General features: G+C 68.4%; 117 protein-coding genes, 1 tRNA gene and 1 pseudogene (2 of these 119 running past the window's edge). 43 read left to right on the plus strand and 76 right to left on the minus strand.

The annotated features are described in order from the left end of the window. On the plus strand, positions 1 to 973 hold the 3' portion of the coding sequence (locus tag JM664_RS06190; RefSeq protein WP_227419052.1) for a DEAD/DEAH box helicase. The gene continues 470 nt to the left of window position 1, outside the view; 973 of the gene's 1,443 nt are visible here — the last part of the coding sequence; its start codon lies beyond the left edge, outside the window; its stop codon occupies positions 971 to 973. A gap of 3 nt (positions 974 to 976) precedes the next feature. Here JM664_RS06190 and JM664_RS06195 read toward each other — a convergent pair whose 3' ends face one another. The 26 genes from JM664_RS06195 to JM664_RS06320 form a co-directional block, all read right to left on the minus strand. Then, a complete protein-coding gene (locus JM664_RS06195; protein ID WP_227419053.1) occupies positions 977 to 2,644 on the minus strand; it encodes a ribonuclease J in 1,668 nt (555 codons plus the stop codon). After that, positions 2,641 to 3,414, minus strand: a complete 774-nt coding sequence (locus tag JM664_RS06200) for a type III pantothenate kinase (protein WP_227419054.1) — start codon at positions 3,412 to 3,414, stop codon at positions 2,641 to 2,643. The genes JM664_RS06195 and JM664_RS06200 overlap by 4 nt, the downstream gene beginning before the upstream one ends. Before the next feature lie 8 nt (positions 3,415 to 3,422). Next, positions 3,423 to 4,151: a biotin--[acetyl-CoA-carboxylase] ligase gene (locus JM664_RS06205; protein WP_227419055.1), complete on the minus strand. Its 729-nt coding sequence runs from the start codon at positions 4,149 to 4,151 to the stop codon at positions 3,423 to 3,425. Further along, positions 4,141 to 5,577: an NADH-quinone oxidoreductase subunit NuoN gene (gene nuoN / locus JM664_RS06210; protein ID WP_227419056.1), complete on the minus strand. Its 1,437-nt coding sequence runs from the start codon at positions 5,575 to 5,577 to the stop codon at positions 4,141 to 4,143. The genes JM664_RS06205 and nuoN overlap by 11 nt, the downstream gene beginning before the upstream one ends. Further along, positions 5,574 to 7,124 (minus strand): NADH-quinone oxidoreductase subunit M, encoded by a 1,551-nt coding sequence (locus JM664_RS06215; RefSeq protein WP_227419057.1) that lies wholly within the window; start codon positions 7,122 to 7,124, stop codon positions 5,574 to 5,576. The genes nuoN and JM664_RS06215 overlap by 4 nt, the downstream gene beginning before the upstream one ends. Continuing rightward, positions 7,124 to 9,259, minus strand: coding sequence for an NADH-quinone oxidoreductase subunit L (gene nuoL / locus JM664_RS06220; protein WP_227419058.1), 2,136 nt, complete (start codon positions 9,257 to 9,259; stop codon positions 7,124 to 7,126). The genes JM664_RS06215 and nuoL overlap by 1 nt, the downstream gene beginning before the upstream one ends. 4 nt (positions 9,260 to 9,263) lie before the next feature. Then, entirely contained in the window at positions 9,264 to 9,575 is a 312-nt protein-coding gene (nuoK, locus tag JM664_RS06225) for an NADH-quinone oxidoreductase subunit NuoK (protein ID WP_227419059.1), read from the minus strand. Between the two features lie 118 nt (positions 9,576 to 9,693). Next, on the minus strand, positions 9,694 to 10,308 hold the full coding sequence (locus tag JM664_RS06230; protein WP_227419060.1) for an NADH-quinone oxidoreductase subunit J: 615 nt from the start codon (positions 10,306 to 10,308) through the stop codon (positions 9,694 to 9,696). 31 nt (positions 10,309 to 10,339) lie between these two features. After that, on the minus strand, positions 10,340 to 10,834 hold the full coding sequence (gene nuoI, locus JM664_RS06235) for an NADH-quinone oxidoreductase subunit NuoI (protein ID WP_227419061.1): 495 nt from the start codon (positions 10,832 to 10,834) through the stop codon (positions 10,340 to 10,342). A 3-nt stretch (positions 10,835 to 10,837) separates the two neighbouring features. Next, the gene (gene nuoH / locus JM664_RS06240; protein WP_227419062.1) at positions 10,838 to 11,875 is read right to left on the minus strand and encodes an NADH-quinone oxidoreductase subunit NuoH; all 1,038 of its coding nucleotides are present in this window, start codon (positions 11,873 to 11,875) and stop codon (positions 10,838 to 10,840) included. Between the two features lie 110 nt (positions 11,876 to 11,985). After that, positions 11,986 to 14,007: an NADH-quinone oxidoreductase subunit NuoG gene (gene nuoG, locus JM664_RS06245; RefSeq protein ID WP_227419063.1), complete on the minus strand. Its 2,022-nt coding sequence runs from the start codon at positions 14,005 to 14,007 to the stop codon at positions 11,986 to 11,988. 106 nt (positions 14,008 to 14,113) lie between these two features. After that, positions 14,114 to 14,431 (minus strand): hypothetical protein, encoded by a 318-nt coding sequence (locus tag JM664_RS06250; RefSeq protein WP_227419064.1) that lies wholly within the window; start codon positions 14,429 to 14,431, stop codon positions 14,114 to 14,116. Positions 14,432 to 14,434: 3 nt separating this feature from the next. Beyond that, on the minus strand, positions 14,435 to 14,896 hold the full coding sequence (locus tag JM664_RS06255; RefSeq protein WP_227419065.1) for a DUF3291 domain-containing protein: 462 nt from the start codon (positions 14,894 to 14,896) through the stop codon (positions 14,435 to 14,437). Next, entirely contained in the window at positions 14,893 to 16,176 is a 1,284-nt protein-coding gene (gene nuoF / locus JM664_RS06260) for an NADH-quinone oxidoreductase subunit NuoF (RefSeq protein ID WP_227419066.1), read from the minus strand. Before nuoF ends, JM664_RS06255 begins: the two co-directional genes overlap by 4 nt. Next, positions 16,176 to 16,442 carry a DUF5337 domain-containing protein gene (locus JM664_RS06265; RefSeq protein ID WP_227419067.1) on the minus strand — a complete coding sequence of 89 codons (267 nt, stop codon included), beginning with the start codon at positions 16,440 to 16,442 and terminating at the stop codon, positions 16,176 to 16,178. The genes nuoF and JM664_RS06265 overlap by 1 nt, the downstream gene beginning before the upstream one ends. A gap of 15 nt (positions 16,443 to 16,457) precedes the next feature. Next, positions 16,458 to 17,489 carry a hypothetical protein gene (locus JM664_RS06270; RefSeq protein WP_227419068.1) on the minus strand — a complete coding sequence of 344 codons (1,032 nt, stop codon included), beginning with the start codon at positions 17,487 to 17,489 and terminating at the stop codon, positions 16,458 to 16,460. 31 nt (positions 17,490 to 17,520) lie between these two features. After that, a complete protein-coding gene (gene nuoE / locus JM664_RS06275) occupies positions 17,521 to 18,741 on the minus strand; it encodes an NADH-quinone oxidoreductase subunit NuoE (protein WP_227419069.1) in 1,221 nt (406 codons plus the stop codon). Positions 18,742 to 18,756: 15 nt separating this feature from the next. Continuing rightward, entirely contained in the window at positions 18,757 to 18,963 is a 207-nt protein-coding gene (locus tag JM664_RS06280) for a hypothetical protein (RefSeq protein ID WP_227419070.1), read from the minus strand. After that, positions 18,960 to 20,171 (minus strand): NADH-quinone oxidoreductase subunit D, encoded by a 1,212-nt coding sequence (locus tag JM664_RS06285; protein ID WP_227419071.1) that lies wholly within the window; start codon positions 20,169 to 20,171, stop codon positions 18,960 to 18,962. The genes JM664_RS06280 and JM664_RS06285 overlap by 4 nt, the downstream gene beginning before the upstream one ends. Next, positions 20,168 to 20,374 carry a hypothetical protein gene (locus tag JM664_RS06290; RefSeq protein ID WP_227419072.1) on the minus strand — a complete coding sequence of 69 codons (207 nt, stop codon included), beginning with the start codon at positions 20,372 to 20,374 and terminating at the stop codon, positions 20,168 to 20,170. Before JM664_RS06290 ends, JM664_RS06285 begins: the two co-directional genes overlap by 4 nt. Then, positions 20,371 to 20,985 (minus strand): NADH-quinone oxidoreductase subunit C, encoded by a 615-nt coding sequence (locus JM664_RS06295; RefSeq protein ID WP_227419073.1) that lies wholly within the window; start codon positions 20,983 to 20,985, stop codon positions 20,371 to 20,373. The genes JM664_RS06290 and JM664_RS06295 overlap by 4 nt, the downstream gene beginning before the upstream one ends. After that, positions 20,982 to 21,515, minus strand: coding sequence for a NuoB/complex I 20 kDa subunit family protein (locus tag JM664_RS06300; RefSeq protein ID WP_227419074.1), 534 nt, complete (start codon positions 21,513 to 21,515; stop codon positions 20,982 to 20,984). Before JM664_RS06300 ends, JM664_RS06295 begins: the two co-directional genes overlap by 4 nt. Next, the gene (locus JM664_RS06305) at positions 21,506 to 21,871 is read right to left on the minus strand and encodes an NADH-quinone oxidoreductase subunit A (protein WP_227419075.1); all 366 of its coding nucleotides are present in this window, start codon (positions 21,869 to 21,871) and stop codon (positions 21,506 to 21,508) included. Before JM664_RS06305 ends, JM664_RS06300 begins: the two co-directional genes overlap by 10 nt. 146 nt (positions 21,872 to 22,017) lie before the next feature. Next, entirely contained in the window at positions 22,018 to 22,821 is an 804-nt protein-coding gene (locus JM664_RS06310; RefSeq protein ID WP_227419076.1) for a crotonase/enoyl-CoA hydratase family protein, read from the minus strand. Continuing rightward, positions 22,818 to 23,678 (minus strand): hydroxymethylglutaryl-CoA lyase, encoded by an 861-nt coding sequence (locus tag JM664_RS06315; RefSeq protein WP_227419077.1) that lies wholly within the window; start codon positions 23,676 to 23,678, stop codon positions 22,818 to 22,820. The genes JM664_RS06310 and JM664_RS06315 overlap by 4 nt, the downstream gene beginning before the upstream one ends. Before the next feature lies 1 nt (position 23,679). Beyond that, entirely contained in the window at positions 23,680 to 24,345 is a 666-nt protein-coding gene (locus JM664_RS06320; RefSeq protein ID WP_227419078.1) for a glutathione S-transferase family protein, read from the minus strand. Positions 24,346 to 24,520: 175 nt separating this feature from the next. Here JM664_RS06320 and JM664_RS06325 point away from each other — a divergent pair, with 175 nt between their 5' ends. Then, positions 24,521 to 25,567 carry a trypsin-like serine peptidase gene (locus tag JM664_RS06325; protein WP_264465549.1) on the plus strand — a complete coding sequence of 349 codons (1,047 nt, stop codon included), beginning with the start codon at positions 24,521 to 24,523 and terminating at the stop codon, positions 25,565 to 25,567. On the opposite strand, the gene JM664_RS06330 is transcribed toward JM664_RS06325, so the two are convergent. Beyond that, on the minus strand, positions 25,564 to 27,507 hold the full coding sequence (locus tag JM664_RS06330) for an ATP-binding protein (RefSeq protein ID WP_227419079.1): 1,944 nt from the start codon (positions 27,505 to 27,507) through the stop codon (positions 25,564 to 25,566). The genes JM664_RS06325 and JM664_RS06330 overlap by 4 nt on opposite strands. A gap of 150 nt (positions 27,508 to 27,657) precedes the next feature. On the opposite strand from JM664_RS06330, the gene JM664_RS06335 reads away from it, so the two are divergent. Then, the gene (locus JM664_RS06335) at positions 27,658 to 28,461 is read left to right on the plus strand and encodes a glutathione S-transferase family protein (protein ID WP_227419080.1); all 804 of its coding nucleotides are present in this window, start codon (positions 27,658 to 27,660) and stop codon (positions 28,459 to 28,461) included. Between the two features lie 69 nt (positions 28,462 to 28,530). On the opposite strand, the gene JM664_RS06340 is transcribed toward JM664_RS06335, so the two are convergent. The 6 genes from JM664_RS06340 to JM664_RS06365 form a co-directional block, all read right to left on the minus strand. Continuing rightward, positions 28,531 to 29,007: an O-acetyl-ADP-ribose deacetylase gene (locus JM664_RS06340; protein WP_319637519.1), complete on the minus strand. Its 477-nt coding sequence runs from the start codon at positions 29,005 to 29,007 to the stop codon at positions 28,531 to 28,533. Between the two features lie 91 nt (positions 29,008 to 29,098). Further along, positions 29,099 to 30,700: a carboxyl transferase domain-containing protein gene (locus JM664_RS06345; RefSeq protein ID WP_227419082.1), complete on the minus strand. Its 1,602-nt coding sequence runs from the start codon at positions 30,698 to 30,700 to the stop codon at positions 29,099 to 29,101. Then, on the minus strand, positions 30,700 to 31,203 hold the full coding sequence (locus JM664_RS06350) for a lysozyme inhibitor LprI family protein (protein WP_227419083.1): 504 nt from the start codon (positions 31,201 to 31,203) through the stop codon (positions 30,700 to 30,702). Before JM664_RS06350 ends, JM664_RS06345 begins: the two co-directional genes overlap by 1 nt. Next, positions 31,203 to 31,640 (minus strand): DUF1622 domain-containing protein, encoded by a 438-nt coding sequence (locus tag JM664_RS06355; protein WP_227419084.1) that lies wholly within the window; start codon positions 31,638 to 31,640, stop codon positions 31,203 to 31,205. Before JM664_RS06355 ends, JM664_RS06350 begins: the two co-directional genes overlap by 1 nt. A 6-nt stretch (positions 31,641 to 31,646) precedes the next feature. After that, the gene (locus JM664_RS06360; RefSeq protein WP_227419085.1) at positions 31,647 to 32,810 is read right to left on the minus strand and encodes an isovaleryl-CoA dehydrogenase; all 1,164 of its coding nucleotides are present in this window, start codon (positions 32,808 to 32,810) and stop codon (positions 31,647 to 31,649) included. 67 nt (positions 32,811 to 32,877) lie between these two features. Further along, a complete protein-coding gene (locus JM664_RS06365; protein ID WP_227419163.1) occupies positions 32,878 to 34,083 on the minus strand; it encodes a DegT/DnrJ/EryC1/StrS family aminotransferase in 1,206 nt (401 codons plus the stop codon). A gap of 116 nt (positions 34,084 to 34,199) precedes the next feature. Between JM664_RS06365 and JM664_RS06370 the strand changes: the two genes are divergently transcribed. From JM664_RS06370 to tpiA, 3 genes are all read left to right on the plus strand, one after another. After that, entirely contained in the window at positions 34,200 to 35,804 is a 1,605-nt protein-coding gene (locus tag JM664_RS06370) for a mechanosensitive ion channel family protein (protein WP_227419086.1), read from the plus strand. 74 nt (positions 35,805 to 35,878) lie between these two features. After that, positions 35,879 to 36,259, plus strand: coding sequence for a HesB/IscA family protein (locus JM664_RS06375; RefSeq protein WP_227419087.1), 381 nt, complete (start codon positions 35,879 to 35,881; stop codon positions 36,257 to 36,259). A gap of 78 nt (positions 36,260 to 36,337) precedes the next feature. After that, on the plus strand, positions 36,338 to 37,087 hold the full coding sequence (gene tpiA, locus JM664_RS06380) for a triose-phosphate isomerase (protein ID WP_227419088.1): 750 nt from the start codon (positions 36,338 to 36,340) through the stop codon (positions 37,085 to 37,087). A 7-nt stretch (positions 37,088 to 37,094) separates the two neighbouring features. Here tpiA and JM664_RS06385 read toward each other — a convergent pair whose 3' ends face one another. Both JM664_RS06385 and dksA read right to left on the minus strand, forming a co-directional pair. Then, positions 37,095 to 38,252 (minus strand): FAD-dependent oxidoreductase, encoded by a 1,158-nt coding sequence (locus JM664_RS06385; protein WP_227419089.1) that lies wholly within the window; start codon positions 38,250 to 38,252, stop codon positions 37,095 to 37,097. 57 nt (positions 38,253 to 38,309) lie between these two features. Next, positions 38,310 to 38,732, minus strand: coding sequence for an RNA polymerase-binding protein DksA (gene dksA / locus JM664_RS06390; protein WP_227419090.1), 423 nt, complete (start codon positions 38,730 to 38,732; stop codon positions 38,310 to 38,312). Positions 38,733 to 38,907: 175 nt separating this feature from the next. On the opposite strand from dksA, the gene JM664_RS06395 reads away from it, so the two are divergent. The 5 genes from JM664_RS06395 (at position 38,908) to JM664_RS06415 (ending at position 43,006) form a co-directional block, all read left to right on the plus strand. Further along, positions 38,908 to 39,747 (plus strand): AAA family ATPase, encoded by an 840-nt coding sequence (locus JM664_RS06395; protein WP_227419091.1) that lies wholly within the window; start codon positions 38,908 to 38,910, stop codon positions 39,745 to 39,747. An 88-nt stretch (positions 39,748 to 39,835) separates the two neighbouring features. After that, positions 39,836 to 40,291 carry a GNAT family N-acetyltransferase gene (locus JM664_RS06400; RefSeq protein WP_227419092.1) on the plus strand — a complete coding sequence of 152 codons (456 nt, stop codon included), beginning with the start codon at positions 39,836 to 39,838 and terminating at the stop codon, positions 40,289 to 40,291. 2 nt (positions 40,292 to 40,293) lie between these two features. Continuing rightward, positions 40,294 to 41,658 (plus strand): DUF2927 domain-containing protein, encoded by a 1,365-nt coding sequence (locus JM664_RS06405; RefSeq protein WP_406675774.1) that lies wholly within the window; start codon positions 40,294 to 40,296, stop codon positions 41,656 to 41,658. Next, on the plus strand, positions 41,658 to 41,819 hold the full coding sequence (locus tag JM664_RS06410) for a hypothetical protein (protein WP_227419094.1): 162 nt from the start codon (positions 41,658 to 41,660) through the stop codon (positions 41,817 to 41,819). The genes JM664_RS06405 and JM664_RS06410 overlap by 1 nt, the downstream gene beginning before the upstream one ends. Continuing rightward, the gene (locus tag JM664_RS06415; RefSeq protein WP_227419095.1) at positions 41,819 to 43,006 is read left to right on the plus strand and encodes a vWA domain-containing protein; all 1,188 of its coding nucleotides are present in this window, start codon (positions 41,819 to 41,821) and stop codon (positions 43,004 to 43,006) included. Before JM664_RS06410 ends, JM664_RS06415 begins: the two co-directional genes overlap by 1 nt. Here the strand turns inward: JM664_RS06415 and JM664_RS06420 are convergent. Next, entirely contained in the window at positions 43,003 to 43,581 is a 579-nt protein-coding gene (locus JM664_RS06420; RefSeq protein WP_227419096.1) for a TetR/AcrR family transcriptional regulator, read from the minus strand. The two genes, JM664_RS06415 and JM664_RS06420, sit on opposite strands and share 4 nt — an antisense overlap. A gap of 124 nt (positions 43,582 to 43,705) precedes the next feature. Between JM664_RS06420 and JM664_RS06425 the strand changes: the two genes are divergently transcribed. Further along, on the plus strand, positions 43,706 to 44,395 hold the full coding sequence (locus JM664_RS06425) for a M48 family metallopeptidase (RefSeq protein WP_227419097.1): 690 nt from the start codon (positions 43,706 to 43,708) through the stop codon (positions 44,393 to 44,395). Here JM664_RS06425 and JM664_RS06430 read toward each other — a convergent pair. Genes JM664_RS06430 through JM664_RS06440 form a run of 3 tightly spaced genes read right to left on the minus strand, consistent with a single transcriptional unit; the run spans position 44,392 to position 46,309 of the window. Next, the gene (locus tag JM664_RS06430; protein WP_227419098.1) at positions 44,392 to 44,937 is read right to left on the minus strand and encodes an RSP_2648 family PIN domain-containing protein; all 546 of its coding nucleotides are present in this window, start codon (positions 44,935 to 44,937) and stop codon (positions 44,392 to 44,394) included. The genes JM664_RS06425 and JM664_RS06430 overlap by 4 nt on opposite strands. Beyond that, on the minus strand, positions 44,934 to 46,127 hold the full coding sequence (locus tag JM664_RS06435; RefSeq protein ID WP_227419099.1) for an RSP_2647 family RNA methyltransferase: 1,194 nt from the start codon (positions 46,125 to 46,127) through the stop codon (positions 44,934 to 44,936). The genes JM664_RS06430 and JM664_RS06435 overlap by 4 nt, the downstream gene beginning before the upstream one ends. 41 nt (positions 46,128 to 46,168) lie before the next feature. Then, complete coding sequence (locus JM664_RS06440) at positions 46,169 to 46,309, minus strand: RSP_7527 family protein (protein WP_227419100.1); 141 nt, start codon at positions 46,307 to 46,309, stop codon at positions 46,169 to 46,171. A gap of 187 nt (positions 46,310 to 46,496) precedes the next feature. Here JM664_RS06440 and edd point away from each other — a divergent pair, with 187 nt between their 5' ends. Beyond that, positions 46,497 to 48,299 (plus strand): phosphogluconate dehydratase, encoded by a 1,803-nt coding sequence (gene edd / locus JM664_RS06445; RefSeq protein WP_227419101.1) that lies wholly within the window; start codon positions 46,497 to 46,499, stop codon positions 48,297 to 48,299. Then, the gene (eda, locus tag JM664_RS06450) at positions 48,299 to 48,946 is read left to right on the plus strand and encodes a bifunctional 4-hydroxy-2-oxoglutarate aldolase/2-dehydro-3-deoxy-phosphogluconate aldolase (RefSeq protein ID WP_227419102.1); all 648 of its coding nucleotides are present in this window, start codon (positions 48,299 to 48,301) and stop codon (positions 48,944 to 48,946) included. The genes edd and eda overlap by 1 nt, the downstream gene beginning before the upstream one ends. 4 nt (positions 48,947 to 48,950) lie before the next feature. Here the strand turns inward: eda and JM664_RS06455 are convergent, their stop codons facing one another. Together JM664_RS06455 and JM664_RS06460 are read right to left on the minus strand one after the other, a co-directional pair. Then, positions 48,951 to 49,208: a hypothetical protein gene (locus JM664_RS06455; RefSeq protein WP_227419103.1), complete on the minus strand. Its 258-nt coding sequence runs from the start codon at positions 49,206 to 49,208 to the stop codon at positions 48,951 to 48,953. Further along, on the minus strand, positions 49,201 to 51,960 hold the full coding sequence (locus tag JM664_RS06460; protein ID WP_227419104.1) for a [protein-PII] uridylyltransferase family protein: 2,760 nt from the start codon (positions 51,958 to 51,960) through the stop codon (positions 49,201 to 49,203). The genes JM664_RS06455 and JM664_RS06460 overlap by 8 nt, the downstream gene beginning before the upstream one ends. 140 nt (positions 51,961 to 52,100) lie before the next feature. On the opposite strand from JM664_RS06460, the gene JM664_RS06465 reads away from it, so the two are divergent. From JM664_RS06465 to JM664_RS06475, 3 genes are all read left to right on the plus strand, one after another. Then, positions 52,101 to 52,493, plus strand: a complete 393-nt coding sequence (locus tag JM664_RS06465) for a DUF2852 domain-containing protein (RefSeq protein ID WP_227419164.1) — start codon at positions 52,101 to 52,103, stop codon at positions 52,491 to 52,493. A gap of 66 nt (positions 52,494 to 52,559) precedes the next feature. Further along, positions 52,560 to 53,018 (plus strand): RDD family protein, encoded by a 459-nt coding sequence (locus tag JM664_RS06470; RefSeq protein WP_227419105.1) that lies wholly within the window; start codon positions 52,560 to 52,562, stop codon positions 53,016 to 53,018. A gap of 71 nt (positions 53,019 to 53,089) precedes the next feature. Then, positions 53,090 to 53,917: an arginyltransferase gene (locus JM664_RS06475; protein WP_227419106.1), complete on the plus strand. Its 828-nt coding sequence runs from the start codon at positions 53,090 to 53,092 to the stop codon at positions 53,915 to 53,917. Between the two features lie 6 nt (positions 53,918 to 53,923). On the opposite strand, the gene JM664_RS06480 is transcribed toward JM664_RS06475, so the two are convergent. The 3 genes from JM664_RS06480 to JM664_RS06490 are packed head-to-tail and all read right to left on the minus strand — an operon-like array spanning position 53,924 to position 58,327. Further along, on the minus strand, positions 53,924 to 56,278 hold the full coding sequence (locus JM664_RS06480) for a TRAP transporter large permease (RefSeq protein WP_227419107.1): 2,355 nt from the start codon (positions 56,276 to 56,278) through the stop codon (positions 53,924 to 53,926). 12 nt (positions 56,279 to 56,290) lie between these two features. Then, positions 56,291 to 57,190 carry a TRAP transporter small permease subunit gene (locus JM664_RS06485; RefSeq protein WP_227419108.1) on the minus strand — a complete coding sequence of 300 codons (900 nt, stop codon included), beginning with the start codon at positions 57,188 to 57,190 and terminating at the stop codon, positions 56,291 to 56,293. Between the two features lie 51 nt (positions 57,191 to 57,241). Next, a complete protein-coding gene (locus JM664_RS06490; protein WP_227419109.1) occupies positions 57,242 to 58,327 on the minus strand; it encodes a TRAP transporter substrate-binding protein in 1,086 nt (361 codons plus the stop codon). Between the two features lie 506 nt (positions 58,328 to 58,833). Between JM664_RS06490 and JM664_RS06495 the strand changes: the two genes are divergently transcribed. Together JM664_RS06495 and ilvN are read left to right on the plus strand one after the other, a co-directional pair. Further along, positions 58,834 to 60,576 (plus strand): acetolactate synthase 3 large subunit, encoded by a 1,743-nt coding sequence (locus tag JM664_RS06495; RefSeq protein ID WP_406675775.1) that lies wholly within the window; start codon positions 58,834 to 58,836, stop codon positions 60,574 to 60,576. A gap of 68 nt (positions 60,577 to 60,644) precedes the next feature. Next, positions 60,645 to 61,208: an acetolactate synthase small subunit gene (gene ilvN / locus JM664_RS06500; RefSeq protein WP_227419111.1), complete on the plus strand. Its 564-nt coding sequence runs from the start codon at positions 60,645 to 60,647 to the stop codon at positions 61,206 to 61,208. An 82-nt stretch (positions 61,209 to 61,290) separates the two neighbouring features. Here ilvN and scpA read toward each other — a convergent pair whose 3' ends face one another. Further along, entirely contained in the window at positions 61,291 to 63,420 is a 2,130-nt protein-coding gene (gene scpA / locus JM664_RS06505) for a methylmalonyl-CoA mutase (protein WP_227419112.1), read from the minus strand. Positions 63,421 to 63,505: 85 nt separating this feature from the next. Between scpA and JM664_RS06510 the strand changes: the two genes are divergently transcribed. Further along, entirely contained in the window at positions 63,506 to 63,991 is a 486-nt protein-coding gene (locus JM664_RS06510) for a DUF4174 domain-containing protein (protein WP_227419113.1), read from the plus strand. Positions 63,992 to 63,993: 2 nt separating this feature from the next. On the opposite strand, the gene JM664_RS06515 is transcribed toward JM664_RS06510, so the two are convergent. The 5 genes from JM664_RS06515 to JM664_RS06535 form a co-directional block, all read right to left on the minus strand. Beyond that, positions 63,994 to 65,994: an acetyl-CoA carboxylase biotin carboxylase subunit gene (locus JM664_RS06515; protein WP_227419114.1), complete on the minus strand. Its 2,001-nt coding sequence runs from the start codon at positions 65,992 to 65,994 to the stop codon at positions 63,994 to 63,996. A gap of 60 nt (positions 65,995 to 66,054) precedes the next feature. Next, on the minus strand, positions 66,055 to 66,285 hold the full coding sequence (locus JM664_RS06520) for a hypothetical protein (protein ID WP_227419115.1): 231 nt from the start codon (positions 66,283 to 66,285) through the stop codon (positions 66,055 to 66,057). A 255-nt stretch (positions 66,286 to 66,540) separates the two neighbouring features. After that, the gene (locus JM664_RS06525; RefSeq protein WP_227419116.1) at positions 66,541 to 66,885 is read right to left on the minus strand and encodes a hypothetical protein; all 345 of its coding nucleotides are present in this window, start codon (positions 66,883 to 66,885) and stop codon (positions 66,541 to 66,543) included. 57 nt (positions 66,886 to 66,942) lie between these two features. Next, on the minus strand, positions 66,943 to 67,080 hold the full coding sequence (locus JM664_RS06530) for a hypothetical protein (RefSeq protein WP_227419117.1): 138 nt from the start codon (positions 67,078 to 67,080) through the stop codon (positions 66,943 to 66,945). A 169-nt stretch (positions 67,081 to 67,249) separates the two neighbouring features. Further along, positions 67,250 to 68,782: an acyl-CoA carboxylase subunit beta gene (locus JM664_RS06535; RefSeq protein WP_227419118.1), complete on the minus strand. Its 1,533-nt coding sequence runs from the start codon at positions 68,780 to 68,782 to the stop codon at positions 67,250 to 67,252. A gap of 167 nt (positions 68,783 to 68,949) precedes the next feature. Between JM664_RS06535 and JM664_RS06540 the strand changes: the two genes are divergently transcribed. Further along, on the plus strand, positions 68,950 to 70,167 hold the full coding sequence (locus JM664_RS06540) for a multidrug effflux MFS transporter (RefSeq protein ID WP_227419165.1): 1,218 nt from the start codon (positions 68,950 to 68,952) through the stop codon (positions 70,165 to 70,167). A 3-nt stretch (positions 70,168 to 70,170) separates the two neighbouring features. Here JM664_RS06540 and JM664_RS06545 read toward each other — a convergent pair whose 3' ends face one another. Then, on the minus strand, positions 70,171 to 71,748 hold the full coding sequence (locus JM664_RS06545) for a choline dehydrogenase (protein ID WP_227419166.1): 1,578 nt from the start codon (positions 71,746 to 71,748) through the stop codon (positions 70,171 to 70,173). 110 nt (positions 71,749 to 71,858) lie between these two features. Here JM664_RS06545 and choX point away from each other — a divergent pair, with 110 nt between their 5' ends. Beyond that, on the plus strand, positions 71,859 to 72,779 hold the full coding sequence (gene choX / locus JM664_RS06550) for a choline ABC transporter substrate-binding protein (protein WP_227419119.1): 921 nt from the start codon (positions 71,859 to 71,861) through the stop codon (positions 72,777 to 72,779). A gap of 104 nt (positions 72,780 to 72,883) precedes the next feature. Here the strand turns inward: choX and JM664_RS06555 are convergent, their stop codons facing one another. Beyond that, positions 72,884 to 73,513: a glutathione S-transferase family protein gene (locus JM664_RS06555; protein ID WP_227419120.1), complete on the minus strand. Its 630-nt coding sequence runs from the start codon at positions 73,511 to 73,513 to the stop codon at positions 72,884 to 72,886. Positions 73,514 to 73,581: 68 nt separating this feature from the next. Between JM664_RS06555 and choW the strand changes: the two genes are divergently transcribed. Together choW and choV are read left to right on the plus strand one after the other, a co-directional pair. Then, entirely contained in the window at positions 73,582 to 74,415 is an 834-nt protein-coding gene (gene choW / locus JM664_RS06560) for a choline ABC transporter permease subunit (RefSeq protein ID WP_227419167.1), read from the plus strand. After that, on the plus strand, positions 74,412 to 75,431 hold the full coding sequence (choV, locus tag JM664_RS06565) for a choline ABC transporter ATP-binding protein (RefSeq protein ID WP_227419121.1): 1,020 nt from the start codon (positions 74,412 to 74,414) through the stop codon (positions 75,429 to 75,431). The genes choW and choV overlap by 4 nt, the downstream gene beginning before the upstream one ends. Here the strand turns inward: choV and JM664_RS06570 are convergent. Continuing rightward, the gene (locus tag JM664_RS06570; RefSeq protein ID WP_227419122.1) at positions 75,385 to 76,314 is read right to left on the minus strand and encodes a DMT family transporter; all 930 of its coding nucleotides are present in this window, start codon (positions 76,312 to 76,314) and stop codon (positions 75,385 to 75,387) included. The two genes, choV and JM664_RS06570, sit on opposite strands and share 47 nt — an antisense overlap. Positions 76,315 to 76,585: 271 nt before the next feature. Here JM664_RS06570 and JM664_RS06575 point away from each other — a divergent pair, with 271 nt between their 5' ends. Further along, on the plus strand, positions 76,586 to 77,659 hold the full coding sequence (locus JM664_RS06575; RefSeq protein WP_227419123.1) for a DUF475 domain-containing protein: 1,074 nt from the start codon (positions 76,586 to 76,588) through the stop codon (positions 77,657 to 77,659). 19 nt (positions 77,660 to 77,678) lie between these two features. On the opposite strand, the gene trhA is transcribed toward JM664_RS06575, so the two are convergent. The 6 genes and pseudogenes from trhA to JM664_RS06605 all read right to left on the minus strand — a co-directional run bounded on the left by trhA (position 77,679) and on the right by JM664_RS06605 (position 82,630). Continuing rightward, a complete protein-coding gene (trhA, locus tag JM664_RS06580; RefSeq protein WP_406675773.1) occupies positions 77,679 to 78,335 on the minus strand; it encodes a PAQR family membrane homeostasis protein TrhA in 657 nt (218 codons plus the stop codon). 478 nt (positions 78,336 to 78,813) lie between these two features. After that, positions 78,814 to 79,668: pseudogene (locus JM664_RS06585) on the minus strand (D-alanyl-D-alanine carboxypeptidase family protein); the annotation flags it as partial. A 116-nt stretch (positions 79,669 to 79,784) separates the two neighbouring features. Next, positions 79,785 to 80,561, minus strand: a complete 777-nt coding sequence (locus tag JM664_RS06590) for an exodeoxyribonuclease III (protein WP_227419125.1) — start codon at positions 80,559 to 80,561, stop codon at positions 79,785 to 79,787. 1 nt (position 80,562) lies between these two features. Next, positions 80,563 to 81,192 carry an alpha/beta hydrolase family protein gene (locus tag JM664_RS06595; RefSeq protein ID WP_227419126.1) on the minus strand — a complete coding sequence of 210 codons (630 nt, stop codon included), beginning with the start codon at positions 81,190 to 81,192 and terminating at the stop codon, positions 80,563 to 80,565. Positions 81,193 to 81,226: 34 nt separating this feature from the next. Next, on the minus strand, positions 81,227 to 82,084 hold the full coding sequence (locus tag JM664_RS06600) for a DUF305 domain-containing protein (RefSeq protein ID WP_227419127.1): 858 nt from the start codon (positions 82,082 to 82,084) through the stop codon (positions 81,227 to 81,229). A gap of 15 nt (positions 82,085 to 82,099) precedes the next feature. After that, complete coding sequence (locus JM664_RS06605) at positions 82,100 to 82,630, minus strand: c-type cytochrome (RefSeq protein ID WP_227419128.1); 531 nt, start codon at positions 82,628 to 82,630, stop codon at positions 82,100 to 82,102. Positions 82,631 to 82,809: 179 nt separating this feature from the next. Here JM664_RS06605 and JM664_RS06610 point away from each other — a divergent pair, with 179 nt between their 5' ends. Beyond that, positions 82,810 to 83,667 (plus strand): SDR family oxidoreductase, encoded by an 858-nt coding sequence (locus tag JM664_RS06610; RefSeq protein WP_227419129.1) that lies wholly within the window; start codon positions 82,810 to 82,812, stop codon positions 83,665 to 83,667. 311 nt (positions 83,668 to 83,978) lie between these two features. On the opposite strand, the gene JM664_RS06615 is transcribed toward JM664_RS06610, so the two are convergent. Then, positions 83,979 to 84,929, minus strand: a complete 951-nt coding sequence (locus tag JM664_RS06615) for a dihydrodipicolinate synthase family protein (RefSeq protein WP_227419130.1) — start codon at positions 84,927 to 84,929, stop codon at positions 83,979 to 83,981. Between the two features lie 302 nt (positions 84,930 to 85,231). Between JM664_RS06615 and JM664_RS06620 the strand changes: the two genes are divergently transcribed. Both JM664_RS06620 and JM664_RS06625 read left to right on the plus strand, forming a co-directional pair. After that, positions 85,232 to 85,708: a hypothetical protein gene (locus tag JM664_RS06620; RefSeq protein WP_227419131.1), complete on the plus strand. Its 477-nt coding sequence runs from the start codon at positions 85,232 to 85,234 to the stop codon at positions 85,706 to 85,708. Positions 85,709 to 85,799: 91 nt separating this feature from the next. Further along, complete coding sequence (locus JM664_RS06625) at positions 85,800 to 86,090, plus strand: ferritin-like domain-containing protein (RefSeq protein WP_406675776.1); 291 nt, start codon at positions 85,800 to 85,802, stop codon at positions 86,088 to 86,090. 63 nt (positions 86,091 to 86,153) lie between these two features. On the opposite strand, the gene JM664_RS06630 is transcribed toward JM664_RS06625, so the two are convergent. Genes JM664_RS06630 through cobA form a run of 5 tightly spaced genes read right to left on the minus strand, consistent with a single transcriptional unit; the run spans position 86,154 to position 90,102 of the window. Beyond that, a complete protein-coding gene (locus JM664_RS06630) occupies positions 86,154 to 86,579 on the minus strand; it encodes a DUF934 domain-containing protein (RefSeq protein ID WP_227419133.1) in 426 nt (141 codons plus the stop codon). Continuing rightward, positions 86,576 to 87,313 carry a phosphoadenylyl-sulfate reductase gene (locus JM664_RS06635; RefSeq protein WP_227419134.1) on the minus strand — a complete coding sequence of 246 codons (738 nt, stop codon included), beginning with the start codon at positions 87,311 to 87,313 and terminating at the stop codon, positions 86,576 to 86,578. The genes JM664_RS06630 and JM664_RS06635 overlap by 4 nt, the downstream gene beginning before the upstream one ends. Then, positions 87,303 to 88,952 (minus strand): nitrite/sulfite reductase, encoded by a 1,650-nt coding sequence (locus JM664_RS06640; RefSeq protein WP_227419135.1) that lies wholly within the window; start codon positions 88,950 to 88,952, stop codon positions 87,303 to 87,305. Before JM664_RS06640 ends, JM664_RS06635 begins: the two co-directional genes overlap by 11 nt. A 2-nt stretch (positions 88,953 to 88,954) precedes the next feature. Continuing rightward, positions 88,955 to 89,254, minus strand: coding sequence for a DUF2849 domain-containing protein (locus JM664_RS06645; RefSeq protein WP_227419136.1), 300 nt, complete (start codon positions 89,252 to 89,254; stop codon positions 88,955 to 88,957). Continuing rightward, positions 89,254 to 90,102 (minus strand): uroporphyrinogen-III C-methyltransferase, encoded by an 849-nt coding sequence (cobA, locus tag JM664_RS06650; RefSeq protein WP_227419137.1) that lies wholly within the window; start codon positions 90,100 to 90,102, stop codon positions 89,254 to 89,256. Before cobA ends, JM664_RS06645 begins: the two co-directional genes overlap by 1 nt. A gap of 134 nt (positions 90,103 to 90,236) precedes the next feature. Between cobA and JM664_RS06655 the strand changes: the two genes are divergently transcribed. Further along, complete coding sequence (locus JM664_RS06655) at positions 90,237 to 90,704, plus strand: Lrp/AsnC family transcriptional regulator (RefSeq protein WP_227419138.1); 468 nt, start codon at positions 90,237 to 90,239, stop codon at positions 90,702 to 90,704. A 21-nt stretch (positions 90,705 to 90,725) separates the two neighbouring features. Here JM664_RS06655 and JM664_RS06660 read toward each other — a convergent pair whose 3' ends face one another. The 6 genes from JM664_RS06660 to JM664_RS06685 all read right to left on the minus strand — a co-directional run bounded on the left by JM664_RS06660 (position 90,726) and on the right by JM664_RS06685 (position 95,093). Next, positions 90,726 to 92,372, minus strand: a complete 1,647-nt coding sequence (locus JM664_RS06660) for an amidase (RefSeq protein WP_227419139.1) — start codon at positions 92,370 to 92,372, stop codon at positions 90,726 to 90,728. A gap of 96 nt (positions 92,373 to 92,468) precedes the next feature. Then, a complete protein-coding gene (locus tag JM664_RS06665; RefSeq protein ID WP_227419140.1) occupies positions 92,469 to 93,026 on the minus strand; it encodes a F0F1 ATP synthase subunit B in 558 nt (185 codons plus the stop codon). Further along, positions 93,023 to 93,658 (minus strand): F0F1 ATP synthase subunit B', encoded by a 636-nt coding sequence (locus JM664_RS06670; RefSeq protein ID WP_227419141.1) that lies wholly within the window; start codon positions 93,656 to 93,658, stop codon positions 93,023 to 93,025. The genes JM664_RS06665 and JM664_RS06670 overlap by 4 nt, the downstream gene beginning before the upstream one ends. A gap of 67 nt (positions 93,659 to 93,725) precedes the next feature. Beyond that, positions 93,726 to 93,962, minus strand: coding sequence for a F0F1 ATP synthase subunit C (locus tag JM664_RS06675; RefSeq protein ID WP_099827047.1), 237 nt, complete (start codon positions 93,960 to 93,962; stop codon positions 93,726 to 93,728). A gap of 50 nt (positions 93,963 to 94,012) precedes the next feature. Beyond that, positions 94,013 to 94,786 (minus strand): F0F1 ATP synthase subunit A, encoded by a 774-nt coding sequence (locus JM664_RS06680; RefSeq protein WP_227419142.1) that lies wholly within the window; start codon positions 94,784 to 94,786, stop codon positions 94,013 to 94,015. Further along, on the minus strand, positions 94,776 to 95,093 hold the full coding sequence (locus JM664_RS06685) for an AtpZ/AtpI family protein (protein WP_227419143.1): 318 nt from the start codon (positions 95,091 to 95,093) through the stop codon (positions 94,776 to 94,778). The genes JM664_RS06680 and JM664_RS06685 overlap by 11 nt, the downstream gene beginning before the upstream one ends. A gap of 191 nt (positions 95,094 to 95,284) precedes the next feature. On the opposite strand from JM664_RS06685, the gene JM664_RS06690 reads away from it, so the two are divergent. Continuing rightward, positions 95,285 to 95,728: an ArsR/SmtB family transcription factor gene (locus JM664_RS06690; protein ID WP_227419144.1), complete on the plus strand. Its 444-nt coding sequence runs from the start codon at positions 95,285 to 95,287 to the stop codon at positions 95,726 to 95,728. Between the two features lie 136 nt (positions 95,729 to 95,864). Here JM664_RS06690 and JM664_RS06695 read toward each other — a convergent pair whose 3' ends face one another. Further along, positions 95,865 to 96,737: a LysR family transcriptional regulator gene (locus JM664_RS06695; protein WP_227419168.1), complete on the minus strand. Its 873-nt coding sequence runs from the start codon at positions 96,735 to 96,737 to the stop codon at positions 95,865 to 95,867. A gap of 151 nt (positions 96,738 to 96,888) precedes the next feature. Here JM664_RS06695 and JM664_RS06700 point away from each other — a divergent pair, with 151 nt between their 5' ends. The 11 genes from JM664_RS06700 to JM664_RS06750 all read left to right on the plus strand — a co-directional run bounded on the left by JM664_RS06700 (position 96,889) and on the right by JM664_RS06750 (position 103,440). Further along, positions 96,889 to 97,374 carry a hypothetical protein gene (locus JM664_RS06700; RefSeq protein ID WP_227419145.1) on the plus strand — a complete coding sequence of 162 codons (486 nt, stop codon included), beginning with the start codon at positions 96,889 to 96,891 and terminating at the stop codon, positions 97,372 to 97,374. 179 nt (positions 97,375 to 97,553) lie between these two features. Continuing rightward, a complete protein-coding gene (gene ffh / locus JM664_RS06705; RefSeq protein ID WP_227419146.1) occupies positions 97,554 to 99,011 on the plus strand; it encodes a signal recognition particle protein in 1,458 nt (485 codons plus the stop codon). Continuing rightward, positions 99,008 to 99,556, plus strand: a complete 549-nt coding sequence (locus JM664_RS06710) for a GNAT family N-acetyltransferase (protein WP_227419147.1) — start codon at positions 99,008 to 99,010, stop codon at positions 99,554 to 99,556. The genes ffh and JM664_RS06710 overlap by 4 nt, the downstream gene beginning before the upstream one ends. Positions 99,557 to 99,611: 55 nt before the next feature. Then, a complete protein-coding gene (locus JM664_RS06715; RefSeq protein WP_227419148.1) occupies positions 99,612 to 99,902 on the plus strand; it encodes a chorismate mutase in 291 nt (96 codons plus the stop codon). A gap of 12 nt (positions 99,903 to 99,914) precedes the next feature. Continuing rightward, positions 99,915 to 100,283: a 30S ribosomal protein S16 gene (gene rpsP, locus JM664_RS06720; RefSeq protein WP_227419149.1), complete on the plus strand. Its 369-nt coding sequence runs from the start codon at positions 99,915 to 99,917 to the stop codon at positions 100,281 to 100,283. A gap of 34 nt (positions 100,284 to 100,317) precedes the next feature. Beyond that, positions 100,318 to 100,821, plus strand: coding sequence for a ribosome maturation factor RimM (rimM, locus tag JM664_RS06725; RefSeq protein ID WP_227419150.1), 504 nt, complete (start codon positions 100,318 to 100,320; stop codon positions 100,819 to 100,821). A 59-nt stretch (positions 100,822 to 100,880) separates the two neighbouring features. Next, positions 100,881 to 101,042, plus strand: a complete 162-nt coding sequence (locus JM664_RS06730) for a DUF1328 family protein (RefSeq protein WP_227419151.1) — start codon at positions 100,881 to 100,883, stop codon at positions 101,040 to 101,042. Further along, a complete protein-coding gene (gene trmD, locus JM664_RS06735) occupies positions 101,039 to 101,860 on the plus strand; it encodes a tRNA (guanosine(37)-N1)-methyltransferase TrmD (protein ID WP_227419169.1) in 822 nt (273 codons plus the stop codon). The genes JM664_RS06730 and trmD overlap by 4 nt, the downstream gene beginning before the upstream one ends. A gap of 50 nt (positions 101,861 to 101,910) precedes the next feature. Beyond that, positions 101,911 to 102,291: a 50S ribosomal protein L19 gene (gene rplS / locus JM664_RS06740; protein WP_227419152.1), complete on the plus strand. Its 381-nt coding sequence runs from the start codon at positions 101,911 to 101,913 to the stop codon at positions 102,289 to 102,291. Positions 102,292 to 102,300: 9 nt separating this feature from the next. After that, entirely contained in the window at positions 102,301 to 102,522 is a 222-nt protein-coding gene (gene rpmE / locus JM664_RS06745) for a 50S ribosomal protein L31 (protein ID WP_227419153.1), read from the plus strand. Between the two features lie 135 nt (positions 102,523 to 102,657). Next, positions 102,658 to 103,440, plus strand: a complete 783-nt coding sequence (locus JM664_RS06750; RefSeq protein ID WP_227419154.1) for a division plane positioning ATPase MipZ — start codon at positions 102,658 to 102,660, stop codon at positions 103,438 to 103,440. A 1-nt stretch (position 103,441) separates the two neighbouring features. Here the strand turns inward: JM664_RS06750 and glpD are convergent, their stop codons facing one another. Beyond that, a complete protein-coding gene (gene glpD, locus JM664_RS06755) occupies positions 103,442 to 105,040 on the minus strand; it encodes a glycerol-3-phosphate dehydrogenase (RefSeq protein WP_227419155.1) in 1,599 nt (532 codons plus the stop codon). Between the two features lie 187 nt (positions 105,041 to 105,227). Between glpD and JM664_RS06760 the strand changes: the two genes are divergently transcribed. Both JM664_RS06760 and JM664_RS06765 read left to right on the plus strand, forming a co-directional pair. Continuing rightward, entirely contained in the window at positions 105,228 to 106,292 is a 1,065-nt protein-coding gene (locus JM664_RS06760; protein ID WP_227419156.1) for an HlyD family efflux transporter periplasmic adaptor subunit, read from the plus strand. A 231-nt stretch (positions 106,293 to 106,523) separates the two neighbouring features. After that, positions 106,524 to 107,459, plus strand: coding sequence for an alpha/beta hydrolase (locus JM664_RS06765; protein WP_227419157.1), 936 nt, complete (start codon positions 106,524 to 106,526; stop codon positions 107,457 to 107,459). Positions 107,460 to 107,982: 523 nt separating this feature from the next. Here the strand turns inward: JM664_RS06765 and JM664_RS06770 are convergent. From JM664_RS06770 to JM664_RS06780, 3 genes are all read right to left on the minus strand, one after another. Then, positions 107,983 to 108,058, minus strand: a tRNA-Ala gene (locus JM664_RS06770). Positions 108,059 to 108,121: 63 nt separating this feature from the next. Beyond that, positions 108,122 to 108,679: an RNA 2',3'-cyclic phosphodiesterase gene (gene thpR / locus JM664_RS06775; protein WP_227419158.1), complete on the minus strand. Its 558-nt coding sequence runs from the start codon at positions 108,677 to 108,679 to the stop codon at positions 108,122 to 108,124. Further along, a protein-coding gene (locus JM664_RS06780; RefSeq protein ID WP_227419159.1) for an acetoin utilization protein AcuC crosses the window boundary here: on the minus strand, positions 108,676 to 109,448 show its 3' portion. Its footprint extends 415 nt past the window's final position; the window shows 773 of its 1,188 coding nt (coding positions 416-1,188); its start codon lies off the right edge, out of view; the stop codon is at positions 108,676 to 108,678. The genes thpR and JM664_RS06780 overlap by 4 nt, the downstream gene beginning before the upstream one ends.

Consider the following 109,448-nt stretch of genomic DNA (forward strand, 5'->3'; position numbering starts at 1 on the left):
CCGGATGCTCGACATGGGTTTCATCCCGGATATCGAGCGGATCTTCTCGCTGACGCCGTTCACGCGGCAGACGATGTTCTACTCGGCGACGATGGCGCCCGAGATCGAGCGCATCACCTCGACCTTCCTGTCGAACCCCGCCCGGATTGAGGTCGCGCGCCAGGCGACGGCGTCGGAGACGATCGAGCAGAGCGTGGTCATGTTCCGCGCCAGCCGCAAGGACCGCCAGCCGACAGAAAAGCGCAAGGTTCTCCGCCGCCTGATCGACGATGAGGGCGACGCGCTGACGAACGCGATCATCTTCTGCAATCGCAAGTCCGAGGTCGATATCCTCGCCAAGTCGCTGAAGAAGTACGGCTACGACGCGGCGCCGATCCATGGCGATCTCGACCAGTCGCAGCGGACCCGCACGCTCGACGGCTTTCGCGCCGGCACTCTGCGCTTTCTCATCGCCTCGGACGTGGCGGCCCGTGGGCTCGACATTCCGGCCGTCAGCCACGTCTTCAATTACGACGTGCCGAGTCACGCGGAGGACTACGTGCACCGGATCGGCCGGACCGGGCGCGCGGGTCGCGCCGGCAAGGCAATCATGATCTGCACCCCCTCCGACGAGAGGAACCTCGAGGACATCGAGAAGCTGGTCGACAAGGAGATCCCGCGCATCTTCGGCATCGCACCGGAGCCGCAGCCGGCCCCCGCCGTCCCCGCAGCGGAGGAAAGCGCCGAGCCGCCGCGTCGTCGACGCCGGGGCAAGCGCGCTGCCGAGGAGACTCCGGAACCGGAGACGGTTGCGCCCGTCGAGACTCCGCCGGCACCCGCCGCGCCGGAGGAAGAGGCGTTGAGGCCCGAGCCGCGGGAGCGCCGCAAGGGCGGACGCGGCCGGCGGGGCGAGCGCGACGAGCCGGTCGTCGGCATGGGCGATCACCTGCCGAGCTTCATCGCCCAGAGCTTCGACGAGCGCCGCACAGGCTGAGCCTCAGCTCAGCCTGCTGATCACCACCGTCACCTCAGGCTTCTTGCCGATCTCGTCCATGGCGCTCTGCCGCACCCTGCGGCGCAGCGCCTCCTCGAGCGCATCGTCGTCGCGAATGGTCTTCGCGTCAGCGCGCCCGACGAGCTGGGCCAGGTCTGCCTCCAGCACGTCGACGAGCGGCGCGTTCGACCGCCCCGTCTCCGCCAGACCCGAACTTTCGCACCATGGCTCGCCCAGCGGCTCGTCATCCTCGTCGATGATCATCGTCACCAGGACGTGCCCGTTCATCGCCAGCCGCAGCCGATCGCGCACGATGCCGTCCAGCGCGCCGAACTTCACCGTTCCGTCGAGATAGATCCGGCCCGCGTCGACATAACCGGCCACCTTCGGCTCATCGCCAGTCAGGTCGAGCATGGTGCCGTTCGGCGCTATGGCCGCGGCAATGCCACGTTCCCGCGCCAGCTTGGCGTGCTCACGCAGGTGCCGGTGCTCGCCATGCATCGGAACCAGGATCTTCGGCGCGACGAGCTCGTGCATCGTCGCAAGGTCCGGGCGGTTGGCGTGGCCCGAGACGTGGTAGCGGTCCGAGCTGTCGTCGATCACGTCGACGCCCATCTCGGAGAAGGCGTTGACGATCCGGCCAACCTCGCGCTCATTGCCCGGAATGGTCTTGGACGAGAAGAGGAACGTGTCGCCCTCCACCATCTGCAGCCCCAGGTGCTTGCCGCGCGACAGCTGAGCCGAGGCCGCACGCCGCTCGCCCTGGCTGCCGGTCGCCAGCAGCATCAGACTTGCTCGCGGTATCTCCCGCGCCTCCTCCGGGCTTACGGTCGACGGGAAATCGGTCAGGACGCCCGTCTGCACCGCCGCCTCGACCATCCGCCGCATTGCCCGGCCGACCAGGCAGACCGAACGGCCCGAGGCGCGCCCGGCCTCGGCCAGCGTCTTCAGCCGCGCCACGTTCGACGCGAATGTCGTCGCCACCACCATGCCCGTCGCCTCGGCGACCAGCAGTTCGATCTCCGGCCCCACCACGCTCTCCGACCGTCCCGGGTGCGGCACGAAGACGTTTGTCGAGTCGCAGATCATCGCCCGCACGCCCACGCTCGCCACCTCCTCCCAGAGGGAGCGCTGGAACGGCTCGCCCACCACCGGACGGGTGTCGAGCTTGAAGTCCCCGGTGTGGATCAGCCGCCCCGCCGGCGTGTCGATCACCAGCGCCGAGCTCTCCGGGATCGAGTGCGAGATCGGCAGGAACCCTACACGGAACGGTCCTACCTCGATCTGCTCGGGCCAGGGCAAAACCTCGAGAACGTTGCCGCCGTCCTGCCCCTGCTCCTCCATCTTGCGCGCGGCGATGTTTGCGGTGAAGCGGCGCGCGTGAACCGGTGCGCGGAGGCGGCCCCACAGGTGCCCCAGCGCGCCGACATGATCCTCGTGCGCGTGGGTCAGGAAGATTGCCTCGATCCGGTCCGCCCGCTCGGCCAGCCACTCGATGTCCGGCATGATGAGGTCCACCCCGGGCGACGTGGCCATGTCGGGAAAGGTGACGCCGAGGTCCACCACGATCAGCCGCTCCGCGTCCGCGGGACCCCAGCCGTAGACGTAGCAGTTCATTCCGATCTCGGCGGCGCCGCCGAGCGGGAGATAGATCAGCCGTTCGTGCTTCATGCCTGCCCCTCGTTATGCCGGTGTATAACCCTCAGGCCATGGATCGTCAGGTCGTCCTCGATGAGGTCGAACAGTCCGTCGCCTTGCGCGAAAAGCGGCGCCAGACCGCCCGTGCCTACCACCCGCATCGGTCCGCCCCACTCGTCTCGCACCCGGTCCACAATGCCGCGCACGAGGCCGACATAGCCCCAGAACACGCCGGACTGCATGCAGGCAACCGTATTCGTGCCGATCACGCGCGCCGGCATCGTCACGTCGACATGCGGCAGGGCCGCAGCCGCCTGATGCAGCGCCTCAAGGCTGAGGTTGACGCCGGGTGCGATCACGCCGCCGACGTAGGCGCCATCCTCAGCCACTACGTCGAAGGTGGTCGCCGTGCCGAAATCGACCACGATGAGATTCCCGCCGTGCCGGTCGAACGCGCCTGCCGTGTTCACCAGCCGGTCGGGCCCGACCTGCGTCCCTGGATCGACCCGCGGCTCGACGGGCAGCCGGCATTCCGGCTTGCCCACGACCAGCGGGCGGCAGTTGAAATAGCGGTTGCAGAGGACGCGCAGGTTGAACACCACGCGAGGCACCGTCGACGACACGATGACTTGGTCGATCGTCACGTCGATCTCGTGCAGCGACATCAGCGTCCGCAGCCAGACGTAATACTGGTCCGCCGTCCGCTGATGCTCCGTCGAGGCACGCCACGTCGCGAGGAAGCGCTGGCCGTCCCAGATCGCGAACACGCTGTTGGTGTTGCCGACGTCGATGCAGAGGAGCATTGGCGGCCTCAGAAGTGAATGTCGGCAGCGGATATCGCGCTGCGTCCCGAAGCCGTCGCGAGCACGAGGGCGCCGGTGTCGTCGACAGTTTCGAAGCGGCCCGCGCGGGTCTGCCCGCCCGTGCGCGCGACGATCTCTTCGCCGAGCCGCGCCGCGTGCGACAGCCACTCGTCGCGGAGCGGCCTGAAGCCATGCGCCCGGAAGGCGGCGTCGCGCACGGCGAAGGCCGGAGCGAGCCGGTCGAGCAGATCCTCCGGATCGATGGATCGGCCCAGGCACACCGGCGGCACCGTCTCCGGCTCGACCTCGCTCCGGCTTGGCGCCGCGGCAACATTCACGCCGAAGCCGACGACCAGCCGGTCGAGCCCGTCGCCAGTCCCGACGCTCTCGAGCAGGATGCCGGCGACCTTGCCGCCCGACAGCAGCACGTCGTTCGGCCACTTGAGCGCCAGCGGATGGTCCGTCATGTCATCCAGCGCATCCCTGAGCGCGAGTGCCGCGACGAACGAATAGAGCGCGGCCTCGGAAGCCGATCCCTCGGGCCGGAAGACGTAGGAGGCTGCGAAGTTGCCGGCTGGCATCAACCAAGCCCGTCCGCGCCGCCCGCGCGCTGCGGTCTGCCGCCGTGCCATGATCCAGGCAGGCCCGCCCTCGTTGCTTCGGAGGGCAAAGGCGTTGGTGCTGTCGACGTCCTCGAGGATCCGCCGCCCGACGCCCTGCGGCCAGTTAGAGGACAAGGGACGCCGCCGCCGCTTCCGCCATCGCCTCGATGCCGAAGAGGTTCACCACGCCCAGCACCATGGCCGCCGCAGACACCATCAGAAAGCCCCAGAGCACGGGCGAGCCCTGCGTCTCCAGACCCTCGCCCTCCTCGCCAAAATACATGTAGTAGACGATGCGGATGTAGTAGAAGGCGTTGATCACCGCGGCGATCACGCCCAGTACCGCGAGCCAGCCGAGGCCCGCCTGCACCGCAGCCGACAGCACGTAGAACTTGGCGAAGAAGCCGACCAGCGGCGGCACACCCGCAAGGCTGAAGAGCAGCACCAGCATCGCCAGCGCCCGGAGCGGCTCCGCGCGCGAATACATGTTGAGCGCCCTGATGTCCGTAACCGGCGTCCCGGCCCGCTCCATGGTGAGGATGAAGGCGAAGGTGCCGACGTTCATCACGACGTAGATCACCATGTAGACCAGCATCGACTGCACGCCGAACGGCGTGCCGGCGGCGAGGCCCATCAGCGCGTAGCCCATGTGCGCGATCGAGGAATACGCCATCAGCCGCTTGATGTTGCGCTGCCCAATCGCGGCGATCCCGCCGAGGAACATGGAGACGACGCTGAGGAAAGCCAGGATCTGCTGCCAGTCGGCCACGACACCGCCGAACGCGTCGAAGAGGACACGCGCTATCATCGCTGTCGCGGCCACCTTGGGCGCGGTCGCGAAGAACGCGGTGACGGGCGTGGGCGAACCCTCGTACACGTCGGGGGTCCACATGTGGAACGGCGCCGCCGATATCTTGAACGCCATGCCCGCCGCGACGAAGACGAGGCCGAAGAGCAGGCCCAGCGGGATGCGACCGGCGCCGGCCGCCTCGATGATGCCGGGGAACAGCGTCGTCCCGGCGAAGCCGTAGGTCAGCGATGCGCCGTAGAGCAGCAGGCCAGAGGACAGCGAGCCCAGCACGAAGTACTTCAGCCCCGCCTCGGTCGAGCGGATGCTGTCGCGGCGCAGGGCGGCGATCACGTAGACCGAAAGCGACTGCAGCTCGAGTCCCATGTAGAGCGCCATCAGGTCCCCGGCCGAGACCATGACCATCATGCCCACGGACGCCAGCGCCACGAGCAGCGGGTACTCGAACCGCAAGAGCCCGCGCCGCGCCATGTATCCCTCGCTCATCAGGAGGATGGCGGCGGCCGAGAAGAGCGTCACCGCTTTCGCGAAGCGGGCGAAGGCGTCGTCAATGATCATCCCGCCGAAGGCGATGTGCGTCTCGCCCGTGGAGAAGGCGACCCAGAGGCCGCAGATGGCGAGGAGCGCCGACGTGATCCAGACGAGAGCGGGCCCGAGCTTGTCCTTGCCGGTGTAGACCGCCACCAGAAGCGCGCCCATCACGTAGACCGAGATGACGATTTCCGGCAGGATGACGGAGAGGTTGTAACTCATTGCTGTTCCACGTTCTGCGCCAGAACCGGATCTCCGGCCTCAAGCTGTGCGGTGCGGACGTCCTCGACCAGGTCGGACACGGTCGGGCCGATGATGTCGGTGACGAGGCTGGGATAGACGCCGAGCAGGATCGTCATGGCGACGAGCGGCGCGAAGATCGCCTTTTCCCGCCGGTCCATGTCGGTGATCGACTTCAGGCTCTCGCGGATCAGGTCGCCCATCACCACCCGGCGATAGAGCCAGAGCGCGTAGCCCGCCGACAGGATCACGCCGGTCGCCGCGACGGTCGCGACCCAGGTGTTGACTTGGAAGACGCCCATCAGCGACAGGAACTCGCCCACGAAGCCGCTGGTCCCCGGCAGGCCCACGTTGGCCATCGTGAACAGCATGAAGACCGCCGCATAGGCCGGCATCCGGTTCACCAGCCCGCCATAGGCGTCGATCTGGCGCGTGTGCATCCGGTCGTAGATCACGCCCACGCAGAGGAAGAGCGCGCCCGAGACGAAGCCGTGGCTCAGCATCAGGAAGATCGCGCCGTCGATCCCCTGCTGGTTCGCTGCGAAGATGCCCGCGGTCACGAAGCCCATGTGCGCGACCGAGGAATAGGCGATCAGCTTCTTCATGTCCTCCTGCATCAGCGCGACGAGCGAGGTGTAGACCACCGCGATCGCGCTCAGCCAGAGGACTAGCGGCGCTAGCAGCTCGGACGCCACCGGAAACATCGGCAGGCTGAACCGCAGGAAACCGTAGCCGCCCATCTTCAGGAGGATCGCCGCCAGCACCACCGAGCCTGCCGTCGGCGCCTGCACGTGCGCGTCCGGCAGCCAGGTGTGCACCGGCCACATCGGCATCTTGACCGCGAACGAGGCGAAGAAGGCGAGCCAGAGCAGCGTCTGGAATCCGCCAGCCAGCTCCAGGCCCAGGAAGGGGATAGCGACCGACGGGAAGTCGTGCTCCATCAGCAGCACGATGTCCGTCGTGCCCGCGTTCACCGCCATTGCGATGATCGCGACCAGCATGAAGACCGAGCCAAGGAAGGTGTAGAGGAAGAACTTGAACGCCGCATAGATCCGCTGCGCCCCGCCCCAGATCCCGATGATCAGGAACATCGGGATCAGGCCCGCCTCGAAGAAGAAGTAGAAGAGCACGAGGTCCAGCGCGCAGAAGACGCCGAGCATCAGAGTCTCGAGCACCAGGAACGCGATCATGTACTCCTTGACGCGATCGGTGACGGTCCAACACGCTGCGATCACCAGCGGCATCAGGAACGTGGTCAGCATGACGAAGAGCACGCTGATCCCGTCGACGCCCATCTTGTAGGTCAGGCCCAGCAGCCAGGGATGCTCCTCCACGAACTGGAAGCCGGTGTCGTTCGGGTCGAACTGGAACAGCACGGCGAGCGAGACGAGGAAAGTCGCCGTCGTCGCGATTAGCGACAGCCACTTGGCATTGCGCTGCGCCGCCGCGTCGTCGCCGCGCAGGAAGAGCGCGAGGATCGCCGCCGCGACCAGCGGCAGGAAGGTGACGATGGACAGCAGGTTCTCCATCACCGCGCTCCGCCGAAGAGGGTCATCCAGGTGATGAGCACCGCCACCCCGATCACCATCGCGAAGGCGTAGTGGAAGAGGTAGCCGGATTGAACCCGCCCCGCGAGCCGGGTGAAGTAGGGCACGATCCCCATGGCGAGGCCATTGATCCCGCCGTCGATCACCGTGCCGTCGCCGCGCTTCCACAGGAACCGGCCGAGGCCCTTTGCGCCGCGCACGAAGGTCGCGTCGTAGATCTCGTCGAAGTACCACTTGTTGAGCAGGAACCGGTAGAGCGGCGGCTGCGTCGCGGCCCACGCGGACGGCAGCTCGGGCCGACGGATGTACATCGCCAAGGCGAGCCCGAGGCCGAGCAGCATCGCCACGAAGGCCGAAACCTTGACCCAGACCGGCGCATGGTGCGCCTCGTCCATCACGTGGTTGTCGGGCGCCATGTAGATCGCCCCCTCGCCCGGCAGGGCGGCGACGGCGGCGGTCTCGTGCGCCTCCTCGCCCTCGGCCACCGGCTCGGTCAGCGCCTCGGCCGCCTCCTCGCCGTGGCCCTCGGTCGCTTCCTCGACCGCGGCGCCGAGCCCTTCCTCGACCTCCGCATGCGCCTCGGTCGGAATGCCGAAGAACGCCGCGACGCGCGCATGCTCGCCGAAGAACGGGCCGAACCAGATCATGCCCGCCAAGACAGCACCGAGCGACAGGACGCCCAGCGGCGCCAGCATCGTCATCGGGCTCTCGTGCGCGTGGTCGTGCACCTTCTTCGGACCGCGCGGCGTGCCGAAGAAGGTCATGAAGATCAGCCGCCAGGAATAGAACGACGTCATCGCCGCCGAGACCACCAGCGCCCAGAAGGCGTAGGTGCCGACCCCGGTATGGGCGCCCCAGGCGCTCTCGATGATCGCGTCCTTGGACAGGAACCCGGCGAAGCCGATGTGGGTCAGCGGGATGCCGACGCCGGTGATCGCTAGCGTGCCGATCATCATCGCCCAGAAGGTGTAGGGGATCTTGCGCCTCAACCCGCCGTAATAGCGCATGTCCTGCTGGTGGTGCATCGCATGGATCACCGAGCCCGCGCCGAGGAACAGGAGCGCCTTGAAGAAGGCGTGGGTGAAGAGGTGGAACATGGCGGCGGAATAGACCCCGACGCCCGCCGCCACGAACATGTAGCCGAGCTGCGAGCAGGTCGAGTAGGCGATCACCCGCTTGATGTCGTTCTGCACGAGACCCACGGTCGCGGCGAAGAACGCCGTCGAGGCGCCTATGATGACGACGAAGGTCTTGGCGTCCGGCGCGAACTCGAAGATCGGTGACATGCGGCAGACGAGGAACACGCCCGCCGTCACCATCGTCGCGGCGTGGATCAGCGCCGAAACCGGCGTCGGGCCCTCCATCGCGTCAGGGAGCCAGGTGTGCAGGAAGAGCTGCGCCGACTTGCCCATCGCCCCGACGAAGAGCAGGAGCGCGACGATCTCGACCGCCTCGAAGCTCATCCCGAGGAAAACGAGCTCCTGCGTCGCGAGCTCGGGGACCGCAGCGAAGATCGTGTCAAGGTTGATCGAGTCGACCAGCAGGAACAGCGCGAAGATACCCAGCAGGAAACCGAAGTCCCCGACGCGGTTGACGACGAACGCCTTGATCGCCGCCGCGTTGGCGCTGGGCTTGCGGAAGTAGAAGCCGATCAGCAGGTAGCTCGCGAGGCCCACGCCCTCCCAGCCGAAGAAGAGCTGCAGCAGGTTGTCCGCCGTCACCAGCATCAGCATCGCGAAGGTGAAGAACGAAAGGTATGCGAAGAAGCGCGGGCGATAGCTCTCGCCCTCGCGGAAGTTCTCGTCGTGCGCCATGTAGCCGAAGCTGTAGAGGTGCACGAGCGCCGAGACGGTGGTGATGACGATCAGCATGATCGCGGTCAGCCGGTCGAGCCGGATTGCCCAGTCGGTCGAGAGCGAGCCGCTCTCGATCCAGCGCAGGATCTCGATCTGCCGCGTCTCGCCTTCGAAGCCGAAGAAGACGATCCACGACAGCAGGCAGGCGAGGCCCAGTAGGCCGGTCGCCGTCCATTGCGCCGCCGCTTCGCCGATCAGGCGCCAGCCGAAGCCGCAGATGAGCGCGCCCACGAGCGGCGCGAAGAGGATGATCGTCTCCACCGCCTCAGCCCTTCATTACGTTGACGTCTTCGACGTCGATGGTGCCGCGGTTGCGGAAGAAGCAGACGAGGATCGCCAACCCGATTGCCGCCTCGGCTGCGGCCACCGTCAGCACGAAGAGCGTGAAGACCTGCCCGACGAGGTCGCCCAGATAGGCCGAGAAGGCCACGAAGTTGATGTTGACCGCCAGCAGGATCAACTCGATCGACATCAGGATGATGATGACGTTCTTGCGGTTCAGGAACAGTCCGAAGATGCCGATGACGAACAGGGCCGCGGCGACGGACAGGTAGTGCTCGATCCCGATGGCGGTCATGGGATCAGACGTAGCCCCAGCCGAAGACGATGATGAGGACCACGACGATCGCTACGATGATCAGTGTATTGCGCGACATGGCACTTCCTTTCTGCCCGCGTGCGGGCGGTGATCCCGGTCAGAGGCCCTGACCCGGCTTGACGTCCTTGAGTTCCATCGACTTGGCCGGGTCGCGGTAGATCTGCGCCAGGATGTCCTGCCGCTTGACGTTCGTCCGGTGGCGCAGGGTCAGCACGATGGCGCCGATCATCGCGACCAGCAGGATCAGCCCGGCGAGCTGGAACAGGATCAGGTAGCGGTCGTAGAGCAGCATGCCGAGCGCGGATGTGTTCTGCAGCTCGACCGCCACCGGCGCGGTCGCCCGAAGCCGCGCCTCGACCCCCTCGCTGAAGGTCCAGGAGCCGAACGCGATCGCCAACTGCATCAGAACCACGAGCCCGATCAGCAGGCCGATCGGCAGGTAGCGTGTCATGCCGGCCCTGAGCTCGGTGAAGTCGACGTCGAGCATCATCACTACGAAGAGGAACAGAACGGCGACGGCGCCGACATAGACGATGACCAGCAGCAGCGCGACGAACTCGGCCCCTACCAAAATGAAGAGGCCGGCCGAGCTCAGGAACGCCAGGATCAGCCAGAGCACCGAGTGCACCGGATTCCGCGCGATCACGGTGAAAAGCCCGCCTGCCAGCGTGCAGAAGGCGAAGAGGTAGAAGGCGAAGGCGAAGAACGTCATGCCCACTCCTCCCGGATATCGGCCGCTCGTCTCATCGGTAGGGCGCGTCCAGCTCGATATTGCGCGCGATCTCCGCCTCCCAGCGATCGCCGTTCTCCAGCAGCTTCTCCTTGTTGTAGTAGAGCTCCTCGCGCGTCTCGGTCGAGAACTCGAAATTCGGCCCCTCGACGATGGCATCGACCGGGCACGCTTCCTGGCAGAAGCCGCAATAGATGCACTTCGTCATGTCAATGTCGTAGCGCGTGGTGCGGCGGCTGCCGTCCTCCCGCGGCTCGGCGTCGATGGTGATCGCCTGCGCCGGGCAGATCGCCTCGCAGAGCTTGCAGGCAATGCATCGCTCCTCGCCGTTCGGGTAGCGGCGCAGCGCGTGCTCGCCGCGAAAGCGCGGGCTGAGCGGACCCTTCTCGTGCGGGTAGTTCACCGTCGCCTTGGGGCGGAAGAAGTACTTCATGCCCAGCCCGAAGCCCTTGATGAAGTCCGCGAGCAGGAAGTACTTCGCCGCCCGGCCGTAGTCGATTGCAGCCATGGATCAGCCTCCCACCGCCCAGCGTGCGTAGAAGCCGCCGAGCAGTTCGAAATGGGCGAGGAACGCGACCAACACGACCCAGGCGAGGCTGAACGGCAGGAACACCTTCCAGCCCAGCCGCATCAGCTGATCGTAGCGGTAGCGCGGCACGATGGCCTTCACCATCGAGATGATGAAGAACATCACGAGGATCTTGAGGAACATCCAGAACATGCCGTCCGGCAGGAACGGCACCGGGCTGAGCCAGCCGCCGAAGAAGATGACCGAGATCAGGGCGCACATGAAGACGAGCGCCGCGTACTCGCCGATCATGAAGAGCAGGAAGGGCGTCGAGGAGTATTCCACCTGATAGCCCGCCACCAGCTCCGACTCCGCCTCCGGCAGGTCGAACGGCGCGCGGTTCGTCTCGGCGAGCGCGCTGACGAAGAACAGCACAACCATCGGCAGATGCGGCAGCCAATACCAGTGCAGCAGTCCCAGCGGCCCCTCCTGCGCCAGCACGATCATGCTGAGGTTGAGCGAGCCGGTGGAGATGATGACCCCGATCAGGATCAGCCCGATCGAGACCTCGTACGAGATCATTTGCGCCGCCGAGCGCAGCGAGCCCAGGAACGGATACTTCGAGTTCGACGCCCATCCACCCATGATCACGCCGTAGACCTCGAGCGACGAGATCGCGAAGATGTAGAGGAGCGCCACGTTGAGGTCGGCCAGCACCATCCCCGGCCCGAACGGGATCACCGCCCAGAGCATGATCGCCAGCACGAACGACGCCATCGGCGCCAGGAAGTAGACCACCCTGTCGGCGCCCGCCGGAACGACGATCTCCTTCAGCGCGTACTTGAAGAAGTCCGCGAAGCTCTGCAGCAGGCCGAAGAGGCCTACCACGTTCGGCCCCTTTCGCATCTGCACGGCCGCCCAGATCTTGCGGTCGGCGTAGAGCAGAACCGCAAGGCTCATCAGCAGCAGCACGACCAGCAGCAGACTCTGCGCCAGGATGACGAGGGCGATGCCGGTGCTTGTGGTCAGGAATTCGCTCATCGTCTGGTCACCGTCGGTTGTGAGGCGCACCGGCCGCGTCGGCAGTCCGGTCTAAACATGATCCGCACCCGGAACGCTAGCCCCCCGCCGCTATTTCCGCGCTTCAGCGGCTATTCCGCGGCCATCGGCGGCTGCCGCCGTGCCTGCGCCAGCGCGGAGAGTTCGGCCATCAACTCCGACGCCCGCATGATCGGGTTGACCAAGTAGTGGTCCACCACGACGCGCCCGAAGCTTCCCTCGCCGACCTGCCCCTCCGGCAGCGCCTGCCACTCGTTCTCCGGCACCTCGTCGATCATTGTCAGGTGCGGGTGCGCGCCGGTGAGCGCGCGGCGCAGCTGGGCCAGGCTGTCGTAGGGCAGCGCCGCGCCCAGCTCGCCCGAGAGCGCGCGCAGGATTGCCCAGTTTTCCTTGGCCTCGCCCGGCGGGAAGGACGCGCGCAGCGCCAGCTGCGGCCGACCCTCGGTGTTGACGAAGAGGCCCTGCTCCTCCGTCCAGGCCGCGCCGGGCAGGATCACGTCGGCGCGATGGGCGCCACGGTCCCCGTGGCTGCCCTGGTAGATCACGAAGGCGCCGGGGGTGATCTCGCCCTCGTCCGCGCCCAGGTTGTAGATGACGTCGGCGCCGTCCAGCGCCGCCTCGGCGCCACCTTCGGTGGTGCAGCCCACATCCATCGCGCCGACCCGGCCCGCGGCAGTGTGCAGCACCAGGAGGCCCGAGTCCGTCCGCCGCGCCAGCTCCATCGCCTGCGCCAGCACCGCCTCGCCATCGTCGCCCACCAACGCGGCCATCCCGATAACGACGATCGACGGCACCTCGCGCACCCCGTCGTCGTCCCGCTCCAGGAGCGACGCGAGCGCCTTTCGGTCATGACCCACATTCCTGTGCTCGTAGGTCAGGTCCACAGGCTCGCCCACGTGCTCGACAACTGCCCCGTGCAGCCACGCCTTGCGGACGCGGGCGTTCAGCACCGGCGCCTCCTGCCGCGGGTTCGTCCCGATCAGCATGATGTGGCGGGCGTGGTCGATGTCCTCGATCGCGGCCGTCCCGGCATAGGCGCTGCGGTTCCCCGCCGGCAGCTTTGCACCGTCCATTCGGCATTCCACGACGCCGCCGCGCCCCTCGACGAGCTGCTTCAGCGCGAACGCGGCCTCGACCGGCACCAGGTCGCCGACAAGGCCGGCGAGCTTCTGCGCCCCCGCGATCTTCCGCGCCGCCAGCCCCAGCGCCTCCGCCCATCCGGCGGGCCTCAGGCGGCCGTTCTCGCGCACGTAGGGCCGGTCCAGCCGCTGCCGCCTGAGCCCGTCCCAGACATAGCGCGAGCGGTCGCTCAGCCACTCCTCGTTGATGCCGTCGTGGTTGCGCGGCAGGATCCGCATCACCTCGCGGCCCTTGGTGTCGACCCGGATCGCGCTGCCGAGGCCGTCCATGACGTCGATCGTCTCGGTCTTCGAGAGCTCCCAGGGCCGCGCGGTGAAGCTGTAGGGCTTCGACGTCAGCGCCCCCACCGGGCAGAGGTCCACGATGTTGCCCTGCATCTCGCTGTCGAGCGTCTGGCCGAGATAGGACGTGATCTCCGCATCCTCGCCCCGCCCCGTCTGCCCCAGCTCGGGCATCCCCGCGACCTCGGTGATGAAGCGCACACATCGGGTGCAGGAGATGCAGCGCGTCATGTGCGTCCCGACGAGCGGCCCGAGGTTCAGGTTCTCCACCGCCCGCTTCGGCTCGCGATAGCGGGAGAAGTCCACGCCGTAGGCCATCGCCTGGTCCTGCAGGTCGCACTCGCCGCCCTGGTCGCAGATCGGGCAGTCGAGCGGGTGGTTGATGAGCAGGAACTCCATCACCCCCTCGCGCGCCTTCTTGACCATTGGAGAGTTCGTCCGCACCTGCGGCGGCGCGCCGTCGGGCCCCGGGCGCAGGTCGCGGACCTGCATCGCGCAGGAGGCGGCAGGCTTCGGCGGGCCGCCCACGACCTCGACAAGGCACATTCTGCAGTTGCCGGCAATCGATAGACGCTCGTGATAGCAGAACCGCGGGATCTCGATCCCCGCCGCCTCGCAGGCCTGGATCAGCGTCATGGCCTGATCGACCTCGATCTCGCGCCCGTCGATGTTGATCTTGCGAAGTTCGCTCATGTCATCCTCCAGCGGGTCCGGCCCGCGCCGGATCCTCGGGAAACCCGCCCACTCTCGCCGCGGCCCGCCGCAATGGATGCGCCCGGCATGTGCGCGGCCTTTTCCGTCACTTCTGGTCCCGGTGCAACGGGCGTTCCGTCGCGCCGTCCGCGATCGTCCGCGGGTCGGGCCCCTCGGCCGCCTCCGCCTGCCGCATCTTCAGCTCGGCCGGCGTCTCGTGCCGCGCCGCCGCCAGCGCCTTTTCCACCCGCGGAATGCAGACGGTGCTGATGAGCGGAACGCTCAGCGCTGTGGACACGCCGATCTCCACCCAGTGCGGAAGGCCGAGGTCCAGCCACCGGAAGAGGTAGCTGAACGCCAGCACGCTGGGAAAGACGCAGGCCCAGATCATCACGTTGAGCGCGATCGTCTCCATCCGCGACATCGCTCACGCCGCTCCCGCCTCGGTCCGGTTGCGCGACTGCCACGCGAAGTCGAAATCCTCCGGTCCCGCGCCGTCGGCCGCCAGCCGATCAAGCCGCGCCTTGCCCTCCGCTGGTGTCGGCCGATGCCCCGGCGCCACCGGCCAGATCACGTAGGTCGGCACGTCGAGCGGGACGAACCACTCCGCCCGCCGGCTCAGAAAGGCGCCATGAACCGCGCGGGTCACGAACGCCTCCAGGCTCTCCGCCGACTTCCAGACCGAGAGCGTCGCCGCCAGACGCGGACTGTCACCCAGCGGCGACCAGTCCCCATCCTCGTCCGGCAGGCGCCAGACGAAGCCAGGCGCGCGAGCGGCGGCCGCGTTCACGGCGTCGACCGCGCGCACGAACGGCGCGACCAGCGGGTCGTCCCAGTCAGCCCGGAGCAGGCCCCAGTTGAGATGCGCGATATGGCGCGCCGCCTTCACTCTGCCGCCACCCGCCGGCGCTTCGACGCGATCCGCTCCTCGATCTCGTGGCGGAAGTGCCGGATCAGACCCTGGATCGGCCACGCCGCCGCGTCGCCCAGCGCGCAGATCGTGTGCCCCTCGACCTGCTTCGAGACGTCGAGCAGCATGTCGATCTCGGCCGGCTCGGCCTCGCCCTTCACCAGCCGGTCCATCACCCGCATCATCCAGCCGGTGCCCTCGCGGCAAGGGGTGCATTGGCCGCAGCTCTCGTGCTTGTAGAACTTCGCCAGCCGCCAGATCGCCTTGATGACGTCGGTCGACTGGTCCATCACGATCACCGCTGCGGTGCCGAGGCCGGACTTCTGCTCGCGCAGCCAGTCGAAGTCCATGATCGCGTCGTCGCAGAGGTCCTTGGGCAGCAGCGGCACCGACGAGCCGCCGGGGATCACCGCCTTAAGGTTGTCCCAGCCGCCGCGCACGCCGCCGCAATGGCGCTCGAGCAACTCCTTCAGCGTGATCGACATCTCCTCCTCGACCACGCACGGATTGTTCACGTGCCCCGACACCGCGAAGAGCTTGGTGCCCGCGTTGTTCTGCCGGCCGAAGCCCGAGAACCAGTCCGCGCCGCGCCGCAGGATGGTCGGCACCACGGCGATCGACTCGACGTTGTTCACCGTCGTCGGGCAGCCGTAGAGGCCCGCGCCCGCCGGGAACGGCGGCTTCATCCGCGGCATGCCCTTCTTGCCTTCGAGGCTCTCGAGCAGCGCAGTCTCCTCGCCGCAGATGTAGGCGCCCGCGCCGTGCGTCAGGTAGAGGTCGAAGTCCCACCCCGAACCGGCCGCGTTCCGCCCCAGGAGGCCGTTCTCGTAGCACTCGTCGATGGCCGCCTGCAGCGCCTCGCGCTCGCGGATGTATTCGCCGCGGATGTAGATGTAGCAGGTATGCGCGCCCATCGCGAAGGAGGCGATCAGGCAGCCCTCGATCAGCGTGTGCGGGTCGTGCCGCATGATCTCGCGGTCCTTGCACGTCCCTGGCTCGGACTCGTCGGCGTTGACCACCAGGTAGGACGGCCGCCCGTCGCTCTCCTTTGGCATGAACGACCATTTGAGGCCGGTCGGAAAGCCCGCCCCGCCCCGGCCGCGCAGGCCGCTGTCCTTCATCTGCTGGATGATCCAGTCGCGGCCCTTGCCGACGATGCCGGCGGTGCCGTCCCAGTGCCCGCGCGACATCGCCCCGGCCAGGCTGCGGTCGTGCATCCCGTAGAGGTTGGTGAAGATCCGGTCTTCGTCTTTCAGCATCACATCCTCTCCCGCCGCCGCTGCCGCCAGATGCCGACCGTCACGATCAGCGACCACACGAACGCCGCGAGCGCCGCAAGGTCGAACAGGAAGACCCAGCGCGCGGGCCAGCCCATCCGGCCGCCGAGCCACTGCAGCCCCAGCCAGGCCAGCATCGTCACGACGATGACCAGCGCGACAAGCCGCCCCTGCCGCGCCATCTGCCTCTCTCGTTCCGCGTTCTGCGTCAAATCGATTCCGTCTCCGTCGCCCCTGCGGACATGCATTGCCGCGAAGTCACGCTAGCGCTCCTGCGCGGCCAGGTCGCGCGCCTGCCCGACCCAGTCGTCCCGGCTCACCCGGCCGCTGAACCCGCCGAGGTTCTCGTCGACCCACGCCACCTCGGCCGGCGACCACGCCGCCACCTGGTCGAGGTGGTAGAAACCGAGCTCGTTCAGCCGCTCCTCGAGCTTCGGCCCCACCCCGCGGATGCGCTTGAGGTCGTCGGCGCCGCCCTCCCGCGGCGCCTCGAGCGCCGGCGGCCGCCGGACACCCGCACCGCCGGCCCCGTCCGCGGGAGCATCACCCTCCCCGCCGGAGCGAGCCTGCCCGGCTACGCCGCTTCCTTCTGCGGGCGTTCCATCCGCCGTCACTCCGCGGAACGGACCGGCCGTGCCGGTCTCGCCCGCTGGCGCATCCGGGTTGGGCGCTTCGCGCTGTCGATCTTCCCCGGCCGTGCCGCTCTCGCTCGCGGGTCCGGGTCGCCGCGGCTCCGCCGCAGCCTCGGACGTTGCCGACCGATCCGGTCGCGACGGCATCCATCGCGACACACCGCGCGGCGCCTCTCCGGCGTCCGCCGGATCGACCGCGTCCTCGCCACGCCCTTCGCTGCCGTCCGGCATCGCTGTCTCGCTGTTCGGCTCCGCGCCGCTTCCACGCCCCGTGACGCCTTCCGCCGCAGCGGGTTCACCCGGCGTCGGATCCGCAGCCGCTCGCAATTTCCTTTCAGGGGGACTTTCCGCCTCGACCTCGCCGAAGGATGCGGTGACGTCGGGCGGGTTGGCAGGCACGTCGGGCTCCGGCCGCGAAACGGTGGCGGTGCCGGCGGCGTCTGGCGCCACCACCTCCGCCCGCTCCGGCGCAGGTGCCGTGGCCGACCGCTCCGCCGCCACAATCAGCGGCATCGCCACCACCACGCCCGCGGCCAGCGCCCACACAACGGCCGGCGCGAGCGAAAAGCTGGCAAACAGAGTGAGCAGCGCGAAAGCCATCAGAGCAATGACACTTGCGATGGCGCCGATCCTCGGCAGCGACATGCGCGTTGCATCGGCCATCAGCTACTCCCTCTCCGCGCGTCGCGCGGCCTCAGCTCCCGCCTGCGGGCACCTGCCGCGCCGCCTCGGCCCAGCCAAAGACCCGCTCTCGACCGACATCCAGCTTCGACGCCACCCAGGCCGCCTCCTCGTCGCCCCAGGCCGCAACCTGGTCGCGGTGAAAGATGCCAATCTCGTTCAGCCGCGTCTGCAACGCCGCATCGATGTCCGCGAGCTGTGTCAGGTCGTCCGCGCCCTCGTCCCGCGCCGCGTCGAGGCGCACCGGCTCGCGACCGCCCGGAGCGGTCTCCGCGACCGTCGGCTCGGGCTCAAAGGCGCGGCTGTGGCCTGTCGCGGCATCGCGCGCGCTCTCGGCCGTCGCGGCCTGCGCCGGCGCGGCCGCGGCCGGATGCCCGGCCTCGCTCGCCTGTGCCTCCTGCTTGGTCACGCCGGTCTCGTCGGCAGGCACGCCGGCCGAAGGCTGCGGCCCCGGCGTCGGCTCGTCCTCCGGCATCCCCGAGGGCTGCAGGTGGTCGCCCCGTTCCGGCCCCGGCTGCTCCGAAGGCACGTGCTCCCGCCACGGCGTGCGCAGCTCGACCTCGGTCCCGTCGATCCGCTTGAGGGTGTCGCCGATCTCCGCGGCCAGTGCGACCGACGCGTTCGCTTCCACCCGCTGCCCGTCGCCGTCGAGCGAGGTCAGACCACTCGCAGGTTCGCTGGAGAAGCGACCGTTTTGCGGCCCCGGCGTCGGCACCCGGCCCGCCACGATCTCGTCCAGGATCTGCCCGAGGCTTTCCGCGGTCAGGTCCTCGTAGTAATCCTTGCCGATCTGCGCCATCGGCGCGTTCGAGCAGGCGCCGAGGCACTCGACCTCTTCCCAGCTCAGCTTGCCGTCGGCGGAGAGGACGTGCGGCTTCGGCGCGATCTTCTCGCGGCAGACCGCTACCAGGTCCTCGGCCCCGCAAATCATGCAGCTCGTCGTGCCACAGATCTGAACATGTGCAACGCTGCCAACGGGTTGCAGCTGGAACATGAAGTAGAACGTTGCGACCTCCAGCGCCCGGATGTGCGCCAGCCCCAGCATGTCCGCGACGTGCTCCATCGCCGGCCGGCTCAGCCAGCCCTCCTGCTCCTGCGCCCGCCACAGGAGCGGGATGATCGCGCTCGCCTGCCGCCCCTCGGGGTACTTCGAGATCTGCGCTTCGGCCCACCGCTGGTTGGCGAGCGTGAAGGCGAAGCTCTCGGGCTGTTGCGCGTGCAGTCGTCGAAGCATCTCTCCGCCTCTCGTCTATTTGATCGTCGGGCAGGCGTCGTCCGCCAGCCGCAGCGCCCGATCCTCGACCGTGTCACGCCCCGTCACCAGCCACGGGCGCGCGATACCGCGCTCTGACGGCAGGCAACGCTCGGCATCGACGCGAAAGCAGCGGCCCGCGTGCGCGCCGGCGCCGCCGCCAAGGGCACTCGCGACCGGTGCCGCGAACCATTCGGCCCTCATCGGTCGATTTCGCCGAAGACGACGTCGAGCGTGCCGATGATCGCGGCGACGTCGGCCAGCTGGTGCCCCGTGGCGACGTGGTCCATCGCCTGCAGGTGCAGGAAGCCCGGCGCCCTGAGCTTGGCGCGGTAAGGCCGGTTGGTGCCGTCGGCCACCATGTATACGCCGAACTCGCCCTTGGGCGCCTCGACCGCGGCATAGACCTCGCCCGCCGGGACGTGGAACCCCTCAGTATAGAGCTTGAAGTGGTGGATCAGCGCTTCCATCGAGGTCTTCATGTCGCCGCGCGTCGGCGGGCTGATCTTGCCGCGCGCCATGACGTCGCCCGGCGTCTCGCGCAGCTTGACGATGGCCTGCTTCATGATCTTCAGGCTCTCGCGCATCTCCGCCATGCGAACGAGGTACCGATCAAAGCAGTCGCCGTTCTTGCCCACCGGGATCTGGAACTCGAACTCGTCGTAGCACTCGTAGGGCTGCGACCGCCGCAGGTCCCAGGCCAGGCCCGAGCCGCGCACCATGGGGCCGGAAAAGCCCCAGTCGAGGATGTCCTGCTCGGTCACGATGCAGATGTCGACGTTGCGCTGCTTGAAGATCCGGTTCTCCGTCAGCAGCCCGTCGAGATTGTCGAGCACCTCGGGGAACTCGTCGCACCACTGGTCGATGTCATCGATGAGCTTCGGCGGCAGGTCGGCATGGACGCCGCCGGGACGGAAGTACGCCGCGTGGAGCCGCGCCCCCGACGCGCGCTCGTAGAAGACCATGAGCTTCTCGCGCTCCTCGAAGCCCCAGAGCGGCGGGGTCAGCGCGCCCACGTCCATCGCCTGCGTCGTGACGTTCATCAGGTGGTTCATGATGCGCGTCAGCTCGGAGAAGAGCACGCGGATCAGGCTCGCCCGGCGCGGCACCTCCGTTCCCGTCAGCTTCTCGATCGCCAGGCACCAGGCGTGCTCCTGGTTCATTGGCGAGACGTAGTCGAGCCGGTCGAGATAGGGCAGGTTCTGCAGGTAGGTGCGGCTTTCCATCAGCTTCTCGGTGCCGCGATGGAGCAGGCCGATATGCGGGTCGCAGCGCTCGACGATCTCGCCGTCGAGCTCCAGAACCAGCCGCAAGACGCCGTGCGCCGCAGGATGTTGCGGACCGAAGTTGATGTTGAAGTTGCGGATCTTCTGTTCGCCGGTCAGGGCGTCCTGGAACGGTGCGTCCTTCATGCGGTCCCTCCACCGATGCGGTCGCGGAACGCCATAATCCAGAGCAGGATCAGCGCCACGAGCGGGAATATCGACAGGATCGCGACCCAGGACGGGATGCCGTAGCGCGGCAGCAGCTTCCAGAACGGGATCACCCAGAGCAGGCCGATGATCAGCATCCAGAACAGCCCGCCCGCATGCATGTTCCAGCCGTAGCCCATCATGACTTGGCGTCCTCCGCCTTCTCGTCGCCCGGCAGCACGTACTGCGCGCCCTCCCACGGGCTCATGAAGTCGAAGAGGCGGTATTCCTGCACCAGCTTCACCGGCTCGTAGACCACCCGCTTGCTCTCCTCGTCGTAGCGCACCTCGGTGTAGCCCGTGGTCGGAAAGTCCTTGCGCAGGGGGAAGCCGCGAAAGCCGTAGTCCGTGAGGATCCGCCGAAGGTCCGGGTGCCCCGAGAACAGGATGCCGAACATGTCGAACACCTCGCGCTCGAACCAGTTGGCGCAGGGGTGCACGCCCGTGATCGACGGCACGCTGTCCTCCTCGCGCACGGCCAGCTTCAGGCGAATGCGATGGTTCTCGTACATCGAGAGGAAGTGGTAGACGACGTCGAATCGCTCCTCCCGCTCCGGGTGGTCGACGGCCGTGATGTCGACCAGCGTCGAGAACATGCAGTTGCGGTCGGTCTTGAGGAATTCCGTCAGCCCGACGATCGACGACGGCGCGGCATGCATTGTCAGCTCGCCCAGCGCCACGTCCCAGTCCAGCACGCAGTCGGGGCGCCGCGCCGCGACGTGCTCCCCCAGCTCCCGCATCGCCGCGACGCTCATCGCGTGATCGTCCCCGTCCGGCGGATCTTCCGCTGCAACTGCAGGATGCCGTAGAGCAGCGCCTCCGCCGTCGGCGGGCAGCCGGGCACGTAGACGTCGACCGGCACGATCCGGTCGCAGCCGCGTACCACGCTGTAGCTGTAGTGGTAGTAGCCTCCACCGTTCGCGCAGGAGCCCATCGAGATCACATAGCGCGGCTCGGGCATCTGGTCGTAGACCTTGCGCAGCGCCGGCGCCATCTTGTTGGTCAGCGTGCCCGCCACGATCATCAGGTCGGACTGGCGCGGGCTGGCGCGCGGCGCCGCCCCGAACCGCTCGAGATCGTAGCGCGGCATCGAGGTGTGCATCATCTCGACCGCGCAGCAGGCCAGACCGAACGTCATCCAGTGCAGGCTGCCGGTGCGCGCCCAGTTGATGACGCTGTCGGCCGAGGTCAGCAGGAACCCCTTGTCCTGCAGCTCGCGGTTCAGGGCCTGGGTGTCGTGGTCCCGGTCGAGACCCGCGTCATACGTGGCGGTGCTCACTCCCATTCGAGGGCCCCCTTCTTCCATTCGTAGGCGAAGCCGACGGTCAGCACGGCCAGGAACACCATCATCGACCAGAATGCGGTATCGGTCATTACCGGGAACGCGACCGCCCACGGAAACAGGAACGCGATCTCGAGGTCGAAGATGATGAACAGGATCGACACGAGGTAGAACCGCACGTCGAACTTCATCCGCGCATCGTCGAAGGCGTTGAAGCCGCATTCGTAGGCGCTGACCTTCTCGGGGTCAGGATGGCGCACGGCCAGCACCACGGCCGCCAGGATCAGGATGAGCCCGAGCGCGATCGCCAGTCCCAGAAAGATCAGGATCGGCAGGTAGTTCAACAAGAGTGCGTCCACGTGCGACCCCTTCCCGGGACCGGTCCGCGCCGGCCCCTTTCCGTTGTCGCCGCATCTATCGCCGGGCCCCGGCGGGGTCAACCTGACGGCGGTGCGGCCAATGAGCCGACCATAGCTGCCCGAGGCTCGCTGACCAGCCCCCCTTGTCAGCCCGCCCAGGGTGCCGGGCGCTTGTTGAAGAAGGCTGCGATCCCCTCCCGCGCCTCGTCGCTCTCCCAGCGCGTGACCAGCGCCCGGACCGTGTCCTCGATCACCGTCTCGTCGATCGGCGGGCCGAGGCGGCGGACCAGCGCTTTGGCCTCCGCCACCGCGCCCGGCGCCACCTGCAGGTAAGGCGCGACCTCGGCCTCCACCGCCACGTCGAGCGCCTCCGCCGGCACCACGTGGGCGATCAGGCCCAGCCGCTCCGCCTCCGCCGCATCGAAGAGCCGCGCCGACATGAAGACCCGCCGCGCCATCGCCTCGCCCATCCGCGCCACGACGTAGGGACCGATGGTCGCCGGGATCAGGCCCAGCCGCGTCTCCGTCAGGCCCAGCTTCACGCCCTCGGCCGCCACCGCGACGTCGCAGACGGAGATCAGCCCGATGCCCCCGCCGAACGCGTTGCCGTGCACCCGCCCGATCAGCGGCTTCGGCAGCTCGTTCAGCGCGCTCAGCATCCCGGCCAGGACCCGCGCCCCGGCGGCCCGCTCCGCCGGACCGGCATGCATCTGCTCCTGCATCCAGCCGAGGTCGCCCCCGGCGCAGAACACCCCGCCATCGGCGCGCAGCACCACCGCACGCACCTCGGGCGCCGCGCCCAGCGCCGCCGCTGCCTGCGTCAGCTCGCCCAGCATCCGCGCCGACATGGCGTTGCGCTTCTCCGCCCGCGCCAGCGTCAGCGCCGCGACCCCGCGCGCGTCGGTCTCGATCCGGATCGTCTCGTACCTCGTGCCCTCGATCGCCCTCATGCGTGCGCCCCCCGCATCGACCGCGCCAGCGCCGCCGCCTCTGCCAGCACGCCCGCGTCGAGCCCCGTCTCGCACCCCAACTCCGTCAGCCGTGCGTGCACCGCCTCGGTCGCCACGTTCCCCGCCGCGCCCGGCGCGAACGGGCAGCCACCCAGGCCCCCCACCGCCGCGTCGAACACCCGCACCCCCTGCGCCAGCGAAACCTCGATGTTGTCGAGCGCCCGCCCCGCGGTGTCGTGAAAATGCCCCGCCAGCCGCGCGACCGGCACCACCGAGGCCACGGCCCCCAGCATCGCCGCGATGCGCTGCGGCGTCCCCTGCCCGATCGTGTCGCCGAGCGAGATCTCGTAGCACCCCATCGCGTCCAGCGCCCCCGCCACCGCGGCCACCGCGTCGGGCGCCACCGGCCCGTCGAACGGGCAGTCGCTGACGCAGCTCACATAGCCCCGCACCGGGATCTCCGCCTCCCGCGCGACCTCCGCCACGGAGCGATACCGCTCCAGGCTTCCGTCGATCGAGCAGTTCAGGTTCGCCCGGCTGAACCCCTCCGACGCCGAGGCGAAGACCGCGATCTCGTCCGCCCGCGCCGCCCGCGCCCGCTCGAACCCCTTCAGGTTCGGCGTCAGCGCGGCATAGCTCACGCCCGGCGCGCGCGCGATCCCCGCCAGCACCTCCGCCCCGTCCGCCATCTGCGGCACGAGCTTGGGGTTGACGAAGCTCGCCACCTCGATCCGCCGGAACCCCGCCCGCGACAGCAGGTCGACCAGCGCCACCTTCTCCGCCGTCGGGATCGCCCGCTTCTCGTTCTGCAGCCCGTCCCGCGGCCCCACCTCGAAGATCTCGACCCGTTCGCCCATCTCAGCCCTCCCACGGCTCGTAGAAGTCGCGCTCGTAGAGCCGGTGCTCCGCGTCCGGCAGCGCCGCAGCGAACGACGGCCGCTCGGTGATCCGCGCGTACCAGGCCGACACCTCGGGGAAAGCCTCCGTCCGCGCGAAGTGACGCGCCATGTAGACGGCCTGCCCCACGGCGATGTCCACTGCCGAGAACCCGCTCGTCAGCAGGTAGTCGCGGTTCTCCACCGGGGACGACAGCCGCCGCTCGATTGCGCCATAGCACTTCTCCAGCCGCTTCGCCTCCAGCCGCATCACGACGGGCGAGCGCATCGCGTCCTCGTAGAGCACGATGTGCTGCTGCGTCAGCGCCGCCACGTGCTGGCTGATCGTCTCGGCGAAGTGCAGCCAGATCAGCCAGTCGGGCCGGTCGATCTCGCCCGGCAGCCGCCCCAGCCCGCGCTCGGGGAACCGCTCGCAAAGCACTTCGATGATCGCGCCCGATTCCCATATCACCTCACCGTCCATAGCCAGGGACGGCACCCGCCCGACCGGGTTCAGCATGAGGTAGGGCTCCGATCTGAGCGAGCGGTCGAAGGGATGCTCGACCACCTGGTAGGGCATGCCCAGCTCCTCCAGCAGCCAGAGCACCCGCATCGACCGGCTCTGCGGACAATGGTGCAGCGTGATCATGACGTCTCCGCGCGGCGGCCGCCGAGCGGCCCGAACGCGGCCAGAAGGAGCCAAATTCCCTTCGGCTGCAACCCACCGCGGCCGACGCCGGCCAGATGCAGCCCGCATGCGACCGCTACCGCAGCGCGCAGAACTTCGACTATCATCGGGCGACGGTTCGGCGGGGCGACTCTCGATGCAGGACGACGGCCACACCGGGCAGGAGCAGCGAGCGTCGGCCGCCGAGCGAGAGCTGGCGCTGCGCGAGCGCGAGCTCGACCTCAAGGCGGCTGACCTCGACCTCCGACGCCACCAGAACGTCAGTGGCGGTTGGCGCAGTCCGCTCGTGGTGGCGGTGCTCGCGGCAACTGCGGCCGCGCTCGGGAACGCGGTCGTCGCGATCGTCGGCGGCATGCAGGAGCGCCAGCTCGCTGCGCAGGAGGCCGAGCACGCGCGCATCCTGGAGATGATCAAGACGGGAGACCCCGACGACGCCGCCGCAAACCTCGACTTCCTGCTCGCGGCCGGCCTGATCGAGACGCCCGCCACCGTGGCGAACCTCCGCCGCTTCCTCGACGAACGCGCGCCGGGCACCGGCCCCACCCTTGCCGCCTCGACGCCCTACCTCGGCGGGATCGTCGGCGCCGACGATGCGGCACCGGTTGCCGACCTCGGCGCTGCCGACGTCTCGAAACTGGCGCGTGCCGTCGATCTGCTTTCGGTCGCAGGAGCCGACGGCGCCAGCGTCGCCGGCCAATGCACGGCATTCCTCGTCGCGCCCGACCGCATCGCAACCGTCGGCTTCTGCGCGACGGGGCAAAGCACCTTCACCCTCGACCCCGAAGGTGCCGCGACCCGGCACGAAGTCGATCGCACCCCGATCGAGATCATCTGGCCCGACACGATGGGCGGCGCAGTCATCCTGACCCTCGCCCAGCCGGTCGGCCCTGACGTCCACCCGCTGACGCTCGCCGAGGCGCCGCCCGCCGAAGGCGCGCCCGCCGGCATCCTCTACTTCCGCGGCAACACCGAACAGCTCGCGGTCTGGGGCGGCGATGCGTGCCGGATCGTGCGCGTGAACGACACCGAGATCGAGCACAGCTGCGACACCGGCCCCGGCACCTCGGGCAGCCCCGTCTTCGACGTCGCCAGCGGCACCGTCGTCGGTGTCCACTACCGCCGGAGCGAGGCCGGCGGCATCGCCTACCGCCTCGACCGAGCGGCCCTCGCCAACCGGCCCTAGCCCGCCTCGTCCTCCAGCCGGATCAGCGCCGCGCCCGCCTCGACCTGCGCGCCCTCGGGCGCCAGCACCTCGGCCACCACGCCGTCGCGCGGCGCCTTCAGGACGTGCTCCATCTTCATCGCCTCGAGGATCGCCAGCCGGTCGCCGGCCGCGACCGTATCGCCCGCCGACGCGAACATCCGCCGCACCAGCCCCGGCATCGGCGCCTCGACGATGCCCACGGCCGCGCCGGTCGCCTGCCCCACGTCCAGCGGGTCCGGCACGCCGAAGCTCACCGAGCGGTCGGCGTGCACCCGCACCACCCCCTCGCCCCGCTCGACCCGCGCGCGCAGGCGGTCGCCGTCCACGATCCAGCCCTCGCCCGCGCGCTCGACCTCAATCGCCTCGCCGCCGCCCTCGACCCGGCAGCGGTCGCGGTCCAGCACCGTCACGTAAAGCTCCAGCAGATCCCCCTCGTGCTCCAGCACGACGAGGTGCCTGAGCGGCGTCCAGAGCGCGAAGCCCCGCATCGGCCCGCCCGGCTCGTGCAGCCCCGCCGCGCCCAGCGCCGCCAGCGCCACCAGCCGCCGCGGCACCGCCCGCCGCGCCGTCAGCGCCTCGAGGTCCCGCGCGATCAGCCCGGTGTCCACCTCGCCCCGCCGGAACCCCTCGTGCGCCACCAGCGCGGCGAGGAACCCGAGGTTCGTCTTCGTCCCCGCCACCTCGGTCCGCGCCAGCGCCCGGCCGAGCCGCCTCAGCGCGATCTCGCGCGTCGCCCCGTGGCAGACGACCTTCGCGATCATCGGGTCGTAGTAGGGCGTGATCGCGTCGCCCTCGCGCACCCCGCTGTCCACCCGCGCCTCGTCGGGAAACCTCAGCCGCGCCAGCCGCCCCGTCGCCGGCAGGAACCCCGCCGCCGCGTCCTCGGCATAGAGCCGCGCCTCCACTGCGTGGCCATCGATCCCGAGGTCCTCCTGCCGCGCCGGCAGCGCCTCGCCAGAGGCCACCCGCAACTGCCACTCCACCAGGTCCACGCCGGTGACCGCCTCCGTCACCGGATGCTCCACCTGCAGGCGCGTGTTCATCTCCATGAACCAGAAGCGGTCCGCTCGCAGCCCCTCGCTCGCGTCCACGATGAACTCGACCGTCCCCGCCCCGCTATAGCCGATGGCCTCCGCCGCCCGCACCGCCGCCGCGCCCATCGCCTCGCGCATCTCCGGCGTCATGCCGGGCGCGGGCGCCTCCTCGATCACCTTCTGGTGGCGCCGCTGCAGCGAGCAGTCCCGCTCGAAGAGGTGCACCGCCCGGCGGCCGTCGCCGAAGACCTGCACCTCGATGTGCCGCGGGGTCGCCACGAACTTCTCGATCAGCACGCTGTCGTTGCCGAAGGCGCCCCGCGCCTCGGACCGTGCGGCGTCGAGCGCGTCGGCGAATTCCGCTTCGGCATCGACGCGCCGCATCCCCTTGCCGCCGCCGCCCGCCACCGCCTTGATCAGCACCGGCCAGCCGATCCGCGCCGCCTCCTCGGCCAGCCGCTCGTCCGCCTGGTCGCGGCCGTGATAGCCAGGCACCACCGGCACGCCCGCCTTCTCCATCACCGCCTTGGCCGCGTCCTTGAGGCCCATCGCCCGGATCGCCTCCGCGCTCGGCCCCACGAAGACCAGCCCCGCCGCCTCCACCGCCTCGACGAAGTCCGGATTCTCGCTCAAAAAGCCATAGCCGGGGTGGATCGCCTCCGCCCCCGTCGCCTTCGCCGCCGCGATGATCGCCTCGCCCCTGAGATAGCTCTCGCCCGGCGGCGGCGGACCCAGCCGAACCGCCTCGTCCGCCATCTCGACATGCAGCGCCCGCGCATCGGCGTCCGAGAACACCGCCACCGTCGACACCCCCAGCCGCCGCGCCGTCCGGATCACCCGGCACGCGATCTCCCCCCGGTTCGCGATCAACAGCCTGCCGAACATCGCCCCTCCCTGGCTTCCTCCTACGGGTAGAGCCATCCGCCCGCCGCCGCCAGTCCCGTGTCGCCGGACGCGTCCGGCCATCTTCGTGTTGACGCGCGCGCCCCCGTCCGGTCCGATCGCCGGACCTGACATCCCCCGCCGGACCGAGCCATGACAGCCAAGCACGTCGTCCACCACATCCCCGTCTGCCCGTTCTCGCAGCGGCTCGAGATCCTGCTGGCGCTTCGCGGGCGCGATGACGCCGTCGAGTTCCGCGTCGTCGACATCACCCGGCCGCGCGACCCTGAGCTCTTGGCCAAGACGCGTGGCACGACCGCGCTCCCCGTGCTCGAGACGCCGGACGGCCAGATCCTCAAGGAAAGCCTCGTGATCCTTCGCTATCTCGACGAGATCCTGGACGGCCCGACACTGCGCCGCCGCGACCCGCTCGAGCACGCGGTCGAGTCGATGTTGGTCGCGCGCGAGGGGCCGTTCACCTCAGCGGGCTACCTCTTCGTCATGAACCAGGACCGCGCGCGCCGCGACGAGTTCGCGGACCGGCTTCTCGCCATCTACCGCGACATCGACGGCTTCCTGCGCGAGCACAGTCCCGACGGGCCGTTCCTCTTCAAGGGGTTCGGCCTCGCCGAAGCTGTCTTCACCCCGATGTTCAAGCGCTTCTGGTTCCTCGACTACTACGAGGACTTCTCCCTGCCGGACGGCCCCGACTACGACCGCGTCCGCGCCTGGAAGGAGGCCTGCATGACCCATCCGGCCACGCATCAGGTCACGGAGGAGGAGATCATCAAGCTCTACTACGACTACGCCCTCGGCGCCGGCAACGGCGCCCTCCCCGAAGGCCGCCGTGTCTCCAGCTTCACCTTCTCCTCGCCCTGGCAGGACCGCCCCTGGCCCCCGCGCGACAAGTACGCCGGCACCGCCACCGACCAGGCGCTGGGCCTTCTCCCCGCCTGACCCCGCGCATCAAGCGCCGCTTCTGATTGCGGGGCGCCGACACGTCGCGGACCGTTCCTCGGTCCGTCGCTATTCCTCCAGCGCCCGGCGATGGTGCTCCGCGCTCTCGTCGGAGAAGCAGCAGAAGGTGACGTCGATCTTGCCCCGGTGCTCGGCGACGGTGGCGACGGCGACGTGAGCCGCCTCCTCAGCCGGATAGCCGTAGATCCCCGTCGAGATTGCGGGGAAGGCGATGGAGGCGGCGCCGATCCGGCGGGCCTCTTGCAGCGCCCGGCGGTAGCAGGAGGCGAGCAGGTCCGCCTCGCCCCGGTCGCCGCCCTTCCAGCGGGGACCGACGGCATGGATGATCCAGCGCGCCGGCAGGTCGAAGCCGTCGGTCACCACGGCGTCGCCGGTCGGGCAGCCGCCGATTTCGCGGCAGGCGCGTTGCAGCTTCTCGCGTCCCGCCGCGCGGTGGATCGCGCCGTCGACGCCGCCCCCGCCGGCGAGGCTCTGGTTCGCCGCGTTTACGATCGCGTCGACCTCCAGCGTCGTGATGTCGGCCACGATGACCCGCATCGCCCCTCGCGGATTTCTTGCAAGAAGTTGTAAGACCGGCCCCGGAAACTTCAACGAAGTTGCAGGAACCGAGGCGGCCTCACATCCGGAACACTCCGAACCGCGTCTCCGCCACCGGCGCGTTCAGCGCCGCCGAGAGGCTCAGGGCCAGCACCTCCCGCGTCTTCCTCGGGTCGACGATTCCGTCGTCCCAGAGCCGGGCGGAGGCGTAGAGCGGGTGGCTCTGGCGCTCGAACATCTCGATCGTCGGGCGCTTGAACTCCGCCTCCTCATCCTCCGACCAGGCCTCGCCCGCACGCTCCATCGCGTCGCGCCGGACCGTCGCCAGCACCCCCGCCGCCTGCTCGCCGCCCATCACGGAGATCCGGCTGTTGGGCCACGTCCACATGAACCTCGGCTGATAAGCCCTTCCCGCCATGCCGTAATTTCCCGCACCAAACGAGCCGCCGACGATCATGGTGATCTTCGGCACCGCGGTCGTCGCGACCGCCGTGACCATCTTGGCGCCGTGCCGGGCGATGCCCTCGTTCTCGTAGCGGCGGCCGACCATGAAGCCGGTGATGTTCTGCAGGAAGACAAGCGGCACCTGCCGCTGCGAGCAGAGCTCGACGAAGTGCGCCCCCTTCTGCGCCGCCTCGCTGAAGAGCACCCCGTTGTTCGCGACGATCCCCACCGGCCAGCCGTTCACATGCGCGAACCCTGTCACCAAGGTCTCGCCAAACCGTTGTTTGAACTCGTCAAATCTGCTCCCGTCCACCACCCGCGCGATCACCTCGCGAATGTCGTAAGGCGTCCTGAGGCCTGCCGGCACGACGCCCAGCATCTCGTTTGGATCGTAGGCCGGCGGCTCGGGCGCCTCGCGCTCGAAGGGCGCGGGACCGGGGTTGAGCGAGCCCATCGCCTGCCGCGCCAGGGCCAGAGCGTGCGCGTCGTCCTCGGCCAGATAGTCGGCCACGCCCGAGAGGCGGGTGTGCACGTCGCCGCCGCCGAGATCCTCGGCGCTCACCACCTCGCCCGTTGCGGCTCTTACAAGGGGAGGTCCGGCAAGGAAGATAGTGCCTTGGTTTCGCACGATGATCGTGACGTCCGACATCGCCGGCACATAGGCGCCGCCGGCGGTGCAGGAGCCCATGACGACCGCGATCTGCGGGATGCCTTTCGCGCTCATCCGCGCCTGGTTGTAGAAGATCCGGCCAAAATGGTCGCGGTCGGGAAAGACCTCGTCCTGGTTCGGCAGGTTGGCACCGCCGGAATCCACGAGATAGACGCAGGGCAGCCGGCACTCCTCCGCGATCTCCTGCGCGCGCAGGTGCTTCTTGACCGTCATCGGGTAGTAGGTGCCGCCCTTCACCGTGGCGTCGTTGCAGACCACCATGACGTTGCGGCCATGCACCCGCCCGACGCCCGCGATGACGCCCGCCGCGGGCGCGGCGCCATCGTACATGCCGAAGGCGGCGAAGGCGCCGATCTCGAGGAACGGCGAGCCGGGGTCGAGCAGGCCCGCAACCCGGTCGCGCGGCAGCATCTTGCCGCGCCCCACATGCCGCTCGCGGGCGCGGGCGCCGCCGCCCGCCGCGCCCCATCGAGCCGCCTCCGCCACTTCGGCGAAGGCCGCCTCGTGCGCCGCCACGTTGGCGCGGAACTCTTCCGAGCCGGTGATCGCCTGAGACAGCAGCCGCATCAGAAGTCCTCCCTCAGCGCGCGGAGCGCGACGGCGCGCTCGGCGATCATCCGCATCCGGCAGCGCGAGGCCGCGACCTGCCGCATCGAGCCGGAGCCCCAGCGGGCGAAGGCAAGGTGGCACTCCGCCTCCTGGAAATCCTCCCACGCCCGCTGCGCCGTCCGCAGCGCGTCGGCGCGGGCGACGACACTGGGCGAGGCGGGCGGGTCGTCGCGGTCCGCCGCGCGCGCCCATTCCATTGACAGCCTGTACTCGCCCTCCAGCACCACGTCCCACGCATCCGCCTCGATGCCGGCGCAGGTGGCCATGCCGAGAGTCGTGGCGCCCTGCGGCTCCTCCTCCTCGCAGATGCGGGTGATCTCGCCGATGCAAGCGCTCCGATCCGCGGTGCTCTCGGCGTTGCCGTAGCACTCGGCCAGCACCTCGATGTAGGGGCCGGGCACGAAATCCTCCCCGGCGGCCGGAGCGGCGACAAGAAAGGCGACCGCCAGCAAGCGCCGCATCACGACCCGAGCTCGCTCTTCAATTCCTTCAGCTCGCGGTCGAGGAAGTAGCTGATGATCGACCGGATCACGACGAGAAGCCCTAGGAACAGGAGGTCCGAGAAGGCGAGCGATAGCGCCGTGCGGATGATGTCCGCCACGATGAACAGCTCGAGCCCCGCCAGGATGTAGCGACCCAGCTCGATGCGCTCGCGGTTCGTCTTGCGCACCCGCTCGGGCCCGCGCCGCGCGATCTCGGCGACGAGGACCCCGGCGATGAAACGAAGCGCGCCCACGATCAGGAGGGCGATAGCCGCGATCTCGATGATCGCCGCGACCCACTCCATGAGCTGGATCAGCCAGCTGAAATGGCCATGCAGCACACCCTCGCCGGTCTGGAAGTCGAGCAGCCCGCTCCAGCCGCCGACGTCCGTGTCCGCCTGCTGCGACTGTGCCATGCCGCCCTACCCTTGCGTCGACATCAGTTCGCGCCCGATCAGCATCCGGCGGATCTCCGAGGTGCCGGCGCCGATCTCCATCAACTTCGCGTCGCGGAAGAGGCGGCTGACCGGCGTCTCGTTCATGAAGCCCGCGCCGCCCATCGCCTGCACCGCCTGGTGCGCCTGCACCATCGCCTGCTCGGAGGCGTAGAGCACGCACGCCGCCGCGTCGGCGCGCTTCACCTCGCCACGGTCGCAGGCCTTGGCGACCTCGTAGACATAGGCGCGGGCCGAATTCATCGCCGTGTACATGTCGGCGATCTTGCCCTGCATGAGCTGGAACGAGCCGATCGGCTGGCCGAACTGCTTCCGCTCGCGAAGGTACGGCATGACTTCGTCGAGGCAGGCCGCCATGATGCCGAGGCCGATCCCCGAAAGCACCACGCGCTCATAGTCGAGGCCCGACATCAGCACGCGGGCGCCGCGCCCCTCCTCGCCGAGGATGTTCTCGAACGGCACCTCGACGTCCTCGAAGACCAGCTCGACGGTGTTCGAGCCGCGCATCCCGAGCTTGTCGAAGTGCGGCGACTGGCCGAAGCCCTTCATCGCCTTCTCGATCAGGAAGGCAGTAATGCCCTTCGAGCCCGCCTCGGGGTCGGTCTTGGCGTAGACGACCAGCGTCTGCGCCTCGCCGCCATTGGTGATCCAATACTTGGTGCCGTTCAGCACGAAGCGGTCGTTGCGCTTCTCGGCGCGCAGCTTCATCGACACCACGTCGGAGCCTGCGCCCGCCTCGGACATCGCAAGCGCGCCGACGTGCTCGCCCGAGACGAGCGGCGGGAGGTACTTCGCCCGCTGCGCCTCCGTGCCGTTCAGGCGGATCTGATTGACGCAGAGGTTCGAATGCGCGCCGTAGCTGAGCGAGACGGAGGCCGACGCGCGCGCGATCTCTTCGACCGCGACGACGTGGGCCAGATAGCCCATGCCGGCGCCGCCATACTCCTCCTCCACCGTTATGCCGAGGAGGCCGAGCTCAGCCATCTCGCGCCAGAGTTCCGACGGAAAGTCGTTGCCGCGGTCGACATCGGCCGCCATCGGCTTGACGCGGTCCTGCGCCCAGCGGTGCACCATGTCGCGGAGGGCGTTCACCTCGTCCCCGAGGTCGAAGGTCATGGATGCCGTAAACATGTTCCCTCTCGGCCGCGGCAGCCTCTTTGTGCGGCCTGCCACGGCGCCTGTCCACCCGCGCCCGCCGTCATTGCGCCGCGTCCTTCCGGTTGCAGGCGCGTCCGACTTCCTGCGCGATGATACGCGCTATGAGCATGCAGTCGTCGAGGGAGAAGGTCAGCGGCAGCCGCATGTCGAGGATGGCGCGCAGGATGCGGTCGGTCCGGGGCATCGGCTCGGACGAGGCGAAGCGCCAGTGGCGGTAGGTCGCGGTGAAGCCTTGGGGCTCGGGCGCGCCGAACCACTTGAGGCTCACGCCTCGCGCGGCGCAGCGCTCGACCACACGCGCGACGGCCGCGTCGCTCCAGTCCAGCAGCAGGAACTGGAGGGATGAGCCGACGAACGCCTCGGCCTCTTGCCGCTCGATCAGCGTCAGGCCGGGCACGCCGCGCAGGCCGTCCTCGATCGTGCGGTAGCGCCGGAGCCAGGCGGCGCGAGCGGCGTCGAGACCGCGCAGCTGGGGCCGCAGGATGGCCGCGCGCACATTGTCCATCCGGCCCGAGACATTGGGCACGCTCCAGCGCGCCGCCTCGAACGCCTCGGCCGGCGGCGCGGTGCCATGCAGGCCGTAGTGCATGTAGCTGCCCGAACCGAGGATCAGGCGGGCGGCGAGGTCCGCATCGTCGGTAACGATCAAGCCGCCCTCGCCCGAATTGACGTGCTTGTAGGTCTGCGTCGAGTAGCACCCGATGGCGCCGTGACGGCCGGAGGGCACGCCGCGCCATGACGCGCCCATCGTGTGGGCGCAGTCCTCCACCACCGTCACGCCCGCCGCGTCGCAGAGCGCCATCAGCCGGTCCATGTCGCAGACGTGCCCGCGCATGTGGCTGAGGAGCAGCACGCGCGCCTGCCCCAGCTTGGCCGCGAGGTCGTCGAGGTCGATGGTCAGCGCCTCCGTCACCTCGACGAAGACGGGCCGCGCCCCCACCGAAGCAATGGCGCCCGGCACCGGCGCGAGGGTGAAGGCGTTGCTCAGGACCGGCTCGCCCGGCTGCACGTCCAGCGCCCGGAGCGCCGCAGCCAGTGCGTAGCCGCCCGAGGCGACCGCGAGGGCGTGCCGCGCGCCGGTCAGCGCCGCGAACTCCGCCTCGAGCAGTGCCACCTCCCCCGCCTCGCCCGGCACCAGGTTGTAGCGGTGCAGCCGCCCGCTGCGCATCACCGCCACCGCCGCCTCGACGGCCTCGTCCGGGATCGGCGGCTGCTGCGTGAAACTGCCAGTGAAGACCTCTTCCATCGGCGGCACCTTGCGGAGCGGCAGCGCGAGCGTCAATCGCCGCCGGAACCGCCGCCGCGGCCGTGGGTTGCAGCTGCGTGCGAGGAGCCGCCGCATACCTGATCCGCGCGTGCCTGTTGGCGCTTGCCCTTCTGACGGCCGCTCATGCGCAGGAGGGGGCATCTCCGCGCTACTTCGAGGTCGATGCACTGAACGAAGGGCTGCCGCCGCGCCCCGACGACATGGATCTCGCGGCGCCGCAGACCGCGCTCGAGTCCTTCCTTCGTGCCGCCGGCGACGGCAACTGGGACGCCGCGGCGCACGCACTCGATCTGCGCGACATCGCTAGGGAGCGGCAGCCCTTTCTCGGGCCGGACCTGGCCCGCCGTCTGCACAACGTGATCGACCGCAAGGTGCTGCTGCGGTGGTCCGACATGTCGGAGCGTCCCGACGCGATGGAGGAGCGCGGCGGGTCTAGCGACCCGATGGTGGGTGAGCCGCGGCGCAGCCTGCTGCTCGGCGTCCTCGAGATCGAGGGACGCGAGGTTGGGGTGCGGCTGAACCGCATCAAACCCGAGGGCGGCGACGCGGTCTGGGTCTTCGCGAGGCCGACCGTCGCAAACGTGCCGGCCCTCTACGATCTCTACGGCCCGTCTGAGCTGGAGGAGGACCTGCCGGAGTGGCTGCGGGCCGACTCGCTCTTCGGCCTGCATCTCTGGGAGGTGCTGTTCCTGCCGGTTGCAGCCCTGCTCATCGCGGTGACGGCCGTCGCCGCATGGCGCTTCTTCGGCCGGATGTCGGCGCGTTCGCGCCGGTGGGCGGGGCGGAGCTTCCTGTTGAGCGCCCGCCTGCCCGCCACGCTGGCGATCACCGCGTTCCTCCTTGCCTTCCTGACGAGCGACCTCCTCGTCGTGTCGAGCGCAGCCTCCGCCGTCATAGAGCCCACGGTGCTGCTCGGATACGTCGCAGCGGTGGTGATCCTGATCGTCAACGTGATCGACGCGGTCCTCGCGCGGATCGTGACGACGGACCCCGACGAGATGGCCTCGCCGGTGAACGCCGAGCATCGAAGCTTGGCGACCGGCGTCTCGGCTGCGCGGCGGCTGCTCCTCGTCGTGGCGGCGCTGCTGGCGGTCGGGATCGTGCTGAGTTCGGCCAACACGTTCCAAAGCCTGGGTATCTCGCTCCTCGCGTCGGCGGGCGCGCTGACGCTGGTGCTCGCATTCGCGGCGCGAGAAGTGTTGGGCAATATCCTGGCCAGCCTGCAGATCTCGCTGAACCGCTCGGCCCGCATCGGCGACTTCCTGGAGTTCGAGGGCCACTGGTGCACCGTGGAGGCGATCCACTTCACTTACGTCCAGCTGCGCCTCTGGACAGGCAACCGACTGATCGTGCCGGTATCCTGCTTCGTCACGAAGCCGTTCGAGAACTGGAGCCACGTCGAGTTCAAGATGATGCGGCTCGTCAAGCTGCGCCTCGCCGCGACATCGGACGTGCAGCCCCTGCGCGAGGCGATGGAGGCCTTCGCCGCACGAGACGAGCGCATCGACCCCCAGGAGGAAGCTTTCTGCTACGTCACCGACCAGGACGAGTTCGGCCTGACCGCGCTTTTCGCTATTCCGGTGCCGGTCCCCGACGCAGGCTGGGCGGTCGAGTGCGAGCTGCGCGAGCATCTGCTGCAGGAGATAGATCGCCTCGGGATCGAGCTGCCGGCAGTCGCCGCACGGCCCGAGGCGGCCTGACCCTCCCGCTGTCTACGCCTTGAGAAAGGCGGGCCGCGCCTCTATTTTACGGGCGAACGAAGGAAGGTATCGCAATGTTCGGCATTCCGGGAAAGGCACCCGTGACGCTCACACCTGCGGCGGTGCGGCAGATCACCCGCCTGATGGAGCGCGATCGCTGCGAGGGTCTGCGTGTCGGCGTCAAGAAAGGGGGGTGCGCGGGAATGGAATACACGATGGAACCCGCCATCGAGCCCGAGGCCAACGACGAGGTGGTCGAACAGGATGGCGCGCGCGTGCTCGTCGCCCCGATGGCGCAGATGTTCCTCTTTGGCACCGAGATTGACTACCAGACGTCGCTCCTCGAGAGCGGCTTCAAGTTCCGCAATCCCAACGTCGTCGACGCCTGCGGCTGCGGCGAATCGATCCGGTTCCGTGACGTTGAGGAACTGGCAAAAGAAGGCCCCGCGGGCTGACAGAGCCGCGCGCGGCAGGTTGACGCCCCCGCCGTTCCTCTGCGTATTGGCCCGACAGGTCAGGGAGAGGACGAGCGGATGCGACGCAAGCTTGCGGCGGGCAACTGGAAAATGAATGGCACGGCGGCAGATCTGCACCAGATCGACGCTCTAGCCGCCCGGCATCCCGTTCCCTCCGTCGACGTGCTCGTCTGTCCGCCGGCGACGCTGCTCGCGCGGATGGCCGGGGCGGTGGCGGACACCGCCATCACGGTCGGAGGGCAGGATTGCCATCAGGAAGCCTCGGGAGCGCACACGGGCGATATTTCAGCCCAGATGCTCGCCGCGGCGGGCGCGACGTTCGTCATCCTCGGCCATTCCGAGCGCCGGACAGATCACAACGAAAGCGATGCGCTCGTCGCCGCCAAGACGGCCGCCGCGCTGGCTGCGGGCCTCGACCCCATCGTCTGCGTTGGCGAGTCGCTGGAGGAGCGCGAGGGCGGGCGGACGCTTGAGGTGATCGGGCGGCAGCTCGACGGCTCGGTGCCGGACGGCGTTCCGGCGGCGCGCCTCGTCGTCGCCTACGAGCCGGTCTGGGCCATTGGCACCGGACGCACCCCGACGATCCAGCAGATCGAAGAGGTCCACCGCTTCTTGCGCAAGCGCCTGACGGAGCGGCTGGACCAGCAGGCACGGTCGGTGCGCCTGCTCTACGGCGGCTCGGTCAAGGCCGGCAACGCGGCCGACATCTTCGCGGTGCCGGAGGTGGATGGCGCGCTGGTCGGTGGCGCGTCGCTGAAGGCAGAGGAATTCTCGCCGATCATCGCGGCGCTGGAACAGGCGCGCTGAGCTTCGGTCAGGCCGTCTCGTCGTGGCCGTAGAGCCACTCGAAGCGGCCCAGCACCGAGGCGGGTGAGAGCCGGTCCGCAGCGCCAAGCGCCAGATGCGCCGCCCAGCGCAGCGGCCCCGGCTTCAAATGATAGTTCCGCGCGTTTCGCGTCGCCGCCGCGACCACGCGCGCCGTTCGTTCGCGCCTGCGCCGCGTATATTCCGGCAGCGCGATATCGGGCGCTGCGCGATCAAGGCAAACTGCGAGGGCGAAGGCGTCCTCGAGCGCCAGGTTCGCCCCCTGCGCCAGGAACGGCAGCGTCGGGTGCGCGGCATCGCCCGCAAGCGCCACGCGCTGCCCATGGAAACGCTGCGCGACGGGCGTTCGGAAGAGGCCCCATAGGTTCGCCTCCGGCACTCGCGCGAGCAGATCCCGCACCTCTGGTGCGAACGCGGCGAACGCGGCGCGCAGTTCCGCCGGATCGCCGGCAGCGGACCAGTCGTCGCTCGCCCAGATGTCCCGTTCCTCGACGGCGACGACATTTCGCAAGCCGCCGCGCAGCGGATAGGTCACCAGGTGCCGGCCACCGCCCATGAAGACCTGCGCCACCGGCGGTCCACCCTCATCCGGCAGGACGGCCCGCCACGCGACCTGGCCCATGAAGGCGGGCTCCGCCGCCTCGCCGACAGCGGCGCGACATCTGCTCCTGAAGCCATCGGCGCCTACCACGACACCGGCTGAGACTTCACGGCCGTCCGCCAACATCACGCGGGGCTGCGCGCTGTCCACGACCTCGGTGACCTCGTGGCCTAGCGAGATCGCGGCGCCGGCAGAACGCGCAGCGTCCGCCAGCAAACCGATCAGCCGTGCGCGGTGGATAAGGATCCAGTCGCGCCCGCCGCCGTGGCGCCGCAGGTCCATTGTCAGCACGCGCCGCCCGTCCTCGCGATGCAGCACCACGGCCTCGCTCTGCAGACCAGCCGCAAGGGCGCGCTCCCTCAGGCCCAGCGCAGCGAGGACGGTCATGCCGTTCGGACTGATCTGAATGCCGGCACCGACTTGGCCGATCTCGGGCGACCGCTCAAGCACGATGACCTCGGCACCCCTCACCGCCATCGCTGCGGCCGAGGCCAGTCCCGCGACACCGGCGCCGACGATCGCGACCCTCAGCCCTGCAAGGCTCATGCGAAAACGCCGGGAACACTGCCCCGGCGCTCGTCCGTCGATTGATGCCTCACGCGCTCACTCGTCGCGGTGAACCTTCTCGCGGCGCTCGTGCCGCTCCTGCGCCTCGAGGCTGAGAGTTGCGATCGGCCGCGCGTCGAGCCGCTTCAGCGAGATCGGATCCCCCGTCTCCTCGCAGTAGCCGTACTCGCCATCCTCGATCCGCCTCAGCGCCGCGTCGATCTTGGCGACGAGCTTGCGCTGGCGGTCGCGGGTGCGGAGCTCAAGGGCGCGGTCGGTCTCCTCGCTTGCGCGGTCGGCGATATCGGGGATATTGCGGGTGGTGTCCTGAAGGCCTTCGATTGTCAGCTTGCTCTCGTCGAGGAGGTCGTTCTTCCACTGGACGAGCTTACGGCGAAAATACTCCAACTGGCGTTCATTCATGAATGGTTCGTCTTCAGCCGGACGATAGTCGTCAGGCAGGAAAGTTTCGGCCTTCATGCGGCTCCCCTCACTGCGTTCGCCGGTCTCAACCACAGTGCTCGATATGGGCGAACGTGCCATGGGCGCGGGACTTACCCGAGCACCCCCGTTTTGTCGATAACCCTTCTCGGCTTCTTGAAGGGCGTTGGCACCGGGGATAGCGTCGGGCGAAATGAGGCAGGCAGAGCAATCCGTGCAATTCGCTTCGACCGACGCCTACGTCGCGACGGACGACCTGATCGTGGCGGTGAACGCCGCGGTGACGCTGGAGCGGCCGCTGCTCGTCAAAGGCGAGCCGGGGACCGGCAAGACCGAGCTCGCGCGGCAGGTCGCGGCGTCGCTGGGCATGCCGCTGATCGAATGGCACATCAAGTCGACCACCCGCGCTCAACAGGGCCTCTACGAGTACGACGCGGTGAGCCGACTGCGCGACAGCCAGCTGGGCGACGAGCGGGTGCACGACGTCGCCAACTATATCCGGCAGGGCAAGCTCTGGCAGGCCTTCGACGCCCCCGAGCGCGTCGTCCTGCTGATCGACGAGATCGACAAGGCCGACATCGAGTTCCCGAACGACCTGTTGCAGGAACTCGACCGGATGGAGTTCCACGTCTACGAGACGGGCGAGACCGTACGGGCGCGGCACCGGCCGGTCGTCGTCATCACCTCGAACAACGAGAAGGAGTTGCCGGACGCGTTCCTGCGCCGCTGCTTCTTCCACTACATCCGCTTTCCGGACGTGGACACGATGAAGCGCATCGTCGAGGTGCACCATCCGGGCATCAAGGACACGCTGCTGACGCAGGCGCTGACGCAGTTCTACCAGCTGCGCGAGACGCCGGGGCTGAAGAAGAAGCCGTCGACGTCGGAGGTGCTGGACTGGCTGAAGCTCCTCCTGTCCGAGGACCTCTCGCCGGCCGACCTGCGCGGCGACGCACGCGACGCCCTGCCCCGACTGCACGGTGCGCTCCTGAAGAACGAGCAGGACGTGCAGCTCTTCGAGAGGCTGGCCTTCATGGCCCGTCGGCAGCGCTGAGGCGGGCGGATTGTCGCCGAGCCACGCGTTTTCTGTGGAGCGACCGCCACTTGGCAGATACCGAGAATACGCAGACCGGGACAAGGCCATGGCCGAGGCGCTGACCATCGAGATAGGTTCGATCACGACCGCGGATGCCGGGGACTGGCGTCGTCTCTGGTCAGGCTATCTCGACTTCTACGGCGCCCGGGTCGGGAGCGGCATGTTGCAGACATCGTTCGAGCGGCTTACGGGCAGCGATCCGCGTGACTTCCGCGGCCTCATCGCCCGCATCGGCGGTCGGGCCGCCGGGCTCGCCCACTTCCTCTTCCACCGCCACATGTGGCGTGTCGAGAACGTCTGCTACCTCCAGGACCTCTGGACCGAGCCCGAGTTTCGCGGCCGCGGAGTCGCACGCCGGCTGATGGAGGCGGTCTATGACGAGGCCGACCGCGCGAGGGCGCCGGCGGTCTGGTGGCTGACGGCGCATGACAACGCGACCGCGCGGCGGCTCTACGACCGGGTCTGGCGGCTATCGCCTTTCGTGAAGTACGACCGCGCATGAGTTTGCGGCTCGCCCTCGTCGTGATGGCGGTGCTGGTGGCGTCCTGCGCGCCGCCGACAGGCCCGGTGGCCGAGCGCGCGGTCGCGGTGCCGACGGATCTGCCCCCGATGAAGGTCTTCTCGGCCCCGAGCGCCAGTCGTCCGGTTCGTGCCAACTCTGCCATCGCGCAGGATTTCCTCGACCTCAGCTTCCAGCTCGAGAGCGGACGCCAGATCGAGACATTCACCCGTTTCGAAGAGCCGGTCCGCGTGCGCCTGACCGGCGCCGCCCCGCGCCGGCTGTCGCAGGACCTCGACCGGCTGGTCGCTCGGCTGCGCAACGAGGCTTCGATCGACATCAGCCGCGTCGCACCAGACATCGAAGCGGAAATCACCATCGAAATGGTGTCGCGGGACGCGATGCGGCGGGCCGTGCCGCAGGCGGCCTGCTTCGTGGTGCCGCGGCTGTCGGACTGGCGCAGCTTCGACAGCAATCGCCGCTCAGCCGAACTGGACTGGACGACGCTCGCGCGGCGCGAGAAGGTGGCGATATTTGTGCCCACCGGCGTCTCGCCGCAGGAGATGCGCGATTGCCTGCACGAGGAACTGGCGCAGTCGCTCGGGCCGCTCAACGACCTCTACCGGCTGACCGACAGTGTCTTCAACGACGACAACTTCCACACGGTGCTTACGGGTTTCGACATGCTGATCCTGCGGGCGACCTACGCGCCTGAGCTGAGGTCGGGCATGACCAGGGCGCAGGTGGCGGAGCGGCTGCCCGCCATCCTCGATCGGATCAACCCGCAGGGCCGGCAAGGCGTCGCGGTCGTGACGCGACCGGCGCCGCGTGCCTGGATCGACGCGATAGAGAATGCACTCGGCCCGCGCGCCTCAGCCAGCCGCCGCGTCGCCGCGGCAAAGCGGGCGGTGCGGATCGCGCGAGAGCAGGGCTGGACCGACAACCGCGCCGCGTTCTCGCTCTTCGCGCTCGGGCGCCTCGTGCTGCCGTCGGACCCGGAGCTGGCCTTCACCTCGTTCGTCGAGTCGGCGGGCCTCTACCACGCAGATCCGTCGACGCACCTTCATGCCGCGCATGTGGCGATGCAGCTCTCCGCCTTCGCCCTGTCGGCGGGGGACGCGCGCGCGGTGCTCGACCTCGTTGACCCGCACCTCGACGCGGTGGCTCGGGCAGAGAACGCCGCCCTCCTCGCGCAGCTCCTCATGGTTCGCGCCGAGGCGCTCGACATGCTGGGCCGGACCGCCGAGGCCGACGAGGCGCGCAGCGAGAGCCTGGGTTGGGCACGCTACGGCTTTGGCACCGACGCAGTCGTCAGGGCGCGCGCAGCGGAGATCGCGGCGCTGACGCCGCCCCCGATGGAGCGTCTCTGATGATCGCACTCGCTGGCTTGCTGGGGGCGCTGATCGGCGCATGGCGAGCGCACAAGCGCGAAGGCACCCGCCTCGACATGGCGCAGTGGGCGGCGGTGCATGCCATAGCCTTCGGCCTCGTCGCACTGATCGTGGTCACGGCCGCGGCTCGCCTCAGCTGATGTTCCTCGGCTTCTTCGAGGCGCTGAGGGCCGAGCGCGTGCCCGTCTCGCTGCGCGAGTTCCTGAGCTTTCTCGAGGCGATGCGCGCCGGCCTCGTCACCTATGACGTCGAGGCGTTCTACTATCTCGCCCGGGCAACCTTGGTGAAGGACGAGCGGCACATCGACCGCTTCGACCGCGCTTTCGCCGCCGCGTTCGAGGGGCTGGAGCGGATTTCGGAGGAGGCCGTCGTCGAGGCGCTGGACCTGCCCGACGACTGGCTGCGCAAGATGGCCGAGAAGCACCTGACCGAGGCCGAGCGCGCCGAGATCGAGGCGCTGGGCGGCTTCGACAAGCTGATGGAGACGCTGCGCGAGCGCCTCGCCGAACAGAAGGGGCGCCACCAGGGTGGCTCTAAATGGATCGGCACCGCCGGCACCTCGCCCTTCGGCGCCTGGGGCTACAACCCCGAAGGTGTGCGGATCGGGCAGGACCGCTCGCGCCACCAGCGCGCGGTCAAGGTCTGGGACCGGCGCGATTTCCGCAACCTCGACGACGACGTCGAGATCGGCACCCGCAACATCAAGGTCGCGCTGAAGCGCCTGCGCCGCTGGGCGCGCGATGGTGCAATCGAGGAGCTTGATCTCGACGGCACGGTGCGCGCCACGGCCGAGCACGGCTATTTGGACGTCAAGACGCGCCCCGAGCGGCGCAATGCGGTGCGGGTGCTGCTTTTCCTCGACGTCGGCGGCTCGATGGACCCGCACGTCAAGGTGGTGGAGGAACTCTTCAGCGCCGCCCGCAGCGAATTCCGGCACCTGGAGCACTACTACTTCCACAACTGCCCCTATGAGGGGCTGTGGCGCGACAATCGCCGCCGCTGGACCGAGCAGGTGCCGACCTGGGACGTGCTGCACACCTACGGCCCGGAGTGGAAGTGCATCTTCGTCGGCGACGCCGCGATGAGCCCCTACGAGATCGCCATGCCCGGCGGCGCCAACGAGCACTGGAACGCCGAGGCGGGCGAGGTCTGGCTGAGGCGGATGGCGGCGCAGTGGCCCGACAGCCTCTGGATCAACCCGACGCCGCACGGTCACTGGGACTACAGCCCTTCGATCGGCATGGTCGCCGACATCCTCGGTGCCCAGCGGATGGTGCCGATGACGCTGGAGGGGCTGACGGCCGGGATGCGCGTCCTCGGCCGCTAGGAGAGCGCCGGCGCGAGTCGCCGCAGCATCGCCATTAGCGCCGGGCGGCGCTCGGCCGGGTCGTCCGGCAGTGCGTCCCCGAGACCGCTCTCGAGCGCGAGGGTCGCGAGGCCGTGGATCGCCGCCTGAGCCAGCCGTGGCATGTCATTCGCCGCCGCGCCCGGCTCGACCGGTCCCTGCCCCAGCGCGCCTTCAAGCATCGCCTCGGCGGCGCGGAGTTCGCGGTCGCTGCGGTCCAGCAGATCGGCCCGGAACATCGCGCGAAACCGATGCGGCTGCGACAGTGCGAAGTCCAGATACGCCTCCGCCCGCGCCCGCAAGAGCGCCTGGCCGTTCTGATGGGCCGTCCGCCTGCAGATTTCGCCGGCAAGGTCGCGCAGCCCCTCCGCCGCGTAGGCGGTCATCAGTGCCCTCTTGTCACTGAAGTGGCGGAAGACCGCGGACGGCGCCACGCCCACCCGCCGCGCCAGCGACCGTGTCGATGCGGCGTCCAACCCATCTTCGGCGATAGCCTCGGCCGCGGCGCGCAGGAGGGCGGCCCGCAGGTCGCCATGATGATAGCTGTCGCGCGCCATGGCCGCCTTTCCACCTCCGGTTGCGCCCGGAAGGTCGAACTTCCGGGGCGCCGACGCAAGGCGCGACTCCGACCTCGCGCCGAATTGGGGTGCACCGCGTGAGGCGGCGCCCCATATTGAGGTCATGCTGAAGTTCACCCCGATCCTGCTGGCGATCATCTACGCGGTCGTGATGTACCGCTTCTCGGCCTGGCGGACCGCGAAGGAGCTCGACGCGAAGTCGATTGAGCTCGCCGACCGCGACTTGAAGAAGCTGACCGACAGGATGGCGCAGGCGCTCGACCTCGAGCGCATCCGCGTGCACATCTACGAGATCGACCCGGTGAACGGCCTGGCCTCGCCGGACGGTCGGATCTTCATCACGCGCGGGTTCTACCGGAAGTACCGGCAGGGCGAGGTCACCGGCGAGGAGATGGCGAGCGTCATCGCGCACGAGCTGGGGCACGTGGCGCTGGGGCATTCGCGGCGGCGGATGATCGACTTCTCTGGCCAGAACGCCCTGCGCACGGCGATCGCGATGGTGCTGAACCGCTTCCTGCCCGGCATCGGGGTGCTGATTGCCAACGCGGTCACGACGCTCCTGTCGTCGCGCCTCTCGCGCTCGGACGAGTACGAGGCGGACGAGTATGCGGCGGCGCTGCTGATCAAGTCGGGCATCGGAACGGCGCCGCAGAAGTCGCTGTTCCGCAAGCTGGAAGGACTCACGAAGTCGAAGTCGGGCGCGATGCCGGCCTGGCTGATGAGCCACCCCAAGGTCGACGAGCGCATCGCCGCCATCGACCGGCACGAGGCGAAGTGGCTGCAAGGCAGCTAGAGCCGCTCCAGCGCCTTTCCGAACCGTGGCAGGCGCGCCCGCTTCATCAGGGGCCGCATCGGCTGCGGCACGGCTGACAGACGCTCGGCCTCCGCCCGCACCTGCTCGGCAACGTGGGCAACCACCTGCGGATGCGCGGCGTGCAGCGCCGTCAGCCACTCGTCCGGATGGCGGCGCGCGACGCCCTCAGCGGCGACGGCTCGAGCCGGAAAGTCGCGCACGTTGAGGGTAAGCAGAACGCTCGCGCCACCATCGATGGCTGCGGCGAGGACGTGGACGTCATTCGGGTCCGGGAGGTGCAGCCGCGCCTCCGTGCGCGGATCGACCGTCACCTCGGCACCGGGCCAGCGCGACCGCGCCGCCGCGACCTCGCCCCGCGCCACCGCCTCCTGCCCCGGCCCCAGCCGCGCCGCCGCCCTCGCCCACTCCTCCAGGATGCGAGCGGACCAGAGCGGCTGGGCCAGTCCAGCCGTGCAGGCGCCAAGCACGATCTCCCGCAGCACCGTCGGGTAGAGCACGCAGGCATCGATCAGGACCTTCAATCGACGAGCCGCAGGAACAGGACCTTCAGATAGCCGCTCTCGGCCAGCGCGGGGTGGAGCGGGTGGTCCGGCCCGGCGAAGCCCGTATGGATGATCTGCGCATGACGGCCCGCCCGGCCGACGCCGCGCAACGACGCCGCCCGGAACTTGTCGAGATCCGCCGCATGGCTGCAGGAGCAGAGGCCGAGAAAGCCGCCTGGTGCGACCAGCGGCCCCGCGAGCTTCGCGACCCGCTCATAGGCGCGCAGGCCGGCCTGCAGCGCTGGCTTTGCGGGCGCGAAGGCGGGCGGGTCGCAGACGACGCAGTCGAACCGTGCGCCCTCTTCGGTCAACGCCGCCAGCGTGTCGAAAGCGTCACCGCGCCGCGTCTCGAAACGCTCAGCCACGCCCGATGCCTCGGCACCTCGGGCGGCGAGGTCGAGCGCGGCGGCAGAGCCGTCGACCGCCAGCGCCCGCCCAGCCCCGGCGGCCAACGCCGCCAGGGAAAAGCCGCCGACATGCGAGAAGACGTCCAGCACGCTGCCACCCCGCGCGAGGCGCGCGGCGAACGCGTGGTTCGGGCGCTGGTCGAAGTAGAGGCCGGTCTTCTGCCCGCCGGTGAGGTCGGCGAGGTAGGTCGCCCCGTTCATGGGCACGGGCACCGGGCCCGCGACCTCGCCCAGCAGCACCGCACCGACGTCGTCGAGCCCTTCGCTGGCCCGCGCGCGGCCGCCGGCGTTCTTGACGACCGTCCCGACGCCGGTGACCTCGACGAGGGCCGAGACCAGCGCGTCGAGCCGCGCCTCGGCCCAGGCGGCGTTCGGCTGCACCACCGCCGCATCGCCGAAGCGGTCGACAATCACACCCGGCAGACCGTCGGCCTCGGCATGGATCAGGCGGTAGAACGGGCTGTCGAAGAGGCGTTCGCGCAACGCCAGAGCAGAGGCGAAGCGACGGATGAACCAGGCGCGGCCCACGGTCGCCGCAGGGTCGCGGTCAATAACGCGGCACATGATGCGGGATTTCGGATTGACGGCCACGAGGGCGAGCGGGCGGCGCTCGGCATCCTCGAGGCGGGCCAGCGTGCCGGGAGCGATCGACCGGGTACGCCGGTCCGTCACGAGATCCGTGTCGTAGATCCACGGAGCTCCGTGACGGACCGCTCTGGCGTCGGCGCTGGGCCGCAGTCGTACGGTAGGGAGTTCTTCCATGGCGCACCGATTACCCGGTTCACCATCCGCGCGAAAGCGGCTCAGGCGGTCCGGGCGGCCGGGCGCTTGCTGGGAAACAGGCGCAAGAGACTTTCGCCGGCCGTGCGGAACAGCCGGGCGACGTGCTGCGCGCGGAGCCGCCGGGCTTCGACCTCGATCTGGGTCAGGTTGTAGTGGTTCATCGTCTTCGATCCTTTTTCTTCGACGAGGCGCGTAAGTAGTCATCCACATGCGAACGCGGAATGAACAACGCCGCATCCCCGTCATGCAAAGATTGCAGGGGACCCTTGCGGCGATGGGCTGCGTTGTCGGCATCGGGCGGCTGTGCTAGGCCAGCTGCGGCATCTGAGGTGAGCGGGAAGGCTGCGCATGGCACTCAACACCACCCTCGAGGCGGTTACCGGGCGCATCGTCGAGAGATCGCGAGAGACTCGGACGCGCTATCTCGATCGAATGGCCGCCGCCGCCGAGGAAGGGCCGCGGCGCGCGCACCTCTCCTGCGGCAACCAGGCGCACGCCTATGCCGCGATGGAGGACAAGGAGGCACTGGCGGAGGGTCGTGCCCCGAACCTCGGGATCGTGACCGCCTACAATGACATGCTGTCGGCGCACCAGCCGTTCGAGCGGTTCCCCGACCTCATCCGGCGCGCCGCGCGTGACAACGGGGCCACGGCGCAGGTAGCCGGCGGCGTACCGGCCATGTGCGACGGCGTCACGCAGGGACAGGTCGGTATGGAGCTCAGCCTCTTTTCCCGCGACGTGATCGCACTGGCGACCGGCGTGGCGCTCAGCCACAACACCTACGACTCGGCGGTCTATCTCGGCGTTTGCGACAAGATCGTGCCCGGCCTCGTCATCGCGGCGGCGACGTTCGGCTACATCCCCGGCGTGTTCCTCCCCGCGGGACCGATGACCTCGGGTCTGCCCAACGACGAAAAGTCCAAGGTGCGACAGCGTTTCGCGGCCGGAGAGATCGGGCGTGACGAGCTGATGAAGGCCGAGATGGAGAGCTATCACGGCCCCGGCACCTGCACCTTCTACGGGACCGCGAACTCCAACCAGATGCTGATGGAGTTCATGGGGCTGCACCTGCCCGGCGCGAGCTTCGTGAACCCGAACACGCCGCTCCGCGACGCGCTGACCGAGGCCGGCGCGAAGCGGGCGCTGGAGATCACCGCGCTCGGCAACGACTATCGCCCGGTCAGCCAGATCCTGGACGAGAAGGCCTTCGCCAATGGCATCGTCGGCCTGATGGCGACGGGCGGCTCGACAAACCTCGTGATCCACCTGCCCGCCATGGCGCGAGCGGCAGGCGTCCTGCTCGACATCGAGGACTTCGAGGCCCTCTCCTCCGTCACGCCGCTCATGGCCAAGGTTTACCCGAACGGGCTGGCAGACGTGAACCACTTCCACGCCGCCGGCGGCCTTGGCTACATGATCGGCGAGCTGCTGGACGCGGGCCTCCTCCACCCCGACACGAAGACCGTCGCCGGCGACGGGCTCGACGACTATGTGCGCGAGCCGCGGCTCGTCGATGGCGTGCTGCGGTGGGAGGACTGGGACCGCCAGACCCGCAACGACAAGATCCTGCGCCCCGCCTCGGACCCGTTCCAGAAGACGGGCGGGCTCAGGGACCTCAAAGGCAACCTCGGGCGCGGCGTGATGAAAGTCTCGGCCGTCGACCCGTCGCGGCGGGTGATGGAGGCGCGGGCGCGGATCTTCGAGGATCAGGATGCCGTCAAGGAGGCATTCCGCGCCGGCGAGTTCACCGAGGACACAGTGGTTGTCGTCCGTTTTCAGGGCCCGAAGGCCAACGGGATGCCCGAGCTGCATTCGCTGACGCCGACACTGGCGGTGCTGCAGGACCGAGGGCTGAAGGTGGCGCTGGTAACCGACGGACGGATGTCGGGCGCCTCGGGCAAGGTGCCTGCCGCGATCCACGTCAGCCCCGAAGCCGCGGATGGAGGGCCGCTGGCGCGGCTCAGGGACGGGGATCTCGTGCGGGTCGACGCGGAACAGGGGGTGCTGGAAGTGCTGGAGAAGGATTTCGAGACCCGCGAGCCGGTGGCGCCATCGCTCGAGGCGAACGGTCACGGCGTGGGCCGCGAGCTCTTCGCGGTCTTCCGTCGCAACGTGGGGCAGGCCGCCGACGGCGCGGGAGTGGTCGTCTGATGAGCCTGACGCCCCGGGAGGCCAGCGAACGGGCGGCCGAACTCTGCCGGATGGCGCCGGTGATCCCGGTGCTGGTGGTCGAGGATGCGGCGAGCGCCGCCGATCTGGCGCGGGCGCTGATAAGCGGCGGGCTTCCGGTCCTCGAGGTCACGCTGAGGACACCGGCCGCGCTGGACGCGATCCGCGCCATGGCCGAGGTCGAGGGCGGCGTGGTTGGCGCGGGCACACTCATCACGCCGCGCGATGTGGAGGCGGCGGTCGAGGCTGGCGCGCGCTTCGGCGTCTCGCCGGGTGCGACCGAACAGATCTGCGAGGCGTGCGAGCGGGCTGGCCTGCCGCTCCTGCCCGGGGCCGCGACGGCGACCGAAGCGATGCGCCTGCTGGAGCGCGGCTACGACGTGCAGAAGTTCTTTCCCGCCGAGGCAATCGGCGGCGCGCCGGCGCTGAAGTCGCTGGCTGGACCGCTACCGCAGATCAGCTTCTGCCCCACGGGAGGTGTCGCGCTCCGCAATGCGGCGGACTACCTCGGCCTGCCCAACACGCTCTGCGTGGGCGGGTCGTGGGTCGCGCCGGCGGACAAAGTGCGAGCCGGCGACTGGGACGGGATCGCGGCACTGGCCGAGGAAGCCGCTCGACTGCCGCGCTGAGCGCCTAGACGCGGCGCCCGCTGCGCCCGCCACGCCTCCCTTTGCTCGCGACAGGCGCGAGCGCCGCGCGCAGGACCTCGGTCATCGGGTGAGCCTCCTGCCCTGCGTGGCGCGCAAGCAGCGCTCGAATCGCCTCGGCGGCATCGTCTTCCGCTGGCACGCCAATCGCCCAGTCGAGGAAGACGACGCGGCAATCGGCCTCCGACAGATGCGGCATCCGGTAGGCCTCGCCAATCAGGTTGCGCGGGTCCGGCTCATGCATCCGCGGGATCCTCCGCCGGGTCCACCTCGAGCGCCCCGTCGATGGCGCGTGCCGCTTCGGCGGCCATCTCCTCCATGCGCCGCGCGAGGTCGTCGGCGTCGGCACATCCGGTCAGGCGCAGCGTCATCGGGTCGCTCGCGGCCTCCTCTGTCATCGCGCCGCCGGTCAGCAGGCGCGCCGTCGACTGCACCGCCCAGAAGAGTGCGTGGGCATTCGCCAGCAGAGCCACTTCCTCGTCCGAGAAGCGACCGCCGGAGGCGAGCGCGGCGGCCAGATCCCGCGGCAGTCCCTCGCCGATCAGCGCCATGGCCGAGGCGGCGAGCTCGATGTCCTGCAGCCTACCGGCTCCGACCTTGGACTCCCACCGGTTGCTCTCGCCTGTCCGCTCCTCGAGCCGTCGGCGCATTCCGGCGGTGTCGCGCAGCACCCGGTCGGCCGGCTGCGGTGGCGACAGGAGATCGTTGATCAAGCTCTGGATGTCGGCGCAGACGGAAGGGGCACCAGCCACGACCCGGACGCGCGACAAGGCCAGATGCTCCCAGGTCCACGCCTCCTCCTTCTGATAGGTTCGGAAAGAGGCGAGCGATGTCGCCACGGGCCCCTGCCGGCCGGACGGCCGCAGGCGCATGTCGACTTCATAAAGGCGACCATGCGCCGTCGGTGCGGTAAGCGCCGTGATGAGCGCCTGTGTCAGGCGCGCGTAGTAGGCGCGCACGGACAGCGGCCGCCGTCCGGCCGACGTCGTCTCCTCCCCCGCATCATAGACCACGATCAGGTCGAGATCCGACGCCGCCGTCATCAGCGCTGCGCCGAGCGAGCCCATCCCGAGCAGTGCGAGCCCGCGTCCCGGCGGCGGGCCGTGCGACTGCGCGAAGTGCTCGATCGCCACGGGCAGGACCGCCCTCAGGACAGCGTCCGCCAGCTCGGCATACTGATGACCGGCCTCCTCCGGTCCGATCAGGCCGCGGAGCAGGTGCACGCCGATCCGAAAGTGCCATTCCTTGGACCAGACCCGCATCGTGTCCAGCCGGCCCTCGTAGTCCGCCGCCGCCTCGAGCCGCTGCGAGAGCTGCGCCTCGAGCTCGTCGGCCCCCGGCCAGTCGGCGAAGAAGTCGCCTCCGATGACGGCATCCAGCACCTCCGCGTTGCGCCCGAGATAGTGCGCCAGGCCCGGCGCGCTGGCGGCGATGTCGGTCATCAGGTCCAGTAGCTGCGGGTTGGCCTCGAAGAGCGAAAAGATCTGCACGCCGGCAGGCAGGCCCGAGACGAAGGCCGTCAGATGCTTCAGCGTACGGTCGGGATCGGCGGTTTTCGAGACGCGATCGAAGAGTGCCGGTCGCAGCCGCTCGAAGATCTCGATCGAACGCTGCGAGCGCAGCGCCGGGAGCGAGCGCCAGCCGCTCACGATCTCCTTCTGCGCGTCCGTCAGGCTAGGCCCCTCGGCCGCGGGCGACGGGGCGAAGAAATCCTCCGTCAGGCCGGCGACGCGGTCGAAAACCTCCTGCAGCTCGCGGCGAAGTCCTGCGACGTCGCGCCCGCAGAGCGCGGCGAGGCGGCCAAATCCTGCCTCGTCCTGCGGCAGGAGGTGCGTCTGCTGGTCGTTGACCATCTGCAGCCGGTGCTCGATCTCGCGCAGGAACGCATAATCGCGCTTGAGCTGCCCGGCGTCGGACTCCGAAACCCATCCCGCCGCAGCGAGCCGGTCGAGCGCCGCCTGCGTGCCGCGCACGCGGAGCGACGGATCGCGGCCCCCGGCGATGAGCTGCCGGGTCTGGGTGAAGAACTCAATCTCACGGATGCCGCCCGGGCAGAGCTTCACGTTGCGCTGCTCCAGTGCCTGGCCGTGCTGTCCCTTGTGCTCGCGGATGCGGAGCCGCATCGCATGCGCCTCCTGTATCGCCACGAAATCCAGATGCCGCCGCCATACGAATGGACGCAGCGCGTCGATAAAGCGCCCGCCGGCCTCCAGGTCGCCTGCGGCCGGTCTCGCCTTGATCCACGCCGCCCGCTCCCATGCACGGCCAAGCGCCTCGTAATACCGCTCGGCCGCGTCCATCGAGATGCAGACGGGCGTGACCGAGGGATCCGGACGCAGCCGCAGATCGGTGCGGAAGACGTAGCCTTCCTCCGTGTTGTCGGAAAGCAGCGCGGTCATCCGGCGAGTTGCCCGCACGAAGCCGCTGCGCACCTCGGCGTAGTCCTCCGGCGGGTGGCGTGCCTCGTCGAAAAGGCAGATGAGGTCTATGTCGGATGAGTAATTGAGCTCGGACGAGCCCATCTTGCCCATGGCGAAGATGACCATGCCGTCCGCATCCGGCGCATCTGGCAGCCTGCCCCGCCGGCGCTCCGCCGCAAGGGCGGCGGAGAGCGCAGTGGCGCAGGCGAGGTCCGCGAACCGGGTCAAGGCGCCGGTCACCTCGCCGAGGTGCCAGACGCCGCCCAGGTCCGCCAGCGCCGTCAGCAGCGCTACGCGCCGCTTTGCCCGTCGCAGCCCGTCGGCCACCTCCGCGTCCGCGAGCGCTTCTACTTCCGCAAGCGCCCGCTCCAGCGCGTCCTCGGGTTCTTCATGCAAGGCTTCGGAAAGCCACGCCGCCTCCTGCCGCGCGATGCGGTGCAGGAATGGACTTGATCCCGCCGCACCCGACACGAGGCGGTGCAGGTCGCCCTCCAGCCCAACGGCCTCGGCGGCTTCGGTCCCGTGCTCGGGCTCGAGCGGATCGGGGCAACGGGTGAGGCGGTGGGCGAACGGCACCACCCCACCTTGGCAACCGGCGCAGATCGGTCAAGCGGATCGAGGAAGTGAAAAGTTTTTACATGGCCCTTGATCTTGATCGCGCGCATGCCGATCTCCGCTCATGTGAAACACATTTACATGACGAGGAGGAAGCTACGATGACATCTGTTGCAACTTGGCCGGCACAGGCCGAATCCTGGCTCGACGAGCGCGGCAAGCCCGCCTGGATCATCGCCATGATCCTCGGGTTCATCGTGTTTTGGCCGCTGGGCCTGGCGCTCCTGGCGTACATGATCTGGAGCCGTCGCATGTTCGCCGGCGCCTGCGGTCGCCGTCGTTCCGCCCGCGTCGCCTTCCGGTCGAGCGGCAACAGCGCGTTTGACGCCTATAAGGCCGAGACGCTGCGCCGGCTGCAGGACGAGCAGGCCGCGTTCGAGGCCTTCCTCAAGCGGCTGCGCGAGGCCAAGGACAAGACCGAATTCGACCAGTTCATGGACGAGCGCGCCCGGACCGCCCGCGCCACGTCGGGCGAAGAAAAGCAAACGGTGTGAGCCTCGGCGGCGGCCTCTTGGCAGGCCGCCGCCGCTTTCGCATATAGAGGCACGAGGGAGACGCCTGTGACTGCGACGGAAATCTACCTGGACCGCCTGCCGGATCCGGTGACCGAGCCGGCCTTCTACGACGGTGTGCCGCTCAAGCGGCTCATCGCTTGGGTGGTCGACGTGGCCATCACCGCGGCGGTGACAGTCGTCGCACTGCCGCTGACGCTGTTTGCGGGGCTTTTCTTCCTCCCGCTGCTCTACGGATTGGTTGGATTCCTCTACCGCTGGGCCAGTATCACCCGCATGTCGGGCACGATCGGGATGCGGCTGGCGGCGATCGAACTGCGCGGGTCGGACGGCGGGCGGCTTGATCCGCTGGCGGCATTGCTCCACACTTCGGGATACACGGCGTCGGTGATGCTCTTTCCGGCACAGTTCGTTTCGGTCGCACTCATGATGGTGACGCCACGCCGGCAGAGCCTGACCGACCTTGTCCTGGGAACGGCCGCAGTGCGTCAAGCGGCCGTATACTGACAACTCTCGCGGGACTTGGCGGAACCTGCGGCGGGCGCTAGTGTTTCCCACGTCTGCCGACCGGTTCGAAAATGCGCCACACCTTACCCATCGCTCCGCAGTTCTACGTGACGGCACCGCAGCCGTGCCCCTACCTTGAGGGACGGATGGAGCGTAAGCTCTTCACGGCGCTGCAGGGCGAGTATGCGGAGACCCTGAACGACACCCTGTCCAAGCAGGGGTTCCGGCGCTCGCAGAACGTTCTCTACCGCCCGTCCTGCGCGGAATGCTCGGCCTGCATTTCGGTGCGTATCCGAGTCGCGGACTTTCGCCCGACCCGCAGCCAGCGCCGGGTCCTGCGCCGCAACCGCGACCTCAAGCGGGACGCCACGTCCCCCTGGGCCACGGAGGAGCAGTACCAGCTCTTCCGGACGTACCTCGACAGCCGCCACTCGGATGGCGGCATGGCCGACATGGACATCTTCGAGTTCGCGGCGATGATCGAGGAGACGCCGATCCGGAGCCGGGTGATCGAGTACACGACCTCCGGGATCACCGGACGGGACCTGGCGGCGGTCTGCCTGACGGACGTGCTCGATGACGGGCTGTCGATGGTCTACTCGTTCTACGACCCGCAACTCGCCACCGACAGCCTCGGCACCTACGTCATCCTCGATCACATCGAGATCGCGCGCGAGGCGGGGATGCCCTACGTCTATCTCGGCTATTGGGTGCCGGGCAGCCCGAAGATGGGCTACAAGGCCAAGTTCCCGGCGCTCGAGGTCTACCACGGCGGCGTCTGGCGTGACCTGGGCAACCCCTCGGACTATTCGGTCAAGACGCACCCGCTTTCGACGGACCCGATCGCCGAGCAGGTCGCGCGGATCTCGCTGCCCGATACCCGTGCGCCGAAGAGCTGACGAGGCTCAGTTCGGCATCAGGTTCGGCACGATCGTCACAACCCACGGGAACGCCCAGAGCAGCGCCAGTCCGCCCATCTGGATCAGCACGAACGGGACGATGCCGCGATAGATGTGCCCGGTCGTCACCGACACCGGCGCGACGCCGCGGAGGTAGAAGAGCGCAAAGCCGAAAGGCGGCGTGAGGAACGACGTCTGCAGGTTGACTGCGATCATGATCGTGACCCAACTCGGGTCGAGCGTTCCGCCGTAGATCACCGGCCCGACGATCGGGATCACGATGTAGATGATCTCGAGAAAGTCGAGGACGAAGCCCAGCACGAAGAGCACCAGCATCACGATCAGGAAGACCACCCACTCCCGGTCGAAGGAGCGCAGAAAGTTCTGGATGTACTCCTCGCCGCCGAAAGAGATCACCACGAGGTTGAGCAGCTGCGAGCCGATCAGGATGGTGAAGACCATCGAAGTGACCTTGGCGGTCTCGCGGATCACCGGCGTAAGGATGCCGCCCGCGAACAGCACCCAGCAGGAGAAGAGAAGGCCGAAGATCGCGAAGAGATAGGCCGCCTGCGCCACGATGAAGGCGACCCACTCCTCGAACGCGACGGTCTCGCGCGTGATGCGCAGGTCGAAGTTCATGCCGATCAGGATCATGATCAGGATCGCGAAGGCGGTCATGATGACGATGCGGCCGGATCGACCGAGGTCGCGCTGCCTGCGGTAGGCCGCGAGCATGATCGCGCCGCCGGCGCCGAGCGCCGCGGCGGGCGTCGGGTTGGTTATCCCGCCGAGGATCGAGCCCAGAACCGCGATGATCAGCACGAGCGGCGGGAAGACGACCCGTAGCAGGTCGTTTCGCGCGAGCATCCCGCCCGCAGCTCGCAACCCGTAGAGCGTCAGCAGGATCGGGATCGACAGGATGACGAGCGTCTGGCCCGAGGTGGTCGTCGGCGCGACGAAGAGCGCGTCGAAGGTCAGTGCCAGGACAATCCCGGCGGCACCGACGAGAAGCGGGCGGACCGGCGCCGACGGAGCGACCCCCCGCGCCACCGCCAGGACGATCCCGAACGAGAGAAAGCCGAGCAGGATCCCGGAGCCGATCGGCGGCGCGCTTGCGATCCTGTTGAGGCGGATCTGCTCGATCTCCTCCTCCGTCAGCTGTCGGCCCACATTCGCGCCGCCCGAGGCATCGATCGCTTCCTGCTGCGAGACGGCGATATCCCAGCGCGCCTGGCCGTGCAGATCGATCATCGCCGCGCGGCACTGATCCGAGACGTTGGTGCGCAGGACGGCACTCGCACCCGCCTCGCTGTAGCTGCCGACGCGGACGTCTTGGCTGCCGGCCGGCCCAATGGCACTCATCAACACCCCGGCCGCGATCAAAACCAGCGGTACCGCCAGATACCAGGTCAGCGCCTCGCTCCGCGTCACGACCTCGCCCGTACTGCCCGTAACCGCAACCGGCGGCGCCTTGGACGGGTTGAGCAGCGCATAGCCGAACGCATAGGCCGCGTAGAGCGCGGCGAGCAGGATGCCCGGTAGAAGCGCCGCCTGGAACAGCGTCCCGACGGAGACGACGGCCGCCTGCCCCAGAAGCGTCAGCGCGTCCGAGCATCCGACCGCCTGCGCCCTCGTCTCCTGCGCCGTGGCGTAGATGTCGCCCGCGAGCGTGCCCAGCAGCACGATCACGATCGATGGCGGGATGATCTGGCCGAGCGTGCCGCTGGCCGCGATGACGCCGGTGGCCAGCTCCGGCGAGTAGTTGTTGCGCAGCATCGTCGGCAGCGACAGCAGCCCCATCGTGACGACGGTCGCGCCAACGATGCCGGTCGATGCGGCGAGGAACGCGCCCACCACGACCACGCTGACCGCGAGGCCGCCCGGCAAAGGACCGAAGACGCGCGCCATCGTCTGCAGCAGGTCGTCGGCGATCCGCGACCGCTCGAGCGTGATGCCCATGAGAACGAACATCAGAACCGCCAGCAGCGTTTCTATCGACGCGCCCGCCAGCACCCGCTCATTCACACGGTTGACGATGAAGCTGATGTTGCGGTCGACTGCGAGTTCCCAGCCGCCCGGGAAGAGCGGCTCGACCATGCGCGGAAGGTCCGGGTATCGGAAGCGCGAGATGTCGATCGGGCTCTCGCCCTGCACCAGGAGCTGCCTGTAGGCGTCGCTGCCCTGATCGACCGCCTGATGGACGAGGACGCCGGCGCTGTCGAGCGCGGCGATGATCGCGAACGAGAAGATCGCCGCGCCGCCAATCGCGAAGGCGACCGGAAAGCCCGAAAGGATCCCGCCGAAGAGGCAGAGGAACACGATGATCAGGCCGATCTCGACCCCGTCGAGCCCCAGGAACATGTTGCTGCTCCCCTAGTGCGCGTGCCGTTCGGGTGCGGCCATCTCGACCTCGCCCGGCTCCAGCACATCCCTGTCGAGGAAGCGTCCGGCACTCGCCGGCCCCTCCTTCCATTCCAGGTACGAGCGGTAGAAGAAGGCCACGGCCTGCAGGAAGACCATCCCGGCAAAGGCCACCAGCAGCACCTTGAAGAGGAAGTAGCCGTTGAAGCCGTTGGGTGAGAAGCCCACGGTCTCGACATTCCAGCGAAAGGCGCGCGCCTTCATCAGCATCTGGTCGATGCTGTCAGAAGCAGAGACCTTCGGCGTCACGAGGTGCCGCCAGAGGAAATACCAAGCGTACATCCAGACGATCAGGGCGAACGGCATCATGAAGACCAGCGAGCCCGCCATGTCGATCACCCGCTTCGTCCGGTGGCCCACGGCGGAATAGACGAGGTCCACGCGCACGTGCCCCCCCTGCACGAAGGTGTAGGTGCAGCAGAGTGCAACGACGAGAGCGTTGTAGAACTTGAGCTCCTCGGACCACCAGCTGATGTCGAGACTGAGCGCTGCGCCCAGGCCGAAGGTCAGCTCGGACATCGCGAAGATGCTCTGGCTGAAGATGATCACGATCTGCTGGAGCACCATCAACAGCCCGGCCCAGGCGAAGAAACGGCCCGTTCCGTTGGCGAAGGCCTCGAGCACCCGCACCGCCCCCCACATGATCCGGTTGCGCCAGAAACCGAGCCCCGTCAGCACGAGGAAGGCGGTCAGCACCACGAAGAGGAACTCGCGCGAGCCGCCGTAATAGGCGAAGCGCATCACCGCCTCGGGGTTCGACCAGTCGAGCCACAGGCCCGGATGCGTCACGGCATAGGCCACGCGCCAGAACGACAGAGCGATGTTGCTGACGACCCAGATCAGGAAATCCATCGTGACCCCGCCGAAGTTGCGGCCCCGCGCGAGGCGAGGCCGCGAATTGCGTCAGTTGCCGAGGATGCGGTTCCTCTGGGCCTGATAGGTGTCTTCGGACCGGCCGACCCAGTCCGCCGAGTCGGCCATCGACGCCATGTAGCTGTCGTAGACGCGCTTGTAGAGCTCGTCCGACATGTACTGCTGCTGAACCTCGTCCGAGGCGCGGCCGAAGGCTTCCCAGACGCTCTCCGGAAACTCCAGGAGCTGCACGCCGGACGACTGGAGCCGCTGCAGGGCGGCGGCGTTGTTCGACTGGAACAGCGTCCAGGTCCAGATGTTGGCCGCGGCGGCGACCTGCTCGATCACCGTCTGGTGGCTCTGCGGCAGGCTGTCGAAGACCTCCCGGTTGGTTGCCAGGCTGAGGCCGGGACCGGGCTCGGCGAAGCCTGCCGGATAGTAGATCTTGGTGATCTCCTGAAAGCCCGCGGCCTCGTCGGCCCACGGACCGATCCAGTCGGTGCCGTCGATCGCACCGGACGAGAGCGCCTGGTAGACCTCGCCCCCGGGAAGATTCTGCACCGACGCGCCCAGCCGCGACAGCACCTCGCCGCCCTGCCCCGGAATGCGGAACTTGAGCCCCTGGAAATCCTCCGGCGAGTTGATCTCGTTGCGGTACCAGCCGCCGGTCTGCGACCCGGTGTTGCCCGCGAGGAAGGACTTCAGCCCGAAGATCTGGCCGAGCTCGTCGTGCAGCTCCTGCCCGCCGCCGTGGTAGTACCACGTGTTGAGTTCCAGCGCCGTCATGCCGAACGGCACCGAGGAATAGAACGGATAGGCCGGATGCTGACCGACGAAGTAGTAGTCGGCCGCGTGGTACATGTCGGCCTGGCCGGAGGTCACGGCGTCGAACGCCTCGAAAGCGCCCACGAGCTCGCCCGCTGCCTTGAGGTCGATGGTTAGCTGGCCGTCCGTCGCGGCGGTGATGCGGTCGGCGATGTACTGGGCGCTGTCGTGCACCCCCGCAAGGCCCCGCGACCATGTCGTCACCATGGTCAGGGTTCGGCGCCCCTGCGCGTAGGCCGGCGCAGCCAGCGCGCCCGCGGCGGCGGCAGTGCCGCCCATGGCGGATTTCCTCAGAAACGAGCGACGATCCATCTCAATTCTCCTCCCCAACTCGCAAGGCCCGCATTGATGACGGGCAGCATCACAGGTGCGGCACCCTATAGAAGCTGCTGGAGCCTGTTAATAGGGCCACTGTCGGCCATTGTCCTTTTTCCTAAGCGCAGCGGTCCTCCCGCGGCATCAAGGGCATTCATGCTACACCGGAAGGGAGCAGGTGCCGCGAATTCGGGTAGAGGAAGGCACCTCTGCCGCTGCGAATCGCTACTGCGGACGAGACCGGAAGGCAATAAAGTTGCGTCGGCGCGCACCCTGACGCATGATTCCGCGCGAAACCCGGTTGACGCGTCCGCGCTCGCTCGCTAGAGGGACCTCAGGCAAGAGATTGCGGAGCCTTGCAGATGCACAGCCTTCTCGTACTTGTAGGGGACCGGCGCATGGGCCTTTAGGCAGGATCCCTGTCGGCTCCAATGCGCCCCCGCCAGCAACGGGGGCTTTTTTTTGCTCGAAGCCATGAAGCGGAGACGTGAGCGATGACGGCGATGACAGGCGCGAAGATGGTGGTCCAGGCGCTCAAGGACCAGGGCGTCGAGGTGGTGTTCGGCTATCCGGGTGGCGCCGTCCTTCCCATCTATGACGAGATCTTCCAGCAGAACGAGATCCGCCACATCCTCGTCCGGCACGAGCAGGCGGCGGTCCATGCGGCCGAGGGCTATGCCCGCTCGACCGGCCGGCCCGGTGTCGTGCTGGTCACCTCCGGCCCCGGCGCGACCAACGCCGTCACCGGACTGACCGACGCGTTGATGGACTCGATCCCGATCGTCGTCCTCACGGGCCAGGTCCCGACCTTCATGATCGGCACCGATGCGTTTCAGGAGGCAGATACAGTCGGCATTACCCGGCCCTGCACCAAGCACAACTGGCTGGTCTCGGACACCGACAGCCTGTCGGACGTGCTGCACCAGGCGTTCCACGTCGCCCGCTCCGGCCGGCCGGGGCCGGTGCTCGTGGACATCCCCAAGGACGTCCAGTTCGCCAGCGGCAGCTACGTCGCGCCGCAGGCCGCGAAGACGAGCCACTACCAGCCTCGTCGCAAGGGCGACCCAGACCGCATAGCCGAGCTGGTCGCGGCGATCGAGGCGGCGGAGAGACCGATCTTCTACACCGGCGGCGGCGTCATCAACTCGGGCCCTGCCGCAAGCCAGCTCCTGCGCGAGCTGGTGGACGCGACCGGCATCCCCGTCACCTCCACGCTGATGGGCCTCGGCGCCTATCCGGGCAGCGGGCCGAACTGGCTCGGGATGCTCGGGATGCACGGTCTCTACGAGGCCAACCTCGCGATGCACGACTGCGACCTGATGATCAATATCGGCGCGCGGTTCGACGACCGGATCACCGGGCGCATCCAGGACTTCTCGCCGAACTCGCGCAAGGCGCACATCGACATTGACCCATCCTCGATCAACAAGGTGATCCGTGTCGACATCCCGATCGTGGGCGATGTCGCGCACGTGCTGGAGGACGTCCTGCGCGTCTGGAAGTCACGCGGCCGCCGGACCGAGCGCGATGCGCTGGCCAAATGGCGTGCCCGCATCGACGAGTGGCGTCGCGTCGACTGCCTCGCCTTCCGCCAGGAAGGGCCGACGATCAAGCCGCAATACGCAGTTGCCCGGCTGGAGGCGCTGACGAAGGGGCGGGACCGCTACATCTGCACCGAGGTGGGCCAGCACCAGATGTGGGCCGCACAGTACATCCGCTTCGAGGAACCGAACCGCTGGATGACCTCGGGCGGCCTCGGCACCATGGGATACGGCTTCCCCTCCTCGATCGGCGTGCAGATGGCGCACCCGGACGCGCTCGTCATCAACGTCGCGGGCGAGGCGAGCTGGCTGATGAACATGCAGGAGCTCGGGACGGCGACACAGTACCGTCTGCCGGTCAAGCAGTTCATCCTCAACAACGAGCGCCTCGGCATGGTCCGTCAGTGGCAGCAGCTGCTGCATGGCGAGCGTTACTCCCACTCCTGGTCCGAGTCTCTGCCCGACTTCGTGAAGCTCGCCGAGGCGTTCGGCGCGAAGGGTATCCAGTGCAAGGACCCGGCGGACCTGGACGACGCCATCATGGAGATGATCAAGCACGACGGGCCGGTCGTCTTCGACTGCCTCGTCGAGAAGCACGAGAATTGCTTCCCGATGATCCCGTCGGGCGAGCCGCACAACAAGATGATCCTTGGCGACGCGTCGACCTCCGACGCGATTGGCGCCAAAGGTGCGGTCTTGGTCTGAGCCGTCGGACGGGGGGCCGTCTGCCCCCCGGACCCTCGAAGATATTTCTGGAGCAAAGAAGGTAGGCGATGTCGGCACTGAAGATCGAACAGGGAACATCGAAGCACTCGGCCTACGACCTGCGCTCGAACTACGCGGATGTGAACGAGCGGCACACGCTGGCCGTCGTGGTGGAGAACGAGCCGGGCGTGCTGGCGCGCGTCGTCGGACTCTTTTCCGGGCGCGGCTACAACATCGAGAGCCTGACGGTGGCCGAAATCGACCACCAGGGCCATCGCAGCCGCATCACCATCGTCACCAGCGGCACGCCGCAGATAATCGAGCAGATCAAGGCCCAGCTCGGCCGTATTGTCGTGGTCCACGACGTACACGACCTGACCGTCGAGGGGCCGAGCGTCGAGCGTGAGCTGGCGCTCTTCAAGGTGACGGGCGAAGGCGAGAAGCGGGTCGAGGCGCTGCGACTAGCCGACATCTTCCGCGCCAACGTGGTCGATTCGACGCTCAAGAGCTTCACCTTCGAGATCACCGGCACCCCGGAGAAGATCGACGCCTTTGCGGACCTCATGCGCCCGCTGGGCCTGCAGGAGGTCGCCCGCACCGGCGTCGCCGCCCTCGCGCGCGGACCGCTCTAGGCGCCGCCGCGGGACGCGGCGACGGGCGGCCGACGGCGGCAGCGCCGCCCGAGGGCGCCCGTTCCCCCGAGACTGCACACGGTCAGGCCGCCCGCTCCTGCGCCGAGCGGATGAGAGACAGGATGCTACGGGCCGCCGACGGAATGTTCGTGCCGGGTCCGAAGATCGCAGCCACACCGGCCTGCTTCAGGAACGCGTAGTCCTGCTGCGGAATGACCCCGCCGCAGACGACGAGGATGTCCTCGGCCCCCTGCGCCTTCAGCGCCTCCACAAGCTTCGGCGCGAGCACCCTGTGCCCCGCCGCCTGTGAAGAGATTCCGACGACATGCACGTCGTTGTCGAGCGCGTCCTGGGCCGCCTCCTCCGGTGTCTGGAACAGCGGCCCTACGTCGACGTCGAAGCCCATGTCGGCGAAGGCGGTGGCGATGACCTTGGCGCCGCGGTCGTGACCGTCCTGCCCCATCTTCACGACGAGCATGCGCGGGCGGCGGCCCTCCGTCTCGGCGAAGCTCTCCACGTCCCGTCGAAGCGCGGCGAAGTCGTCGTCGCCCTCGTAGGCGGCGCCGTAGACGCCGGCGAGCGTGCGTACCTCGGCGCGGTGCCGGCCCCAGGCGCGTTCCATCGCCTCGCTGATCTCGCCGACGGTGGCGCGGGCGCGGGCGGCCTCTACCGCCAAGGCGAGCAGGTTGCCACGCCCGTCGCGCGCGCCGGTCTCAAGCGCCGCAAGGGCGCCGTCGACCGCCGCGGCATCGCGGCTCCGCCGGATGCGGTCCAGGCGCTCTGTCTGGCTTGCGCGGATGGCCTCCGTGTCGATGTCGAGGACGTCGATCTCGTCCTCCTTCTCCAGCCGAAAGCGGTTGACGCCGACGATGACCTCATCGCCCCGGTCGACGGCGGCCTGGCGCCGCGCCGCGGCCTCCTCGATGCGCAGCTTCGGCATTCCGGATTTTACCGCCTCGACCATGCCGCCCATCGAACCCACCTCCTCGATCAGCTTCCACGCGGCGTCCGCCAGGTCGGCGGTCAGCTTCTCGACGTAGTAGGAGCCGGCGAGCGGGTCGACGACCCGAGTCACCCCCGTCTCGTGCTGGAGGATGAGCTGCGTGTTGCGTGCAATGCGCGCCGAGAAATCCGTCGGCAGGCCGATGGCTTCGTCGAAGGAGTTGGTGTGCAGCGACTGGGTACCGCCGAGCACGGCCGACAGCGCCTCGTAGGCGGTGCGGACGATATTGTTCATCGGGTCCTGCTCGGCGAGGCTCACCCCCGAGGTCTGGCAGTGGGTTCGGAGCATCAGGCTCTGCTCCTTCTTCGGCTGAAATTCGGACATGATCCGGTGCCAAAGGAGCCGCGCCGCGCGCAGTTTCGCCGCCTCCATGAAAAAGTTCTGACCGATCGCGAAGAAGAAGCTAAGCCTGCCGGCAAAGGCGTCCACGTCCATGCCGCGCGAGATAGCGGCGCGGACGTATTCGCGCCCGTCGGCCAAGGTAAAGGCCAGCTCCTGCACGAGCGTCGCCCCGGCCTCCTGCATGTGGTAGCCCGAGATCGATATCGAGTTGAAGCGCGGCATTTCTTTCGCCGTGTATTCGATGATGTCGGCGACGATTCTCATGCTGGGCTCAGGCGGGTAGATGTAGGTGTTGCGGACCATGAACTCCTTGAGGATGTCGTTCTGGATGGTGCCGGAAAGCCTCGCCCGGTCGACGCCCTGCTCCTCGCCCGCGACGATGAAGCTCGCCAGGACCGGGATCACTGCGCCGTTCATCGTCATCGACACGCTGATCTCGCCGAGCGGGATGCCGTCGAAGAGGATCTTCATGTCCTCGACGGAGTCGATGGCGACGCCGGCCTTGCCCACGTCGCCCTCCACCCTCGGATGGTCGCTGTCATAGCCGCGATGGGTCGCGAGGTCGAAGGCGACGCTCACGCCCTGCTGCCCCGCCGCCAGCGCCCGGCGGTAGAATGCGTTCGATTCTTCGGCGGTAGAGAAGCCGGCATACTGCCGGATGGTCCACGGGCGGCCAGCGTACATCGTTGCGCGCGGGCCGCGGACGAAGGGTTGCTCGCCCGGCATCGACCCGAGGTGGCCAAGCCCCTCGATGTCCTGCGCGGCATATACCGGCTTCACGTCGATTCCCTCGACTGTATGCCAGACGAGCTCATCGGCCGACCTTCCCTTCAGCTCCCGCTCCGCGCGTGCCTTCCAGTCGTCCATCACGCTCTCCTCGCCGCCCCGTGACACCGCGTCCTTCTATTACTCAATACAGGAGCCCTATATCCAATGCGATGGGAGGGTCCTCATGAAAGTACCACTTGTCGCCGCCTGCGCCGCCCTGGCCGCCACGCTGACACTGGCTCAGGACGCGCCCGCCGTCGACGCCGTCAATGCGGTCGAGGCGTGGCAGGAGGATCCAATGACAATCTTTCAGGCAACCGAGATCGACATCGATGATTTTCGCTATGTTGCGCGGCCCGTGGTCGTGTTTTCGGACACTCCGGCCAATCCCGCCTTCGGGCGGCAGGTCGACCTGATCCGGAATCGCATTTCCGCACTCGCCGAGCGGGACGTGGTGGTCGTGCTGGACGCCGAGCCCGACGCACGAAGCGAGCTGCGCCAGCGCCTCCGGCCGCGCGGCTTCGGGCTGGTGCTCATGAACAAGGACGGCAGCGTGGCGCTTCGTAAGCCGTCGCCGTGGGACGTCCGCGAGATCACGCGGTCCATCGACAAGACGCCCGAGCGGCAACAGGAACTGCGAGAGCAGCGTCGCCAGCCGCTGACCGACTGACCTCAGCCAAACTCGAGGATGACGTCGTCGACGGCGAGGCTGTCGCCCGGCGCGGCGTTGACCTTCGTCACGACCGCCTTTCGTTCGGCGCGGAGGATGTTCTCCATCTTCATCGCCTCGACGGTGCAGAGCGCCTGCCCCTCCTGCACCTCGTCGCCCTCGTCCACTTCGATCCGCACCACGAGGCCGGGCATCGGGCAGAGCAGCATGCGCGACGTGTCGGGCGCCTGCTTTTCCGGCATCAGCGACGCCAGCTCGGCCATCCTCGGCGTGCGCACGTGCACCTTGAGGTCTGCGCCGCGATGCCGGACGCGGTAACCGTTGGGAATGCGCGAGACCTTCAGCGTCAGCGACGCGCCATCGACCTCGAGCCGGGCCAGCGGTTCCCCGGGACGCCAGCGGGAGGTGACGCGCATCGAGCGGAGATCGCCGAAATGGACGGTCGCGCCCTCGCGATCCGCTTCCACCCGGACCTCGTGCCGCTGGTCCGCCAGCGTGACCACCCAGCGCGTGCCGACCTTTCGCTCATGGTTGTCCATCCGCCCCGAGATGCGCGTGCGCCGGATCTCGGCCACGCGGTTCATCGCCGCCGCCGCCGCAGAGATCCGCGCCAGCGTCTCCTTGTCGAGCGTGGCGCCGGCGAAGCCCTCCGGGAACTCCTCGTCGATGAAGGCGGTGGTGATGTCGCCCGATACGAAGCGCGGGTGGTCCATGACAGCCGCGAGAAACGGCAGGTTGTGGCCGATCCCCTCAAGCTCGAAGTCGTCGAGCGCGGTCCGCATGTGCCCGATCGCCGTCTCCCGGTCCGGACCCCATGTGCAGAGCTTGGCGATCATCGGGTCGTAGTACATCGAGATCTCGCCGCCCTCCTCGACCCCGGTGTCGTTGCGGACGACACGCCCCTCCTCGCGCACCTCCTCGGGCGGGCGATAGCGGGTCAACCGGCCGATCGAGGGCAGGAACTTGCGATACGGGTCCTCGGCATAGAGGCGGCTCTCGATGGCCCAACCGTTCAGCCGCACGTCCTCCTGGCGGAACGGCAGCGGCTCGCCGGCGGCGACGCGGATCATCAACTCGACGAGATCCAGGCCGGTTATGAGCTCGGTAACCGGATGCTCGACCTGCAGCCGCGTGTTCATCTCGAGGAAGTAGAAGTTGCGCTGGCCGTCGACGATGAACTCGACGGTGCCTGCGCTCTGATAGCCGACCGCCTGCGCCAGCGCGACCGCCTGCTCGCCCATGGCGCGGCGCGTCGCCTCGTCGAGGAAGGGTGACGGAGCCTCCTCAATGACCTTCTGGTTGCGGCGCTGGATCGAGCACTCCCGTTCGCCGAGGTAGACGCAGTTGCCGTGGCCGTCCGCGAGCACCTGGATCTCGATGTGGCGCGGCTGGGTGACGAACTTCTCGACGAAGATACGGTCGTCGCCGAAGCTCGCCGCGGCCTCGTTCTTCGACGACTGGAAGCCGTCGCGCGCCTCGCGCTCGTTCCAGGCGATGCGCATGCCCTTGCCGCCGCCACCGGCCGAGGCCTTGATCATCACCGGATAGCCGATCTCGCCCGCGATGCGCACCGCCTCGTCCGCATCGGCGATCAGGCCCATGTAGCCGGGCACGGTGCTGACCCCCGCCTCGGCGGCGAGCTTCTTGGACGTGATCTTGTCGCCCATCGCCTCGATCGCCGAGGCGGGAGGGCCGATGAAGGTTACGCCCTCGGCCGCCAGAGCCTCGGCAAAGCGTCGATTTTCGGAGAGGAAGCCATAACCGGGATGGACCGCGTCCGCACCCGACTGGCGCACCGCGCCAAGTACCTTGCCGATGTCGATGTAGGACTGGCTTGCCGGCGCCGGCCCCACATGCACGGCTTCGTCGGCCATCCGCACGTGCGGCGCATCGGCGTCGGCGTCGGAATAGATCGCGACCGTACGGATGCCCATTGCACGCGCCGTTCGCATAACGCGGCAGGTTATCTCGCCACGGTTGGCGACCAGGATCTTCTCAATCATCGACTGGACGCTTGTTCAGGAAATCGTGCCGGCAGACTTCGGCCGCGGGCACGATCAGCGTCAAAAGTAACGGCCCTTAGCCCATCCCAAGCCGCCGCCAACCGCAGCGCCCACGAGCGGGTCATTCTCCGTCACGGCAGCGGCTCCCGCGCCGATGGCTGCGCCGGTCGCCACGCGCTCGGTCGTGGTATAGCCGCAAGCCGCAAGGGAGCCGGCTGCAATCACACCGAGCAAAACCAACCTGATATTCATGTCGAAGCTTCTCCGTCTGATGCTGGGATCAGCGAACAACCGAAATCCTCCGTTCGCAAGCCAATTCTGCATCGCCGGAAAGAGTTGCGGCGGTCTGACCGGGGAAGAAGTCAGACCGCCGCGAAGGGGAAGGGTAACGCTCTTTATTCAGAGGACCCGGCATGTCCGGCGCCTCTTCCGCAAACATGATGGTTAACTCGCGGCAGGCAACCAAGACATGAACGGCTCGGCGAAGATCGGCTGAAACTCGCTCATAGATTGAGAAATCCGCCGATGCGCAACCATGTGGCGCGGCTAATCGATGAGCCCAGGAAAGCTGGCGCGAGCCAGGACTTCGTCGACGCGCAGTCGCGCCCCATAGCTTTCGGCGTCGAAGGGATCGTCGACAGCTTTGACTTCCCGGCCGAAGAACCATGCGAGGCGACCTGCGTCCAGGTTGCCGCGCTCGAACGGCTCGGCGCCGAAATGTTCCCACAACGCGGCCAGAAACGCCTCGTCGGCGCGGCGGTCGGCGGGACGGCGATCGGCGTGACGTTCGCGCGCGACAAGCGGCGTTGCTCCACGCGGGTTGGCGCGCCTGATCGTGAACTGAAAGTCGGTACCGGCCAGCCGGCCAGGGAAGCCGCGATGCTTGAGCATGAGGCCTCCGCCTTGCGAGAGGCGCGGACGGACCCGCAGGCCCGTCCGGCCATGACGTCAGTACTTGTTGTAGGTCGGCTCTGCGGCAACCGGTGCCGGATCGACGTAAACCACTTCTTCCTGCTGGCGGGGAGCGCAGGCGGCGATGAAGGCCACGGCGCTGAGGGCGGCGCAGATCTTGGCTGTGCTCGACATGGGTTCGTCCTTTCGTTCCACTGTTTTGGGCCGCGCGGGCCCGGTTCACTCCGGGAATCTAGTGCGGCACCGGGATCATGGCAAAGTCGCGGAGCGGCCGCGAGAGCCAAAAGAGAAGCCGGCGGCGGGTCGCCGCTAGGCCTGCCCGGTGCCGCCTGAGCCGTCGCGCTCAGAGCGGGATGTTGTCGTGCTTCTTCCAGGGATTGCTCAGGCGCTTGTTGCGCAGCGAGGCGAAGGCGCGGCAGACCCTGCGGCGGGTCGAGTGCGGCATGATCACCTCGTCGATGAAGCCGCGCTCCGCCGCCTTGAACGGGTTTGCGAAGTTTGCCTCGTACTCGGCTGTTCTTTCTGCGATCTTTTCTGTGTCACTCAATTCGGACCTGTAGAGGATCTCGGTCGCGCCCTTGGCGCCCATGACCGCAATCTCGGCCGAGGGCCAGGCATAGTTGAAGTCGCCGCGCAGGTGCTTCGATGCCATGACGTCATACGCCCCGCCGTAGGCTTTGCGAGTGATGACGGTGACCTTTGGCACGGTGGCCTCGCCGTAGGCGAAGAGAAGCTTGGCGCCATGCTTGATGACACCGCCGAGTTCCTGCCCCGTGCCGGGCAGGAAGCCGGGAACATCCACGAAAGTGAGGATCGGGATCTCGAAGGCGTCGCAGAAGCGCACGAAGCGGGCCGCCTTGCGTGAGGAATCGATGTCGAGGCAGCCTGCCAGAACCATGGGCTGGTTTGCGACGACGCCGACGGTACGGCCCTCGAGCCGGATAAAGCCGGTGACGATGTTCTTGGCGAAGTCCGCCTGGATCTCGTAGAAGTCGCCCTCGTCCGCCGTCTTCGCGATCAGCTCCTTCATGTCGTAGGGCGCGTTCGCATTGGCCGGGACCAGCGTGTCGAGGCTCATCTCCACGCGGGCCGGGTCGTCGAAGAACGGCCGGACCGGCACGCCACCGCGGTTGTTCTGCGGCAGGAAGTCGACCAGGCGGCGTATCTCAGTCAGCGCCTCGATGTCGTTCTCGAAGGCGCCGTCGGCGACCGAAGACTTGCGGGTGTGCGTGGTAGCGCCGCCGAGCTCCTCGGCTGTGACGACCTCGTTCGTCACGGTCTTCACCACATCGGGGCCGGTGACGAACATGTAGGACGTATCCCGCACCATGAAGATGAAGTCGGTCATCGCCGGACTGTAGACCGCGCCGCCGGCGCAGGGACCCATGATGACGCTGATCTGCGGCACGACACCCGAGGCCATGATGTTTCGCTGAAACACCTCGGCGTAACCGGCGAGGCTCGCCACCCCCTCCTGGATGCGGGCGCCGCCCGAGTCGTTCAGCCCGATCACCGGCGCGCCGTTCTGCATCGCCATGTCCATGATCTTGCAGATCTTCTGGGCATGGGTCTCGCTGAGCGAGCCGCCGAAGACGGTGAAATCCTGGCTGAACACATAGACCATGCGACCGTTGATCGTGCCCCAGCCCGTGACCACCCCGTCGCCCGCCGGCCGCTGCGCCGCCATGCCGAAGTCCGTCGCCCGGTGGGTGACGAACATGTCGAACTCCTCGAACGATCCCTCATCCAGCAGGAGCTCCAGCCGCTCGCGTGCGGTCAACTTGCCCTTGGCGTGCTGCGCCTCGATCCGCCGCTCGCCGCCGCCCAGCCTGGCGCCGGCGCGCCGCTCCTCAAGCTCCCGCAGGATGTCCTTCATGACAATCTCCCAAAGCCGCTCTGACTGGATAGTCGAGAGGTCCTGCCGCCGAAAGGCCACTCGCTCGCTTGTCGCTGTGCTTGCTGCGGCGCGGTCACAAGCCGGACCTCCCGCCGCCACGCCAAGGGCATGTGGACAGCGCCGCAGCGGCGATCTACCTCGGCGCCATGGTGCATCATCAGCAGGTGCGGTTCCTCGACCGCACGACCCCGCCACACATCGGAACCCTGATCCTGCTCATCGGTGTGCCTGCGCTGTCGATGAACGTGTTCCTGCCCTCGCTGCCCGGCATGACAGCCTATTTCGAAACCGAGTACTCGGTGATGCAGCTTTCGGTCTCGCTCTACCTCGCGGTGAGTGCCGTGCTGCAACTCCTCGTCGGCCCCATCGCCGACAGGATGGGGCGGCGCCCGGTCATCCTGTGGGGCTTCGGCGGCTTTCTCCTCGCCACACTCGGCTGCCTCCTCGCCCCGACGGCCGAGATCTTCCTGACTTTCCGGATGGCGCAGGCGGTCATCGTCGTCGGGATGGTGCTGAGTCGCGCTGTGGTGCGCGACATGGTCCCGCAGGACGAGGCGGCTTCCATGATCGGGTGGATCACGATGGGCATGGCGCTGGTCCCGATGGCTGCGCCGGTGCTGGGCGGCCTGCTCGATCAGGTCTTCGGGTGGAAAGCCAACTTCTTGATCCAGCTCCTGCTCGGAGCCGCGGTGCTCGGCCTAGCCTGGGCGGATCTGGGCGAGACTGCTCACCGCACCTCGGCAAGCTTTGCCCAGCAGATCCGCGAGTATCCGGAGCTCCTCGGCTCCCGGCGCTTCTGGGGCTATGCGCTCGCCGCCGCGTTCGCGAGTGGCGCCTTCTTCGCCTACCTGGGAGGCGCTCCTTACGTAGGCAGCGAGATCTTCGGCCTGACGCCGGCCATGCTCGGGATCTACTTCGGTGCGCCGGCCGTGGGCTACGGGATCGGCAACGGTCTCTCGGGCCACTACTCCGCACGCTTCGGCATCAACACGATGATCCTCGCGGGCGCGTGGCTGACGCTCGCCGGCCTCCTCGTCTCGGTCCTGCTCTTCGCTCTCGGCTTCGAGTCGCCGCTCGTGTTCTTCGGGTTCATGACCTTCGTCGGCATCGGCAACGGGCTCATCCTGCCCAACGCGACCTCCGGCCTCCTATCAGTCAGGCCGCACCTCGCCGGCACGGCGAGCGGCCTCGGCGGTGCGGTGATGATCGGTGGCGGCGCCGCGCTTTCCGCAACCGCCGGATCGCTCCTGACGCCCGAGCGCGGCGCCTGGCCGCTCCTTTGGCTCATGGTGGGGACCTCGGCTCTCGCGCTCCTCTGCATCATTTACGTGAAGCGGCGCGAGCGTCAGATCGGCGCCGTGTGACCCTCAGCCGGGCGGCTGTCGCCCGAGGATGTGATCCGCGATTTTCTCGCCCACCATCATCGACGGCGCATTGAGGTTTCCGTTGGTGATGCGCGGGATGATCGAGCTGTCCGCCACGCGCAGCGCGTCCACGCCGATCACTCGCCCCTCCGGGTCGGTGACGGCTAAGGGATCGTCGCGTCGGCCCATCCGGCAGGTGCCGCAGGGATGAAAGGCGCTTTCGGCCGTGTCCCGCACGAAATCGTCCAGCGCCGCGTCGCTCTCCACCCCGTCGCCGGGCGCGATCTCCCGTGCCATGTGCGGCGCGAGCGCCGGCTGTCGCAGGATCTGCCGCGCCAGGCGGATCGCCGTCCGCATCTCGTGCCAGTCGTCGGGATGGCTCATGTAGCCGAACGCGATCCGCGGCGGGTCGGCCGGCTCGCGCGACCGCAGCGTCACCCGCCCCCGCGAACGCGACCGCATGGGACCCGCGTGGAGCTGGTAGCCGCAAAGCGCGCCCGTCCCGTCGTAGCGTACTGCGAGCGGCAGGAAGTGGAGCTGCACGTCCGGGTACGCGACATCAGGCGCGCTGCGCAGGAAGGCGCCCGCCTCGAACTGGTTCGACGCCGCGGGTCCGCTCCGCGCCAGCAGCCAGCGCCCGCCCGCCAAAACCCGCCCCGCGAGCGACCAGTGCCGGTGCAGCCCCACGGCGGAGCGCGCCCCCACCTGCACGTAGACCTCCAGATGGTCCTGAAGGTTCTCGCCCACCCCCGCCCGGTCCGCCACGACTCGGATCCCGTGACGTCTGAGCTCCTCCGCCGGCCCGATGCCCGAGAGCATCAGCAGCTTCGGCGAGTTGAAGGCCGAGGCTGAAACGATCACCTCGCGCCGCGCCCGCACCACCCGCGCGTCCGACAGCACCACACCGGTCACCCGCCGCCCCTCCAGCACCACGCGCGCCGCCAGCCCCCGCACCAGCCGCGCCCCCAGACAAAGCGCCGGCCGGAGATAGGCGTCCGCCGCCGACCAGCGGTGACCATTCCGGATCGTCGCGTCGAGCAGGCAAATGCCGTCCTGACGCGCGCCGTTGTAATCGTCCGTCGCCGGCAGCCCCGCTTGCCGCCCCGCCTCGAGATACGCCCGGACCAGTGGCTCCACCGGCCTCGCACGGCGGACATGCACCGGTCCGTCATGACCGCGGTTACTGGACGCACCGCCGTCCCATGTCTCGATCCGGCGGAAGTAGGGCTCGACGTCGCGCCAGTCCCACCCCTCGGCGCCCGCCTCGACCCACGCGGCATAGTCTAGCGGATGCCCCCGCACCCACACCATGCCGTTGATCGAGGACGAGCCGCCCAGCACCCTGCCCCTTGGCGCCGCCAGCCGCCGGCCACCGAGGCCCGGCTCGAGCTCTGTCCGATAGCCCCAGTCGTAGCGCGTCGTCCGCATCGGAAAGCTCAGCGCGCCCGGCATCCGGATCAGCGGCCCGGCGTCGCTGCCCCCGAACTCGACGACGATGACCGACTTGCCCGCCTCGGCCAGCCGGAACGCCACCGCGCATCCGGCCGATCCCGCGCCGACGATGATGTATTCCGCCTCCAGCAAGCCGACGCCCTTTCAACCCGTGCCCCGCAACGCTAGGCTCTGCCGCAACGAGGGACGCAGGAACGGTTTACCCGCTCGCGCGCCCGGCAGACAGGGGGATGACGCCGATGAAGCTGACCTTGACGACAGCCGCCGTGACTCTGGCCGCTGGCGCCGCTTTGGCCGACTGCGAGACGATCGTCTTCTCCGACGTCGGCTGGACCGACATCACCGCCACCACCGCCGCCACGACTGTCGTGCTCGATGCGCTGGGATACGAAACCGAGGTTAAGATCCTCTCGGTGCCCGTCACGTACCAGTCGCTCGCCGCCGGCGACATCGAGGTGTTCCTCGGCAACTGGATGCCGACGATGGAGGGTGACATCGCCCCCTACCGCGAGGCCGGCACAGTCGAGACGGTGCGCGCCAACCTCGAAGGCGCCAAGTATACGCTCGCCGCCAATGCCGCAGCGGCCGGTCTGGGCATCACCTCCTTCGCCGATATCGCCACGCACGCCGAGGCGCTCGACAGCCAGATCTACGGTATCGAACCCGGCAACGACGGCAACCGCCTGATCCTCGACATGATCGAGCAGGATGCCTTCGGCCTCGGCGGGTTCGAGCTCTCGGAGAGTTCCGAGCAAGGCATGCTGGCGCAGGTCGCCCGCGCCGACCGCAGGGGCGAGCCGGTCGTGTTCCTGGGCTGGGAACCGCATCCGATGAACGCGGCCTTCGATCTGACCTACCTCGAGGGCGGCGACGACTGGTTCGGCCCCGATCTGGGCGGCGCCACGGTCCATACCAACGTGACCGCCGGCTTCCTCGAAGAATGTCCGAACATTGGCCAGCTCCTCCAGAACCTCGTCTTCAGCCTCGCGATGGAGAACGAGATCATGGGCGCCATACTGGACGAGGGCGAGGATCCGCAGCAGGCGGCGCGCGACTGGCTCACGCAGAACCCCGCGGTGCTCGACACCTGGCTCGACGGTGTCACCACCCTGGGTGGCGAGGACGGCCTCGCCGCGGTGCGGGCCGAGCTCGGCCTCTGACGCGCCGCCTGCCAGGGCGCCCCTCCCCCAGGACACGGGGGGAGGACGGGAGGGGGGCCGAGGCGTCGTGCCGGGGCGCAGCCCCGACCGCTTCGCAGGATGGCTCAGCCGTTTCCCTGCGGTATCAGTGCGTCGTCCGCCTCGCGCGCCCGTATCGCAGCCGACCGCGCCATCAGCCGCTCGGCATAGTCGCGAAAACCCGGCCGCTCCTCCAGCGTGCCGAACTGCAGACCCCACGCGACCTGCGCCCCGAGATACACGTCCGCCGCCGAGAACCTGTCGCCCAGCACATACTCGCGCCCATCCAGCCAGTCCTGCAGTGTGTCCAGCACGCGTTGCATGCTGCCGTAGCCCACGCGCCCCTCGAGCTGTGGCGTCTCCAGCTTCACGCCGAGCGAGGCGTTCGTGACCGCCGCCTCCACCGGACCGGCGCCAAAGAAGAGCCAGCGATAGTAGGTCCCGCGCGCCGGGCTCGCCGGATCGGGCGCAAGGCCCGCTTCGTGGAATGCGTCCGCAAGATAGGCGCAGATCGCCGCGCACTCGGTCACGACCGTACCGCGATGGCGGATCGCCGGAACCTTGCCCATCGGATTGACGGCCAGATAGTCGGGCGACTTCATCTCCGGCCCGTAGCCGAGGACGTGGGTCTCGTACTCGGCACCCGTCTCCTCCAGCATCCACCGGACGATGCGCCCGCGCGACATCGGGTTCGTCCAGAAGGTCAGATCGGCCATGTCTCCTCCGGGTCGCTGTGCAGGCGGAGCGTGCCACGGCCCGCGCGACCCCGCAATTGGTCACGACAGTGGACTGGCTGACCGGAACGAAGATCCCCGTCGGAGCCACCGCCAGCCGCATCTTCGACTGGCTGCAGGTCAACGGCGCGTGGGTCTTCGACGCGATCTCGGACGCGATGGACGCGCTGATCGGCTGGCTGCTCTGGGCCTTTCAGACCCCGCACCCGCTGATCGTCGTGGTGGTCTTCGCGGCGTTGACCTGGCTGCTCCAGCGGCGCCTCTCCACCTGCATCCTCGTCGCAGCCGCCTTCCTCTTCGTCTTGAATCAGGGCTACTGGGAGGAGACGACAGAGAGCCTGACGCTCGTCCTCGCCTCCTGCCTCGTCTGCATGGCGGTGGGCGTGCCGATCGGCATCGCCGCGGCGCACCGGCCGACGCTCTACGCGTGGATGCGCCCTGTCCTCGACCTGATGCAGACGCTGCCGACCTTCGTTTACCTGATCCCGGCGATCGTCTTCTTCGGAATCGGCATGGTGCCGGGCCTGCTTGCCACGGTAATCTTCGTGCTGCCGGCGCCGATCCGGCTGACCCACCTCGGCATCTCGTCGACGCCCGCCGCGCTGATGGAGGCGGCCGAGGCGTTCGGAGCCACGGATCGCCAGCGCCTGTGGAAGGTGGAGCTGCCCTATGCCTTTCCGCAGATCATGGCGGGCCTGAACCAGACGATCATGCTCTCGCTCAGCATGGTGGTGATCGCGGCCCTCGTCGGCGCCGACGGCCTCGGTGTGCCGGTGGTCCGGGCGCTCAACCAGGTGAACACCGCGTTGGGTTTCGAGGCGGGCCTCGTGATCGTCGTCGTCGCCGTTGCGCTCGACCGGATGCTCAGGGTCGAGCAGCGGTGAGCGACGTCGTCACCTTCGACCGGGTCTCGATCGTGTTCGGCGACCGTCCGACCGATGCGCTGCCGCTGATGGATGCCGGCGCCAATCGCGCCGAAGTGGCCGAGGCGACAGGCCAGATCCTCGGCGTGCATGACTGCTCGCTCACGGTGCACGAGGGCGAGATGGTGGTGCTGATGGGCCTCTCCGGCTCCGGCAAGTCGACGCTGCTCCGTGCGGTCAATGGCCTCGCGCATCCGGTTCGCGGCGAGGTGCGGGTGCACGACGGCGACGAGGCGATCTCGGTCACCCACGCCGACGCCCGCACCCTCAGGCGCCTCCGCCGGAATCGGATCGCCATGGTCTTCCAGCAGTTCGGTCTGCTGCCTTGGCGCAGTGTCGCCGAGAATGTCGGACTGGGGCTGGAGTTCGAGGGCATCCAGTGGCGCGAGCGGGACGAACGCGTGCGCCACCAGCTTGAGATCGTCGGCCTCGCCGACCGCGCCGACGCCCGCGTGGCGGAGCTTTCGGGCGGGATGCAGCAGCGCGTCGGCCTCGCCCGCGCCTTCGCGACGGAAGCCCCGATCCTGCTGATGGACGAGCCGTTCTCGGCGCTCGACCCGCTGATCCGCACGCGCCTGCAGGACGAGCTCTGCGTGCTGCAACGCCAGCTCAGGCGGACGGTGATCTTCGTCAGCCACGATCTTGACGAGGCGTTCAAGCTCGGCGACCGGATCGCGATCATGGACGGCGGCCGCATCGTCCAGCAGGGCACGCCACGCGACATCTTCACGCGGCCGGCCAGCGACTACGTGGCGGACTTCGTCGCGCAAATGAACCCGCTCGGCGTACTCTGCGCGCGGGACGTCATGACGCCGCCGGACGGTCCGGCCGACGGCGCAGTGCCGCCGGACCTGCCGCTTGCCGAGGTGATGAACCGCCTGCGCGGCCGCCCGCTGGCCGTCGCCGAGGACGGCCGCGTCCTGGGTCACGTCACGGAACGGGCCGTTCTGGCGAGACTGGCCGCCCCGCGGGGCTGATCCCGGCGGCGCGGCGGCGCCCTGCGACCGACTCGCGCCAGGCGATGAAGCAGACAGATGCGACGATGATCGTGCCGCCAGACAGGACCCACGGGTCCAGCGCCTCGCCAAATACGGCCCAGCCCAAAAGGGCAGCCCAAACAAGCTGCAGAAACGTCATCGGCTGCGTCACCGCGACCGGCGCCGCACGAAAGGCGAATGTCATCGCCAGATGAGCCACGGTGGCGACCGCGGCTGTCAGGAACAGCCAGCCGATCTGCGCCAGGCTCGGCGGCACCCATACCGCGGCCGCAAACGGCGCGAGACCCAGCGTAACGCCGACCGAGAGCATGGCTACCACCATGGGCGGACTCGACGTTCGCGTCATCCGCTTCGCGATCAGGTAGGAGATCGCGAAAAAGATCGCGGTCGCCAGCATCGCCAGATGACCGCTCGACACCTCTCGCACACCTGGACGCAGGATCAGGAGAACCCCCACCAGCGCCGCGCCGATGGCCGCCAGCCGCCGCGCCGCCAGCGGCTCGCCCAGAAACAGCGCGGCGCCGAGCGTAATGTAGACCGGCGAGAGGTAGTTCAGCGCCGTCACTTCAGCGATCGGGATCTGCGTCATCGCGTAGAACCACAGGATGGTGCCCAGCGCATGCACCCCGCCGCGCACCGCGAAGAGGCCGACGCCGCGCCGCCCGCCGAAGCCCTCGCGCCTCAGCGCACCCAGTATGGGCAACAGGAACACCAAGCCCAGCGCATACCGAAGGAAGGCCGCTTCGGCCGGAGGCATTTCGGCGCCCACATGCTTGACGATCGCCGTCACCGCGACGAAGCACAGCCCCGTCAGCAGCATCCAAAGCATTCCCGCAAGGGGACGATCGGTCGGCTCGCTCATGCGGACGGGTTGGCACGGAGCCCTGGTCTCGGCAAGTGCCGTCCGCCGATGCGACGCCGCCCGCCCCTTGCATCTGCAGGAGCGGCTGGTCTACGTCGAACGCGCCCGCCATCGCGGGCAACACTTCGGTGACCGGGCCCCTCTGGCGAGTGCATGCGGCGCACTCGTGATGTCGGCGCCGCGAGCATGAGAATGCCGCCGGGAAATCGACAACAATGACTTCGTCACGAGCGGAAGCGCGCGCCCCTCGGCGTGCACCGGAGGCGCGGACATGAGCGCCCAGAATGGACTGATGTACTACTTCAAGTGGGCCTTCATCGTCACCTTCGCGGGGCTGGCCCTGGGCGCGCTCCTCGGCTGGCGAATGACCGGCACGGCCTCCGGGACCGCGACGATCTTCTTCATCTGCTTCGTCCTCGCCATCCTCGAGATCTCGCTGTCGTTCGACAACGCGATCGTCAACGCCAACAAGCTCAAGACGATGACGCCGGCCTGGCAGCGGCGTTTCCTGACGTGGGGGATCCTGATCGCCGTCTTCGGGATGCGGATCATCTTCCCGCTGCTGATCGTTGTCATCGCGGCGCAGATCGGCCCGATCCAGGCGATCTACCTGGCCGCCGCGCGACCCGAGGAGTACGCGCGCATCATGAACGAGGCGCACCTGCCGATCGCGGCGTTCGGCGGCACGTTCCTGATGATGGTGGGCCTCACCTACTTCTTCGACCACGAGAAGGACGTGCACTGGGTCCGCTGGATCGAGGAGAAGGCCGCCCGCTTCGCCACGGTCCGTGGAATCGAGGTTGCCTTCGTGCTCCTGTTGATCCTCGGCTTCTCTCGGGCGCTGGAGGGACCGGAGGCGTCGGTCTTCGTCCATTCGGCGATCTATGGCCTGCTGACATTCCTGCTGGTCGAGGTGGCGGGCGGACTGATCGATGCCTCGCAGCAAGCGCTCGACACGGCGGCCAAGGGCGGGCTGGGCGCGTTCCTGTACCTGGAGGTGCTCGACGCCTCTTTCTCGTTCGACGGCGTGATCGGCGCCTTCGCGCTCAGCCAGAACCTCTTCGTGATCGCAATCGGTCTCGGCATCGGCGCGATGTACGTGCGCTCGATGACCATCATGTTGGTCGAGAAGGGAACGCTGGCGCGCTACCGCTACATCGAGCACGGCGCGTTCTACGCGATCCTGATCCTCTCGGTGATCATGTACGCGCAATCGCTGGTTCACATTCCGGAGGTCATCACCGGACTCGGCGGCGCGGCCTTGATCGGCATCTCGCTCTGGTCGTCGGTCCGCTGGAACAGGGCCAACAGCGAGCTGGTGGGACCGGACGGCTCGAAGCTCTAGGAGCGCGGGAGGAGCCTCGTCAGGCCGCCGAGGGTTCGACGGCCACTTCCGCCGGCGCCAGTTCGACGGCGCCGGCCGGATGACGCGTCTCAGCCACCTGCGCCGTGACCGCGGCAAAGAAGATCACGCTCGCGGCCATGACGAACACGTGCCAGATCGTGTTGTGGAACGGCATCCGCTCGAAGAGGTAGAATGCGACGCCGGCGGTGTAGAGAACGCCGCCCACGATCATCAGCCATACGACGTGCGGCGGCAGCGCGGCGAGGAGGTTCTGACCCGCGAACACGATCGCCCAGCCCATCAAGAGATAGAGCCCGATTGCCACCCACCGCATCCGCTCGGGCGCAAGGATCCGCAGTGCGGTTCCGGCGAATGCTGCCGTCCAGAGCGCGACAAGCAGGTAACCGTCCTGTCCGCCGGACAGCAGGATGAAGGGCGTGTAGGTGCCCGCGATCTTGAAGTAGATCGCCGAGTGATCGAGCCGTCGGAAGAGCGCCGTCCACTCGCTCGAATCCCAGATGTTGTATAGGGCCGAGCAGAGGATCATCGCGATGAGGGTGATGCCGTAGACGGTGGTGCCGACCACCGCCGCCGCGTTCCCGTGCCAGACCGAGGCGAGCGTGATCAGAACCGGTGCCGCCAGAATCGCGGCCGACAGGGCAAGCGCGTGGACCACTGCGTCAGACAGGCGCTCGGCGCGGCTATACTCGGTACGAGGCAAGAACGAAGAAAACATCTGGCGATACCCGGACGACGTAAGACAGGCACTTTCTATCCCGCCAATGTAACACGAGGGCTTCGCCCGTCCCTTGACGAAAGGGACCGTCGTCGCGTCACTCGCCGACAACGTGTGCCAGCCGCACCTCTATCGCAACCGCAGGACCGTGAGTCCGGCCAGCCGACGCGCGCACTGATTCGCCCGCCCGCTACCGCAGCCGCGCGATGTAGGGGTCTGCCGGTCCGCCGAGCCCGGCCAGTCCGACGCCGCCCCTCGGCGCGGCGGCTGCCGCAGGCGCGACCACCGCAGGTGTTCCTCCCGGCGCGGCGGGCAAACCCGGTGTCGCGGCGAAGAACGAGCCGGGTCCGGCAAGATCCTGCGGCACCGTGCCGAACGCACTGCCCCTCGCGACCATGAGATGCCGGGTCGCATAACGCGGCTTTGGCGGCGCATCGACCGCCACGACACTCGGCGCCGCCGCGAAGCCGGCGTCCATCAGCTGCGCCACCTTGGCGTTGCGCGCAACCGTGGAGGCGCCCCCAAGGAGCGTGACGATCAGCCGCTCTCCGTCGCGCTCGGCCGACGCGGTGAGGTTGTAGCCGGCCGCGCGGGTGTAGCCTGTCTTGATGCCGTCCGCGCCGGGGTAGTCGCGCAGGAAGCGTCCGTTGGTATGACCGACCTGCGCCATCCCGGCATCCGCTGTCTGCCTGCTGAAGAGGTTGTAATAGGCGGGGAAGTCGAAGAAGAGCTGCCGCCCTAGGATGGACATGTCCCGCGCCGTGGAGAGGTGCCCCTCCTCCGTCAGGCCGTGGGCGTTGCGAAAGCTGGTGCCCGACATGCCCAGCGCCGCCGCCGTGGCGTTCATACGCTCGACGAACGCCTCCTCGCTGCCGGAGATCGCCTCGCCCAGCGCGGTCGCGGCGTCGTTGGCCGACTTGACGGCAGTGGCGCGGACCAGATGCACGAGCTTGATCCGCTGCCCTTCAGAAAGGCCGAGGCGCGAAGGCGGCTCCGACGCCGCGTTGGCCGAGACGAAGGTCTCTTCCTCCAGATCGATTTCGTCGCGCTCGGCCGCCTCGAACGCGATGTAGAGCGTCATCATCTTGGTGAGCGAAGCCGGATGCAGCCGAGCATCCGCGTTCTCCTGATGATAGACCTCGCCCGAGCGGGCATCCATGACGAAGGCTGCGTGTGGCGCCGCTAGTGCCGGAACGGCCAGCGTCAGGAGGCCAAACGCCAGCACGAGGACCGCGGCGGCCGGATGCCGGAACCCTGAATGGGTGTGCTGCATGACCGCTCCCTGCCCTTGCGGCCGCTCTGCCAACCGGGCGGAGCGGTGCGCTTCTGCGCCGATCTCGGCGCCTCATGGCCCGCGAGACCTTTCGACGAGGTGAATGTCCGCGGGCCCTAGCGGATGTCGAGGTCGACCCAGACCGGCGCGTGGTCGCTGGCATTTTCGCGGCCGCGCACGCTGCGGTCGACGCCGGCGGCGGTCAGGCGCGGTGCGAGGTCCGGGCTCAGCAGGACGTGATCCAGGCGCAGGCCCGCGTCCCGCGGCCATCGGTTCCGGCGATAGTCCCAGAAGGTGTAGAGCGTGGCGGTGGGATGCGCGGCGCGCAGCGCATCCGTCCAGCCGTCGTCGACGAGCCTCCGCAGCGCCGCGCGCGCCTCCGGCTGGACCAGCGCATCGTTGTCGTAGGACGTCGTCGCATAGATGTCCCGCGCCTCCGGCACCACGTTGTAGTCGCCGGCGAGCACGACAGGGACGCCCGCGGCAAGCAGTCCCGAGGCACGGTCCCGCAACCGCGCGAGCCAGCGAAGTTTGTAGTCGAACTTCGGTCCCGGCTGCGGATTTCCGTTCGGCGCGTAGAGCGATGCGACGACGACGCCCCGGACCGCCGCCTCGACATAGCGCCGCTGCGCATCGGCCGCGTCGCCCGGCAGGTCCAGCCGCGTCGGCACCGGCGCGGCCCCGCGCGCGAGGATCGCGACGCCGTTCCAGCCGCGCTGTCCCCGCCAGAGGGCACCGTAGCCTGCCGCCTCGATTTCGGTCCGCGGAAAGGCCGCCTGCTCAGCCTTAAGCTCCTGCAGGCAGACCACGTCGGGCTGTGTCTCGCTCAGCCATTCAAGCAGGTTCCCGAGCCTGCGATTGATGCCGTTGATGTTGAAGGTGGCGATGCGCATCCTAGCGCACCAGGCCGGCAACCCACTGCGCCGTCCGCTCCGCGATGATGGCAAGATGATCCGCCTGAGTCAGCCCCGTCGTCCGCTTGCGTGGCTTCAGATCGTGGTCGCCGTCTTCGAGCCACAGCAGCTCGATCCTGTCCGAGAGGGCGTAGCCCTCGACCTCCTCGCGGCTGCCAAGCGGGTCGCGCGTGCCCTGGCAAATCAGCGTCGGTGTCGCCAGGCCCGCGAGGTGCGCCGTCCTGAGGCGGTCGGGCTTGCCGACCGGGTGAAACGGGTAGCCGAGGCAGAGCAGGCCCGCAGCGCGGCCGCCGCTGAATTCCTCGTCCGCCAGCAGGCTCGCGACGCGACCGCCAAGGGACTTGCCGCCGATCACCAGCGGCTGGCGTGCCGCTAGCGCGTCAATGGCGTCCCGATACTCCGGCACCAGCGCTTCCGCCCGTGGCGGCGGACGGCGTCCACGGTCGCGTTGCGCTCTCATGTAGCCGAATTCAAAGCGCGCGACATGTAGCCCGGCCTGGGCGAACGCTTCTACGGCGGCATTCATGAAGGCGGAGTCCATCGCCGCGCCCGCGCCGTGGGCGAGCAGCAGGGACGCCGGAGCGTCCGAGGGACCCTCGAACAGGAACAACGGCTGCCGGGACGGCGAGGCGCCGGCGCCGGCGTCATTCGCAGGTGTAGAAGCCGCGGTAGCCGACCTGCAGCCCTCGCTCCAGCTCGAAGACCAGCTCCGCGTCCGAGCGCCAGTCCGCCTCGGCGCCGAGTGGACGCACGGTGGCGGTGGCGCCATCGGCGACGAATGTGGCGCCGTCCGGCCCCACCGCCGCCCCGGCCTCCATGGGCACGATGACGCCGTTCAGCTTGATGACGCCAGCATTGCCGCCAGCGCTGGCCCAGAGAATTGGGTCCGTTTCCGGACTGCGGTTGAACACGCAGCGCGGCCCGTCGCCCAGCACTTGGTCCGCCTCAGCCTCGACCAGCGGCGACGGGTCCAGCGTCGAGACCAGCACGTTCGACAGCGCGTCCCCAATCGTACCGACTTCGGGCAGCGGGTCCTCGTAGACGCTCTCGACCACGTTGCCGGCCGAGACTTCGGCGATCAGGTAGCGCATCTCGGCGATCTCGCGCCGCTGCGCCAGGATGATCTCGTGCGCGAGCTTGGCCACGCGCGGGTCGCGGATCTGCGCCCGCTCCGAGGTCATCACCGCGATCGAGTGGTGCGGGATCATCGCCCGCATGTAGCTCGGCCCCGACACCGTCGCCTGGCCGCGCACCAGCCAAAGCATCAGCGCGAAGACGACCGCCGCGCCCACGAAGATCGCGATGTTGAGCTTCATGTTGGAGTACATGCCGAGCATGTAGGCCAGCATGATGACCGCCATCGTCGCGCCCATCATCAACGCCATGTAGGTGCGCGTCTCGGAGAAGAAGAGATGCTCCCAGGCGTAGGTGTTAAGGTACATCAGGATGAACATCACCACCGTCGAGGTGAGGATCATCAGCCCGAAGCGGATGTAGGACATGCGGCGCTCCTCTCGTCAGTTGGCGGCCGGCGTCTCACCGGGCGGATTGGCGATCAGCGTCGCGTAGTCCTCGGGCGTGAGACCCGGCAGACGCGTGACGAATGCACTAAGAGCCGCGATCTCCTGCCGGCCGTGGTGGCCGCCGAAGGCCGGCATGCCCGACATCTTGATGCCGTTCTCGACGATCCAGTAGATCTCCTCGGCGCTCCAGTCCGACGCCGCCTCCATCAGGTGCGGCGGCTCGGGTCGCATGCCGCGCGACCAGTACGTCGGGTCCTGCCCTGGCGCACCATGGCAATAGGCGCAGCTCTCGGCGTAGCGGCCCGCGCCTTCGACCACGAGCGCATCCTCGAACTCCTCCGGCAGCTCCACATCGCCGGATCGCCGCGCGACCGAGCGGTGCATCGTCGTGTCCAGCGTCCACCGCACTAGGTCGGCGTGCCGGTCGGACGCGGCCACGTTGTAGGCGCCGGTGTAGGCAACAGCCAGCCAGACAACGACCGCGACGGCTATGGCGGCGAGCGCTCCGCCAAGGAACGATTTCATGGGCGTGCCTCCGTCGTCAGCAGATCCTGTTCGTTCCCAATGGCCTGCCGCGCCGACAGTTCCCCGTGGCTTCTAACGGCCGGCGCTGCTCTCAGCGTGATCGGGAGCTCTTGCGGGAACCAGAACGGGCCGAGGGTCATGGGTCGGACAAACCCACCTCTCAATCCAGGATTGTCAAAATGGCGCACGAACCGACCCCTCCGCAGCCGGAGCAGCAGCAGGACATGCCAGGCGTGACCGGCGAAATGGACCCTCGCCCAGACCATGGCGAGGACAGCTACGTCGGCCATGGCCGCCTTGCCGGCAAGCGGACCATCATCACCGGCGCCGACAGCGGCATCGGCCGCGCCGTGGCGCTGGCCTTCGCACGCGAGGGCGCGGACGTGCTGATCTCATATCTCAACGAGGACGAGGATGCGCGCGAGACGGCGCGCCTCGTCGAGGAGGCCGGCCAGAAGGCGGTGCTGGTGCCGGGTGACGTGAGCGACCCCGCGCACTGCCGCAAGATCGTTGAGGAGGCGGTCTCGGCCTTCGGCGGCCTCGATGTGCTGGTGAGCAACGCCGCGCACCAGGCGAGCTTCGGCGCCTTCGAGGACATCACCGAGGAGGAGTGGCGCACCACCTTCGCCACCAACGTCGACGCGTTCTTCTACCTCGTGAAGGCCGCGCTGCCGCACATGAAGGAAGGCGCCTCGATCATCGCCACGACCTCGATCAACGCTGACCAGCCAAGCCCGATGCTGCTGCCCTATGCGACCACGAAAGGCACGATCCGCGACTTCGTGGCGGGCCTCGGGCAGATGTTGGCGGAGCGCCGCATCCGCGTGAACGCCGTGGCGCCCGGCCCCGTCTGGACACCGTTGATCCCGTCGACCATGCCGCCGGAGAAGGTCAAGAGCTTCGGCAAGAACACCCCCATCGGCCGCGCCGGCCAGCCCAAGGAACTCGCCCCGCCCTACGTCATGCTGGCGAGCGACGAGTCGAGCTACATCATCGGCGCAACGATCCCAGTAACCGGTGGGCGGCCCTTCATCTGACGAAGACAGGTCCGGCGAACCAGACCCGCTCGACCAATGCAGTACGGGCCAGTGCGGCAGATGTTGCCGGCCTCCACGCAGAGCGGCAGGCGATAGCCTCGGATGTCGCGAAAATCGGAGAGCCTGCCACCGGACCCGGCAGTCGGGCGGCGGGCGCCCGGAAACCGGCTTCGGCCGCTCAATGGCCGAACGCAGAGCGAGCATGGTCGGGGCCGCCGCCGATCCATCCGACCGGAAAAGCCAACATGATGCGGAAGCGAGTCCAGATCGGGAAAGGCTGCGGCCCGGTCGCACCGGGCCGCAGCGCCCTTTCAGCCGGCCGTGGCGCTCTCACGCGCCTTGGCGGCCTCGGCCTCCGGAAGTCCGGGCATCGAGAAGCCGATCTCCTCCAGATCCCCGAGGAAGCTGGCGAGCTGCTTTTCGTCGAGCTGCACGAGGGGTGGACGGACTCGGCGCCAGCCGGCATCGCCCGAGTGGTGCGCCGTCGCCGCCTTCAGCGCCGGGATCATCGGATAGGACTGGAACACGGCGCGGACGCGATCAAGGTCCGCCTGCCGCGCGTCTGCGTCGTCGGCCTGCCAGTCGCGGGCCACCGCGGCAATCGCGGCGGGGTTCACGTTTGCGGTCGCCGAGATGCAGCCCACGCCGCCGGTCCGCAGCGTCTTCAGGAGGAACACCTCCGAGCCCGCGAAAACCTCAAAGCCGCGGCTGCCGAAGCGCTGGATCATCGCTTCGGTGTGACTCCAGTCGCCGCCCGAATCTTTGACCCCGGCGATGATGCCGGGATGCGCGTCGAGCAGCCGCTCGATCAGGTCGAGCCCCAGCGGGATCTGCGCGACCGGCGGGATGTGGTAGAGGTAGATCCGCAGCCGGTCGTCCCCGACGCCCTCGATCACGCGGCTGAAATAGTCGAAGAGACCGTCGTCGCTCACGCCCTTGTAGTAGAAGGGCGGCAGCATCAGCACCCCGCCCACGCCGTGCTCCACCGCATGCCGGGTCAGCTCGATGGTCTCGGGCAGGCTGTTGGTGCCGGTCCCGGGCATCATCCGATTGGCCGGGAGACCGGCCCCGACCACGACCTCCAGCAGCCGCTTCCGCTCGGCGAGCGAGAGCGAGTTGGCCTCGGAGTTGGTGCCGAAGAGCGCCAGTCCGACGTCGTTCTCCAGCATCCAGCGGCAATGCGTCACGAGCTTGGCCTCGTCTGGCCGGAGCTCCTCGTCGAACGGGGTGATGACGGGCGTCAGGACGCCGGACATGGGCATGGTGTTCCTCCAGGTTCATCTGTCTCGCCGGCTTCTTAGCCCGAGCGCTCCCTCGAAGAACACCCCTGCCGGGATCCACACGCCCCCTGGCGCTCCGTGTTCGTTTCCGGCCCTTAAATCCAACTGAAATAATCGGAATTGACTTGCCAGTTTTGTTTTGTAAGCTTCCGGGCACCGGAAGACCGATCGAGCAGCAGGGGAGAAAGAAGCCCACATGCGCGGCCTTTCCGGCGCGCCTGAGGCGCCCGCCGATCGGCTGAAGGAAGGTTTGTGATGGCCGCGACCCTGAAGACCTGGACCCGATGACCGCTTCGGCGCCGATCCGCGGCGGCACTCCGGTCACTTGGCTCGAGGATCTGCCACCGCCCGAGGCACTGGTCGTCCAGTACCTCCGCGACTGGTGCGCAGATGCATCCGGCCGAGCCCGTACCATGGCACACGCGACCGCGGCACTGGGGGAGGACGAGGCGGAACGCGCACTTCACTGCTGGGGCGAGCTGATCAACATGCTCACCCGGTACGGCCAACGCACCCTGGTGCTGAATGGCAGTAAATGCCGATCCGTCGGCTCTGACGAGGCGGTCTTCGCGCATTTCGTGACGACCGCCGCCCTCGGCGAGAGGGAGGAGGCGATGCTCATCGCCTCGCTGCTCGTGCGTGCCGACCTGCTCTGTCCCGCCGTCCACCTTGCCCAGTCCGCCGGGCTCGCCATCGCCCGCATCGCCCTTCGCGCCGCACGGACAGCGGGCGCCATGCCCCCCGCCCCCACACGCCACTGAAACGCCGGAACCGCCTCATGCGACGGAGCTCATGATCGTCTGCCATTGCGCCTCCATCACCGACCGCGACATCCGCGCAGCTCTGGACTGGATGCGCGCCGCCGACCCCGATACGGTGATCACACCCGGCAAGGAGACCCTGCGCGAGACGCTCGACGCCGACCTCGCCGCCGAGCACGAAGCACGCACCCTCTACATCGAGGCGCGCGATCACTGCGAGAGCGTGGGCGACTACGTGACGAAGAACCTCTTCGAGGAGCTGATCGCAGACGAGGAGGGGCACATCGACTACCTCGAGACGCAGATCCACCTCTACGAGCGGATGGGCGTCGAGCGCTACGAGCTCCTGAACGCGAAGCCCGCGGACGAGGCTGAGCAGTAGCGCATCACCGCGCGGTGGCGCCGGTCAGCGCGTGGCCGCCTCCGCGATCACCGGAAGCCGGACTTACGGAGCGCCGGCGCCCGACTCGGCAGCATCTCGGCGACCGACGCGGGCCAGATAGGCGTTGCCGACGTCGCGCGGCCATTGGTGCTCCGGCTGACGCGCGGCCAGCGCCTCGTCGATCTCGACCTCGTCGAAGCCGGAGCGGCGGGCGTGACGGTACTGGTCGGCCAGCACGTGCCCCGCCGCCCGCAGCCGGCCGGCGTAGCCCGCCATCCTGAGCCGTCGCGCCAGGCTGAAGCCGCGCCCGTCGGCAAAGCTCGCAAAGCCGATGCGCACCATCGGCGCTCCCTCGGCCGCGGCGATCAGAGCGGCCGGGTCCGCATCGCCGCCCACATCGAGCGCCGCGCCGCCCTCTTCGCCGATGGAACGGAAGCCTGCGGTCCAGTCGTCGGATGCGAAGCCGCTGTCAGTGACGATCACGCTCATGCCGCGTCCTCTCCTTCCGTTCTGGTCCGCACCAGCCGGCCGTCCGCGAAATGGATGCCGCACTCGTCCTTCTCGAGCCCCGGCCAGCGGCCGGCCCGTTCGTCCTCGCCAGGCGCGACGGGCCGCGTGCAGGGCGCGCAACCGAGCGACGGATAGCCTCGCGAGACGAGCGGATGGCGCGGCAGGTCGTGGCGCACGAAATAGGCGCCGATGTCGTCGCGCGACCAGTGCGCCAGCGGGTCGAGCCGCAGCCGCCCCGCCTGGTCCTGGCTGAAGGTCTCGATGCGCGCGCGGCCCACCGACTGAAAGCGCTTGCGGCCGCTGATCGTCACGTCGAAGCCCGCCAGCACCTCGTCCAGCGGCGCAACCTTGCGGAAATGGCAGCAGGCATCGGCGTCGAGCCGGTGCAGGTCCCCGTCGGGATCGTGCAGCGCAACCGCCTCGGCCGAGGGGCTGATCCGCCGCACGCCCGTCAGGCGCAACCGCTCGGCGAGGTCGCGCTGGTAGTGCAGCGTCTCAGGGAACAGCATCAGGCTGTCGACGAACAGCACCGGCGTATCGGGCGCCACCTCCGACAGCATGTGCAGCAGCACGGCCGAGTCCGCACCGAACGAGCTGATCATGGCGACGCGCCCGCCGTAGAGGCCGCGCGACGCGTGGGTGACCAGCTCCTCGGCCGAGGTGGCGGCGTGGAACTCGTTGAGCGCGGAGATGCGCCGGGGATCATGCCGCATCGGACTTCACCTCCGGGTAGAGCGCATCCTTGAACGGCTGCGCCCCTAGACGCCGGTAGGTCCGGATGAAGGTCTCGTCCCGGCTCGCCCGCAGCGCGAGATAGGCCTCGACCAGCCGCTCGACCGCCGGCACGATCTCGTCCGCCGAAAAGCCGGGGCCGGCGCGCTCGCCGATGGCCGCCGTTTCGGTCCCGTCACCGCCCAGCGTCACCTGGTAGCTCTCCACCCCCGCCTTCTCGAGGCCGAGAATGCCGATGTGGCCGACATGGTGGTGGCCGCAGGCGTTGATGCAGCCCGAGATCTTGATCTTCAGCCCGCCGATGTCGCGCTGCCGCGCCATGTCCGCAAAGGCCTCCGCAATGCCCTTCGCGACCGGGATCGACCGCGCCGTCGCCAGCGCGCAGTAGTCCATGCCGGGGCACGAGATGATGTCGCTGATGAGCCCCGCATTCGGCGTGGCGAGCCCCACCCGCTCCAGTGCCGCATGGACGGCGGCCAGGTCGGCGCGGTGGACGTGCGGCAGGATCACGTTCTGCTCATGGCTGATCCGGAGCTCGTCGTGGCTGTAGCGCTCCGCGAGGTTGGCCAGCACCCGCATCTGCTCCGCCGTCGCGTCGCCCGGCGTCTCGCCGCGCGCCTTGAGCGACACCGTGACGATCGCATGATCGAGCCGCTTGTGCCGCGCGACGTTCGTGCGGAGGAACTGCGCCACCCCAGGCGACAGCACCGGCGGGACCGGCGCGTCTTTCCACTGAGGCTCGGTGAAGCTGGCCGCTATCTTGCGGATCAGGTCGTCGGGCGGGGTGAACAGCGTGCGCTGCGCCTGAAACGCCTCCTCAACCCACAGGCGCACCTGCTCCAGTCCGTGCTCGTGCAGCACGATCTTGAGCCGCGCCTTGTGCTTGTTGTCCCGTCGCCCACGCAGGTTGTAGACTTGCAGGATCGCCTCGAGATAGGGCAGCAGGTCCGCCTTGGGCAGAAACCGCCGGATCACCTGCGCTAGGATCGGCGTGCGCCCGAGGCCGCCGCCGACGCTGACCTCGTAGCCAGGCTCGCCCGCGTCGTTCAACACCATCCTCAGCCCGATGTCGTGCGACTTCGTCACCGCCCGGTCGTTGGGCGAGCCCGAGACGGCGATCTTGAACTTCCGCGGCAGGAACGCGAATTCCGGATGGTCGGTCGACCATTGCCGAACCAACTCTGCCGTCGGCCGCGGGTCCTCGATCTCGTCCGCCGCCGCGCCGGCGAAATGGTCCGCTGTCACGTTCCGCACGCAGTTGCCCGAGGTCTGGATCGCGTGCATCCCGACGTCGGCGAGCGCGCCCAGGATGTCCGGCACGTCCCTCAGCTTCGGCCAGTTGAACTGGATGTTCTGCCGGGTGGTGAAGTGGCCATAGCCCTTGTCCCAGCGCTCGGCGATCATCGCGAGCTGACGCATCTGCCGGCTAGAGAGCGTGCCGTAGGGAATCGCCACGCGCAGCATGTAGGCATGGAGCTGCAGGTAGAGACCGTTCTGCAGCCTCAGCGGCTTGAATTCGTCCTCGGTCAAGGAACCGTCGAGCCGCCGCGCCACCTGGCTGCGGAAGATCTCGACCCGCTCGCGCACGAAGGTGTCGTCGAAGTCGTCGTACTGGTACATCTTCAGCCCTGTGCCTGCTTTCCATGCGGATAGTTGGAAGGCCCGCGGGCGCGGAACGCCTCGCGGAAGTGGATCGGCCGGGCACCGTCCGGTCCCGGCTCGGCTTCGGCGAGGTAGGGACCGACGACCTGGTCGTACTGCTCCTCCGCCGCGCGGAGCAGCGTCTGCGCCTGCGCCTCCTCCGTCAGGAGCTCGGCGTCGCCATGCCTGAGGCTCCAGTCGCCGGCGGCAGTCAGGTAGACCACGTCGCCCGTCAGCAGGTCGTTGGCCGTCACGATTGAAGTCTTGAACTTCTTCGCCATCAGACTGCCTCCCTCTCCGGCACCCGCACCGCCACGTGCCGCGGCTCAATCCCCACCAGCAGGACGGCGGGTCCGTCGACCGCCTCGGCCTTCAGCGTCTTGGGCAGATCGATGAGGCGCGTTGCGATCACCCGCTCGCCCGGAAGCGAGGCATTCTCGACCACCGTCACGGGCAGGTCGGCGGGCGCGCCGTGCATCATCAGCCGCCCGCGGATGAAGGTCGCGGCGCGCTTGCCCATGTAGATAGCGGCAGCGGAACGGCCCCGCGCGAGTTCGCGCCATTCGTGCTCCGCATAGCCGTTGCAGTCGTGGCCGGTCATCAGCCACACCGAGTCGTTGCGCCCGCGCCGGGTCAGCCCGGTGCCGAGGCCCGCCGCCGCAGCCGAGGCCGCCGAGATCCCCGGCACGACCTGCCACGCCAGGCCCGCAGCCTCGACCGCCGCCACCTCCTCGTCGAGCCGCGCAAAAACCGTCGGATCGCCGCCCTTCAGCCGGACCACGTGCCGGCCCGCGAGCCCCCGCGCCACGATCAACGCGTTGATGTCCGCCTGCGACCACGACTCGTCGAAGCCGGTCTTGCCCGCCACCACGACTTCCGCGCCGCCCGGCGCAAGGGCCAGGACCTCCGCGCCCACGAGGCGGTCGGCCACGATCACCTCGGCCGTCTCGATCAAGCGCGCGGCCTTCAACGTCAGGAGCTCGACATTGCCCGGCCCTGCGCCCACGAAGGCCACGCGCCCGGGCTGGACGCGCGCCCGCTCGCCCCCCGGGGCTCTGCGACGGGCCAAGCCCGACAGCGCCGCGGCAGCCTTGCGCGAGATGCGGTAAAGAAACGGAGTGGCGGCCATGGCATCCTCGCTGGCATTACAGGGCCAAGGTAGAATACTGTTCCGGATGACCGCCATACATCGCCGCGAAAAAGGACTACGTCCCAAGTCCCGGCCAGTCATAGAGACGATGTCCCAAGGATGGAGGAGGCGACATGACAGAGTCGCGGATCGACGACACCGACCGCAGGATCCTGGCCGAACTGCAGCGTGACTCGACGCGCTCGCTCGACGATCTGGCCCGTCAGGTGGGCTCGTCCAAGACCGTTGTCTGGAACCGGATCCGCAAGCTGCGCGAGTCGGGCGTCATCCGACAGCAATCGGCAATCCTCGACCCCGAGAAGCTCGGGTTTGAGAGCTGCTTCTTCGTGCTGGTGCGCACCGCGCAGCACGACGCGGAGTGGCTGCAGCGGTTTCTCGAGGCTGTGCAGCGGCGGCCCGAGGTGCTTGAGGCGCACCGGCTGGCGGGCGACATCGACTACATCCTCAAGGTGCGGGTCCCGAACGCCAAGGCCTACGATGCCTTCTACCGCGCCCTCATCGCCGACGTGTCGATCTACAACGTCACCGCCCTGCTCTCGATGGAGTCGATCAAGGAGACCCTGGCTCTCCCGCTCGACTGACCCGCCCGACCGGGCCGCATGTCAAAGCGGCGGGCGCTCCGCATGCACCCCAAGGTCGGCCTCCAGCGCCATCCCGAGGGTGCAGAGCCGGCCTTCGTCGAAAAGACGGCCCCAGAGCGAAATGCCGTGCGGCACGCGAAAGAGGCGCCCGTGGTCCGGCCCCTCGCCCAGCGTCATGCGCGCATCGGCGATCGACGGGTTCGCGCGGACCGGGCTGTCGACGAAGCCGGCGCGCAGATGCAGGCACGGATGGCCCGTAAAATTGCTTGCCACCATCATCGGCCCAATCCTCAGCGGCCCGATCACCGCGTCGACCTCGTGGAACAGCGCGTCGAGCGCCAGCATCACGCGGTAGCGCAACCGGTCCGACTGCACATGATCCACAGCGGAGAGAAAGCGCGCCTTCCGAAAGGTGTTGGGCCAGGCGGCCTTGTCCTGCCAGACCAGCTCGTCGTCCCGGCCGCTCAGGGTCAGATCCTCGAACGCGGCCGCCGCCTCGGCGAAGAGGATCGGCATCAGCGCGTCGTAAGGCAGGTCCGGCAGCGCCACCTCGACCAGCTCGACGTCGAGCCGACGCACCGCCTCCAACGCGGCGCGGTCGACCTCCGTCGCCGCCTCGTCCTCAAAGACGTACGGAAAGTAGCCGACGCGCATCCCGCGCGGCGTCGCGCTCGCGTCGAAGCCGAAGGCGGCGTCGATCGAGCTCCGGTCGCCCGGATCTGGTCCGTTCAACGCCTGGAGCACCAGCGCGCAATCTTCGACGCCGCGGCACATCGGCCCGATCTTGTCGAGCGACCAGCAGAGCGCCATCGCGCCCGAACGCCCGACGCGACCGAAGGTCGGCCGCAGCCCGGTGGAACCGCAGCGCTGCGACGGCGAGGTGATGGAGCCCATCGTTTCGGTCCCGATCGCGAAGCCGCAGAGACCCGCCGCGACCGCCGCCGCGGAACCTGCGCTCGACCCGCTCGAGCCCTCCTCCGTGTTCCACGGGTTCCGCGTGCGGCCGCCGAACCAGATGTCGCCGTAGGCGAGCGCCCCGAGCGTCGTCTTGCCGATCAGCACCGCGCCCGCCTCCCGCAGCCGCGCCACCACGTGCGCTTCGCGATCGGCCACGCGCTCGCGGTAGGGCATCGCGCCCCAGGTGGTCGGAATGCCGGCGGTGTCCAGCAGGTCCTTGGCGCCGTAGGGAACACCATGCAAGGGGCCGAGCCAGCGACCCTGCGCCAGAGCCGCGTCAGCCTCCTCGGCCTCGCGCAGGGCACGCTCGGCGGTGACGGTGACGAAACATTCCAGCCTCGGCGCAAGGCGCTCGATGCGCTCCAGGTAGATCTCGGTCAGCCGGCGACTTCTCAGCACTCCCCCGCGAAGCCAGCCCGCCAGGCGAGGCAACGGCGCGAACGCGACATCGGCGGGGTCGTCCGGCAGCGGCCCCGGATCACGCGTGATGCCGTGCAGACCATGATCCGTCGGCATGCTGAAACCGGGCGGCCGCGGATCGAAGCGCAGCGCCGTCGGCAGGTCATTCGGAAATACGCTATGCCTGCGCAGCCGCGCCAGCTCGATTTGCCCCTCCAGGTTGTCGAGCATCTGCGCACGCTCCGCTGGCGTGTACTCCACGCCCATGAGCCGCTCGGCCGCCGCCAGGTATTCTTCGGTGATCTGCGTCATGAGGCCTCCCTCACCCGGAAAGTCGCAGGCGCGGAGACATCATGGAAGCCGGGAAAAGCTGGACCGGCACCGCGGTGGCGCCGGTCCGCAACAGGGTCAGTTGAGCCGGCTGGACACCGTGCCGATCGACTCGTCGATCATGCGCCGGGCCTCGGCGTCGCCGGTCTGGCGCGCCAGCACGTCGGCTGCCGCGGCCACCGCCACCTGGATGGCCCGATCCCGGACTTCGCGCACCGCGGCGGTACGTGCCGACTCGATCTGCTCTTCTGCGCCGCGCAGGCGCCGCTCGATCGTGGAGCCCAGCTCCTCCTTCGCACGCTCGGCGGCGACCTGCGCCTCCTCGCGAGCCTGCTTGACGATCCGGTCAGCCTGCTCCTGCACCTCGCCCTGCTTGCGCTCATAAGAGGCGAGCAACGTCTGGGCTTCCTCACGCAGCGCACGCGCCTCGTCGAGGTCGGAGCGGATGCTGTCGGATCGCTTGTCCAGCATGTCCATCAGCCGGCGCGGAACCTTGAAGTAGACGAGAATGCCGACGAAGAGCAGGAACGCCAGTAGGACCACGAAGTCGGTGTTGGCGAGCGAGAAGAACGGTCCCGTCGCCGCTGCCGCCGGACCCGCGACGAGCGCCGCAGCCACGATGATCAGGCGCTTCATACCCGTACTCCCCGCATCCGTTCAGAGACGGCCGACTCGAGGTCGGCATCCTCCGGATTCCCGCCCAGAACTCGAACGATCTCCTCGGCCGCTTCGCGGGCGACCTGCTCGACGCTGGCGGCCGCCTCGTCGCGAATGGCCGCGATCTCCTTCTCGCTTTCCGCTGTGCGGGCGGCGATATCGGCGTCCGCCTTGGCGATCGCCTTGTCGAGGTCGCGCTGGACCTCAGCGCGCCCTTCGGCGGCGATGCGCTGCGACTCGGCGCGGGCATCGGCAAGCGCCTTGTCGTAGGCCTTCTCCGCCTCGTCGGCTTTCTGCCGTAAGTCTTCGGCGGCGGCGATGTCGTTGGTGATCGTCCCCTGCCGCTCGGCCAGCACCGCGCCGATGCGCGGCAGAGCGACGCGGCTCAGCAGATAGTAGATCGCCGCAAGCGTCACCACGAGCCAGAAGATCTGGTTCGGGAATGTCTCGAAGTTAAGCTGCGGCATGCCCGGCGCCTCGGCATGGTCGTCCACCAGGACGACGGCCTCGCCGCCCTCGGTGACGCCGATCGCGGCGCCATCCTCGGTCACGATGAGGGCGTCGAGATCCGGCTGCCCCTCGACCTGCGCCAGAACGATGTCCTTGGCCATGTACGACCCTTTCGCTGGTCCTTGCCCGACGGCGGCGGACGCGTGGTCCGCCGCGTCAGCGGATGCCTCAGACGGCGAACATCAGCAGCAGGGCGACCAGGAACGAGAAGATGCCCAGCGCTTCGGCGAAGGCGATGCCGATGAAGAGCGTCGCCGTCTGCGCCGCGGCGGCCGACGGGTTACGCAGCGCGCCCGACAGGAAGTTGCCGGCGACGTGGCCCACACCGATGGCGGCCGCGCCCGAACCGATGGCGGCCAGACCGGCACCGATGAATTGACCCATGTTTGCGATATCGCCTTCCATGTCCTGTCTCTCCTTGGATGAAAGCTGTGTGTTGAGTGATCCCGACCCGCTCAGTGGTGCGGATGCAGCGCGTCCTTGAGGTAGACGCAGGTCAGGATCGTGAAGACGTAGGCCTGGATGAAGGCGACCAGCACCTCCAGCCCGTAGACGGCCGTGATGGCTAGGATCGACAGCGGCGCAATGACCGCCGAAATCGCAAAGCCGGCGAACACCTTGATGACCGCGTGGCCCGCCATGAGGTTGCCGGCAAGTCGGATCGAGTGGCTGACCGGGCGCACGAAGTACGAGATCAGCTCGATGATCGCCAGAACCGGCCTGAGCGCGAGCGGCGCCGACGAGACCCAGAAGAGCCCGAGAAACGCCGATCCGTTCTTGACGAAGCCGATTACCGTCACGGTGATGAAGACCGCCAGCGCCAGCACCGCCGTCACGGCGATATGGCTCGTGGTGGTGAACGCCATCGGCAGCAATCCGAGGAAGTTTGCGAACACGATGAACATGAAGAGCGTCATGATGTAGGGGAAGTACTTCAGCCCCTCGCGGCCCGTCACGTCTTCCACCATCTTGTAGACGAAGCCGTAGGCGAGTTCCGCCACCGACTGCGTGCGCGTCGGCACGATCGCGCGCCCGCGGGTGCCGAGCACCAGGAGCGCGAAGATGCAGAGCACCGTGATCGCCATCCAGAGCGTCACGTTGGTCAGCGTGTACCAGGCGACCTCGCCCTCGCCAAAGAGCGGCGTGACGATGAACTGATCCATCGGGTGGATGTTGCTGCCCGGCCCTGCCGCCTCGGCCCCGTGATCGACTGCTGTGTCAACCGCCATTTCCGCGCCCTTCGTCCTCGACCGTGACTTCCTTCGCCGTGCGCAGCATGACCTTCACGCCTGCGGCGAAGCCCGCCAGTATGAACAGCACCAGGAACAGAGGCATCGTGCCGAAGAGCACGTCCAGCCCGTACCCGATGCCGAAGCCGATCGCGAGACCGGCCACAAGCTCGATCACCATGCGCCAGGCAAGGTTCGCCCGCGAATAGTGCTCATCGGCACGAGGCTTGGGCTCGAGCTTCTTCCGGGCCGCCGCGATCCGCTCGTCGAGCTTCCGCGGGTCGGTATTCTCCGGATCCTCGGCCAATTCAGCCCCTCCGACGTTGGCGCGGACCCTAGGCAGGGGGCGCGGCAGTGTCAACAAGCGGACGGGCCCCATCAAGTATTTCATTCTTATGGACCTTTTGCGGACACGCGGTGCGATGTCGGCGCAACGCGCCGTGCAGGATGTTCAACCGTCCGGTTGACGATCCCCGGCGCCTGTGCCACCGCCGACCGATGCCGGACCCGCTCGACACCGTCTTCGCAGCCCTCGCCGATCCGACCCGTCGGCGGATCCTGACGATGCTGCTCGAAGACGACATGGCGGTGAGCGACGTGGCCGAGCCATTCGCGATCTCGCTCGCGGCGGTCAGCAAGCACCTCGCCATCCTGGCCCGCGCCGGCCTTATCGTGCAGGAACGGCGCGGGAGGATGACGTGGTGCAAGCTGGAGCCTCACGCGCTGAAGGGCGCGTCGGTCTGGATGCAGGGATTCGGGATGTTCGAACCCGTCAACCTCGACGAGTTTGAACGCTTTCTCGTGGGTGAGCGGCTCGCCTCAGAGGACGAACGAGACGATCGCCACGACGATGACGACCAGCCCGACGATATAGATGATGTTGTTCACGAAACTTCTCCTCCTGAACCTTGCGCGGCTTCCGCCGTTACGCGACGAAGCTGATGATGGCCAGGATGATGACGACCAGACCGACGATGTAGATGATAGCGTTCATCTCGCCCCTCGTTTTGTTGCTGTAGTTCTCGCGACTAACGGGCGCGACCGCTGCAAGTTCCGCCCGCTCCTGCCGTCCGTACCGTCACCAGAACTTCCCCTCCGACTTGAGAAAGCTTAGGAAGGTCTGCACCTTGGGGGTCCGGTGCAGGTCCACGTGCGTCACGAGCCAGAGCGGCGCCGACCACGCCTCGCGCGAGTCAAGCACCGGGTGCAGATTCGGATGGCGCTCGGCCTCCCACGTGGTGACGAAGCCGAGGCCGATGCCAGAGACGACCGCGTCCTGCACGACCGCAAGGTCGCTCGCGCGAAAGACCACCCGCTCCGGCGCCACCACCTCGTCCATCCAGCGCTGGAAGGGGGCGCGGCTGTTGCCGTGGTCGAGGGCGACGAAGTCGTGGACGGTCAGATCCGCCTCGCTCTTTGGCGTGGGCCGCTCCTCGAAGTACTCCGTCGAACCGTAGAGCCGGACTTCCTGTGTCAGGAACGGCTGCACCACGTTGTCGGGCCCCTCGGGCGGCGCGCCGGCGCGGATCGCCACGTGCGCCTCGCCATATTCCAGCCGGAACAGGCGATCGTCCGTAAGATACCGCAGCACGACCTCCGGATGCGCGCGCCGGAACCGCGCCAGCGTCGGCGTGAGGCGCGGCGAGACCGTGGTGAGCGACGTCACCACCAGCTCGCCCGTCACCGCCTCGCCCCGGCCCCGGATCCGGCCGACCAGCTGGCCGAATTGGTCGTCCGTCGCCTGCGCCACCTGCAGAAGGTCGCGGCCGGCCTCGGTCGGGGTGTAGCCGCGCGGGTGCCGCTGGAAGAGCTTGACGCCCAGCCGCCCCTCCAGCGCATCGACGTGCCGGATCACAGTCGCATGGTGCACCCCCAGCGCCTCGGCCGCGCCGCTCACCGTGCCCGCGCGCGCTACGTGATAGGCCGTGCGGATTTCATCCCAGGTACCAATCGCCACGTTGTGTTGTGCATCCATGAACAGGCCCTGGGCAGCAAACGGCATTTTCGTCTGCGCGGCAATGACCACTTCCATCCCATGACGACGGGCACGACCCGCCGCCGCACAAGCGAGGCGCTGACGCCTCGGATGAACGGAGAACGACATGTTGAACAAAGCCATTGTTGCCGCCGCCACCTTCGCAATCGCCGCGCCGGCGGTCGCGCAGACGCAGCTCGAGCGTACCCTCGGCGTCGCGCCGGGCGCCTACACCACGGCCGAGCTGGTCGAGCTGAAGGCGGCCATCGCCGACGAGGACAGGAAGCGCATCGACTTCATCCTGTCGGGCCATGGCACCGACACCCAGGTCAGCACGCAGGGCGGCATCAGCCTCTCCGATCGCGTCGTGATCGCCAACGCACTCGATGACAACGAGTTCTACCGCGCGGACTACGCGGCCACGGCCGGCCGCACCGACGTCAGCGGCGATGCCTCCGTCCGCGCCCAGTTCGCCGCCGGCCTGGGCGTCTCGGCCGACGACTATACGCTCGCCGAACTCGTCGACCTGCGGAACCGGCCGAGGACTGATCCTCGCCTGCGCCCCCGGCAAATCCTGCCGGGGGCGACTTCGCCGCTGCGCCATCGTGCTTGACAGCGGCCGGGAACTCTTCTAGCGCCCCAAGCCATTCCGAAGGCCGCCATTGCCTTCGGTCCCGGATGCGGTCCGGGATCGCCGCCCGTCAGCGAGTGTTCGCCCGCGGGCGACGTTGGCGTTTGAGCGGTCCGCCCCTAGGTTCGGGCCAGTCGCAACCGGGGTGAAGGAGCCGCGCGATGTTCGAGAACCTGTCCGAACGCCTCTCCGGCGTCTTCGACCGGCTGACGAAGCAGGGCGCCCTCTCCGAGGACGACGTCAAGACGGCGCTGCGCGAGGTCCGCGTCGCCCTGCTCGAGGCCGACGTCTCGCTGCCGGTGGCGCGCGACTTCGTCAAGCGCGTGCAGGACAAGGCGACGGGCCAGGCGGTGACGAAATCGGTCACGCCGGGCCAGCAGGTCGTTAAGATCGTCCATGACGAATTGGTCCGCACCCTATCAGGCGAGGGCGAGCCGGGTTCGCTTCGCGTCGACACCCCCCCTGCCCCGATCCTGATGGTTGGCCTGCAGGGCGGCGGCAAGACGACCACCACCGCCAAGCTCGCCCGCCGCCTCAAGGACCGGCAGGGCAAGCGCGTGCTGATGGCCTCGCTCGACACCAACCGCCCCGCGGCGATGGAGCAGCTCGCCATCCTCGGCCAGCAGATCGGTGTCGACACGCTGCCGATCGTGCCGGGCCAGACCGCCGTGCAGATCGCGAAGCGGGCGAAGCAGCAGGCGTCTTTGGGCGGCTACGACGTCTACATGCTCGACACCGCCGGACGGCTGCACATCGACCGCACCCTGATGGACGAGGTCGAGCAGGTCCGGAACGAGACCAACCCGCGCGAGACGCTTCTCGTCGTCGACGGCCTCACCGGCCAGGTAGCCGTCGAGGTCGCGCAGGAGTTCGACGACAAGATCGGGATCACCGGCGCGATCCTGACGCGGATGGATGGCGACGGCCGTGGCGGCGCAGCGCTGTCGATGCGCGCGGTCACCGGCAAGCCGATCCGCTTTGTCGGCACCGGCGAGAAGGTCGACGCGCTCGAGGAGTTCGACCCCAGCCGCATCGCCGGCCGCATCCTCGGCATGGGCGACATCGTGGCCTTGGTCGAGAAGGCGCAGGAGACGCTCGAGGCCGAGCAGGCCGAGCGCATGATGAAGCGCTTCCAGAAAGGTCAGTTCAACATGAACGACCTGAAGGGCCAGCTCGAGCAGATGCTCAAGATGGGCGGCATGGAAGGCGTGATGGGCATGATGCCCGGCATGGGCAAGATGTCGAAGCAGATCGAGGAGGCCGGCTTCGACGACAAGATGCTGCGCCGCCAGATCGCCCTCATCAACTCGATGACCAGGCGCGAGCGCGCGAACCCTCAACTCCTTCAGGCCAGCCGCAAGAAACGTATCGCCGCGGGCGCCGGGCTCGAGGTGCAGGAGCTCAACCGACTGCTGAAGATGCAGCGGCAGATGGCTGACATGATGAAGAAGATGGGCAAGATGGGGAAGAAGGGGCTTATGCGCCAGATGGGCGGCCTCTTCGGCAAGGGCGGGATGCCGTCCGACCCCGCCGCGCTCCAGCAGGCGGCACAGCAGATGGGCGGAATGGGCGGCGCCGCGTTGCCCCCCGGCCTCTCCGGCCTGGGCAAGAAGCGATGATCCATCAGCCGATCGAGCTCGACGAACTGATGGAGACGCCGGTTCTCGAGACCGAGCGGCTGATCCTGCGCGCACCCCGCAGCGCCGACTATCCCACATGGAATGCCTTCATCCGCGACGAGCGCTCCCGCTTCGTCGGCGGACCGCTGAGCGAGGGCCGCGCCTGGCGCGCCTTCGCGACGCTCGTCGGCCACTGGCTGATCCGCGGCTGCGGCGGTTTCGTCCTCGTCGAGCGCGAGACGGGCGAGCCCGTTGGCCATGTCGGTCCCTGGTTCCCCGGCGAGTGGCCCGAGCGCGAGATCGCCTGGTGCGCCTGGACCCCGTCCGCCGAAGGCCGTGGCCTGATTCGCGAGGCGGCCAAGGTGGTGCTGACCCACGTCTTCCGCGACCTCGGCTGGTCCACGGCCGTCAGCTACATCGACGCCGACAACGCCCGCTCGATTGCACTCGCCGAGCGGCTGGGCGCGGTCCGCGACCCCGACGCCGTGGTCCCGCCCGACATCGACGTCCTCGTCTTCCGCCACCCCCGCCCGGAGGCCGCATGAGCGACCAGACGTATGCACCCGATAGGTACGCGGTATGCACGCACGGTGTACGGCCATGACCGACGCCGTCTCCCTGCTCCGCAGCCATCGCGAGTCGATCGACCGGCTCGACGCGATCCTCGTCTACACGCTGGGCGAGCGGTTCAAGCACACACAGGAAGTGGGCCGCCTCAAGGCGGCGCACGACCTGCCGCCATCGGACCCCGCGCGCGAGGCCGAGCAGATCGACCGGCTGGAACGGCTGGCCGTCGAAGCCGACCTCGACCCCGAATTAGCCAAGGAATTCCTGGCCTTCATCATCTCGAAGGTCATCCGCCACCACGAAGCACACCGCGAAAACACCTAGGAGATACCCACCATGGCCATGAAGATCCGCCTCGCCCGCGGGGGCTCGAAGAAGCGCCCCCACTACTCCATCGTCGCCTCCGACAGCCGGATGCCGCGCGACGGCCGCTTCCTCGAAAAGCTCGGCACCTACAACCCGCTCCTGCCCAAGGACAGCGAGGACCGCATCAAGATGGACGTCGAGCGCGTCCAGCACTGGCTCGACCGCGGCGCCCAGCCGACCGACCGGATCGCGCGGTTCCTCGAAGCCGCCGGCGTCCGCACCAAGACCGAGCGCAGCAATCCCAAGAAGGGCGAGCCCGGCGCCAAGGCCAAGGAGCGCGCCGAGGAGCGTGCCGCCAAGGCCGCTGCGCCCGCCGAAGAGGAAACGGCGTCCGAGTGACGCCGTCGGCCGCACCCGTGACACGGGCCGCGAAATGACGGAGCCCGTCTGCGTCGGCGCGATCGGCGGCTCGTTCGGCGTGCGCGGCGAGGTGCGGCTCAAGAGCTTCACCGCCGAGCCGGAGGCGATCGCCAGCTACGCGCCGGTGACCTCCGGCGACGGCCGCGCGTTCGACCTGCGGATCACCCGGCCGATCAAGGGCGGGTTTGCAGCCCGCCTCTCGGGCATCGACAGCAAGGAGGCGGCCGACGCGCTCCGCGGCGTTCGGCTCTACGTCCCGCGCGAGCGGCTGCCGGCACTGCCGGACGACGAGTTCTATCATGCCGACCTCATCGGGCTCGACGTGCTCGACACCGGCGGCGCGCGGCTCGGCCGCGTTCGCGCGGTGCTGAACTACGGCGCCGAGGATCTGATCGAGGTGCAGGCGCCGGGCCGCAGCGCGACGGTTCTGCTGCCCTTCACCCGCGCCACCGTGCCGACGGTGGACCTCGCGGCCAGACGGATTGTGGCCGACCCGCCCGACGGTCTCTTCGACTGACGGCGGAACAGGCGCAGGATCGGGCCGTTGGCCCCGGAACCCAACGAAGCGAGGCGCATATGCTCGAACTCATCCTGATCCTGCTCGTCGTGGCCGCCGTGGCCGCGCTTCTCGGCTTCGGCCGCATCTCCGGCGCGGCACTGACCGGCGCCAAGATCCTGATCGGAATCGTGCTGGTGCTGTTCCTGCTCGTCATCCTCGGCATCATCGCCCTCGCCTGACGCCCTTGCCCGACGCCCCCCGCTCCCACGGCCGCCACAGCATTCGGGCCAGTCTGCGGCCGCGCGAGCTGGTGCCGGAGCCGGCCGGCGTTTGGACGGCGCAGGTCGTGACGCTTTTCCCGGAGGCGTTTCCAGGCGTGCTGGGCGCATCCCTGACGGGAAGGGCTCTGCAGGAGGGCCTCTGGCGTCTGGAAACGATCGACCTGCGCGACTTCGGCCTCGGCCGTCACAGGCAGGTGGACGACACCCCGGCGGGCGGTGGCGCGGGCATGGTGCTGCGCCCGGACGTCATTGACGCGGCGCTCGGGCGCGCGGCGGAGCGGGCGCATGGCGATTGGCCGGTGGTCTACCTCTCTCCGCGCGGACGTCCGCTTGATCAGGACACGGCGCGCCACCTGGCGCGGGCCGATGGCATCACCCTGCTCTGCGGCCGCTTCGAAGGCGTGGACCAGCGCGTGCTGGAGGCGCGCGACGTCATCGAGATCAGCCTCGGTGACTTCGTCCTGACCGGCGGCGAGATCGCGGCTCAGGCCTTGATCGACGCCAGCGTCCGCCTTATACCCCGCGTGCTCGGGAATCAGGTGTCCGTCGAGGAGGAATCCTTTTCGCACGGTCTTCTGGAACACCCGCACTACACGAGGCCCGCAGTCTGGGAAGGCCGCGCGATACCGGAGGTTCTCCTCTCCGGCCATCACGCGAGAATAGCTGACTGGCGCAGGGTCGAGGCCGAAAGGCTGACAAAGGAACGTCGACCTGACCTCTGGCGGGCTTACGTGCGATCGCACGGCAGGGACCCGAGTGGAGACACAGAGCTCTGAGGCGCGCACATCTTCACGGGAAAAACCGTGAGCAGACAGGAGACGCTGCGATGAATCTGATCGCACAGCTGGAAGCCGAGCAGGTCGCTGCGCTCGGCAAGGACATCCCGGACTTCAAGGCCGGCGACACGATCCGCGTCGGTTACAAGGTGACCGAGGGCACCCGTACCCGCGTGCAGAACTACGAAGGCGTCTGCATCAGCCGCAAGAACGGCTCGGGGATCGCGGGCTCGTTCACGGTCCGCAAGATCTCGTTCGGCGAGGGCGTCGAGCGGATGTTCCCGCTGCACGCGACGAACATCGACTCGATCACCGTGGTCCGCCGTGGCCGCGTCCGCCGCGCCAAGCTCTACTACCTGCGTTCGCGCCGCGGCAAGTCGGCCCGGATCGCCGAGGACAATACCTACAAGCCCCTCGAGACGCAGGCGTAAGGAACGGCCATGAAGCAGAACACGCATCCCGACTACCATGTCATCGACGTCAAGCTGACGAACGGCGACGTGGTGCAGATGAAGTCGACCTGGGGTCAGGAAGGCGGCCAGCTGTCGCTCGACATCGACCCCTCGGTGCACCCGGCGTGGACCGGCGGCGGCACCCGCCTGATGGACACCGGCGGCCGCGTCTCGAAGTTCAAGAAGAAGTACGAGGGCCTGGGCTTCTGATCGCCCCGATACCCGAAACACCGACGCCGCCCCGAGGGGCGGCGTTTTCGTATGCGCCTCCGCTCGACCATCCGCTTTTATCCGGCGGATCAGGCGGCTAGACAGACAGCAGGATCTCGTTCGCGCTGAGGACACGTGGCCCACATCATCGTCGTCGGCAACGAAAAGGGCGGCTCGGGCAAGTCCACCACATCGATGCACGTCGCGACGGCGCTGGTGCGGATGGGCCATTCGGTCGGCGCGATGGACCTCGACCTGCGCCAGCGCAGCTTTGGCCGCTACATCGAGAACCGCCAGGCCTTCGCCACGCGCGACGGCTTGGATCTGGCGATGCCGGACTACCGGCCGATCGCCGAGGGCGAGGCGCCGCTCGACGAGCGCTTCTCCGACGCGATCCGTCCGATCGACGGCTGCGAGTTCGTGCTGATCGACTGCCCCGGCTCCCACACGCGGCTCAGCCAGCTGGCGCACTCGCTGGCCGACACGCTGATCACGCCGCTCAACGACAGTTTCGTGGACTTCGACCTGCTTGCGCGGATCGACCCTATGACCAACAAGGTCAAGGGGCCGTCGATCTATTCCGAGATGGTCTGGGCGGCGCGGCAGGCGCGGGCCGAAGCGGGCCTGCAGCCGATCGACTGGATCGTCACCCGCAACCGCCTCGGCACGCAGGCGATGCACAACAAGCGCAAGGTCGGCGACGCGCTCGACACGTTAGCCAAGCGCATCGGCTTTCGCGTGGCGCCCGGCTTCTCCGAACGTGTCATCTTTCGCGAGCTGTTCCCGCGCGGCCTGACGCTCCTCGATCTACGCGACATAGGGGTGAGCTCGCTCAACCTCTCGAACGTGGCAGCGCGGCAGGAGCTGCGCGACCTCATGCGGACACTGGACCTGCCGGGCGTCAGCGTGGACTTCTGACCTACTCCGCCGCCTCTCGCGCAGCGGGGTTCTTGGCCATGTAGACGTCGAGCGCGTCCGCCCCTGCCTGGTCGATCCTGAGCCCGAGCTTCGAGCGGCGCCAGATCACGTCGTCCGCCGTCTGCGCATATTCCCTGCGCATCAGCCAGTCGACCTCGCGCGCCGTCAGAGTTGCCCCGAAATCGCGGCCAAGATCCTCCGCAGATCGAGCGTCGCCCAACATACGCCAGGCATCGGTTCCGTAGGCCCGCACCAGCCGTCGCGCCCAGCGCTCGCTCAGAAAGGCGTAGTCGCGGGCGAGGCGCACCACCAGATCCTCGAAGCCGCTCACCTCGAAGTCGCCGCCTGGCAGCGGCACCCCCGCCGTCCACTCGGGCCGCATGTCGGGGAAGGTCTCCCGCATCTTGGCGAGCACATTCTCCGCCAGCTTGCGATAGGTCGTGATCTTGCCGCCGAAGACGTTGAGCAGGGGCGCCTCCGCCTTGTCGAGCGACAGGACGTAGTCGCGGGTAGCCGCCGTCGCCGACTTCGCTCCGTCATCGTAGAGCGGGCGGACGCCGGAATAGCTCCAGACGATGTCGTCACGCGTGACTGGCGTCTCGAAATATTGACAAGCGAAGTCGCAGAGATACTGCGCCTCCTCTGGCGTGCAGTAGGGCTTCTCGCCCGCGTCCGGATGCTCCACGTCGGTCGTGCCGATGAGGGTGAAGTCCGTCTCGTAGGGGATCGCGAAGATGATCCGCCCGTCCTCGCCCTGAAAGAAGTAGCACTTGTCGTGATCGTAGAGCCGGCGCGTCACGATGTGGCTGCCGCGCACCAGCCGCACGCCCTCGGTCGAGTTAAGGCGGATCGTCCCGGTGATGACGTCCCGCACCCACGGACCGCCGGCGTTGACGAGAAAGCGCGCCGGGATCGTCTCCGTCCCGCCGTCCTGGCGCTCGACCGCGACTTGCCAGTGGTCGCTGCCCCGCTCGGCCCGCACCACCTTGGTCCGCGTCATGATGCGGGCACCGCGCGCCTCGGCGTCCCGCGCGTTCAGAACCACCAGCCGGCTGTCCTCGACCCAGCAGTCGGAGTACTCGAAAGCCTTGCGGAACACCTCCCTGAGGGGCTCGCCGGCCGGATCCTTCGTCAGGTCGAGCGTGCGCGTCCCGGGCAGGATCTTCCGGCCGCCGAGGTTGTCGTACATCCCGAGGCCGAGCCGGATCAGCCAGGAGGGCCGTCGGCCCTTCATCCACGGCATCACCCGGTTGAGCAGCCTGGATGTCGGCGTCTCCCCCTCGAACCGCATGTCGGGATGGAGCGGCAGCACGAACCGCATCGGCCAACTGATGTGCGGCATCGCGCGCAGCAGCGTCTCGCGCTCGATCAGGCTCTTCCGAACGAGGTTGACCTCGAAGTATTCGAGGTAACGCAGCCCACCGTGGAAGAGCTTCGTCGACGCCGAAGAGGTGCCGGAGGCGAGGTCGTTCATCTCGGCCAGCGCCACCGTCAGGCCGCGGCCCGCCGCGTCGCGCGCGATGCCGCAGCCGTTGATGCCGCCGCCGATCACGAAGATGTCCACCGGCGCGCCGGTACTGGCCGATCCGCTCGTTTCCATCATGCGCCGACGAGATGGGACGCGACGCGCGAAGTCAACCCGCCCACCTCAGGCCAGACACCATCAGGAGCGGGCTTGACGACAGGCAAGCAACGCCGCCTCGCGGTGCGTTCACCGAGCCTAAAGACGGCGAACGTACCACCGAATCCAGGCGCGCCTGCGACCCGCGCGAGGTTGGAGAGATGCTATGGTTGGCAAATGGTTCTTTAAAGCGTCGGTGGCCGTCCTCCTGATCGGCGCGGCGGGCTATTCGCTCATGCCCCACGAGACCAGCTACGTCTCGACATCCGCGGTGGTCAATGCACCGGTGTACGTGATCAGGGCGCCGTTCGACGGGCTGATCGAGGGCGCCTCGCCGCCCGTCGCCGGCGGCGTGGCGGTGGGGGAGGAGTTGCTGCGCGTCAGCTCCGGGCACCGACACCAGGGCCGCATCGACGAGCTGTCCGCAAGGGCGTCGGTCGTTGCGGCGGAACTCGAGGCCGTGCGTGCCCAGCGGGCAGCGATCGAGGCGCTAGCCGGGTCGCCGCAGCCGATCGCACAGGTCGCAGCGCCGGCGCGAATTTCGGCGTTGGGTGTCATGGCCGCGGAGGGCGGCGCCGCAGGCGAGTCCACGGCGGAGGAGCGGCGACAGATCGCGCTTCGCCTGATCGACCTCGATGCGAGGCAGGCGGTCCTGTCGGCCGAGGCTGCGGCGCTTCGTCAGCAGATAGACTCGGCGCGACGCGATGCCGCAGGGGCGACAGTCTTCGCTCCCGAGGCGTCGGTGTCGGGCGTCGTCTGGTCCGCCAGCCCCGCGCAGGGCCTGCCGGTCTCGGCCGGCGACGAGATGCTGCGCCTTCTCGATTGCGGGCGGCGCTTCGTCGAGGTCATCCTGCCCGACCGGCACTTCGATGCGATGCGCCCGGAGAGCCTCGTCTCGGTTCAACTCCGCGGCAGCGGTGAGCGCATCGTGGCCCCGGTCCAGGCGGTACGCGGCGCCGGCGCACGGGCTGACGTCCGAGACCTCGCTGCTGCGCCGGCAGAAGGCGACACGAGCGGCCTGCGCGTCCTCGTCCGCCTTCAACCTGCCGACGTCAGCCGTCCCGGCGTCGCCGCGTCGTTCTGCGATGTCGGGCGCACGGCAGAGGTCCGTTTTCCGCGCAAGAGCGGCCGCATCGAGGATCTGGCCGTGATCGCGAGGGACATCCCCCGCCAGGCCGCCACCCTCACCGCCCGGCTTGCCCGGATGATCGACGGCACTGTCGGTCTCTGACCGAGGCGCTACCCGTCCTCTCGTCGCTGACGATCCTGGTGACACGCGTCCACCTGCTGCCGCGATCATGGATCGCGTGGCGCCCGGTGCAGGATCTCGATGTCCTCACGTCGACGCCGTCGTCGCACGCTACCTCTGGTGGCGCCTGACGGTGACCGTGCTGCGTGGGTTGTGCCTGTCTCCCCCGCCCCATAGCGTCGCGGCGTCACATCACGAACGGGAGGAAGAAGAATGACCTGCATGAAGCTCGCAGCAGGAGCGGCAGGAGCCGTACTTCTGTCAGCCGTCTCCGTCCTGGCACAAGCCGCGGGAACGGTGGAATTCGACCGCGCGATGGAGAGCGAGATCCTCGGCTGGGACCTTGACTACAGCATCTACTATCCGCCCGGGTTCGACGAGAACGAGCGGAAGTATCCGGTCATCTACCTGATGCAGGGCGGCGGCAGCCAGACCCACAACGACTGGTTCCTGCGCGGCAGGGCCGCAACAATCTTCGACGAGCTCATCTCGAGCGGAAATATGCCGCCGTTCATCGCGGTCGCTCCGAACGCGCGTCGCACGCCGGAGCCCGAGTTCAACACCTACTACATGAACGACACCGACGGCGGGGTCCGGTGGGAGGACATGTTCGTCGAGGAGTTCGTGCCTCATGTCGAAGCGACGTACCCGGTTCTCGCCAGTGAAGATTTCCGCGCGATCGCCGGGATCTCGATGGGCGGCTACGCGGCTCTGGCCTACTCGCTGAAGTACCCGGACATGTTCGTCGCCGCCGCGGCCCTCAGCCCGGCCATTCGCACCGACGAGCAAATCGTCAACCTGGATCAGCCCGGCTACGACCGCCGCTACGGCAAGGCATGGGGAATGGGCCTCGAGGCAGACGCGCGGCTGACGGACGAGTACTATTCATACAGCGTCTTCGAGATGCTTGAGAACGCATCCGACGAGGTCATCGGCGGCACCGAGTTCTTCGTCGACACCGGCGCCGACGACATCTTCTTTGACGGCTCGGTCCTCCTGCACTCGATGCTGCGCTCCGAAGGAGAGACCGAGCGCACCCTCTCGAGCAATCATCGGTTCATGATCCGCGAGGGCGGTCATACCTGGGACTACTGGCGAAGCGGCTTGCCGGAAGCGATCCGCTTCATCGGTGATGTCATCGAAGACTGAACTCCATGTCTCCGAAACTCAGCGGTCGCCTCCCCAGCGACCGCTGCGTCCATCCCCGCTCGTCAAAGGTAGGTGCAGACCAGCTTGGCTCATCGAGAGCGAGGAGATGCGCAAATATGCACCAGCGGGCGCTTAGGTCGACCGGATCGGCAAACTGGGCAACGCGAAGTCGTTGCAATCTTGGCGACACTCCCTTTGCTCACCCGATGCGACCTGGCGGTGCCCGCCGGCACCGCCGCGCCAGCAACCGAACTATGCATGAGCAGCACCGCTCTTCGCGCGTGCACATCGCTACCCATGTCCCATCACGTCGACCGGTTGCGGCTTGCTTCGTGACCAACGATGACAGACTCGCACCCTGCTTGCCACGACCAAGAGACGCTCTCTGTCAGGGATCGCGTGCTACCTCGCTTCCTCTCGAACAGGTGAGGCAGCCGCATGCTTGCGGCTGTCGATCCCATCAAGCGGGCGCTACAAAAACACGCATTTTTACAGCCGTTTTTTTGCCTTCATTGCTGGGGAATGGTGGAGCCGAGGGGAATCGAACCCCTGACCTCGTCATTGCGAACGACGCGCTCTCCCAACTGAGCTACGGCCCCGACCCGCGCGATGTGGCCCATCGCACGAGTGGTGTCAAGCGGCCTGCCGGACCGTGACGCGCTTCAGCCAGATGCGTCCGACGGCAGCAGCTTGTAGTCCGCAAGTAAGTCGTAGTGGGGTCCGTCGCGACGGAGGACGGAACGGTATAGGCAGAAGGAGCCCACCGCGAACGGCGGGGGCGCGATGAGCGAGCGGGTGGCGACGAAACGCGACACGACGTCCGCGTCCTCTCGCCGCCCCTTCAGACGTGCGAGCGTCACGTGCGGCACGAAGCGCCGCGACGGCAAGTCCACACCCGTGTTGCGCGCCGCCTGCTGCAGCTTGGACTGCAAACGGCGCAGCGGAGCGTTCTCCGCCACCGCCGCATAAACCACGCGCGGCGCCGACCCGCCGAAGTGGCCAAGGCCGACTATCTGCAGGCTGAAACAGCCGGCGCGGATCGCCTCAAAGGCGAGATGGACCTCCTCGAGGTCTGGCTCCCGCAGGTCACCCAGGAAAACCAGCGTCAGGTGCATGTCCTCGGACAGGACAGGCCGCCCGGCGGGGAGATCCTCCTGCACGATATCCAGCACGTCGGTGACGGCCTCGGGCAGCGGAATGGCGGCAAAGGCGCGGATCATGCCGCGGCCCGCGCCCGCGCTGCATGGGCGGCAAGTCGCGAGCGCACCTCGTCGCGGAATGGCCCCTCGCGCGGCGGATCCCGCAATGTCGTGACCCATGGTGACGGTGGCATCCCTTTGCGCCGGGCCCCGGTCCAGACGACATCGCGCAGGACCTTCTCGCCCTCCGCCGGCAGGCGCTCGGGGATGTCGGCGCCCGCGACCGTTGCCCAGACACCTGTCCAGAGGCGAGCGACCGCCCAGGGATTGTACCCGCCGCCGCCGAGGACCATGAAGCGCGGCGCAGCGTGCGAGAGAGCCTGCACGACGTCCCAGTGCGCATTGTTCGACAGCGCGAGGCGCGAGAGCGGGTCTTCCAGCACCGCGTCGGCGCCGCATTGCAGGACCACCGCGTCAGGCCGATGGTCCGCCACCCGCGGCAGGATCAGCTCGTGTAGCGACGCGCGCATCTCAGTGTCGTTGAAGCCTGCCGGCACCGGCAGGTTCCATACCTGGCCCGCCCCACGCTCGCCAAGGCTGCCGGTGAAGGGCCAGCGCCGCTCCTCGTGCACCGACACGATCAGCACCTCCGGATCGTCGTGAAAGGCAAGTTCGACACCATCCGGGTGGTGCGCGTCGATGTCGACGTAGGCCACACGTCCCGCCCCAGCAGCCCTGAGGGACAGTATCCCCAGCACGGGATCGTTCAGGAAGCAGAAGCCATTCGCCCGATTCGGCAGTCCGTGGTGCGTCCCGCCGGCCGGATTGTAGACCGTGCCGCCATTCCTGA

Origin of the sequence: Roseitranquillus sediminis (assembly GCF_016918935.1) — a bacterium.
In the GTDB taxonomy this organism is placed as follows: Bacteria; Pseudomonadota; Alphaproteobacteria; order Rhodobacterales; family Rhodobacteraceae; genus Roseitranquillus; species Roseitranquillus sediminis.

Excerpts from the sequence above, each read along its gene's own strand:
- nuoG (WP_227419063.1), bottom strand. The coding sequence starts at position 14,007 with ATGAGCGAACTTCGCAAGATCAACATCGACGGGCGCGAGATCGAGGTC.
- JM664_RS06515 (WP_227419114.1), bottom strand. The coding sequence starts at position 65,994 with ATGATTGAGAAGATCCTGGTCGCCAACCGTGGCGAGATAACCTGCCGC.
- choX (WP_227419119.1), top strand. The coding sequence starts at position 71,859 with ATGAAGCTGACCTTGACGACAGCCGCCGTGACTCTGGCCGCTGGCGCC.
- JM664_RS06690 (WP_227419144.1), top strand. The coding sequence starts at position 95,285 with ATGCCGGACCCGCTCGACACCGTCTTCGCAGCCCTCGCCGATCCGACC.
- JM664_RS06375 (WP_227419087.1), top strand. The coding sequence starts at position 35,879 with ATGTTCGGCATTCCGGGAAAGGCACCCGTGACGCTCACACCTGCGGCG.
- dksA (WP_227419090.1), bottom strand. The coding sequence starts at position 38,732 with ATGAAGGCCGAAACTTTCCTGCCTGACGACTATCGTCCGGCTGAAGAC.
- nuoH (WP_227419062.1), bottom strand. The coding sequence starts at position 11,875 with ATGAGCGAATTCCTGACCACAAGCACCGGCATCGCCCTCGTCATCCTG.
- nuoF (WP_227419066.1), bottom strand. The coding sequence starts at position 16,176 with ATGCTGAAAGACGAAGACCGGATCTTCACCAACCTCTACGGGATGCAC.
- JM664_RS06385 (WP_227419089.1), bottom strand. The coding sequence starts at position 38,252 with ATGAGCCTTGCAGGGCTGAGGGTCGCGATCGTCGGCGCCGGTGTCGCG.
- JM664_RS06535 (WP_227419118.1), bottom strand. The coding sequence starts at position 68,782 with ATGAAGGACATCCTGCGGGAGCTTGAGGAGCGGCGCGCCGGCGCCAGG.
- JM664_RS06655 (WP_227419138.1), top strand. The coding sequence starts at position 90,237 with ATGACAGAGTCGCGGATCGACGACACCGACCGCAGGATCCTGGCCGAA.
- JM664_RS06455 (WP_227419103.1), bottom strand. The coding sequence starts at position 49,208 with ATGCATGAGCCGGACCCGCGCAACCTGATTGGCGAGGCCTACCGGATG.
- JM664_RS06215 (WP_227419057.1), bottom strand. The coding sequence starts at position 7,124 with ATGGAGAACCTGCTGTCCATCGTCACCTTCCTGCCGCTGGTCGCGGCG.
- JM664_RS06330 (WP_227419079.1), bottom strand. The coding sequence starts at position 27,507 with ATGTTCGGCAGGCTGTTGATCGCGAACCGGGGGGAGATCGCGTGCCGG.
- thpR (WP_227419158.1), bottom strand. The coding sequence starts at position 108,679 with ATGATCCGCGCCTTTGCCGCCATTCCGCTGCCCGAGGCCGTCACCGAC.
- JM664_RS06230 (WP_227419060.1), bottom strand. The coding sequence starts at position 10,308 with ATGACGTTCTTCGCCTTCGCCTTCTACCTCTTCGCCTTCTGCACGCTG.
- rimM (WP_227419150.1), top strand. The coding sequence starts at position 100,318 with ATGACGGAGCCCGTCTGCGTCGGCGCGATCGGCGGCTCGTTCGGCGTG.
- ffh (WP_227419146.1), top strand. The coding sequence starts at position 97,554 with ATGTTCGAGAACCTGTCCGAACGCCTCTCCGGCGTCTTCGACCGGCTG.
- JM664_RS06315 (WP_227419077.1), bottom strand. The coding sequence starts at position 23,678 with ATGGGCGAACGGGTCGAGATCTTCGAGGTGGGGCCGCGGGACGGGCTG.
- JM664_RS06480 (WP_227419107.1), bottom strand. The coding sequence starts at position 56,278 with ATGTTCCTGGGGCTCGACGGGGTCGAGATCGGCCTGATCATCGTGTTC.
- JM664_RS06715 (WP_227419148.1), top strand. The coding sequence starts at position 99,612 with ATGACCGACGCCGTCTCCCTGCTCCGCAGCCATCGCGAGTCGATCGAC.
- JM664_RS06630 (WP_227419133.1), bottom strand. The coding sequence starts at position 86,579 with ATGAGCGTGATCGTCACTGACAGCGGCTTCGCATCCGACGACTGGACC.
- JM664_RS06510 (WP_227419113.1), top strand. The coding sequence starts at position 63,506 with ATGAAAGTACCACTTGTCGCCGCCTGCGCCGCCCTGGCCGCCACGCTG.
- JM664_RS06440 (WP_227419100.1), bottom strand. The coding sequence starts at position 46,309 with ATGAACCACTACAACCTGACCCAGATCGAGGTCGAAGCCCGGCGGCTC.
- nuoI (WP_227419061.1), bottom strand. The coding sequence starts at position 10,834 with ATGGCTGCAATCGACTACGGCCGGGCGGCGAAGTACTTCCTGCTCGCG.
- JM664_RS06295 (WP_227419073.1), bottom strand. The coding sequence starts at position 20,985 with ATGAGCGTCGCGGCGATGCGGGAGCTGGGGGAGCACGTCGCGGCGCGG.
- JM664_RS06400 (WP_227419092.1), top strand. The coding sequence starts at position 39,836 with ATGGCCGAGGCGCTGACCATCGAGATAGGTTCGATCACGACCGCGGAT.
- JM664_RS06765 (WP_227419157.1), top strand. The coding sequence starts at position 106,524 with ATGACCTGCATGAAGCTCGCAGCAGGAGCGGCAGGAGCCGTACTTCTG.
- JM664_RS06285 (WP_227419071.1), bottom strand. The coding sequence starts at position 20,171 with ATGAAGGACGCACCGTTCCAGGACGCCCTGACCGGCGAACAGAAGATC.
- eda (WP_227419102.1), top strand. The coding sequence starts at position 48,299 with ATGAGCCTGACGCCCCGGGAGGCCAGCGAACGGGCGGCCGAACTCTGC.
- JM664_RS06490 (WP_227419109.1), bottom strand. The coding sequence starts at position 58,327 with ATGGATCGTCGCTCGTTTCTGAGGAAATCCGCCATGGGCGGCACTGCC.
- JM664_RS06670 (WP_227419141.1), bottom strand. The coding sequence starts at position 93,658 with ATGGCCAAGGACATCGTTCTGGCGCAGGTCGAGGGGCAGCCGGATCTC.
- JM664_RS06575 (WP_227419123.1), top strand. The coding sequence starts at position 76,586 with ATGAGCGCCCAGAATGGACTGATGTACTACTTCAAGTGGGCCTTCATC.
- JM664_RS06325 (WP_264465549.1), top strand. The coding sequence starts at position 24,521 with ATGCAGGACGACGGCCACACCGGGCAGGAGCAGCGAGCGTCGGCCGCC.
- nuoN (WP_227419056.1), bottom strand. The coding sequence starts at position 5,577 with ATGAGTTACAACCTCTCCGTCATCCTGCCGGAAATCGTCATCTCGGTC.
- nuoK (WP_227419059.1), bottom strand. The coding sequence starts at position 9,575 with ATGACCGCCATCGGGATCGAGCACTACCTGTCCGTCGCCGCGGCCCTG.
- JM664_RS06355 (WP_227419084.1), bottom strand. The coding sequence starts at position 31,640 with ATGGCACAGTCGCAGCAGGCGGACACGGACGTCGGCGGCTGGAGCGGG.
- JM664_RS06200 (WP_227419054.1), bottom strand. The coding sequence starts at position 3,414 with ATGCTCCTCTGCATCGACGTCGGCAACACCAACAGCGTGTTCGCGATC.
- JM664_RS06415 (WP_227419095.1), top strand. The coding sequence starts at position 41,819 with ATGTTCCTCGGCTTCTTCGAGGCGCTGAGGGCCGAGCGCGTGCCCGTC.
- JM664_RS06555 (WP_227419120.1), bottom strand. The coding sequence starts at position 73,513 with ATGGCCGATCTGACCTTCTGGACGAACCCGATGTCGCGCGGGCGCATC.
- edd (WP_227419101.1), top strand. The coding sequence starts at position 46,497 with ATGGCACTCAACACCACCCTCGAGGCGGTTACCGGGCGCATCGTCGAG.
- rplS (WP_227419152.1), top strand. The coding sequence starts at position 101,911 with ATGAATCTGATCGCACAGCTGGAAGCCGAGCAGGTCGCTGCGCTCGGC.
- scpA (WP_227419112.1), bottom strand. The coding sequence starts at position 63,420 with ATGGACGACTGGAAGGCACGCGCGGAGCGGGAGCTGAAGGGAAGGTCG.
- rpsP (WP_227419149.1), top strand. The coding sequence starts at position 99,915 with ATGGCCATGAAGATCCGCCTCGCCCGCGGGGGCTCGAAGAAGCGCCCC.
- nuoE (WP_227419069.1), bottom strand. The coding sequence starts at position 18,741 with ATGCTTCGACGACTGCACGCGCAACAGCCCGAGAGCTTCGCCTTCACG.
- ilvN (WP_227419111.1), top strand. The coding sequence starts at position 60,645 with ATGTCGGCACTGAAGATCGAACAGGGAACATCGAAGCACTCGGCCTAC.
- JM664_RS06495 (WP_406675775.1), top strand. The coding sequence starts at position 58,834 with ATGACAGGCGCGAAGATGGTGGTCCAGGCGCTCAAGGACCAGGGCGTC.
- JM664_RS06540 (WP_227419165.1), top strand. The coding sequence starts at position 68,950 with ATGGTGCATCATCAGCAGGTGCGGTTCCTCGACCGCACGACCCCGCCA.
- JM664_RS06760 (WP_227419156.1), top strand. The coding sequence starts at position 105,228 with ATGGTTGGCAAATGGTTCTTTAAAGCGTCGGTGGCCGTCCTCCTGATC.
- JM664_RS06700 (WP_227419145.1), top strand. The coding sequence starts at position 96,889 with ATGTTGAACAAAGCCATTGTTGCCGCCGCCACCTTCGCAATCGCCGCG.
- JM664_RS06420 (WP_227419096.1), bottom strand. The coding sequence starts at position 43,581 with ATGGCGCGCGACAGCTATCATCATGGCGACCTGCGGGCCGCCCTCCTG.
- JM664_RS06590 (WP_227419125.1), bottom strand. The coding sequence starts at position 80,561 with ATGCGCATCGCCACCTTCAACATCAACGGCATCAATCGCAGGCTCGGG.
- JM664_RS06195 (WP_227419053.1), bottom strand. The coding sequence starts at position 2,644 with ATGAAGCACGAACGGCTGATCTATCTCCCGCTCGGCGGCGCCGCCGAG.
- rpmE (WP_227419153.1), top strand. The coding sequence starts at position 102,301 with ATGAAGCAGAACACGCATCCCGACTACCATGTCATCGACGTCAAGCTG.
- JM664_RS06600 (WP_227419127.1), bottom strand. The coding sequence starts at position 82,084 with ATGTCCTACATCCGCTTCGGGCTGATGATCCTCACCTCGACGGTGGTG.
- JM664_RS06250 (WP_227419064.1), bottom strand. The coding sequence starts at position 14,431 with ATGTCGCGGATGGAGACGATCGCGCTCAACGTGATGATCTGGGCCTGC.
- JM664_RS06310 (WP_227419076.1), bottom strand. The coding sequence starts at position 22,821 with ATGAGGGCGATCGAGGGCACGAGGTACGAGACGATCCGGATCGAGACC.
- JM664_RS06675 (WP_099827047.1), bottom strand. The coding sequence starts at position 93,962 with ATGGAAGGCGATATCGCAAACATGGGTCAATTCATCGGTGCCGGTCTG.
- JM664_RS06435 (WP_227419099.1), bottom strand. The coding sequence starts at position 46,127 with ATGGAAGAACTCCCTACCGTACGACTGCGGCCCAGCGCCGACGCCAGA.
- JM664_RS06680 (WP_227419142.1), bottom strand. The coding sequence starts at position 94,786 with ATGGCGGTTGACACAGCAGTCGATCACGGGGCCGAGGCGGCAGGGCCG.
- JM664_RS06615 (WP_227419130.1), bottom strand. The coding sequence starts at position 84,929 with ATGCCCATGTCCGGCGTCCTGACGCCCGTCATCACCCCGTTCGACGAG.
- JM664_RS06270 (WP_227419068.1), bottom strand. The coding sequence starts at position 17,489 with ATGGCCGATGCAACGCGCATGTCGCTGCCGAGGATCGGCGCCATCGCA.
- JM664_RS06605 (WP_227419128.1), bottom strand. The coding sequence starts at position 82,630 with ATGAAATCGTTCCTTGGCGGAGCGCTCGCCGCCATAGCCGTCGCGGTC.
- JM664_RS06485 (WP_227419108.1), bottom strand. The coding sequence starts at position 57,190 with ATGGATTTCCTGATCTGGGTCGTCAGCAACATCGCTCTGTCGTTCTGG.
- JM664_RS06640 (WP_227419135.1), bottom strand. The coding sequence starts at position 88,952 with ATGTACCAGTACGACGACTTCGACGACACCTTCGTGCGCGAGCGGGTC.
- JM664_RS06365 (WP_227419163.1), bottom strand. The coding sequence starts at position 34,083 with ATGGAAGAGGTCTTCACTGGCAGTTTCACGCAGCAGCCGCCGATCCCG.
- JM664_RS06625 (WP_406675776.1), top strand. The coding sequence starts at position 85,800 with ATGCGCGCCGCCGACCCCGATACGGTGATCACACCCGGCAAGGAGACC.
- JM664_RS06635 (WP_227419134.1), bottom strand. The coding sequence starts at position 87,313 with ATGCGGCATGATCCCCGGCGCATCTCCGCGCTCAACGAGTTCCACGCC.
- JM664_RS06350 (WP_227419083.1), bottom strand. The coding sequence starts at position 31,203 with ATGCGGCGCTTGCTGGCGGTCGCCTTTCTTGTCGCCGCTCCGGCCGCC.
- JM664_RS06335 (WP_227419080.1), top strand. The coding sequence starts at position 27,658 with ATGACAGCCAAGCACGTCGTCCACCACATCCCCGTCTGCCCGTTCTCG.
- JM664_RS06425 (WP_227419097.1), top strand. The coding sequence starts at position 43,706 with ATGCTGAAGTTCACCCCGATCCTGCTGGCGATCATCTACGCGGTCGTG.
- JM664_RS06465 (WP_227419164.1), top strand. The coding sequence starts at position 52,101 with ATGACATCTGTTGCAACTTGGCCGGCACAGGCCGAATCCTGGCTCGAC.
- JM664_RS06570 (WP_227419122.1), bottom strand. The coding sequence starts at position 76,314 with ATGAGCGAGCCGACCGATCGTCCCCTTGCGGGAATGCTTTGGATGCTG.
- JM664_RS06265 (WP_227419067.1), bottom strand. The coding sequence starts at position 16,442 with ATGCATGTCCGCAGGGGCGACGGAGACGGAATCGATTTGACGCAGAAC.
- JM664_RS06360 (WP_227419085.1), bottom strand. The coding sequence starts at position 32,810 with ATGTTTACGGCATCCATGACCTTCGACCTCGGGGACGAGGTGAACGCC.
- JM664_RS06530 (WP_227419117.1), bottom strand. The coding sequence starts at position 67,080 with ATGTCGAGCACAGCCAAGATCTGCGCCGCCCTCAGCGCCGTGGCCTTC.
- JM664_RS06710 (WP_227419147.1), top strand. The coding sequence starts at position 99,008 with ATGATCCATCAGCCGATCGAGCTCGACGAACTGATGGAGACGCCGGTT.
- JM664_RS06645 (WP_227419136.1), bottom strand. The coding sequence starts at position 89,254 with ATGGCGAAGAAGTTCAAGACTTCAATCGTGACGGCCAACGACCTGCTG.
- JM664_RS06660 (WP_227419139.1), bottom strand. The coding sequence starts at position 92,372 with ATGACGCAGATCACCGAAGAATACCTGGCGGCGGCCGAGCGGCTCATG.
- JM664_RS06730 (WP_227419151.1), top strand. The coding sequence starts at position 100,881 with ATGCTCGAACTCATCCTGATCCTGCTCGTCGTGGCCGCCGTGGCCGCG.
- JM664_RS06665 (WP_227419140.1), bottom strand. The coding sequence starts at position 93,026 with ATGAAGCGCCTGATCATCGTGGCTGCGGCGCTCGTCGCGGGTCCGGCG.
- JM664_RS06300 (WP_227419074.1), bottom strand. The coding sequence starts at position 21,515 with ATGGGAGTGAGCACCGCCACGTATGACGCGGGTCTCGACCGGGACCAC.
- cobA (WP_227419137.1), bottom strand. The coding sequence starts at position 90,102 with ATGGCCGCCACTCCGTTTCTTTACCGCATCTCGCGCAAGGCTGCCGCG.
- JM664_RS06525 (WP_227419116.1), bottom strand. The coding sequence starts at position 66,885 with ATGCTCAAGCATCGCGGCTTCCCTGGCCGGCTGGCCGGTACCGACTTT.
- JM664_RS06620 (WP_227419131.1), top strand. The coding sequence starts at position 85,232 with ATGACCGCTTCGGCGCCGATCCGCGGCGGCACTCCGGTCACTTGGCTC.
- glpD (WP_227419155.1), bottom strand. The coding sequence starts at position 105,040 with ATGGAAACGAGCGGATCGGCCAGTACCGGCGCGCCGGTGGACATCTTC.
- JM664_RS06610 (WP_227419129.1), top strand. The coding sequence starts at position 82,810 with ATGGCGCACGAACCGACCCCTCCGCAGCCGGAGCAGCAGCAGGACATG.
- JM664_RS06290 (WP_227419072.1), bottom strand. The coding sequence starts at position 20,374 with ATGATGGGCTACGGCTGGAACATGCATGCGGGCGGGCTGTTCTGGATG.
- JM664_RS06475 (WP_227419106.1), top strand. The coding sequence starts at position 53,090 with ATGCGCCACACCTTACCCATCGCTCCGCAGTTCTACGTGACGGCACCG.
- JM664_RS06345 (WP_227419082.1), bottom strand. The coding sequence starts at position 30,700 with ATGCGGCTGCTGTCTCAGGCGATCACCGGCTCGGAAGAGTTCCGCGCC.
- JM664_RS06410 (WP_227419094.1), top strand. The coding sequence starts at position 41,658 with ATGATCGCACTCGCTGGCTTGCTGGGGGCGCTGATCGGCGCATGGCGA.
- tpiA (WP_227419088.1), top strand. The coding sequence starts at position 36,338 with ATGCGACGCAAGCTTGCGGCGGGCAACTGGAAAATGAATGGCACGGCG.
- JM664_RS06280 (WP_227419070.1), bottom strand. The coding sequence starts at position 18,963 with ATGAGGGCCGAATGGTTCGCGGCACCGGTCGCGAGTGCCCTTGGCGGC.
- JM664_RS06320 (WP_227419078.1), bottom strand. The coding sequence starts at position 24,345 with ATGATCACGCTGCACCATTGTCCGCAGAGCCGGTCGATGCGGGTGCTC.